This window comes from Pseudomonas sp. KBN10P06128, assembly GCF_037574945.1.
GTDB lineage: Bacteria > Pseudomonadota > Gammaproteobacteria > Pseudomonadales > Pseudomonadaceae > Pseudomonas > Pseudomonas aeruginosa.
In genome coordinates this window covers 1475915-1590833 of sequence record NZ_JBBELR010000001.1, presented here as the reverse complement: position 1 = coordinate 1590833, position 114919 = coordinate 1475915, and the positions used below count along the sequence as shown (strand labels likewise).

Here is a 114919-nt window from a genome sequence, read left to right as displayed (position 1 = left end):
CTGCCTGCGCTGATCATCCAGCGCGCCGATCCCGGTCTGTACAACCTGCTGACCAACGGCGTGCTGCAGGCGCGGCTGGATTTCGACCGCTCGAAGCTGACGTGCCGCGCCATGGCCGAGAGGATGGCCGACACGGCGGGCGGCCAGTTGGGCTGGAGTCAGATGGCCGAAGGCATGGCGTTGCGCGATGCGGTGTCGAGCACGGATGCCGTGTCGGCGATCGAGCAGGCCGAAACGCGCCGTGGCAACGATGGCGTGCCCTGGGTCGGCGGCAGCAATGCCGGTGGCGCGGGCCAGCCCGCCGTCCGGGTGGTCGGCGACGTGACCCGCGCGGGTTACAACCTCGTCAACGGCCGCGGCGTGACTGACACGTCCTCCATCGCGCCCACCAGTTGCGCAAGCCTGTCCTGCCAGACCTGGACGTCGCCGCAGCAGGCCACCGAATGGGCGACACGGGTGCTTGGGGAACAGGTGCAGCGCACCTGCGATGCCTGCACCAAGACCGAGACGGTGCCCGGCGTCGGACTGACGCCGCTGATCCAGGAGGAGTACGAGGAGAAACTGGAAGCCCTGCAGGAACTGGTCTCGGGGACGCGCAACACGACGTTCGAGCACTTGCGTGCGGCCGGCAGCACCTCGCTGCCCATTACGCGGGGCGTGATCGAGGCGCTGCGTGACGAGCCGGACAAGGAGCTGCTGGCGCGGCGCCTGGCATCGGAGGTCGCGCTGTCGTCGGTGTTGGAGAAAGCGTTGCTGCTCCAGCGCACGCTGCTGACCGGCAAGAAGGAACCCAACGTGGCGGCGAACCAGCTGGCGGTCGCGGCGGTGAACCACGAAAGCGACACGCTCGACCAGGAGATCCGCAACCTTAAGACCGAACTGGAACTGCGCCGCGAGCTGGCCAACAACTCGCCGATGGCCATCATCCAGCGCCACGGCACGCGCGCGGCCGGCTCGCGCGGCATCTACGAAGGCGACCCGGTGCCCGACCGCCTCGACCAGTTGCAGAAGGGCAACCCAGGGAGCCGGCCATGAGCACGACCTCGTGGCGCCCGCGCTGGCTGTTCAGCCGGCGCGTGGGGCAGGCACTGCTGTGGGCGGTGATGCTCGTCGCCGCGGCCGTGGGCGCCAACATCGTCGGTATCTACCTCGTCGGCAGCGTTGCTGGATGGGAGCAGTGGCTGGTGGCTGCCGCGGGCTACTTCCTGGTGTGGCGGTTGTGCCTGTATGGGGCGACGGCCTATGGCTGGGTCTGGATGCGCCGCCGGCTGCTGGCACGCGAGGAACAAAACGGGACAGATGGGCAGGCACGGCGCCGCCTGGTGCGCAGCGAGATCGCCGGCGTCTTCGCCATCGTGGTGCTGGAAGCCAGCCTGCTGATGCAGGGCTGAAGGGAGATTCGGGCCATGACGCTTTTCACGACCGACTACCTGGAGTACTACCTGACCCTCGTGTCCTGGATCGTCCATAACGGCATCTGGGCGGTGCTGGTCTCCAGCGGTGTCTTCGCGCTGCCGTTCGTTGCGATCATCGTGCAGGAATGGTTGAAGGCCCGCTCGGAGGGAGCCGACGAAGGCAACAAGGGTGTGCTCTCGGCTGCGCGCATCGAGAACCGGGTGTTCGTCGCCATCGTGGTGGTGATGTTTGCGGGCATCCCGTTCATCGACGTGGATCTCAACACCATCCAGTACGACAGCTCGCGCTCGGCCCAGTGCCAGGTCAGCGTGCCGCAGCCCACGGATACCGGCTGGTCGCAGTCCTTCAGCACCATCAACAACCAGAGTGCCAAGGTGCCGGTCTGGTGGGGTTTCATGCACGCGCTCTCGCGCGCCGTCACGGGGGCCTCGGTGGCCGCAATCCCGTGCGGCACCGATCTGCGGCAGATGCGCATGGAGATCGACGCCACGCGCATCGACGATCCGGTGCTGGCTCAGGAGGTGGCGGATTTCTCGCGCGACTGCTACGGGCCGGCGCGCGCCAAGCTGTTCATGCAGCGCCCGAACCTCGATGAGACGCAGATGCACGACGTGACCTGGATCGGTTCGCACTTCTTCACGGACACGAGCGGCTACTACGACACCTACCGCTCCAGCACGCCGCGCGACGACTGGCCCTACGACAGCACCCGCGATGCGGGGCTTGCGCAAGTGGCCAGCGGTGGCGGCTACCCGAACTGCAGGCAGTGGTGGGCCGACGGCAGCAACGGCCTGCGTGCGCGGCTGCTGGGGCAGGTGGACCCGAGCCTGTTGAATCGCCTGGCGGGCTGGGCCGGATTCCTGAGCCGTGCCGAGGTGGACGATTCCGTGATCCGCGCGATTGCCTCGCCACGGCAGCAGAAGCTCAACCAGGGTTCGGTCTATACCGACTACGGCGGCCAGATCGACAAGACCTTGCCGAACATCGTGACGCGCGCGGCTGGCGACGTCGGGATGGCCGTGGGGGCGGTCGCCGCGTTCCCGGCGATGGACGTGGTGCGCCAGGCGCTGCCCATGGTGCTCGCGCTGCTCAAGATGGCGCTCGTGATCTGCATCCCGCTGGTGCTGGTCGTGGGCACCTATGACCTGAAGACGGTCGTCACCGTGAGCGTCGTGCAGTTCGCGCTGTTCTTCGTGGATTTCTGGTTCCAGCTCGCACGCTGGGTCGATTCAACGATCTTGGATGCGCTCTATGGCTGGGGGTTCGGCTGGAACCGGCCGCACACCAACTTCGACCCGTTGGTGGGGCTGAACAATGCCTTCGGCGACATGCTTCTGATGTTCGTCATGGGCACGATGTTCATCGTGCTGCCCACGTTCTGGATCATGGCCTTGGCTTGGGCGGGTGTTCGCGCCGGGAATGTCCTGCAAGGCCTCGCCGGGGCAACGGGGGACGCCAAGGCTGCCGGAGGCAAGGGCGGAGGCATTGCGATCAATGCCATCTCAAAAAAGTGAGCAGCGCTACTCGTCGTCCTCGATGTGCGGATCGATTCGGAAACCATCGTAGGTGTACAGACCGAATCCAGCAGGCCCGTTGCGCCATTCCGGCTCGGTCGGGTCGTCGTCCAGGCCCGCATTGCGCGCCACCCATGCAGCCACCACCGCGGCCACCAGCAGCAGCGCCAGCCAAGACGCGGTGTACAGCAGCACACCAAGTGCGACCAGCTTGACCACCCACAATCCCATAGCGGCACCAACGACCGGCACCCCCTTGGAGGCGAGCCAGTTCGACAACCGTCGCTCGCCACGCACATAAGTGCGCCATCCACGACCGACGGTGCGGCCGAGGCGCTCCGAGGTGCTGATTCGGGTCGTCGTGTTCATGGTCGTCTCCTGCTACGTGAGGAATGCCTACTCCAGTTTGCTCCAATCCTGCCTGCTTACCTGTACCAATGCGTTCCAGTCGTCTGGCGGATTTCCCCGCCCGAGCATCTTCTCGAACACTGCGTATGGATCTGACTTGCTGCCCGATGACCGCAAGGTCTGCTCGTCGTTGACCCAGGCATATACGATGACCTTCGCCTTCGAGTCGTACCGGAAGAACAGCCGGTACCGTCTTCCAAGTTTGGCCCGCCGCCAATGGCGATAAGCCGGCCCCATGGTGTTGCCCTGACGATATTCGTCGCGGGCTGGATCGCCCGGCACCACATCTTGCATCAACTGGACCAAGGCCCGGAAGAACTTGACGTTGGCGTTGGACCCGAAGCGCTCCGGGTCGCTCTCTTGCGCACGCAGCACAGCTGCGCGCAGTTTCATCATCTGCTCGATCAAGTTGTCGTGGAACAGCAGCGTCCAGCCATGCTGTTGCATCAAATTTCCACGTCCTCATCGAAATCGTCGGCCAGGCTCACCTTGTGGCCCGCATGCTCTAGCATCGTGCGAGCCAGATCCTTCGGCAACCCGCGAATGTTCCGGCCAGCCTCAATATCGCGGGCCAGAAGGGTCAGGAACGCGGCAATGGCGGGGTCTTCGTGCTCGGCATCAGCACGGGTCACGACGACTTCACTGCCACGCAGCTCGAACGCGAGCTTGCTGCCGGTATCGGCGCCAAGCGCCTGCCGGATTGACTTGGGTAGCGTGATCTGGCCTTTGGAGGTCAGCGTGGCAACTTCATGAATGGCAGGCATGGCGGTTCTCCTGGAGGCAATGCCTGCATTGTAAGGAAACTTCCTTACATCGTCAATGCGGTGGGGCCTCATGGCGTCCTCCCGAGTCCAAGAATCGGCCCATCGTAGGCTGGGAACAGCCCGCCTTCCCGCATCAATCCGGCCCCGCTGCAACCCGCATTGGTGGTGGACGATCAACGCCTGGCGCCCTATACCCAAAGGCTGTTAAGGGCCAAAAGGCCGAAAGGGGAAGGGAATGGAGTGCAAGGGGAAAGGCCCTACCTCGAAAAAGCAAAAAGGCCTCCCGGTCGGCCCGCCATCAGGACACCCTCATGCTCTCCCTGTTCCAGCGAAAACGGGCCTCGGTCGCTGCCGCTCCGTCGCCAACGCCAGCCACTGATCTTCCGAAAGGGCTGCTGCGGCCCGAGTCGGCCGCATCCCTACTGGCGATACCGCGCCGGCAAAAGCTGCTGGAACACATCTGGCAGCGCACATCGCTGTCGCGCAAGCAGTTCGCCATCCTCTATCGCGCTCCGCTGGAGTGCTACGCCGAGTTGGTCCAGCAGTTCCCTGCATCGGAGGCCCATCACCATGCGTACCCCGGCGGCATGCTCGACCATGGCCTGGAGATCGTCGCCTACAGCCTGAAGCTACGGCAGTCCCATCTGCTACCTATCGGCGCCAACCCCGAAGACCAAGCGGCGCAGTCCGAGGCCTGGACCGCCGCCGTCGCCTACGCTGCGCTGCTGCATGACATCGGCAAGATCGCCGTCGATCTGCATGTCGAACTGGCCGACGGCAGCACTTGGCACCCTTGGCACGGCCCGTTGCAGCAGCCGTACCGCTTCCGCTACCGCGATGATCGCGAGTACCGCCTGCACAGCGCCGCGACGGGATTGCTCCACCACCAACTGCTCGATCGCCAAATCCTGGACTGGCTCAGCGGCTACCCCGCGCTCTGGGGACCGCTGCTTTATGTTCTTGCCGGCCAATACGAACACGCTGGGGTGCTTGGCGAACTCGTCGTGCAGGCCGATCGCGCTTCGGTCGCCCTGGAACTGGGCGGCGATCCTGCCCGCGCCATGGTCGCGCCCAAGCACGCACTGCAACGCAAGCTGCTGGACGGGTTGCGTTACCTGCTCAAGGAGGAGCTGAAGCTGAACCAACCCGAGGCCTCCGATGGCTGGCTCACCGAAGACGGCTTGTGGCTGGTGAGCAAGACGGTCTCGGACAAGCTGCGCGCACACCTGCTGTCCCAGGGCATCGACGGCATCCCTGCGAACAACACCGCCGTGTTCAACGTGCTGCAGGATCACGGCATGTTGAAGCCCACGCCGGACGGGAAGGCAGTCTGGCGCGCGACCGTGATCAGCACGACGGGCTGGTCCCATTCATTCACCTTGTTGCGACTGGCGCCGGCGCTGATCTGGGAATCCGGCGAGCGGCCAGCACCTTTTGCCGGTACGGTGGCGATCGACGCGACGCTCGCAGAAAACGACGCCAGTGCGCCAGCTACCCCGCCTGCGGTCGTGATGAAGCCCGCCCAGGAAGACCAGGGGCCCCGACCTTGGGAAGGCGGCAGCGCCGCTGCCTTGGCTCCGCCGCCCACGGCCCACCAGGCCTTGCCCGACGCGCTGGAGGACATGCTCACGATGGTTGGCATGGGTGATTCGAGCGGCACCCAGCAAGATGCGGAAGTCGTTTCGAGCATGACGCCTGCCACGCGCCCCGAGGCGTCCATGCCAGCGATGGTCACGGTTTCACCGACGTCTATGCCCACGGCTGCGACATCGCCCTCAACGGCGCGGCCCTCCGGCGAGCACTTCATGACATGGCTGCAACAGGGCATCGCATCACGCCGGCTTATCATCAACGATGCGAAGGCGCTCGTGCATACGGTGAGCGATACCGCTTACCTGGTCAGCCCAGGCGTCTTCCAGCGCTATGCGCAGGAGCACCCACAGGTAGGCGCATTCGCCAAGCAGGAGAACCAGCAAGATTGGCGGTGGGTGCAAAAACGCTTCGAGCGGCTGCAACTGCATCGCAAACAAGCTAGCGGACTGAATATTTGGACTTGCGAAGTCACCGGGCCGCGAAAATCGCGCAAGCTACACGGCTACCTGCTTCTTCAGCCGCAATCGGTATTCGGTGACGTGCCACCAAACAATCCCTACTTGGCCGTGCTTCCGACGTGAATGACCAGACTCATTCAGCATCAGAAGATCCGCCGTCCTTGAGTTCGGCGAACTTCGCAGCCATTGTTGGGTTACCCCGAGTCAACTTCTTGATCGTCACGTCCTGCGCCTTGTCGTTCGCAAGTCGAAGATTCCTGTCGGTGCCAAGCAGGGCCTCCTTCGTCTTCTGTAGGTGGTCGATCGACTTGTCAATTTCATCGATTGCTGTCTGAAATCGCCTGGAGGCGAGGTCGTAGTTTTTCGCGAATGCGGTCTTGAACGTATCCAGCTGGGTCTCGAAGTTCGTGATATCGATGTTTTGCGCCTTCACGAGCGCCAGTTCCAATTTGTACTTGAGCGAATTCATCGCCGCATTTCGCAGCAGCGTGATGATGGGAATGAAAAATTGCGGCCGAACAATGTACATCTTCGGGTGGCGGTGGGACATATCAATGATCCCAGTGTTATATAACTCACTGTCCGGTTCGAGTAGAGAAACTAGCACCGCATAATCACAGCCCTTCTCGGTGCGATCCTTGTCGAGCTCCTTCAGGAAGTCTTCGTTCTTCTTCTTGGTGGCAGTTTCGTCATTCTCGTTCTTCATCTCGAACATGATCGAGACGATCTCGGTGCCAGCTTCATCGGAGTCGCGAAAGATGTAGTCTCCCTTGCTGCCGCTGCGCGCATCGTTGTCCTTCTCGAAATACGCCCTCGGAAATGCGGTGGCGCGAATTCGATTGAACTCGGTCTCGCAATGTTGCTCAAGGGGTCGCCTCAGAAAACGGAAAATAAAGCACGCTAAGCCGGTTGCAGCGGTCGTAGCGGCCTGAACTTGCCCGCGCCGATCTTGGCGCTGCTGCGCCAGAGGTAATCGCCGGTGAGGTTGATGTGCTCCCAACCGAGCGGCGACAGGTACTGCAACAGCGCGTCATCAACGGCATGGCCGTTGCCACGCAGCGCGTGCGCAGCCCGTTCCAGATAGACCGTGTTCCACAACACGACGGCAGCCGTTACCAGATTGAGGCCGCTAGCCCGGTAGGGGTCTCCTCGTTTTCAGTGCAATAAGTGACGGTACGAAAAGCTAGCACTGGCGCGGAGGTGGTGTTGGTAGATCGTTGATTTCATTGACTTTCCTGTTCACTTTCAAATCTGCGATTCGTGGCGTCAAACCGTGGTCGGTTTCATCCATTGGTGCCAGTTATCGATGCATTTGGCCGCGAAGGCAGGATTTGGTCAGCATAGCGGTCAACCGGGAAGCGAAACACACCCCGCAAGTTGATGCTCTCCAGCCTGGTGGGCGCAATCTTCCCGATCAGTTCCGGTGGAATGACCTGGCGGCGGTTCGACCAGCGATCCAGGACCGCCTGCATCTGTGAGGTATTCCACGCCATCACGATGTTGGCCATCAGGCTCAACGCATCGGCCACAGCCTGCATTTCATCGACACGTTTGGCCTGCGCCGGGCTGATCCGGCCGGTATAAATGGCGCGCTTGAGGGCGTTAACAGCCTCGCCCCGATTGAGCACCCGGCGCAACTCGTTCCTGAAAGCGTCCTTGACAAAGTAGTCAGCCAAAAACGCCGTACGCAGCAACCGCCCCAATTGCACGCCAGCCTCATAGATTGGATCGCCCTGGGCGGCAGAACCGAACCGCGCAAGAGCTGCCACCGCACTGGCATGTCCGCTCATGACCGAGGCTGCCAGGTGCACCAGACTATCCCAATGCTTTTCGATCAAAGCGACGTCGACATTGGCTTCGCACACCGCAGCGATTTCTGCGGGCACTTTGGTGCCGCGTGGCACAAAGAGGTGGCGCTGTTTGAGTTCCTTCAACCGCGGGCAAAGATCAAAACCAAGCAAACGGGCATGTGACATGGCAAAGTCGGTGTAGCCATGGGTATCCACAGCAAGCTGGCTGGTCTCCAGCTTTTCTTGGCGGATGACACCTTCAATGGCCACGCCCGCCTGGCGCTCATTGAGCACAAAGGGCTGCGCATGGAAGATGCCCCACCGGTCTTTTACATGGGAGTAGATTCCAATGGAAGGTGTGTTGCGCCGAGGATCAAGCCGGGCTTGCCACACCCGTTTGGTGGTCTCCATGCTCATCATGTCAGAAGATGCCAAATCGGACCGCCCCCAGGTGGCGGCAATCGGGTGTCGCTGCATGAATTCCAGCACAGCCTGGCAGGCCTGGCTCAGACGCCGTTCGTCCCGCGCCCAGCGCATGGCCTGGCGAATGCTGGTGGCAGACAATTGCGGAATCATGCGCGCGCATTCGACCGCAGTCAGACTGGTGCCGTGGGCCATGATGCCGGCATAGACCATCAGCAGCTCGTCGGTAGAGCGCGGCTCACGTCCGAGCATGATCCAGCTAAAGCGCACCTGGGCGTCAACGGCCAGAATCACTTCCGGCAATTGAACCTCACCGATGCGGTGATCCAAAGCCGCGCGCAGCTTGGTCACTTCTGGGTCTTCGTCCTCTGCGGGCAATGGCGACAAATGGAGTTCATCATCCACGCGCAGTACGCCACTGCGGGCTGCAGCGGCCACCGCATCGACACCGGCAGTTACTCTGGCCAGCAAAGGCTTCAAGAAAGTGGCAGCCTTGCTGGGTAACGATAGACGGGCATAGTGTTTCTTGGACTCTGCCTGCCAACGCTCGTCCGTGAAGAACAAGCGCGCACGACCCCGAAAGCTCAGGCTGTGCTCAATCCAGACCGAGCCATTGCGCACCGCGCGGCGCAGGGCAAACAGGGTGGCCACCTCCAACGCCTGAAACGCCCGTTCCCGGTCTGGGCTGGAGATCGAAACCTGCCAGATCATTCCCAGACTTGGTGCCACCACTTCAACTGGCAGCTTTCTGGATCCTTTGAGATATAAAGCTTGCAGCTTGGCAAGGTACTCGATGGCAGGATGCTCGCCGGTGGCCTGCCAGGGCAGCTTTGCAATGGCGACGAGCAACGACCGCACGGGGCGAATTCCATCAATCAATCCCTCGCGGACCAGGGAGGCCCTGCTCGGTGGTTTGCGTTTCTGGGTTTCGGTGATCAAGGCTTCAAGACGGGCACGCAACTCAGCATCTGGCACCGCACCTTGCGCGCTCAAGGCAACAAGTTCGCCGAGCAGCGTTTTGTACATTGCGGCCCAATTGACGGTAGCGGGGACATCGGCGGCAGCCTGACGCCACAGATCGGCGATCCGGCGCTGCACCATAAGGATCAACTGGTCTGTGGTGGTGAACAGGCAATACCGAAGAAAGCATGCGACCTCCACGGTGCGCGCTGGCTCTTTGATCTTGGCTCCGGCTGAGGGCGGCCTGGAGACAAGTCGGCGCGCGTAGCGGCGCAAGATGAGATCGGGGATGTCTGCCAGGTGCTTATGAACGTCCAGCGTGTAAAGCAGGTCGATGCGCTCCAGTACCTCGCTGATTTGGCGGGTTGAGTGTTTCGCCGGTGCAGCCCATAGCCAACTCTGCTGGGTTTGTCCATCTGGGCGCAGCTCTGAAACTGAGGCTCGCCAGCGATCAAGTGTTGCTGGATCAACGCTGGCGGCGATGGCGGTGCCTGTTTCAACTTCAAGCTGGGCAAGTGCCGCCGCAATCAGTGTCCGAATTGCCCGCTCGTGCACGATCACCAGCTTGTTCTTGTACAGCCATTGACGCGCCCGCACGAGTAGCTGATCGCGGTCGGCGCAGCGCGCCACTTCGTCGCGCAGTTCACGTACCAGTGAGCGGCGCTGGTGCTCGCTCATCCACTGGAATCCAAGGACCGTGCAGGCTACTTGTTGGTGATCGAATAGCGTGCGCCCGCGTTCATACATGGCTCTCAGCGAGGCGACTTCTGGTGCTGCAATGCCAAGCTCGTTGCCAAGGTGGCGCCACAAGGCTACTGGAATTACCCGAAAGGCACCGAGCAAACGCCCACTCATGCGCAGGAAACCAATATGGAGCGCCAGACCAAGCTTGTGGGAATCACCTCGGCGTGCATTGATTGCGTCGCGCTCGGCACCATCGAAGGTGAAAAATGCCTTCATCTCGAAGTCGCTGATATCGCGGGGGAGCCCACGCATCCCCAAAAACGTTGTGTGCCAACCCTGCATCGTGAACCTCAAAAGTGGGAGGCCACCATACCCGTTTACAAAGCGAACAGGAAAGTCAATGAAATCAACGGTCTACCCAGACCACCCCCGCGCCAGTGCTAGCTTTGCGTACCGTCACTTATTGCACTGAAAACGAGGAGACCCCAGCCCGCCATCGTGGTCAACATGCCGGCGGCGTACGCGCCGATGGCAAAGAAACCACCTTGGGCCAGCGAAACCTGCCCCGTGTGCAGCACGCACCAGGCCGACAGCCCCAGCAGTGTGTGCACACCGATGACCTGCGCGAGTCCGAGATAAAAATCCATGGGATGTGTCTTTCAGTCGCGGCCAGCTGGCGGTTTGAAGAGTCCGCCCGGTCGGAACACCAGGAAGGCGAACAGCAGCAGCATCACGTAGATGTCACGCTCGCTCACGCCGCGCCAGTACTGGAACAGGTTCTCGAATCCACCCACCAGCAAGCCGGCCACGATGGCGCCCGGGATGCTGCCCAGCCCGCCGATGACCGTCACCACCAGACCCTTGACCGTGAGCGGCAGCGTGAGCAGGGGCGAGAGCACACCGATGGCGGCCCCGGCCATGGCGCCGGCGGTGCCACCGAGCAGCCCGGCGATGACGAAGGTGCCGAGGTTGGTGGTGGTGATGTTCATCCCGCACAGGCGTGCGGCCGTGCCCTGCTGCGAGACGGCTCGCGTGGCCAGCCCCAGGCGGGTGCGCTTGAGCAGCAGCGTCAGGCCGATCATGGCGGTGCAGCCCAGCACAAAGACAAACAGCAGGTCTCCACGCAGCGAGATCGGACCGATGTCGATGTTGGAGCCCACCCACATGGCCGGGTAGTTCTGGGGCATGCCGGCGGTGGCGTGCACGATGGCTTCCTCGATCAGCAGCAACATGCCCACCGTGGACATCAGCGTGGCCAGCGGCTTGTTGAGCGGCAGAAAGTGAAAGCACACGAGGTAGACCACCGCGCCCAGCACACCCCCCACCAGCGCCGCAGCCACGAACACCAGCGCCGGCGGCGCGCTCTGCACGATGAGCAGGCTCAGGTACGCCGCGCCCACGGACGCCGCTGCGTACGACAGGTTGATTTTGTGCATCACGCCAAAGATGAGCGTGAAGCCGATGCCGATCAGCGCGTAGATGGTGCCGAACAGCACGCCGTCAATCACCGACTGGGTCAGGTCCAACAGGTCGAGGTAGGTCATGTGGCGGATGCGGTGGGTGTGCGATGAGGGCGCCCCGTGCGGGGCGCCTTCGACTCGTATCGGGCAGGGCAGCAGGTCAGGGCTTGTGCGCCACTGTCCAGGCGCCGCCCTTGGCCTGCACGAACAGGAATGGCTTGATCGCCTCCCGGTCGGCGGACCGCTCCACCGGGCCGAGCAGCCCTTGTGTCTGCTTCAGGGAGGCCAGGCCCTGGCGCATCTTCTGGCGGTCTGCCGCGACCGTGTCGGGCTTGCCCATGATCTTTTGTTCTTCAATGATCTTCTTGAGCGTGAAGATGTTTTCCCAGGCCGCCGCGTTGTGCAGGTCCATGTTCGACTTCTTCGCCGCCACCGCCTCGGCGGCCGCCTTGGCCTCGGCCGTCACAGGTGCAAAGCTGGTCGGGATGATGATGCCTTCGGCCTGCTGGGCGCAGCCTTGCAGTGTCTCCATGCTCGATGAGCTGGTCAGGCCGATCACGAGTTTGGGCTTGACACCCTGGCGCTGCATTTCCTTGAGCACACCGCAGGTGGTGAACGGATGGGCCGAGATGGCCACCACATCGGGGTTGGCGCGTTTGATCTCGCGCACCTGGGTGCTGAAGGTGGTGTCGGCCAGCAGCCATTCGCTCTGGCCCATGACCTCCAGGCCCACCTTGCCGGCGTTGTCCTTCATCACGTTGAAGGTGGCGTTGCTGTGGGCAAAGTCTTTCTCGACGCCGCCCCAGAAGGTCTTGAGGTCCTTGCGGGTGGCACCCACCCACTCGAACACCGACTTGTACATGGCCGCTTCGCTGGGCACGTTGCGGAACGACCATTCGGAGATCGAGGCCAGGCCGCCCTTGGCGGCCACGTCGGTGTACAGCGGGAACTGGATGCCGGAGTCGCTGGCATCACCCGCCTTCTTCTGCAGAAGGCCGAACACCGGCTCGGCCACGTTGCTGCAGGTCGGACCCACAGCCACGATGGCGTCGGGTTGAGCCGCGATCCGGCGCAACACGTTGATGCCTTCCTCGGCGTTGCAGCGGTCGTCCAGGTAGTCGATCACCAGCTTGGCCTTGGCGCCATCACCCAGGGTCACGCCACCGGCGGCGTTGATCTGGTCGGCTGCGGCCTGCATGGCGGCCTCGCTCTGGATGCCGAAGATGCGGACCACGCCGCTCTTGGCGCCCATGCCGTAAATCTTGATCGTGCGCTCTTGCGCCTGGGCCGGCGCTGACACGGACGCCAGGGCCACGGTGCAGGCCACGGCGGAAAAAATGGCGGTGAAGCGTTGCATGGTTTGTCTCCTGTGTAGTGATGACCTGGACGGTCTTGGGCCAATGCCGCTGCAGTGTCGGGCCGATGGTGGGTGTTCGCCCATTTCGAAGTGGGCAAAGCAGAGTTAAGCCCGACGCAACGGACGTGTTGCGGGCTCGGCAATGCACGCTTCGAACAAAAGCAATTCCGGCCCGTGACGGCGGTTCCCACAATGACCGCATTGCAGAACACCCGACGGAGACCACACCATGACCACCATCGCCACCATCCACGCCGTGCCCGGCCGGCTCAGCTTTGCGCACACCGGAGCCATCGTGGCCCAGACTCACCGCCACTTCATCGACGGCCAGTGGATCGACTCGCTCGATGCGCGCACCGTGCCGACGCTGGCGCCGGCCACTGGCCAGCTCATCGGCAACCTGGCGCGCGGCGGGCAGCGCGAGATGGACCTGGCGGTGGCCGCTGCGCGCGCCGCGCTGGACGGCCCCTGGGGCCGCATGACCCCCACCGAGCGCGGGCGTCTGCTCATGAAGCTGGCCCAGCGCGTGAGCGACGAGGCCGAGCGGCTGTCCTGGGTGGAGGCTCACGACACCGGCAAACCCATCACCGTGGCGCGCAACGATCTTCAGGCCCTGGTGCGCTATTTCGAGTTCTATGGCGGGGCTGCCGACAAGGTGCATGGCCAGACCATCCCGTTTCTCGCCGGCTACGACGTCAAGCTCGTGCGCGAACCGCACGGCGTCACCGGCCACATCATTCCGTGGAACTACCCGGCCCAGATGTTTGGCCGCACACTGGCACCCGCGCTGGCCATGGGCAATGCCACCGTGCTCAAACCTTCCGAGGAAGCGTGCCTGAGCTGTCTTGAGGTGGCGCAGCTGGCGCACGAGGTGGGGTTTCCGCCCGGCAGCATCAACGTCGTCACGGGCATCGGGCCGGAGGCCGGCGCTGCGCTCTCGGGGCACCGCGGCATCGACTTCATCACCTTCACCGGCTCACCCCAGGCGGGTGAACAGGTGCAAGCGGCTGCAGCAAAAAACTACGTGCCGGTGGTGCTGGAGCTGGGCGGCAAATCGCCCCAGGTGGTGTTTGCCGACGCCGATCTGGAGAAGGCCGCCACCACGGTGGTCAAGGCCATCACCCAGAACACCGGCCAGACCTGCTCCGCGGGCAGTCGGGTGCTGGTGGAGCGCGGCATTTTCGACAGCTTCATGGCACAGGTGAACGCCAAGTTTCGGGCGCTTCGCGTCGGTACGCCGGACCAGGACCCCGATCTGGGACCGGTCATCAACGCACGCCAGCGCGAGCGGGTGCTGCGCTATGTGGAAGAGAACGCCAGCGCAGGGGTGCCCGTGATGGTGCAGACGGCGTTGCCCACCACGCTGCCCCAGGGCGGGCAGTTCGTGGCTCCCACGGTGTTTGGCCCGGTGGATCCGTCCTCGCGGCTGGCCCAGGAGGAAGTCTTTGGTCCGGTGCTCGCCGCCATTCCCTTTGATGACGAGGAAGACGCGGTTCGCATTGCCAACGGCACGGAGTACGGCCTGGTGGCCAGCGTGTGGACACGCGACGGTGATCGCCAGGCGCGCATGGCCAAGCGCATCAAGACCGGGCAGATGTTCATCAATTGCTATGGCGCGGGCGGCGGCATCGAGCTGCCTTTCGGCGGCACCAAACGCAGCGGCCATGGGCGCGAGAAGGGCTTCATTGCCCTCGAAGAGATGAGCACCGTCAAGACCGTGGTCCACCACCACGGCTGAACCATGGAGCGCCCATGAGCGGACAAACGACAGCCAAGCCGCTGGACGGCATCCTTGTGGTGGCCCTGGAGCAGGCGGTGGCCGCGCCCTGGTGCACCAGCCGCCTGGGAGATGCCGGCGCCCGGGTCATCAAGGTTGAGCGCCCCGAGGGTGACTTCGCCCGTGGTTACGACCACGCCGTGCACGGCGAATCGTCGTACTTTGTGTGGATCAACCGGGGGAAGGAGTCGATCGCGCTGGACCTCAAGCGCCCCGCAGAGCTTGAGTTGCTCCAGCGAATGCTGGTGCGCGCCGATGTCTTCATCCAGAACCTGGCGCCCGGCGCCACCACGAGGCTGGGCATCGGCTCCGATGCGCTGCGACAGCGCCACCCGCGCCTGATCACGTGCGACATCTCGGGCTATGGAGACCACGGAAGCCTGCAACTGATGAAGGCCTACGACCTGCTCATCCAGGCCGAGAGTGGTCTGGTCTCCATCAGCGGTGCGCCGGGTGAATGGGGGCGCATCGGGGTGTCGCTGTGCGACATCACCGCCGGCATGAACGCGGTCATCGGCATCCAGCAGGCGCTGCTCATGCGCGAACGCACCAGCCGGGGCTCGGGCATCAAGGTATCGCTGTTCGATTCCGCCGCCGAACTCATGGGCGTGCCGCTCCTGCAGGCGCGCCACGGCGGCAAGGCGCCGGAGCGGGTGGGCCTGAAGCACCCCTCGATTGCACCTTACGGCGCGTTCACCTGTGCCGATGGGCGCGACATCCTGGTGTCCATACAGAACGAACGCGAGTGGGTGGATTTTTGCCGCGAGGTGCTGAAGCGCCCGGACCTGCCCGCCGATCCAAGGTTTCGCACCAACGCGGTACGCGTGGCCAACCGCTCGGTCGTCGACGGGACCGTGGCGGAAGTGTTCGCGGGCATGACGTCCGCGCAGGCCATTGATCGGCTGACCACGGCCAAAACCGCCTTTGGCAGTGTCAATTCGGTACAAGACCTGATCACCCACCCGCAACTGCGCATCCGCCGCATGCGCGTCAACGGCCACATGGCTGAAGTGCCCGCGCTTCCCTGGATCACAGAATGGGATGACGAGCTCTACAAGGACGCACCGGCACTGGATGCACACGGGGCCGCCCTGCGTTCCGAATTTGCGCCTGAAGAAACCGCATCGTTCTCCAAATGACGCGGTGACCGGCGCTCACAGGCGCCTGAAAACAAAAATGCCCCGGTTCACTGGGTGAACCGGGGCATTCGGGTGGTCTGTCGAGACGCCTTGGCAGGCGCTGGGACTCATTTTTGGCGGGAGGGCGTCGTTCACATCATGCTCTGCAGGCCGCATGAAACCTCAATTTTGTGTGGTCTAAGTTTCGAGATACCACCAAAAATACCACCAGGCCAAACGGTCTGGGCTACATGAGCTGTCCGGTCAGTTCAAGTGTGTGCATCTGAGCAGGGTACGTGTGGCGATGAAACATCACACCGTCACGCTTTCCAGGTAGGGCCGCATCACGTTGGCCACGCGGTTGACCGCGGCGTGGTGCCACAGCGCATCGATGGTCAGCTTGCGCTGCGCCCAGCCATCGCGCAGCGCCTCCAACGCCACGTCCATGCCGATCTTGTTGCGGTACTTGAAGCAGTCGGCCACCGTCTTGTTGGCGTTGAAAACCGGGACTCGCACGCCATCGATGTCGATGGGTTCAACACCTTCAGTGAGGGCCGGGCCCGACATGCGCACCACACGCAGCGCCGGCTGGTCCAGTCGGGGTGTGGGTGTGTGCGGAGGGATCGCCAGCCAGACCTCGAACGGCGCCTGGGTGCCAATGCCATGGACGCGCAGCGCCGACAGCAGGCACACGACACCACGCGGCGCCCGCAGCGCTACTTCGGCCAGGGACCGGTGCTCGCTGATTGGACGCCCCGGCAGGCTGTAGACGCCGCGTGCCACCCGTTCCAGCTTGCCTGCAGCGACCAGACGGCTGAGCACCACGGTCGGCAGTGCCTGCGCGGTCAAGTCGCGTGCGCGCAGAAGAGGCTGGCGCTCGGCGAGTGCGAGCACGGCGGATTCCATCGTTGAGTTTTTGCCATGAACCATGCATGCAGTTTGTTGTAAATAATAGTTATTTGTCAACAATTAACTAGTTAAAATAACAAACTCCGGGATTCGGTCGAGAGTCCCGGTTCAGTGCCTATGCAGTGGCGATTCACTCCCTGTTCAGTTTGTGCACTGGCGGGTCACTGGTGGTTCAGATAGTTCAGTTGTCGTGCTCCTGAGTCGACCGTATCGAGGGATTGAGGCCACTTTAGATGCCTCTGCGCCCAAGTTCCGCACTGGATTTACGCCCGAATCCAGCACGTCAGGGTGCTCGATCCGGGGACAGACTGCCTTCATGGATGAGTGCAGAGATAGGCGGTCTGCCGCCAGTTTCACAAGCGCTCCGCGCCCCTCCATTCGTCGGCAATGAACACCTCAACATACGACTTCGTCTCGGTTGAAATGCGCGGCTTGAAGGCCGCGCTGGTGGCTCGTGCGCAGGCGCAACGGGTCAGCGTGTCGGAGCTGGTGCGCAGCGCTGTAGCGCGCGATCTGGGTCTATTAGTGGTCAATGGTGAGACTCAAAGCGAGGAGGTCCCCCAAGGGGCTGAGCACACTGCATACGTCAAGCTTTCGATCCGCATGACCGCCGAGGAGGCAGCTCAACTGGCAGCCGGTGCCAGAGCCGCTGGCCTGTCGCGCGGTGCCTACCTGACCGGTCTAGTGGCCCGCGTACCCGTGTTGACAGGCGGTGCCAGCCGAGTTGAGAACATCGTTGCCTTGAGTGAATCCACCGCAGAACTGGCTACCCTCAGCCGCAACCTCCACCTGCTGAGCACGCTGCTGCGCCGAGGCGAAGACGAGTCCTCCAGGCCGCTGCGCTTGGCGCTCGATTACCTGGCGCACGATGTGCACCAGCACCTCGACCTCGCTTCCATCGCGCTCGCTGACCTGCAGCCGCGCCGCCCCGCCACCTCAGAACCAAGGGGCCGCACACGGCCCGGCAACCGAAGGAGCCAGCCATGAAAGCGCCATCTGGCTAACGGCGCTCGTCTCCGCGAGCGCCAGTCCAAGGTCATTCGTACGGAGCCAACATGTCTCACAACCCCTCGCTCGACGGCATCCTCATCACCTGGGGCGACCGCCTGTTCAATCCAGGCAACCGCATCGTCCAGGTGAAGCCCCAGCCCAGGCTGGGCGCCTCGGGCGTGCACCAGCGTGCCAACGCCATTCGCCAACGCATCCAAGCCACCGTCGTTCGGCGCGCCCCGCAGGTCATGGTGAAAGTCACCGGGGGAGGGCGGAGCATGGCGACCATTGCGGCGCACTTTCGCAACGTCAGCAAAATCGGACGACTGGAGATTGAGGACCAGCGCGGGGAGACCATGCAAGACATGGATAGCCTGCACCACTTGGCCGACGAGTGGCGCTTGGGCGGCGCGCATCCCTGACCATGCCGAGCCAGGCCAGCGGCGCGAGGCTTTCAACATCAGCTGTCGATGCCGCGCGGGAGGTCACGCAGACCGAACAGAAGGACCAATAACCCATGATGGTGCTGCGCGATCTTTTCGCCTACTAGCCAAAACGGAGTAGATAGTTGCCCCCAGCTTCTGAGAGTGAAGTGGTGCAAGGCGATTTCTTCAACACAGACGATTTGTACGGGGCATCAAGCAAGCACAGAGTGGGAATAGCGATCAACCCCAGCGATCCTTCAACCTCGTGACCCGGTTGAACACCACCTTCCCAACCACGCCATGGTCCGCACGGTCGGCCACGAAGTAGCCGTGGCGCTCAAACTGGAATTTCTGGTCCGGCTTGGCCGCAGCCAGTGACGGCTCCACATAGGCCGTCACCACCTTCAGGCTGTCGGGGTTGAGGGCGTCCAGGAAGTTCTTGCCGCCCGCGTCGGGTTGCGGGTCGGTGAACAGGCGGTCGTACAGACGCACTTCGGCTTCTCGGCCGTCGGCCGCGCCCACCCAGGTGATGGCGGCCTTGGCCTTGACGCTGTCAGCGCCGGGCGTGCCGCTCTTGGTGCCGGCGATCACGTTGGCGTGCACTTCGGTCACTTTGCCGTCGGCGTCTTTGGCGCCGACGCCAGTGCATTCGATGACGTAGCCGCCTTTGAGGCGCACCACGTTGCCTGGGAACAGGCGCTTGTAGCCCTTGGGCGGCACTTCTTCAAAGTCTTCGCGTTCGATCCAAACGTCTTTGCCGATCTTGAAGACGCGGTCAGGCGGCGGCGTCTGGCCTTCGGCAATGGTGCTGTGGGGCAGGGCGGGCTGGGTGCAGTCTTCGGTGTAGCCGTCAGAGCCGAACACTTCGGCCCAGTTGGTGAGCACCAGCTTGACGGGGTCAAGCACGGCCATGCCGCGGTGGGCCTTGTTTTCCAGGTCTTCGCGCAGGCAGCCGTCGAGCGTGCTGTAGTCGATCCAGGAATCGCTCTTGGTCACGCCGATGCGTTCGGCAAACAGCTGGATGGCCTCGGGCGTGTAGCCGCGGCGGCGCAGGCCGACGATGGTGGGCATGCGCGGGTCGTCCCAGCCGCTGACTTTCTTCTCGTTCACCAGCTGCGCCAGCTTGCGCTTGCTGGTGATCACGTAGGTCAGGTTCAGGCGCGCAAATTCGTACTGCCGCGGCGGTGGGGCCTTGAGCAGGCCGCCTTCGCACAAACGCTCCAGCAACCAGTCGTAGAACGGGCGCTGGTCTTCAAATTCCAGCGTGGCGATGCTGTGGGTGATCTGCTCCAGCGCGTCCTCGATGGGGTGCGCGAAGGTGTACATGGGGTAGATGCACCAGGCGTCGCCCGTGTTGTGGTGCGTGGCGCGGCGGATGCGGTAGATGGCCGGGTCGCGCATGTTGATGTTGGGCGAGGCCATGTCGATCTTGGCGCGCAGCACGGCGGCGCCGTCGGCCAGTTTGCCGTCGCGCATCTCGCGGAAGCGGGCCAGGTTCTCTTCCGGGCTGCGGGTGCGGAAGGGGCTGTCCACGCCGGGCTTGCCGAAGTCGCCGCGGTTGATGCGCATGTCTTCGGCTGTCTGCTCGTCCACATAGGCGTGGCCGGCGGTGATAAGGTGTTCGGCCGCGCGGTACATGAAGTCGAAGTAGTTCGACGCGTAGTACAGGTGGTCTTCGGTCTTGCCGTTGAAGCTGCTCTGCCAGTTAAAGCCCAGCCACTGCACCGCGTCGAGGATGGAGTCCACGTACTCCTTCTCTTCCTTCTCGGGGTTGGTGTCGTCAAAGCGCATGTGGCAGACGCCGCCGTAGTCGCGCGCCAGGCCGAAGTTCAGGCAGATGCTCTTGGCGTGGCCCACGTGCAGGTAGCCGTTGGGCTCGGGCGGGAAGCGGGTGCGGATCTTGGCCGGGTCGGGCTGGCCAGCGGCGTGGAAGGCGGCATCACCCGGGCCGCCGCCCCACTGGCGCTGGGCGTAGGTGCCGGTGGCGAGGTCTTTCTCGATGACCTGGCGCAGGAAGTTTGACGTCCTGAGCGCCTGGCCCTCAATTTCTGCGGGAGCTTGGTGGTGTCGAGAGATGCTGGACGAAAGGGACGGGGGGGGCATGCAGTCATTCTAAGGAGAGGCGGAAGCTCCAAGATAATCAAGGTCTAACCCACAACAGGTGTCACGCGCTTGAACCAAAGCACTCCCTTGCCGAACGCCTCTCTGCTGAACCAGCTGTTACGGTTCACTCCCACGGCGCGCATGTTTTTCTCGGGAAATCTCTGTACCCTGACGCAGGGATCCGAGGCTGACGGCCTCAAGCAGGGGACGATGCACCTGCTGAGTCGCGGCGAGCTGCAACTGACGCGCAAGGGCTTTGCGCCGCTGAACGTGCGGGCGCCCAGCGTGCTGTTGCTTCCCCGCGCGTTGGAGCACTGGGTTCAGGGCTCAGGGCCGCAGGGGGTGGACCTGATGTGCGCCACCCTCAGTGAATTGGCGCCGCCGCTGGACATGATCTTGCCGGACGTCACGGTGATTGACTTGACCGCCACGTCATCGCTGCAGCGACCGGTAGAGCTGCTGTTCGAGGAGGCCGAGGCACGTGCTTTTGGTTATCGGGCAGCGATCGACCGCCTGCTGCAATACACCTTCGTGGTGCTTGTGCGTCACCTGATTGATCGGCAACTGCTGTCCGGCGGTGTGCTGGAGGCCATGGTCGACAGCCGTCTGGGTGTGGTGCTGTCCATGCTGCACGAATCGCCAGAGCACGACTGGACGCTTGACAGCATGGCGGAGCTGGCGCACCTGTCCCGGTCTGCCTTTGCCCTGCGCTTTGTCCAGGTGGTGGGCATACCGCCGTTGACCTACTTGACCCACTGGCGCATGGCGGTTGCCCGCAACCTACTCGCGCAAGGGCAGGCAGTGAAGGCGGTGGCCTCTCAGGTGGGCTACGGTAATGCCACCGCATTCGCGCGAGCGTTTCAACGGGCCTCGGGGCAATCGCCCAGCGCTTGGCAGATGGAGCATCTGAGTCAGCCGTAGGTCCATCGCGCCCTGGTTCTGGACGATCGGTGGCGTGATGCGGACGCCGAATGCCGTTGTGCTGTGCCGAACGGACCCGACTTCAGGTTCAATGCCTTGAGGCAGAACTTTGAAGGAGATCACGATGAACCCGAGCGAAAAAGCAGTCCTGGCCGGCGGTTGTTTCTGGGGCATGCAGGACCTGGTGCGCAAGCTGCCTGGCGTGTTGCGCACCCGTGTGGGCTACAGCGGCGGCGATGTGCCCAACGCCACCTACCGCAACCACGGCACCCACGCCGAGGCGTTGGAGGTGGAGTTCGACCCCACGCAGACGAGCTTTCGCGACCTGCTGGAGTTCTTCTTCCAGATCCACGATCCGAGCACCCCGGGGCGCCAGGGCAATGACCGCGGCAGCTCCTACCGTTCGGCCATCTTCTACACCTCGGACGAGCAGCTGGCCACGGCGCAGCAAACCATTGCCGATGTGAATGCCTCGGGTTTGTGGCCGGGCAAGGTGGTCACCGAGCTCGCGCCCGCGGGGCCGTTCTGGGAGGCCGAGCCCGAGCATCAGGACTACCTGGTCAAGCACCCCAACGGCTACACCTGTCACTACCCCCGCGCGGGCTGGAAGCTGCCGCGCCGCGAGATCGGCTGACGGTCAACGCTCAAGAACGGTGGGGGTCGGCGCGCCAGCGGGCGGGCCGACCCGGTGTGTCTGTTTTCTTCCTGAGGAGATGGTGATGCAATCCCAGTGCATTCAACGGGCGCCCGAGCTGCGGGTGCCGTGGTGGATCGACGGCGAAGGGCGCAGCATGGCACCGCTGAAGCTGGCCGATCTGGGCGACGGGTTCAAAGTGATCTTCTGCTTCCAGCACTGGTGTCCGGGCTGCCACAGCCATGGCTTTCCGACCCTGCAGAAGCTGATCAAGGCGTTGGGTGATCGCGGCTTCGCGTTTGCCGCGGTGCAGACCGTGTTCGAGGGCGTCGAGTCCAACACCTTCGAGCGCCTGCGCGAGACGCAGCTGCGCTACGGCTTGAACATTCCTTTCGGACACGACCCTGCGATCGGACGGGCGTCGTCGCTCATGGCCGACTACGGGACGCGGGGCACGCCGTGGTTTTTGGTGATCGATCCGCTGGATGAGGTGCTCTACAGCGACTTCGAGCTCGACGAGCGGCAGCTGATCGGGGCGTTCGGCGCTTCGAACGATGGTCTCAAGGCGGCCTGAAGCCATGCGTGCTTCCACACCAAAGTCCGTGTCGGAGCCGAAGACGCCGGGGACGGGCCCGGCGTTTCGGCTGCCGTTTGACAACAGCTTCTTCCGGGACATGCAGGGGTTCTATGTGCCTTGGAAGCCCGAGCCGTCCCCGGCCCCGGCCTGGGTGCAGTTCAACGACGCCCTGGCGCTGGAGCTGGGGCTGGAACCGGCGGTGCTGAAGTCTGCGACCGGTCTGGCGTGGCTGTCCGGCGTGGAAATGCCGGCTGAGGCGGCGCCGCTGGCGCAGGCCTACGCGGGGCACCAGTTCGGCCAGTTCTCGCCACACTTGGGGGATGGCCGCGCCTTGCTGCTCGGGGAACTCATCGACACGGCAGGACAGCGTCGGGACCTGGCCCTCAAGGGGTCGGGCCGTACGCCGTTTTCGCGCCGTGGCGATGGCAAGGCGGCAGCTGCGCGAGTACCTCATGGGCGAGGCCATGCACGCGTTGGGCATTCCCACGACGCGTGCGCTGGCGGTGATCCGGACCGGTGAGCGGGTGAACCGCGAGGGCTCGCCCCCCGGGGCGATCTTGGTGCGCGTGGCGGCCAGCCACTTGCGGGTGGGCACTTTTGAGTTCTTCGCGGCGCGGGAGGAGGAGGTGATGCTTCGGCGGCTGCTCGACTATGCCGTGGCGCGGCATGACCCCGCCCTCGCCAAGCTTTCCGACAAGCCCATTCCGATGCTGGAGGCCGTCTGTGAGCGGCAGGCGCAGCTGATTGCACGCTGGATGGGCGTGGGCTTCATCCACGGGGTGATGAACACCGACAACATGAGCATCTCGGGCGAGACCATCGACTATGGTCCGTGTGCGTTCATGGAGGGTTTCGATCCGGCCACGGTGTTCAGCTCGATCGACCGTCAGGGGCGATATGCCTACGGCCAGCAGCCGGCCATGGCGCAATGGAACCTGGCCCGTCTGGCCGAAGCGTTGCTGCCGGTTCTGGACGCCCGCGATATCGACGTCGTGGAACGGGTGGAACAGGTGGTGGCCGGGTTTGCCGTGCGCTTTGACCGGCATTGGACCGGGCAGCTGCGCGCCAAGCTGGGCTTGGCCGCTGAAGAGCCGGACGACCGCGCCCTGGCGGACGACTTCCTGCAGCTGCTGCAGCGGGAAAAGGTGGACTTCACGCTGGCGTTCCGCCTCCTGTCCGACGCCATCACGGGGCCGGATGCCGCACTGCACGACCTGTTCGGACGGGAGCGCCCGGCGCTCTCGGACTGGCTGGCGCGCTGGCGCCAGCGCATGGCCCGGGAGGGAAGGACCTTGCAGGACTGCGCCGCAACGGCGTGGTCGGTCAATCCCTTCGTGATCCCGCGCAATCACCAGGTGGAGGCGGCGCTGTCGAGTGCCGTGGACGAGGCCGACCTCGGTCCGTTCGAGCGCCTGCTGGCGGTGCTGGGGCGGCCGTACGAGACGGTGGAGTCCGCGCGGCCATTCACGCTGCCGGCCTCGCCCGAAGTGGCCGCAGCCCACCGCACCTTCTGCGGCACCTGATTGGGGTACCCAACGATTTCTGAAAGGAGACTTCGCATGACCACAATGAAACAGGAACCCGGTGTCCTTGGCGAGGCGGCCGCTCCCCTGGGTGTGACCCGGTGGGTGGACGCGTCGGGCCAGGCGCTGGAACACTTCGACCTGGACCGCATGCCCGGCCGGTTCAAGCTCATCTTCTGTTTTCAGGACGCCTGCCCGGGGTGCCATGCGACCGGCTTTCCGGCGCTTGCCCGGGTGGTCGACGCGTTTCGGGGGAGCGACTTCGTCGGGTTCGCCGCAGTCCAGACCGTGTTCGAGGACTTCGGTTCGAACACCTGGGAGCGCATGCTGGCCAATCACGCCCGCTACGCGCTGGGCATTCCCTTCGGGCACGACGCCGGTGACGAACAGGACGGCGCGGGTTCGGAGCTGATGCGCCGCTACCGCAACGGCGGCACACCCTGGTTCATTCTGATCGATCCCGATGGCAGAGTGGTCTACAACCATTTCCGAATCGACGCCGACAAGCTCGTCACCTTTCTCAAGCGGCTGGAAAACGAACCGGCGGCACCGGAGCCTGGGCCCGACATGTTGACTTGGAAAGGAGTGATTCAACTGGTGGAAACGGGCAACCCGACGCCACCGCGCCGAGTTGAGCGCAGCGAAGCCGAGTGGGCCCAACAGCTGACGCCCGAGCAGTTCCGAATCACGCGGCTCAAGGGCACCGAACGGGCGCACAGCTCCTCGATGTGTACGCTGTTTTCGCCCGGGATCTACCGGTGCGTGTGCTGCGGCACTGAACTATTCGATGCGTCGACCAAATATGACAGCCGCAGCGGCTGGCCCAGCTTCACGCAGGCCATTGCCCCGGGTCTGGTGGGCTATCACGGAGACAACAGCCACGGCATGGTGCGGGTGGAGACGACGTGCAACGTCTGCGACGCCCACCTGGGTCACGTGTTTCCCGACGGACCCAAGCCCAGCGGTCTGCGCTACTGCATCAACGCCCTGGCACTGGAGAAAGCATGAGCAGCGAAAAGGTAGGCTTCGCTGGCAGCAGCCAGGGTCTGCTGGTGGGTGTCTTGGAACGCCCGGACCATGCACCGTTACAAGCCCTGGCGGTGTTTGCCCACTGCTTTACCTGCGGAAAGAACTCTCTCGCCGCGACCCGCATCAGCCGGGCGCTGGCTCAGCAGGGCATCGCCACGCTGCGCTTTGATTTCACCGGTCTGGGCGAGAGCGAAGGCGACTTCGGGCGCGGTGGCTTTTCGTCCAGCGTGGCGGACATTGTGGCGGCGGTGCACTGGATGCAGAGCACGATCGGCATGCCTGCACTGTTGGTCGGACACAGCCTGGGGGGGACGGCGGCCATCGCGGCGGCTGCCCGCCTCGACGGCATACGGGCGGTTTGCACGCTGGGCGCACCCGCGACGGCCGACCATGTGCTTCGTCACTTCGGTCCGACCAAGTCCGAAGAGGATGGGCAGATCCAGGTCGACCTGGGCGGCCGGGCGTTCAGGATCGCGCCGGCCTTCATTGAAGAGCTCCAGGCCCAAGCCCACGAGAACCCGGTCAAGGGGCTTCGCGCGGCCTTGCTGGTTATGCACGCGCCAAGTGACGCGGTGGTGGACATCGGCGAGGCACAGGACCTGTTCAAGGCGGCCAGACATCCTAAGAGTTTCATCAGCCTGGACGATGCGGACCATCTGCTCACGCGCCCGGCCGATGCGCAGTATGCGGCTGACCTGATTGGCGCCTGGGCCTCGCGGTTTCTGCCGATGCGAGCCGAGCGAAACGATGCGCCGTCGGACCTTCGTGCGGGCGAGGTGTGGGTGGGGGAGCACGATCACGCCTTCTGGCGATCGATGCGAGCAGGTCCGCACCACCTCGACGCCGATGAGCCAAAGGAAGTGGGTGGTGGCGAACGCGGGCCCGATCCTTATGAACTTCTGCTGATGTCGCTGGGCGCCTGCACGTCCATGACATTGCGCCAGTACGCCAAGCGAAAAGGCTATGCGCTCAAGGATGTCCAGGTCAGGTTGCGTCATGAGCGCGCGCACGCGACCGATTGCCAGGAGTGCGGGGATCGCTCGGGACAGGTTGACCACGTCACGCGGCAGCTCCTGCTGAGCGGACCGTTGAGTGAAAGCCAGCGACAGGACCTGTTGCGCATCGCCGATCGTTGCCCCGTGCATCGAACGCTGGAGAACCATCCGGTGATCACCACCACACTGATTCGGGACTGATCCCAACCACACACAAACGAAGGAGACGGAGCATGAGAGCCATCTGGAAAGGCACCACCATCGCTGAGAGCGATGACATCGTGGAAGTTGAAGGCAACGCCTATTTCCCACTCGACGCGTTGCGCCCGGAACATTTCAAACCAAGCGATACGCACACCACCTGTCCATGGAAGGGGCGGGCCAGCTACTACGACGTGGTGGTCGGCGAAGACGTGAACGCTGACGCGGCGTGGTACTACCCGTCGCCCAAGGCTGGTGCGGAGGCGGTGACCGGCAGGGTGGCGTTCTGGCGCGGTGTCGAGGTGCGGCCATGAGCGGGGAACAGAGGTTCGACGCGATCGTGATCGGAGCCGGTCAGGCCGGTCCCTTTCTGGGCGCGACACTCGTTGCCCGGGGTATGAAGGTGGCGCTCATCGAGGAGCGTGACCTGGGTGGTACCTGTGTCAATCGGGGCTGCACCCCAACCAAGACCCTACGCAAGTCGGCTCGTGTGGCTCACATGGCGCGCCGGGCCAGCGAATTCGGTGTGCAAACCGGGTCGGTCCAGGTCAACTTCAGGGCAGCGATGGACGGATAGGCGTTTTAACCGCATGAGGCCAAGTATCGCACCGCGGAAGCGCCATCAAGCCGGCTGAGACACTCGATTTTCCCGCCCAGGTGTCAGGTTCACCACCAGGGTTTGGCGTTCAGGAGAGTGATTTGCGGCGCTCGGCGTGTACCGGGCGCAGAGCCAGTTCGCGGCAAGTCAAAATCGCCGCTTTGTTCATTCACCAACTGATGCGCTGATCGACCTCAAAGTCCGGTGCCGGTTGCGCCGCCAGGTCCCAGTCTGCTGGCTCGGTTTGCGCCCCGTCATCCATCTGCGCATCACTACAGTCATCCCACAGCGGTGGCCCGCGCGCCGGGGAGATGCGGGGTGGCTCTGAATCTGCCCCGATGTGGTCCAGGATGTGCCGGATGTCAGCGCTGTGCGTAATGAACGCGATGATGCGCATCTGCCCGCCACACAGCGGACACAAGAGGGGGAACACCTCGTAGATGCGGGCGATCAGCACCGCCCACAGGTAGTGCGCTGCACGCTTGGGCAGCACCGGCTCGCTCTGGGATGGCAGCGCGCTGCTCATCGGTACCACACCAGGCGCGCACTCCCCCGTGCTGATCGACGCGCCCAGCACGGGAGCGGCTTGCGCCGGTGTCGCCAGCGCCGTCACCGCAGCCCTGAGCGGCGAGTTGGGTGCCAACACGCCAAAATAGCGGTGCCGGTGGGTGCGTGGCGGGGGAACCAGCGCGGCAATGCGGTCGATCAGCTCCAGCGGTGTGAGGTGCAGCTCATCAACCTTGGCACCGCGCTTGTCGCTGGTGGGTTCGCTGCGCTGCTTGCCGCAGCGGTACACCAGTTTGCTTCCCTCTTTGCGTAGGCGCTCCATGGAAAACGGTGGACGCGCGCAATAGCGCAGCAGCCGCTCCAGCGCAGCGCGGTCGTGGGCTTCGATGCAGACACCGGCGTCCACCGAGAAGCCGCTGTGTTTGTAGCCCAGCATCTCTTTTGCCTCGAAGTTCTCCAGCAGGCCCCGAGCAACGAAGGCGCGCAGGATGCGTTTTTGCAGTGTGGTCTGCACTGGGGCCACGGTAGCCGCATCGATGCCGGTGGCCGCGTGAAAGATGACACCCGGCGATGAGATTCGAGGGGTCGCATCAGCATCGCCCTCGCCCTCCACTTCCTCAAACACCCCGTCCACCACACAAACGTGGAAGTGGACGTGTTCATTGAGGCTGGAGCCGAATCGGTGAATGAAGGCGATGGCACCGATGTGCAGGCCTGCCTTGTCCATATGGGCCGCACCGGGGCTGTGGGTCTGCAGAGTTTGTGCGATCACCCGCAGAAAGATGCGCAGCACCATGCTCAGCACCGCTCCGTCGCGCTGCATGAAGTAACGAAGCCGCTTGGGAACCGACAGCACCCACTGGCGCACCGGCAGGCGGGGGAATACGTGATCGTTCAGGTGCGCTGCTGTCTCCACCATGCGCCGGGTGGTGCACGAGGGGCAGACTCCCCGGCCTTTGCAGGAGAAGGCTACAAAGTAGTCGTGCCCACAGTCGCCGCAGCGAGCGCGGGCAAAGCCATGGGCAAAGATGCCGCACTCAAGATACTTGGCAAACGCTTTGCGCACGAAGGGCTTGGGGGTGTGGTGGTCGCCCTGGCCGTCGAACTGACCCGCGCTGGCCAACTCTAGCCAGGTCTCGTAGTGCTCGGCTACCGTTTGGTAGAGCAGCGTGCGTTCGGGGTGGCGTGGGTTGTAGAGCTTGGGCTTGGAAGTGGCTGACATGAATACTGTACAAATGCACAGTATTCTGCGGCGATTGTTTGGGTACGCAAAGCACAAGGCCCGAACCGTCGCCAGTTCGGGCCTTGTCAGGGTAGCTTGGCTGCGGACTTACTTGCGCGCAGGCGGCACGTCGGTGCAGCTGCCGTGGGCCACTTCGGCGGCCATGCCGATGCTTTCGCCCAGTGTGGGGTGCGGGTGGATGGTTTTGCCGATGTCCACTGCGTCCGCACCCATCTCAATGGCCAAGGCAATCTCGCCAATCATGTCGCCCGCATGGGTGCCGACAATGCCGCCGCCCAGGATGCGGTGGGTGTGCGCATCAAACAGCAGCTTGGTAAAGCCCTCGTCGCGGCCATTGGCAATGGCGCGGCCCGAGGCGGCCCAGGGGAACAGGCCTTTTTTGACCTGAATGCCTTGCGCCTTGGCTTGGTCTTCGGTCAGGCCCACCCAGGCCACTTCGGGGTCGGTGTAGGCCACGCTGGGAATCACGCGGGCGTTGAACGCGGCGGCGGCCAGTTCTTTGTTGCCCTGCAATTCCCCGGCGATGACTTCGGCCGCCACATGCGCTTCGTGCACCGCCTTGTGCGCCAGCATGGGCTGGCCCACGATGTCGCCAATGGCAAAGATGTGCGGCACGTTGGTGCGCATCTGGATGTTCACGTCGATAAAGCCCCGGTCGGTCACCGCTACACCGGCTTTATCAGCACCGATTTTTTTGCCGTTGGGCGTGCGGCCCACGGCTTGCAAGACCAGGTCGTAGGTGCCTTCGCTCTTCGTGCCGTCCAGGCCCTCGAACTGGACCTTGATGCCTTCGGGGGTGGCTTGGGCACCGACGGTTTTGGTTTTCAGCATCACCTTGTCAAAGCGGTGCTGGTTCATTTTTTGCCAGACTTTGACCAGATCGCGGTCCGCGCCTTGCATCAGGCCGTCCATCATCTCGACCACGTCCAGGCGTGCGCCCAGGGTGGAATAGACGGTGCCCATTTCCAGGCCGATGATGCCGCCGCCGACAATCAGCATCTTCTTGGGCACGCCTTGCAGCGCGAGGGCCCCCGTGGAATCGACGATGCGCGGATCATCAGGGAAGAAGGGCAGGTGCACGGCCTGGCTGCCTGCGGCGATGATGGCGCGCTTGAACGCCAACCAATCGACCACCTTTGGCGAAGACCCCGCCGCCATGGCCCGCAAGTGGGCGGATGCGGGCGCGCGCCGCCTGCACCTGGTGGACCTGAACGGCGCGTTTGCCGGCCAGCCCAAGAACAAGGCGGCCATCAAGGCCATCCTGGCCGAGGTGGGCGCCGACATTCCGGTGCAGCTGGGCGGCGGCATCCGCGACTTGGACACCATCGAGCGCTACATCGACGCCGGGCTGCGGTACGTCATCATCGGCACGGCCGCGGTGAAGAACCCCGGCTTTCTCAAGGATGCGTGCAGCGCGTTTGGCGGCCACATCATCGTGGGCCTGGACGCCAAGGACGGCAAGGTGGCCACCGACGGCTGGAGCAAGCTCACCGGCCACGAGGTGGTCGATCTGGCGCGCAAGTTCCAGGACTGGGGCGTGGAATCCATCATCTACACCGACATCGGCCGCGACGGCATGCTCTCGGGCATCAATATCGAGGCGACGGTCAAGCTGGCCCAGGCCCTCACCATCCCCGTGATCGCCTCGGGCGGACTGGCCGGCATCGCGGACATCGAGAAGCTCTGCGAAGTCGAAAGCGAAGGCGTGGAAGGCGTCATCTGCGGGCGCGCGATCTATTCCGGCGACCTGGATTTCGCAGCCGCGCAGCATCGCGCCGACGAGCTGAGCCTGGCCTGAGACCGGGCGGCCCCGGTGCTTTCACCCGGCGGCGTATGCGGCCGGGTCAGAACCAGCGGCTGGCCACCCAGTCGAAACGCACATCCAGCGGCAATTGGTGGATGTGGTAGGGCGCGGGCAACGGCTCCAGCGCCTGGAGTTTCACCACGATGGACGGCGTGCGCGGGGTCAGCGGCGACACGCGGTCGGCCGGCGGGCTTTGCGCCTCCATCATGAGCCCCACCACTTTCGCGCGCACCTTAATAATCTAGAGATATTATGATTAACAGCAGAATTATCGATAAAATCAAATAAGTATTGATATTATTAAAGCTCTTAAGATAATTTAACATTCGTCATTTCCCATAAGAATTTAATAAAATACTATATGGCTGACAGATAGATAAAAGACTAAGAAAAGAAAAGCAGACAAAAAAATACCATCGATAATAAAATTGGTTAAAAATGTTGCACGATGAAATTTAAATAAACTTGCAAAGCTAATAAATTAACACTTTTATATTCAAAAAAACTTAAATCACAAGTTAAGCTAATAAACAGTTTTAGCTATTTTAAATAAGCTCATTTTAAAAACCAAAATTTAGATTTATTGGTGATATAAAACTTTAAATCAATAGCTCCACTAACGCTCTTCACTTATTTATTTAAAATTTAGCGACGTAAAAAGACAATTAAGTATTTTTAGATAATGCTTGGAATCAATTCAATTCATCAAGTTTTAAAAAATAATTCCTTTTGTCAGGTCTATCATTTTTTAAATGCTTTAAAAATATTTTAGCAGTTTCCTCCGATGCATCCTCTCTTAGGCAACGTTCAACAAAGGATATATCTACAAATTCATCTGCTAACCCAGCACGGCCAAGATCTAAAAAATAAATTTCATTGAATTTATCTATAAAAATATTACTATCCGTGATATCGCCATGAGAAAAAACCAATCTTTCTTCAACACGAGTCTCAGTTAACTCATTCCATAGACTTAGGTAAGTTTTATGGTCTCCCCATAATTCAGCGTCAAAATCATCTTGATCTATATCGTCAAGGAGTTGGTTATCAATAAAAAATTTTGACTCTTTTAACCGATGATCAATGTTTGAAATAAATGGACAATCAATAATAGCAACTGAATTTAACAGATTGAGTGCCTCCTTATAGATAGCAAGCAATTCTTGGTCTGTTAAAAAAAGCGCTGAAATTGGTTTTGCATTGATCGCTTTAGTGATCATGAATTCAAACTGCTCATCCTGAAAAGTCATGATGAGTTCAGGCACCTTTAATTTCTCAGAGAGCCAACTCAACATTTTCGCTTCGCGAGAGACACTGTATGTGGTCTCTGTATATAAAGTGCTAGATCGCTTAAGAAAAAAAGTTTCATTATTTCGATTAAAAGAATAAACATCCGATGGCGACTGACCAATTTTATTTGGCTCTAAAACACTGTTTCCAATAAATTGTTGAATAATATTGGGCAATTCCATCAAGTTTTCCTTTTATTCAGCATTAAAACCCCGCAAATGCAAGGCCTAGTAAATAGATGATCTTAATTTGGTTCACTGTAGCAAAAATATAGCTTATTCCCTATAGATGGTCAATACTTCAAAATTTTGTCATCATCTTTCAATTGCATAAACTGTATTAGTCTTAATAAAGTCGGTTACAGTATTTCTCGACCGCAAAAACCTCAGGAATAAGCTAGAGCAGAATATTAGACAGCAGCAAGACCTCAGGATGCAGACAAATCGCGGAGGAGTTGCTCCAAATCCTGTTCGCCTACTTTTGTTTGAGCACCTGCCTGCAAGCCGCCACGAATGAGTTTTTCAGCAGCAGGACGCGCAAACAGACCAGCCCATGCTTTGTGCTCTCGAAGGAAGTCTTCGCTTAAATCCGCAGGTGGGATTGCTTTCTTTGCAGCGGCGATGACCCCTTCAGGTAAAGCAGCAATATTTGTGGCAATGCGATGAACAAAAGCATCTAACTCATTTGCCGGAAGCGCACGATTTACCCAACCATATCGTTCGGCTAGCAAAGCGTCAATCAGCTCAGCACCAAGAATTACCTCTAATGCACGCCCCCGTGTCATACGCTGTGAAAGATATTGAGTACCACCACCGCCAGGAATAATCCCCATCAATGCCTCGCATTGGGCGAGGCCAGCACGCCCAATCGCAGCAAATGCCATATCCACTGCTGTGACGAATTCAGCACCGCCACCACGCGCCAAGCCTTCGAGCTTAACAATCGTCACTTGCGGCTGTGCCTGAATCATCTCTCCTAAAGCCTGAAATGGATTCAATCCATTAGGTACATCTTTTGCGAACTGGTCAAAAGCGTTTGGCTCATCAATTAAGGTCATGTCTACATGAGCGATGAAAAACTCAGGATCGGCGCTTTGGAACACGATTACACGTGTTTGTGGGTCATCACGTACCTGAGTAAGAAAAGCTCGAATATCACTCATCAATGCAACATCCAATACATTAACTGGTGGATTGTTAATACTGACAGTCGCCACGCCTCGATCATACTCAATGTGAAGTGTAGAATAAGTTGGAATGGTCATCATATACCCTTGATTTTAGCTGTGTGCAATCATGGTATCCTATGTATACTTAGTGTCAATTACGCACCTTAAGCATCCTAAGTATCTTGGAGCATACCTATGAACCCACGGATAGGAAATTCAACCGCATGAGGCCAAGTAGCGTATAGGAAGTTCAAACGCCCTTTTCGGGCAGTCTGCTGGGTAGGCGGCGGTCGCGCAAGCCCCGTTTTGGGCACGGATCGGACGTCTGTGAGTGGGATTTCGGCATCGCGGGGCCACGCAGCGGCGTTGTCAGCAGCCATGCTTCGCTGATTCCCGACAGCGGGCCGAGCGCCGCCCTGCGGATCGTGGCCGCATCGGCTCGGATTCCGGTTTCGCCGTCGGCTGTGCAGCCGGCAGATCGTCACGCGGCTTGCACTGGCGGCGCGCGCGCTGCGGGCCTGTAGTGCGCTTCTTCCCGCGCGCCGTGCTTCTCGAAGTGGGCGAGGATGGCGCGGATGGCGGTGGGTTCCTCGATGCTGGCGACGATCCGCACGGTGCCACCGCAGTGGACGCAGGCGGTGACGTCGATGGAAAAGACCCGCTTGAGCCGTTGCGCCCAGCTCATCGCACGGCGCTTCTCCTCGGGGCTGCGCGGCGCGTCGTGGGCGCTGACGTCCACTGGCGCCGCATCGCCCGCAGGCCGCTTGCCGCGCCCCGAGGGCGTCAGCTGCGCACGCAGGTTTGCATTCGGGGCGAATACGCCGTGGAAGCGGGTGAGATGCGCGCGAGGTGGCGGGACCAGCGCCGCCAGCTTGGCGATGAAATCCACCGGATCCCATTCCACATGCGTGGTGCCATTGCGCCACGGGGTCTTGAGCTGGTAACGCACCCTGCCCTGGAGCGCTATCGACAGCCGCTTCTCGCTGATCGCCGGGCGCGTGATGTAGCGGCACAGCTTTTCCAGCTTGTGGCTTTCGTGTGCTTCGGCCGCCACGCCGGCATGCAGTGAGAAGCCGCCGACCTTGCCGGCTTCGCCCTCCAGCGAACCGGCGTCACCGGGCAGCGTTTGCAGCGTGACGACCTTGCAGCCAGCGTCGCGGCCGGTGGCGATGCGGTAGGTGATCGAACTCATCCGCAGCCCATCCATGCTGTCGTCGCCTGCAGCGCTGTCTGCCAGGAAGGCCGATTCGCCCTCCCCTTCGAGCCAGCCTTTGCGCGTCAGGTGCCGACACACCCGGTGCGCGATGGTAGCTGCCAGCTGGGTCAACTGCGCGGTGGTGGGCGCACGGGCGCGGTGCAGGCGCAGTTCGCGCCGCGGCAGCTCGGTGGCTTCCACGTACACGCCGTCGAGCCACAGCATGTGGAAGTGGATGTTCAGGTTCAGCGCGCTGCCGAAACGCTGGATCAGCGTCACCGCGCCGCACTGGGCGCTGGCGCGGTCGATGCCGGCTTGATCGGCCAACCAGCCGGCGATCACGCGCTGCACGATGCCCAGCACCGGGCCAATGGCTTCTGGCTTGCTGGCGAACAGGAAACGCAAGGGGTACGGAAAGCTCAGCACCCATTGCCGCACAGGCCGCGGGCCGAACACCTCCTCGACCAGGTGCCGCGCACTCTCGGCCATGCGTCGCGCGCCGCAACTCGGGCAGAACCCGCGCTTCTTGCAGGAGAAGGCCACCAGCCTCTCTGCACGGCAGTGCTCGCACACCACCCGCAGGAAGCCGTGCTCGAGTACGCCGCAACGCAGGTAGGCATCGAACGCCTCGCGGACATACCCGGGCAGCGAGCGGCCCTCCGCTTCGATCCGTGCAATGAAGTCCGGGTAGTGCGCCTCTACCAACGCGTACAGCAGCGTGCGCTCGGGCGCGTGGCGCGCGTACCGCGAACCGGTGTGGGCGGACGGCAGTGGCGCGCATCCCGCGGCTTGCCGCCGGGATGTGGCGAGGCGCGGCACGCAGCGCTCCGGTGCGGGGACGGCTGCTCAGTGTTGCGCCTGTGTTCGCACGTTCGTATCGGTGCGTTCTGATCTTCGCGTCAGACATTGCCGCGGCGCGGGCACAACAAAAAGCCCGGCATCGCTGCCGGGCTCCGGCCCCGTCCTTGGGGCCTTGATGTCGGGTCGTTGCCGGGATCGGACCGCGCTGGCGCGGTCCGGTTCCCTGACGACCGGGCCAACCGGATCAGAAATCCATGCCGCCCATGCCGCCCATACCGCCAGCACCCGGCATGGCCGGCTCTTCCTTCTTCGGCACTTCGGCCACGACCACTTCGGTCGTGATCGCAAGGCCGGCGACGGAAGCGGCGTGCTGCAGGGCCGAGCGGGTCACCTTGGTCGGGTCCAGGATGCCCATGGCGATCATGTCGCCGAACTCGCCGGTGGCGGCGTTGTAGCCGTAGCTGCCTTCGCCGGCCTTGACGTTGGCCACGATCACGCTCGGTTCTTCACCGGCGTTGGCCACGATGGCGCGCAGCGGGGCTTCCAGCGCACGGCGGGTGATGGCGATGCCCAGGTTCTGGTCTTCGTTGATGCCCTGCCAGGGCAGATCCGTGCACAGCACCTTGCCGTAGAAGAACAGCAAGGCCGCCAATGCCTGACGATGCGTGGAGACCGAAACCTTGCGCTCGTTCGCCAGCCAGGACAGAAATGCCTCGACTTCGCTGCTGCCCAAGGTTGCCGGGTGACGCACACCGTGGAAACGGATGAAGGCACGAACCCAGTGGACATAAGCCTGTTCGGTTGGTAAGCTGTAATGCAAGTAGCGTATGCGCTCACGCAACTGGTCCAGAACCTTGACCGAACGCAGCGGTGGTAACGGCGCAGTGGCGGTTTTCATGGCTTGTTATGACTGTTTTTTTGTACAGTCTATGCCTCGGGCATCCAAGCAGCAAGCGCGTTACGCCGTGGGTCGATGTTTGATGTTATGGAGCAGCAACGATGTTACGCAGCAGGGCAGTCGCCCTAAAACAAAGTTATGCCGCACTCACCCCCATGGAGTTTTGATGTTCAAACTTTTGAGTAAGTTATTGGTCTATTTGACCGCGTCTATCATGGCTATTGCGAGTCCGCTCGCTTTTTCCGTAGATTCTAGCGGTGAGTATCCGACAGTCAGCGAAATTCCGGTCGGGGAGGTCCGGCTTTACCAGATTGCCGATGGTGTTTGGTCGCATATCGCAACGCAGTCGTTTGATGGCGCAGTCTACCCGTCCAATGGTCTCATTGTCCGTGATGGTGATGAGTTGCTTTTGATTGATACAGCGTGGGGTGCGAAAAACACAGCGGCACTTCTCGCGGAGATTGAGAAGCAAATTGGACTTCCTGTAACGCGTGCAGTCTCCACGCACTTTCATGACGACCGCGTCGGCGGCGTTGATGTCCTTCGGGCGGCTGGGGTGGCAACGTACGCATCACCGTCGACACGCCGGCTAGCCGAGGTAGAGGGGAACGAGATTCCCACGCACTCTCTAGAAGGACTCTCATCGAGCGGGGACGCAGTGCGCTTCGGTCCAGTAGAACTCTTCTATCCTGGTGCTGCGCATTCGACCGACAACTTAGTTGTGTACGTCCCGTCTGCGAGTGTGCTCTATGGTGGTTGTGCGATTTATGAGTTGTCACGCACGTCTGCGGGGAACGTGGCCGATGCCGATCTGGCTGAATGGCCCACCTCCATTGAGCGGATTCAACAACACTACCCGGAAGCACAGTTCGTCATTCCGGGGCACGGCCTGCCGGGCGGTCTAGACTTGCTCAAGCACACAACGAATGTTGTAAAAGCGCACACAAATCGCTCAGTCGTTGAGTAGCAGGCAGATGCGGCATAAAACAAAGTTAGGCATCACAAAGTACAGCATCGTGACCAACAGCACCGATTCCGTCACACTGCGCCTCATGACTGAGCATGACCTTGCGATGCTCTATGAGTGGCTAAATCGATCTCATATCGTCGAGTGGTGGGGCGGAGAAGAAGCACGCCCGACACTTGCTGACGTACAGGAACAGTACTTGCCAAGCGTTTTAGCGCAAGAGTCCGTCACTCCATACATTGCAATGCTGAATGGAGAGCCGATTGGGTATGCCCAGTCGTACGTTGCTCTTGGAAGCGGGGACGGATGGTGGGAAGAAGAAACCGATCCAGGAGTACGCGGAATAGACCAGTCACTGGCGAATGCATCACAACTGGGCAAAGGCTTGGGAACCAAGCTGGTTCGAGCTCTGGTTGAGTTGCTGTTCAATGATCCCGAGGTCACCAAGATCCAAACGGACCCGTCGCCGAGCAACTTGCGAGCGATCCGATGCTACGAGAAAGCGGGGTTTGAGAGGCAAGGTACCGTAACCACCCCAGATGGTCCAGCCGTGTACATGGTTCAAACACGCCAGGCATTCGAGCGAACACGCAGTGATGCCTAACGAGTGCGTGTTTCAGATCGCCATAGCGCCGGGACCTAGTAAGCCAGACATCTCCGGAGCGGAACGCATCGCGCAGATGGAACAGCACCGCGATCTCCCATAGGCGAGCGTCGCCAGCCCTCTGGGCCCGAAGGTGGCGATGCCATTTCGAGCTGGGCCGCAAGAAGCTGGTCATCGCGGCATCGTTCAAACCGGTACGAAGGGCCGTCACCGCTTCCAGAAGCGGCAGTGCAACGGGCGCAGCTCGCAGATCGAGCAGGCGCAACATGCGTGGAGCGTATCGGCGGAAGCGGTGATAACCGTCGAGCACATGGTTGAGCGGATCGTCGGCCATGGTGGCGGTGAGCCTGGTTGCCATTGCAACAAGGGTTTTGAAGCCGTCCCACCCTGATCCGCTCGCGATGACGTCGCCCAGCGGCTGGCCATCATCCTGTGCATCGACCAGGGCGCCCCCGATCTCGGCGAAGGATTTCAGGGTGTCACGCACCACCCCCGCTTCGTCTGCGACCTTTGCATGGCAAATACGCTCCGAAGCACGGTAGAGACGGCCGACGATCCGGTCGTGGGTTTCGACCACTGCGTCGGCCAACATCGCCTGCCATTCCGAGACGCAAACAGCCAAGATCGCAAGCCGCCTGTCCTCCGGGAGATCGCGCATGCCGTCGGCATAATACCGTTCACCCTGCCTGCGCAGACGAGTCACCCGATGGGCAGGAACGCCGGCAAGCAGATCCTCGGGGAGATCGACGCGTTGCAGATATTCGAGCCGGTCGAGCAGCCGGTTGGCCGACGAAGAGTTCGAGCCAGGCTCGAACTGGCGCAGCCACACAAAACGGGTCACCCGATCATCAGCCGTCTCCTCGAGCAATGCCAGCAACTGTTCTCGGATCGACATAGGCAGACGAATGGCGATCCTCGTCTCGATGCGTCGCTCGGCATCGACGAGAGCCGCGGCACAAAGCCGCTCGATCGTGGATGTCGCGGGAAGGACAGTGCGGGTGCGTCGGCACTCGGCTACGAAGCGACGGGCGATATCCTCGTTCGACACCGCCATCTCGGCTTCTCGGAACAACCATTCCTTCAGCTCGCTCGCACCACGTCCGGAGAAGGTGCGGAAGCCGTAGAGCCCCCGTAACTCGGCAAGATGCTCGTGCCGTGTTTCCTCGCGGGCAGCATAGTCTACGAGATCGTCGGCACCCAGGCCAAGCTGCGCTCCGATAAATTCGATGACCTCTGCAGGGATCAGTTCGCCTGGAGCCAGCACCCGGCCGGGATAGCGCAGGACACACAATTGCAGGGCGAAGCCGAACCTGTTGTGAGCGCGCCGACGCAGCCTGATATGCCCAAGGTCTTCATCACTCAGCGTATAGTGCTTGAGCAAATCCGTCTGTGAAGTCGGCAAGCGCAACAGCGCGTCTTTCTGCCGATCGGTTAGAGTGACGCGACGCGGCATACATGTTCCTTTTTCAAAATCTGATAGCGTTCAAGACGCTTTGTTTATGAAGCTGGTTGAGATACATTTCCAGAGGTCAATGCAATCGTGGCCGAAGCGCCGCCTCAAACCAACGTTTGTGATACATGCTGATCGGATATGCCCGCGTCTCCAAAGCCGATGGCTCGCAGTCTCTCGACCTGCAGCACGACACCTTGCGCGCCGCAGGTGTCGAACGGGACAATATCTATGATGATCTTGCTTCCGGCGGTCGTGATGATCGCCCTGGCTTGACTGCCTGCCTCAAGTCATTGCGTGACGGCGATGTGCTGGTGGTCTGGAAGCTCGATCGCCTCGGACGATCGCTTGCCCATCTGGTCAACACGGTGAAGGAGCTGTCAGACCGCAAGATCGGCCTGCGGGTTCTGACTGGAAAGGGCGCTCAGATCGACACCACGACTGCGTCCGGTCGCATGGTGTTCGGAATCTTCGCCACCTTGGCCGAGTTCGAGCGGGATCTGATCCGAGAGCGCACCATGGCGGGTCTCGCCTCCGCGAGAGCGCGCGGTCGCAAGGGCGGACGAAAATTCGCGCTCACCAAAGCTCAGGTGCGTCTCGCGCAAGCCGCCATGGCCCAGCGCGATACTTCAGTTTCCGATCTCTGCAAGGAACTCGGCATCGAGCGCGTCACTCTCTACCGATATGTCGGTCCCAAAGGCGAGCTCAGAGACCATGGAAAGCATGTTCTCGGACTTACGTCGCAACTCGTTTCTTTTCGCAAGTTGAGCCACCTCCGCGCTTCATCAGAAAACTGAAGGAACCTCCATTGAATCGAACTAATATTTTTTTTGGTGAATCGCATTCTGACTGGTTGCCTGTCAGAGGCGGAGAATCTGGTGATTTTGTTTTTCGACGTGGTGACGGGCATGCCTTCGCGAAAATCGCACCTGCTTCCCGCCGCGGTGAGCTCGCTGGAGAGCGTGACCGCCTCATTTGGCTCAAAGGTCGAGGTGTGGCTTGCCCCGAGGTCATCAACTGGCAGGAGGAACAGGAGGGTGCATGCTTGGTGATAACGGCAATTCCGGGAGTACCGGCGGCTGATCTGTCTGGAGCGGATTTGCTCAAAGCGTGGCCGTCAATGGGGCAGCAACTTGGCGCTGTTCACAGCCTATCGGTTGATCAATGTCCGTTTGAGCGCAGGCTGTCGCGAATGTTCGGACGCGCCGTTGATGTGGTGTCCCGCAATGCCGTCAATCCCGACTTCTTACCGGACGAGGACAAGAGTACGCCGCAGCTCGATCTTTTGGCTCGTGTCGAACGAGAGCTACCGGTGCGGCTCGACCAAGAGCGCACCGATATGGTTGTTTGCCATGGTGATCCCTGCATGCCGAACTTCATGGTGGACCCTAAAACTCTTCAATGCACGGGTCTGATCGACCTTGGGCGGCTCGGAACAGCAGATCGCTATGCCGATTTGGCACTCATGATTGCTAACGCCGAAGAGAACTGGGCAGCGCCAGATGAAGCAGAGCGCGCCTTCGCTGTCCTATTCAATGTATTGGGGATCGAAGCCCCCGACCGCGAACGCCTTGCCTTCTATCTGCGATTGGACCCTCTGACTTGGGGTTGATGTTCATGCCGCCTGTTTTTCCTGCTCATTGGCACGTTTCGCAACCTGTTCTCATTGCGGACACCTTTTCCAGCCTCGTTTGGAAAGTTTCATTGCCAGACGGGACTCCTGCAATCGTCAAGGGATTGAAACCTATAGAAGACATTGCTGATGAACTGCGCGGGGCCGACTATCTGGTATGGCGCAATGGGAGGGGAGCAGTCCGGTTGCTCGGTCGTGAGAACAATCTGATGTTGCTCGAATATGCCGGGGAGCGAATGCTCTCTCACATCGTTGCCGAGCACGGCGACTACCAGGCGACCGAAATTGCAGCGGAACTAATGGCGAAGCTGTATGCCGCATCTGAGGAACCCCTGCCTTCTGCCCTTCTCCCGATCCGGGATCGCTTTGCAGCTTTGTTTCAGCGGGCGCGCGATGATCAAAACGCAGGTTGTCAAACTGACTACGTCCACGCGGCGATTATAGCCGATCAAATGATGAGCAATGCCTCGGAACTGCGTGGGCTACATGGCGATCTGCATCATGAAAACATCATGTTCTCCAGTCGCGGCTGGCTGGTGATAGATCCCGTCGGTCTGGTCGGTGAAGTGGGCTTTGGCGCCGCCAATATGTTCTACGATCCGGCTGACAGAGACGACCTTTGTCTCGATCCTAGACGCATTGCACAGATGGCGGACGCATTCTCTCGTGCGCTGGACGTCGATCCGCGTCGCCTGCTCGACCAGGCGTACGCTTATGGGTGCCTTTCCGCAGCTTGGAACGCGGATGGAGAAGAGGAGCAACGCGATCTAGCTATCGCGGCCGCGATCAAGCAGGTGCGACAGACGTCATACTAGATATCAAGCGACTTCTCCTATCCCCTGGGAACACATCAATCTCACCGGAGAATATCGCTGGCCAAAGCCTTAGCGTAGGATTCCGCCCCTTCCCGCAAACGACCCCTGAATGCCCGCAACGCCCGCGACAGGGACAGAAGGAACAGGCCGGTCAAACCGAGCGCCGCGATGACCCAATGCTCGCCGAGGAAAGCACCGGCGGTTGTGCCGGCCAGCACGACAGCGAGGATGGGCAGGTGGCAGGGGCAAGTCAGCACAGCCAGTCCGCCCCACAGGTAGCCGGTGATCGGTTTGTGCGTCTCGGACGGCAAGCGCTCGGGGTTGTTCATGGCAGACTCTCCGCGTGCTGTGCCGGCTCGGTCGGCAGGGTGGCCAACTGCACTTCCAGATCGGCCAACGCTTCGCGCCGACGCTCGACGAACTGACGCAGCAGGGCAAGCTGCGCGGCCGCTTCGTCGCCGTCCGCCGCATCCAGCGCCCGGCACAGCCGCGCCAGCGCGTCGAGGCCGATGCCCGCCTCGAAGGCCGCCCGCACGAAGCACAGCCGTTGCAAGGCGGCGTCATCGAACAAGCCGTAGCCGCCTGGTGTGCACGCCACCGGGCGCAGCAATCCGCGCAGCAGGTAGTCGCGCACGATATGCACGCTCACCCCGGCATCAAGAGCCAGCCGGGACACCGTGTAGGCGTTCATTGAACACCTCCTTTTTCTCACCCGGCGCAGCAGGAAAGCTGCTTCACATCCTTGTTGAAGGTCTGCGCCGCGAGCTTCAACCCCTCGACCATCGTCAGGTAGGGGAACAACTGGTCGGCCAGTTCCTGCACCGTCATGCGGTTGCGAATGGCCAGAGCCGCCGTCTGGATCAGTTCACCCGCTTCCGGCGCGACCGCCTGTACGCCGATCAGCCGATGGCTGCCTTCCTCGATAACCAACTTGATGAAGCCGCGTGTGTCGAAGTTGGCGAGCGCACGCGGCACGTTGTCCAAGGTCAAGGTGCGGCTGTCGGTCTCGATCCCGTCGTGGTGGGCTTCCGCCTCGCTGTAGCCCACGGTCGCCACTTGCGGATCGGTGAACACCACGGCCGGCATTGCGGTCAGGTCGAGCGCCGCATCGCCGCCGGTCATGTTGATCGCGGCACGGGTGCCGGCCGCTGCCGCCACATAGACGAACTGCGGCTGGTCGGTGCAGTCGCCGGCCGCGTAGATGTTCGGGTTGCTCGTGCGCATGCCTTGGTCGATGGCGATGGCACCTTGCGCATTGACAGTGACCCCCGCTGCGTCCAGCGCGAGGCTGCGCGTGTTCGGTGTCCGACCGGTGGCAACCAGCAGTTTGTCGGCGCGCAATTCACCGTGCGTGGTGGTCAGCACGAATTCACCGTCCATATGGGCGACCTGGCTGGCTTGCGTGTGCTCCAGCACCTCGATGCCCTCGGCACGGAAAGCGGCTGTCACCGCCTCGCCGATGGCCGGGTCTTCACGGAAGAACAAGGTATTGCGCGCCAGGACCGTGACCTTGCTGCCCAGCCGGGCAAAGGCTTGCGCCAGCTCCAGCGCCACCACCGACGAGCCGATTACGGCAAGGCGTTCGGGAATGGTGTCGCTCGCCAGGGCCTCGGTGGAAGTCCAGTAGGGTGACTCTTTCAAGCCCGGAATCGGCGGGACCGCCGGGCTGGCACCCGTGGCGACCAGGCAGCGGTCGAACATCACGACGCGCTCGCCACCCTCGTTCAAACGGACGGTAAGGCTCTGGTCGTCCTTGAAGCGCGCCTCACCGTGCACAACGGTGATGGCCGGATTACCGCCCAGGATGCCTTCGTACTTGGCGTGCCGCAGTTCGTCGACGCGGGCCTGCTGCTGGGCCAGCAGCTTACTGCGGTCAATCGTAGGCACAGTTGCCGCAATACCGCCATCGAACGGGCTTTCCCGGCGCAGATGGGCGATGTGGGCGGCGCGGATCATGATCTTGGACGGCACACAGCCGACATTGACGCAGGTGCCGCCGATGGTGCCGCGCTCGATCAGCGTGACCTGCGCGCCTTGCTCGACGGCTTTCAGCGCCGCCGCCATCGCGGCTCCACCGCTGCCAATGACCGCTACCTGCACCGGGGGCTCGTTGCCACTGTGCTTTTCGGCGGCGGCCATCCATCCCCGCACCTTGTCGAGCAGTCCGACGCGGTTGTCCGCCAGTGGCGCATCGGCTAGCGTTGCCTTGTAGCCCAGTCCGGCCACGGCGGCAGTCAGCGCGTCCGGCGATGTGCCCGGCACGATGGCGAGTTGCGCTGTGCCCTTCGGATAGGACACCAGCGCCGACTGCACGCCTGGCACTTTTTCCAGCGCTTCCTTGACGTGCGCCGCGCACGAGTCGCAAGTCATGCCGGTGATTTTTAGATGGGTCATGCAACAGATCCTTTATCGTTTGTGGCGCCAGACAATGACGTCCGTTGTGCTGCGGTGCCGTTTTCAGTGACTCACTGCTTGACGCTGGACGGATAGCCCGCGTCTGCGGTTGCCTTGGTCAGCTTCTGCACGCTGGTCTTGGCATCGTCGAAGGTGACGACCGCTTGGCGTGTCTCGAAAGTCACGTCAACTTTGCTGACGCCTTCGACCTTGGAAATCGCCTTCTTGACAGTGATCGGGCAGGCGGAGCAGGTCATGCCCGGTACGGACAGCGTGACGGTCTGGGTGGCGGCCCAGACGGGGGCAACAACGGCGGCGAGGGCGAGGGAGGCAAACAGTTTCTTCATGGTGAACTCCGATCAGTAGAAAAATGGCATGACGTAGGGAAATCCGAGCGCGACCAGAACCAGCGCGGCCACGATCCAGAAAATGAGCTTGTAAGTAGCTCGCACTTGGGGAATCGCGCAGACCTCACCCGGTTTGCAGGCCGCTGCCTGCCGGTAGATGCGCCGCCAGGCGAAGAACAACGCCACCAGCGCCACGCCGATAAAGATGGGGCGATAGGGTTCCAACACCGCCAAGTTGCCGATCCAAGCGCCGCTGAACCCCAAGGCGATCAGAACCAACGGCCCGAGGCAGCAAGCCGAGGCGAGGATGGCGGCAAGCCCTCCAGTGAAGAGCGCGCCGCGCCCGGTTTTTGGTTCAGACATGCGCTTGTCCTTTCGAATTGAAATTGGATAGCGTAACCTTACTTCCGTACTCATGTACGGAGTCAAGCGATATGGAAAACAATTTGGAGAACCTGACCATTGGCGTTTTCGCCAAGGCGGCCGGGGTCAATGTGGAGACCATCCGTTTCTATCAGCGCAAGGGCTTGTTGCTGGAGCCTGACAAGCCCTATGGCAGCATCCGCCGCTATGGCGAGGCGGATGTAACGCGGGTGCGCTTCGTGAAATCAGCCCAGCGGCTGGGCTTCAGCCTGGATGAGATCGCCGAGCTGCTGCGGCTGGAGGATGGCACCCATTGCGAGGAAGCCAGCAGTCTGGCCGAGCACAAGCTCAAGGACGTGCGCGAGAAAATGGCTGACCTGGCGCGCATGGAGGCCGTGCTGTCTGAGTTGGTGTGCGCCTGCCATGCGCGAAGGGGGAACGTTTCCTGCCCGCTGATCGCGTCACTACAGGGTGGAGCAAGCTTGGCAGGTTCGGCTATGCCTTAGCGTGCTTTATTTTCCGTTTTCTGAGACGACCCCCTCAAGAGTTTCGCCCACCATCTTGGTCGATAGTCGCGCCTTCATGTCCCGTAGGCGCTCGATTGCGTCATCACGATCCTTGATCTGCGTCTCGTACTTTTCTTTCAAAGATTTCTCGGCGAGATGCTTTTCAAGTTCTACCCGCTGCAAGCCGCTCTTCAATTCGTCACGTTCTTTCTCGACCGCGCCGACTGCTTCGGTAATCGCGAGCTTCTTCTCGATGACAACAGCGTCAAGCTTCGCCTTGAGTTCCTGTATCTCCGACTCCTTCGCTGCAGCGGCTTTTTGCACTTCGCTCATGAGCGTGACCTCTGCCAACTTGGATACGGCTTGCTTGTCACGCTTCGCTTGTTCCAATTCATTTGCAAGCGTGTCACGCTCTTTTTCCACCGCGCTCAAAGCCTCGGCCACGGCAAGTTGCCGCGCAACTTCGCCAGCATCAAGCCTGGCCTTCAGCTCCTGGATCTCGGCGTCCTTGGCAGACGAGGTCTTCTGCAATTCGTTGGCAATCTTGGCTTCAGCTAGTTCGACCGCATTGCGCTTTCCCTGCTCGGCCAACTCTAGCCGCTCATGCAACTGCTTCTCGAAATCGCTATCTCGAACCTGCTTCAGAATGTCCGCGTACCCAACTTCATCGATCTTGAATGCCTTCCCGCAGTGAGGGCAGATGATTTCATGCATGATTACTTACCCTCCACCTTGACAAGAATCTGCTTAAGCATTTCTGGCACCACTCCTCCCGACCGGAGTGTTGCAGTCCGGTATGCGAGTTGGTTTTTCGATAGATTTATTCCGGTATCAGCCTCAACACTATTGCAGGCAGTTATCCACTCACCCCAGTTCGCAGACAGAAACGCTTCAAGATGATCATCAAAAATGGCCGCGACGTCGGAAATGGTGGCGGATGGAAAATCTTCTTCAGGCAAGCCGAAGTACCGCATTAATCTGCAGTTCTCTACCGCATGATTGTTGCGCTCCCGATCTATGTCATCTTGCTTTTTGTTTTTGGCTTTGGCTCGCGCTTCAAATCCACCGTCTGCATCAAACAGTGCGTAGACTGGCACACCAATAGATTTCAAAATCGCATGCGCGAGGGGTATCGATGTCTTGCTGCCCACAGAAACGATAGAAATTCCTGCTGCCTCAAGGGCGCCGGGGGAAGTTCTATCTCCAATACCGTAGAACACAGCAGATTCGGTTGTCCCCTCCACAAGAAATGCGCGATTCGCGAAGAGTGCTATGGCAAGCTGGTCGGCCACGTTATGGTCGAGCCTGCGATCGACCACATCGCCATCCACTGTTCCATTCAGCCTGGCCTTCACATCCTCAACCGTGGCAAAGTGGACCGTCACCACCGGGACTTCGTCAGCGGATCTCGTCAGCCGTCTGACTTGATGGAAATGTCGAGCCTCCAGGAAGTAGGGGCTATGCGTCGCATAGGTCACCTGGATGCGCTTGCCAGCATCTTCGGCGAGCGACCTGAGCACCTTCGCAAAGGTCTGCGCCTGGATCGGGTGCTGGAAAAGTTCCGGCTCCTCGATCGCCAGGCAGATGACTCCCTCGGCCGAGGCTGCGCCCGACTGCGCCAAGAGTTGCAGAGCCGAGATCAGCAGCGTGCGCTGAAAGCCGTGTCCCTGCCGCTCCACCGCAGTCTCGGTGGTGCCGTCGAGCACGGCCACGTCGAACGTCGTGCGAGGTGCCTTGAGTTCCACCTCAGCCGGAGAAACCGTGATTGCCCGGCCTGGCGCATAGGTTGTGACGACCTCGTTGAGCTGCGTTGTGATGGCCCCAAGTTGCTCCTTGAACTTCTCTTCGTAGACTTGTTGCTGCTTTGCCCGTGACTCCGCAACGATTTCCGCGATTGCCTCATCAGCGGCAGTTCGGTCAATCGAGCGCTCAAGGATTCGCCCAATGATGCTTGCCTTGCCGTCGATGGACTCTTCACTTGCCCGAAGGTCTGCCGTAACCAGGACGAAGTCGAAGAGCCCGCTCATCTTGCCGCCGCTGTTGAAACCGAAGAAATTGGTTTGCAAAGCCTCGGGCGCATCGAGCAGTTGATCAGTGTGAGCCGCCTCCCAAGTTGTCATCGCCTGCTCGACGGCTGGACCAGTATTCGCCGCAGGAAGGTCAAGCTCCGGGCGCTCGCGCCGGAGAGTGGCATACAGCTCTTTCTTCGCAGTCGCACCGCCTGCTGCCTTGATGGCATTTAAAGCCGGAAATCCCTTTGCATTGGCGGAGAGCACATCGGTGCCATCGGGAGATCGGCGCTTCCATGCGGTGAACGTGGCAACTCCTTCCGGCGCGTACTTGCCAAGTGCCTCGCGATCCTTTTCGGTGAGGTCTGCGAAGGTGACCTGAACCTCGATGTCTTCGTCAGTCGCCCCAAAAGAGCAATCCTTCTCCGTCAGCGAGCCGGGTTTGCCGTTGAAGAACCAGTCGAGCGCACGAAGCACCGTTGACTTGCCGGCACCGTTCGGCCCGATGAAGGTCGTGACGGAATCGAACGGAATCGTCACGTCTTTCAACGTGCGAAAGTTTCGGATGCGAACGGATTGGATCTTCATTTCGGGTCTCTGCTCCTTGTGTTTTGTGTCGTCTCTCGCCGTGACAGCGACAGAACCTATCCTTTTGCCGCCTCGGTCAAAAGATCGTCAACGGAGCGCGCAACCACATACCGGGCGGGGTTCTCACCAACCGCCAGCGCAGTGAAATGCGCCTTGCCGCATTCGATCTTGGCGCTTTCCTTGTCGCGCAGGTCGTCGGTGAACAGGCTGCTCTTGGTTTCCACCACGAAGTACAGGCGCTGAGCACCGTCTTCTTCCACCAGCACGGCCCAGTCGGGGTTGTAGCTGCCCAGTGGGGTGGGCACCTTGAACCAGCCCGGCAGCTTGGCGTAGAGCTTGATGGCCTCGTTCTTCTCCAGCCCGTTGGCAAAATCCCGCTCTGGGGTCGAGTCGTACACCACGTGCTCGTAGATCGACTTCTGGGTATCCAACAGCATGTTCTTCAGATAACCGGTCAGTTCCTCCTTCTCGAACAGCTCCTGCGCATAGACATGCTGGTCGCCGAGCTTCTGGTACTTGATGCCATCGACCAGGGCCAAGCGCTTGCAACGGTTGATGGTTTCGGCGGTCAATTCGATGAACTGCTGCGGATTGCGCTTGAAGTCGTCCAGGCGGCCGCTTCCCGTCAGGATGCTGACGATGGTGCGTCGGGTGAGCTGGGTGCGATCCTGCAGGTCGGTCAGCAAATCCGGCAGCTCAATATCCGCCTCGTCCAGCACCACGGTCGCCGCGCCCGCTTTCTCCGTCGCGGCGACACCCGCCTTGCCGATAGAGATGTCGGCCTTGCGCCATTGCAGCCGTGCTTTGGCAATCACCGGGGCCTTCTGCAACGCTGCGATGCAATCCGTCACCAGCTTGGCGTTATCGAACTGCACGCGGTACGTTGTCTGGTGCTTGATGCGGTCCCACAGTGCCTTGAACTCGTCGCTCAGATAAACGACCTTGCCATCCTTACCCTTGCGCAGCGGCACTTGCCTGCGCTCATCGGCATTCTTGATGTCCAGCCGGCCCGACACCTTGCGCAGCACTTCAGCAATCTGGGCTTTCTGCGCATCAAACTCGGCCGGCAGTTCCAAGGTGCCGTTCTTCAGCGCCGTTTTCAGTGAATCCTGCACCTTGCCTTTGGCATCTATATGGCCGGCGGCTTTCAGGTGCTCCCACAGTGCCTTTGATTGCTCGATGCCCAGCGGTGCGGCGTGCCCATCAGCGCCAGTCACGGCAATGGCGGCAAATTGATGCTGCTCCACAATGCCAAAGCGGATGCCTGTGTCTTTCTCGATTTCCTTCTGCAGGTTTTCGGCAAACTGTTCGTAGTTTTCCGTGGCCACCACGGTCAGGGTGTTGACCTCGAAGCCCCGTACCCGCTCGCCATCCTGGTTGACGCACAGGCGCAGGCCGCGACCAATGGTCTGGCGGCGCTCGCGCTCGGTCTGGATGTCGCGCAAGGTGCAAATCTGGAACACGTTGGGGTTGTCCCAGCCTTCCTTGAGGGCGGAGTGGGAGAAGATGAACTTCAGCGGCGTGCTGAAGGACAGCAGCTTCTCCTTCTCTTTCATGATCAGGTTGTAGGCGCGTTCGGCATTCTCCCGGTTACCCGCATTGTTCTCGGCGGTATCAAGCCAGCCGCCCTTCTTGTCGATGGAGAAATAGCCGTTGTGCACTTCTTCGGCGGCGGACTCCAGGTCGATCTCGGCAAACAAACTCTGGTAGGCCGGCAACTTGGCGGAACGGCGATATTCTTCCTCGAACATCTGCGCATACACGCCCTTGACCGGCTGGCCGTCCGCATCGTACTGACGGTACTTGTCCACCGCGTCGATGAAGAACAGGCTCAACACCTTGATCCCCAATGGACGCAGGTGCTTTTCCTTGTCCAGATGCTCCTTGATCGTGCGGCGGATCATCTCGCGTTGCACGGCCAGCGCATCCACATCACCGTGGGCCTGACCCGGCTGCAAAAACACTTCGCCGCCGGGGTAGCGCAGCTCCATGAACGCTTCGCCCTTGGCCGTATTGATCTCGCCCACCCGAAAATCGGCGTAGATCGCACGGCCATCGGCGCTCTGCTGAAGGTCGTCGCCATCGCTGACCGTCACCTCAGTCCTTTGCACGCCAGTGGCGGTCTGTTTATCCAGCTCGACCTTGGCGCTGATGCGGCCGCGCTTGTTTTCCACCTTCACCAGGCGCACGAAAGGCTTGTTGTGCGCATCCTCCACCGTGGCCGACGCCACCTCGATCTGCTTGACCAGCTTGCGCTCATAAGCATCCACGGCATCCAGGCGGAACACCATGTGGTGCTTGTCCACATGGGTAGCGGAATAGCGCAGCGTGCAGAGCGGGTTCATGGCATCCAGCGCTTCCTTGCCGCGTCCTTCAAGGCCGCCGTCCACACTTTGCGGTTCATCCACGATGATGATCGGCCGGGTGGCCTTGATCAGGTCGATGGGCTTCTCGCCGCCCGTCTTCTCGGTCTCTTTGTAGAGGTTGTTCACATCCTTCTTGTTGATGGCGCCCACCGTCACCACCATGATCTGGATGTTGGAACTAGTGGCGAAATTGCGCACCGGCCCGGGCTTGCCCGAGTCGTACAGGAAGTAATCGAAGGGCACGCCCGCGTAGAGCCCCTTGAAGTGTTCCTCGGTGATTTGCAGGGTCTTGTAGACGCCTTCCTTGATCGCCACCGAGGGCACCACGATCACGAACTTGCTGAAACCGTAGCGCTTGTTCAGCTCGAAGATCGAGCGCAGGTATACATAGGTCTTACCGGTGCCGGTCTCCATTTCCACCGTGAAGTCGCCGGAAGTCAGCGAGCCGGAAGGCGGCAGGCCACCGCGCAACTGGATGTCCGCGAGGTTCTTGAGCAGTTCATCGTCCAGCAGGGTCAAGCGGTTGCCAACGCCAAGGTCGGACTGCGCCACACCCAGTGACATCTGCACCTCATCGGGCAGTTTCATGGTCACCGTAAATTCGGTGCGGCAGACCTCCTGACCACGGAAAAGATCGCACACGGCCTCGATGGCCTGCATCTGATAGTCGAGGTTGGGCTCGAAGTGGAGTTTCATTGCGAACCTCCCTTACAAGCTACGCACGTTCTGGATGCCGTGCTGCTCCAGAATCGCGGCGAGGTTGGTTTTGGCAACGTCGTCGGCAAAGGCGCTGTCGCGGAACACGCAGGTGCTTTCTTTTCCAGCAGGGCCAGCGGGTGCCAGCTCCTTGTGCCAGGCGATGATGCCTTGGGCCAGTGGCTCCACCTGCTCACGGGTGATTTTTTCGGCCAGGCAAGCCAACAGCACGCCGCCGCCTACGGCATGTACATCTAGCCCTTCAATGCCGCGCTTTTCGATGGGTACGCAAAGATCAAGGCCGAGCTTGAGCAGCAGTTCGTACAACACATCGGCCTCGCTGCGGCCTTCGAGCAGGTGATCCTGATGGTCGAACAGTGTGGCTTCCAGATCGTGTGGTTTGGGATTCCAGGCTCGGATATTAGAGGTGTCGAGCTTGAATACGCGGAAGCCGGTGTCGCCCTGCCAGTCGAGGTTATCGGCTTTGATCTTGGTTCCGGAACGGCGTAGGCGTTCTTTAGTGAGCTCAGCGATATTCAGCGGCCGTCCAAGGTCTCCACAGTACTTTGCAGCAATCTTTTGCTGCTTGTCGCTTGCGTCAAGCGACTCTGGAAGTTGGACAAGAATGTAACGTCTGCTCCCGTTATCCTGACTGTTCAACTGCATCGTCGCCTCGCCCGTCGTGCCGCTGCCCGCAAAAAAATCCAGCACAACGGCGTGAGGGTCATCAGACGTGGTGTAGCGGATCAGTTTCGCAATCTCGTCCAGATCCTTTGGATTGTTGAAGACTTTCTTCCCCAATAGGGTCCGGAGATATTTCACCGAAACCTGGGATTGCTTGTAGAAGTAGCTACCCCTAACCTGAGTTGCGAATTCTTCTTCATCCTCGATATCGGCTGGTTCCTCAGGCGCATCAACATCAGTCGAACTGTCCGAATCAAGCTCCTGAGGAATCGGGCGGATATGTGCCTTTCGGAAGGGCGGCTCCGTGTGGTCTTGGCGAAACTCAACAAGCCCAAGTTTTATCTGGCGTTGCATTTCATCGGAAGATGAGTATCTCCAACCGGCCTCCGGCACAACGCACGGTTGATTTGTAACGGGATGAAGGACGTCATAGCGCGGCCCACCACCGCCCGGCCAGGAGATGTCACGATCCCGCCACGGCCCGTTTTGATCCACTCGCTTGTAGCGGCTCCACTTTTTAGCGGGGTGTGCTTTGGGCAAGTCGGAATACCAAGCTTGCAGCCCCTCTTCGATCAGGTTGTCTTGGATTCCATGCTGAACGCGCAGTTCGAGGTATTTATTCCAGATATCTCGGGCACCCGGCTTTTCTTCACGCCACAGCGTTTTCTGCTCTCGAAGGTAGCTCTGCGATTTTGCGTAGACAAGAACGTACTCATGTCCATTGGAAAAAAACTTGGCATCATTTTTTCTGCCTTTTTCCCATGTAAGGCAGGATAGAAAATTTTCTTCACCGAAGGCTTCATCCATCACGGAGCGCAGGTTCGTGATCTCATGCTCGTCGATACTGAGCAGGATTACCCCATCCTCTCGCAGTAAATTCCTCGCCAGCTTCAACCTTGGATACATCATGTTCAACCAGTCGGTATGAAAGCGCCCGCTGGCCTCGGTATTGCTGCTAATCTTCTCTCCACCCTCGATCTGCCCGGTCAGCTCCAGATAGTTCTTGATGTTGTCCTGAAAATTGTCCGGATACACAAAATCCTTGCCGGTGTTGTACGGCGGGTCGATATAGATCAGCTTGACCTTGCTGGCATAGCTTTTTTGCAGCAGCTTGAGCACTTCAAGGTTGTCGCCCTCGATCATCAGGTTCTGGGTGGTATCCCAGTCCACGCTGTCTTCCGGGCAGGGGCGCAGGGTGCCCGTGCTGGGCGTGAGCGCCAATTGCCGGGCGCGGCGCTTGCCATGCCAGTTGAGGCCGTATTTCTCGTCGGCATCGGTGACGGTGGCATCGCCCACCAGCGCCTTGAGTACGTCCACATTCACGGCCACGCCGCCCGCGCCCTCGGTGATCAGCTCCGGGAACAGCGCTTTGAGCTGTTCGATATTTCCCGCCACCAGATCGGCGGATTGGGCTTCTGGGCTGGTGGTATCGATTTTTTTAATGGTCATGGTGAGACTCTCCTCAAACTCGGTATTCTTTGGCATCAGGCATCCTGCAGGTCGCCCATCTGGCGATCAAAAGACTGGCGAATCAGGCCCATGACGTAGGGAAGCTCATCCAGGCTGGACAAGCCGACTTCTACATCGCCATTGCCCCAGCGGCCAAGGTTGGTGACATCGGTGCACAGCCCTTTGGGGTCATCGATCTCGCTGAATGGCATATTCAGCGACAGGCGCAAGCGTCTGGCCTGAGGGACAACATCCACGAAATTTGTCTCTGCCTTATAGGCGACATAGAGCTTGAGGTATTCCTCGTAGATGCACGGGTCCAACTCCAAAATTTCTTTGCGCAAGGCATCAAACAGTGTGCGAATGGTGCCGCTGGTCAGGTGCGGATGATCGTCGATGCCGTAGTGTTGCCCTGCGTTGGTTGCTGAAGGGCGATAGGCATCAAGGACGCTGCTATCCAGCTGCGGTGCAGCCCATACTTTGGCGGCTTCTCTAGCAAGGCGCTCGGCACGTGTTTTGATGGCACTTTCATCCCACTTTTCTACCTCACCCAATCCTTCGTTGATGTTGAGGGCGCTGTATTTGAAGCCGATTTTCTTGCCATCGGCATTGATGACCTGATCGCGCTTGTAGGCGAATGGATAGTCGCTGTACTCGCTGTTGTATCCCGTCAAGGTGAGATTGCCCAAGGTATGCAGATACTTCTGCTGAGTCTGTTGCCAATCGGGGCCGAGTTCCGCCTGCCACGCTGATGAAAGTACTTCGTTCTGCGGCAGGATGTGCTCGATGGTGTAGTCCTCAACCACGATGCGTTCCTTGCGTCCATGGTTTTCGAGACGACGCAACCAATAGCTACGGCTGCGGAAGTTGTACAGGTCGCGTTGTTTGAGCTCGCGCTGGAACTCCTCATCGCCTGGGAAGCGGCGATAGGACGGCAACAACAGGAACGCCGCCCGCACACTCTCCAGATAACGGTCTTTTTTCAGTGTCCGGCTCAGGCCTGGGAAGGTCTTGTTCAGCGAGTTGGTGGGAATGGCGCAGATGGCGCGGCGAAACACGTAGCTTTCAACCAAGCGAACGATGCTCACCAATTCGTCCGCAGCCAACCGTGCTTGCTTGTAGTCGTGATAGACATCAAGCAGGAAGGGATAGGCTACGTCTACCTTCAGCTCACGCAGATCGTGAAAAGCTTCTTTTAGTTTCGACTCCGTTTCCGCACCAAGCGCCATGGCGCAGTAGTAGCTGGCATAGGCGTGGATATCAGCAACAAGCGCAGTGGTATCAAGCTGGCTGGCGCGAGCGAAAGCCTTGAAGGCAGCATACACTTCGCGCACGTTGGGAATCTCACCTGTTTTGGCAGTGAGATAGTGACGCATAAAGGGATCGAAGTGCGTCACGTAGGCCTTCTGGCCGAACGATTTTTCCATCGGCCGCCAGTAACTCTGGTAAAGCTCAGTCTGGAGCTTTGGCTCCAATCCCATCAGGATGTAGTTGCGAATCAGATCGGCCTGGCTGAGCTCAAGGCCGGTGGAATTCATGCTCTCGAAGATGAGCTGAGGATTGTCCTGAGTGCGATCGAGCGACACCTCGACGATGAGCAATTTGGCCAACCCTTGGCAGATGGCTTTGAGCTCGTCCTGATGCTTGTTTATCAGCGCCTGAAAGAGCGTGTAGTTCTGCTCTATGCGGGTACTGATCTCCGCAGGCATCGGTGCGGATTTGATGATGGCCAACAACGTCTTCTTATCAGTTTCCGACAGAATGAGTTTGTAGTGGCGCTCGCCGTCCTCTTCAGGATTGAGCAGGTAGTAATTGTGCAGCTTTCGCGCGGAGAAACTGTCCAGCAATTCAGGCAGCTGATTGGCTTCAAAGTGCTTGGCCAGTGCTGCAATCAACAAGGTGCACGTGGTAAGACGTTGTTGTCCGTCGATGACCAGCAGTGCTTCCTGGGTGGTGACGGTGGACAGACCACGCTCCACATAAACGATGGAACCGATGAAATGGCCATTAATCTGCTCGTCACGACCCGACCTCAGCAAATCTGACCACAGCTGTTGGCACTGGGCTTCCGTCCAGGAGTAATTGCGCTGATAGATGGGAATGACGAACTGCGGAGATTTCTTCAAGAACTTGAGCAGGTTGGTTTCTGTGGCCTTCACTTCTATTCCTCAGAGATATTGAGCGATCTGCTGACGCTCGGCCAACAGTGCTTTTAATTGGAGATTGATTTCGACTTGGCGTGCCATCTGCTTTTCCTTCGCGCCTTGTGCCCGCAGGCGGCTGATCTCGCCTTCAAGCCGCTCGCAATCGGCCAGCGCCTGCCGACGCGCCGCCGCCTGCTCCGGCGTTGCCGTGGTTCGGTAGTTTCCTGTCCGCCGCGCAGCCTGCAGGGCCTGCACGCAATCCATCCAGCCTTGATAGAGGGCGTGCAACGAGGTCTGGGGCTGGTGTGCAATCGACAGGGATTGCACGAAGGCATGCTCGGCTTCGGAGCGTGCTGCGGCATCGGTCGCCGTGGCATTGGCGGTTGCGTGGGATAGCAAGGCCAACGTAAGGCTGCCGTCGAGCACCACTTTGCTGGCCTCGTTCTGCGCCCAGCGCTTGTGGGCCAGGGACAAGGCCACCGTTTGTCCTTCAACCAACAGCAACAGCACCGGATAAGGCACCGCACGGTGCACCAGTTCAGCCAGCCGCGAGCAACTGGCGGGTTTGACGGTACCCCGCAAGGTCACAACCAGCACTGCGATCTCAAGGTACTCGCGCTGCGCGTCCCGGTAGTCAGGCACGCCGATGGTGTTGGGCTTGAGCGCGGCGAACCACTGGATTTCTTCAATGGCATCGGTGATCAAGCGTTTGTCGGACGCCGTAGGCACACCATTCTCCAACAGCAGTTTCTTGGGGACGCGCTGCTCTACCCGGCAACTGTCGGGCAGGCCCAATGCCTGGATAACGGCGTGCGCGTCGATGACCGTCATGCTGCCTCCCTTTCCGGCAGCACCACCAGGAATGCCACCACCTCAAAATCACCGCTGCCGGCGAATTCGCCTTTCATGGCGTGCGTGCCGCCGGGCGTGAATAGACTGGCCACGGCCCGTTCCTCGTGCTTGCCGGCGACGGATGCCACTGCCGCCGCGAGCAGCTTCTGGGCATGGCGCATGTCTTCGCCCCCTTTGGTGGCCTTGTCGAACCGCGCGCAGGCACTTTCATCAGGTCGTTCGCGCCCCAGCGAAAGGCGCTTGAGGCGGTCCAGGATGCGTTTGGCCTGGGGGTAAGGCAGCAATACGGTTCCGTCATCGCCGACATGCACCAGGTAGTGCGGCGCGAGCGGGTAGTCGGACGATGCGGCGGGCTTTGCTGCCGGGCCGCAGGCTTGCAAGCAGAAGATCACGCCGGGGGGAATATCGGCATCCAGTGTCGTGGTCACCGCATAGGCTCCAAGGGGCTGGGTGTCGAGCTTGCCGGGGTGCGCCTTCAGATATTGCGCCAGATCGATGCGGAAGTCGGTCAGGGTGAGGTCGGTGATCGACACGCCGGTGGACAGGTCTTCCATGTCGATGACGGTGTCCTGCAATTTGAGCAACTGCTTGCGCCGGTATTCCAGATCGTTCATGGCGTTGCCGGATTGTTGCTCGATCAGGTTTTCTTCCCCTGTGGCCGAGACATCGAGCAGCACCATGCGACCGCTGACGCGCTGTTCCAGGTTGATGTATTCCTCCAACTCCATGTTGGGCCAGAAGTTCACGAGCTGGATGCGCTGGTTGGGCGAGCCGATGCGGTCGATGCGTCCGAAGCGCTGGATGATGCGCACCGGGTTCCAGTGGATGTCGTAGTTGATCAGCCAGTCGCAGTCTTGCAGGTTCTGCCCTTCGGAAATGCAGTCGGTGGCGATCAACAAGTCAATCTCGCCTTCAGCGGCCAGTTCGGCCGGGCGCTCCTTGGCGCGCGGCGCAAATGCCGACAGCACATCGCTCATGCCTTTGCGCAGACCGGGCAAGGTGGTCTGTATGCCGGCGCTCCCGGTGACCAGCGCAGCATCGACACCCAACGTGCTTTTGGCCCAGGGAGCGAGCTGCGCATAGAGATAGTGCGCCGTATCGGAAAAAGCAGTGAACACGATGATCTTGCGGTTGCCGGGGTTGATCGGATCGTGGCACTTGCGTTGGATCAAGTCGCGCAGTGCGGTCAGCTTGGCGTCGCGGGCGGCATCGATTTGTTTGGCAGCCGCCAGCAGGGTTGCCAGGCGGTTGCGGTCTTCCAGCAGATCCTGCTTCCAGCGGATCAGATCCACGTCATCCAGCAGCACCTTGACTTTGCGCCCGACCAACAAGGACTCGAACGCGGGGTCGTCGATATCGACGTCGGCAATGTCGATTTCCTCCAGTGCATCGGCATGCGACTCAATGCGGCCCAGCGTGGCCTCCACGTCCTTGAGCTGCCTTTGCAGTGTCAGGGTGAAGGAAGAAACGGCGCTTTCCATGCGTTTGAGCACGTTCACACGCAGGAGATGAATCAGGCTTTCTTCGCGGTCCGCTTGGCGGAAGAAGCTTTCTCCGCCGCGAATCTGCGTGCTGTACTTGGCGTCGTAGGCTTCCTGTTTGTGGGGCAGGACATAGCGCAGCGGCGCATAACTGGCCAAGGTGAGTCGGCGGATTTCCTGATTGATGTCGCGGATGGCGCGGAACTCGCCCGCAAGGTCAACGTCGGCCTTGATGTTGATCGGTGGCAGGCGATCCGGGAAGCGGCCTGTCTCGCTGGTGCCGTAGTATTTCTCCACGTGCCGCCGAGAGCGGGCGATGGTGAGATGGTCCAGCAAGGTGAAGTAGTCGAAACCCAGCATCTCCACCAGCCGGGTCGGTGTTTTTTCAGCTTCGTCCAGCGCCAGCCAGCGGTTGAACTGCGCCTGCGCCTTGCGGGTCGTGGCCTCGATGCTGGCGATGCCGTGCTCCATCAGGGCGGTGTCATCGCCTTCGGTGGCAAAGGCAATCTGGTTGCGCAGGTCGGCCAGGCGGTTGTTGACCGGTGTGGCCGAGAGCATCAGCACGCGGGTCTTGACGCCTTCGCGGATGATCCGCCGCATCAGGCGGTCGTAGCGCGACTCCTTGCCTTTGTGGGTGGCCTTGTTGCGGAAGTTGTGCGATTCGTCGATCACCACCAGGTCGTAGTTGCCCCAATTCACATGCGACAGATCGATATCGCCGGATGTGCCGCCATCGCGTGACAGGTCGGTGTGGTTGAGGACGTCGTAGTTGAAACGGTCGCCTGCAAGGACGTTGCGCTTGTCGTTGGCCTTGTAAAGCGTCCAGTTATCGCGCAGGCGCTTGGGCGCCAGCACCAGCACGCGGTCGTTGCGCAGTTCGTGGTACTTGATGATGGCCAGGGCTTCGAAGGTTTTGCCTAAGCCGACACTGTCGGCAATGATGCAGCCGCCAAAGCGGTTGAGTTTGTCGATCGCGCCCACCACGCCGTCGCGCTGGAACTTGAAGAGCTTCTTCCACACCACGGTATTGCGAATGCCGGTGGCGGACTTGACGATGCGCTCTTCATCCATCTCGTCGCCACTGTCACGAAACAGGTGATGCAACATCAATGTGTAGATGGTGAACGGGTCGCGGTGCTCACCAAGGGCTCGCAGCGCTTCGAGAACGGCATCACGCCCTTTGCTCTTGTCCTCCGAATCGGTGGCAGAAACGCTTTGCAGATTTGCCCACTGGTGATCGAACCATTGGGCAAGCTGCGCGGCCTCGTCAGCAGATTCCGATGCCTGAATCAAGCTCAATGGGTTGCCTGGCGTCAGGCCAAGGCCTGATGTGCTGAAGGCGAACGACCCCAGCACCACTTGTTCAGGCGTTCCATCGAGCCTGCGCATGACTGCTGCACCTTGAGGCACTGATCTTGATGCCCGCCGCAGATCAACCTTCTCACTGATCCACTTCGCGCACTGATTGGCCAACCAGCGTGCCTGCAGACGATTGCGCGCGGCACGGTCACCTTCCGAACCAAGGAGTTCAAGCACCGCATCGTCGGGAGGCACAATCAATTGGACCCGTTCCAGGGTGGACAGAGCCTCTCGGACTTCAGCGAAGGCGTAAAGAGAGAACGAAGGCGTCACGCAACCGAGCTGATTGCCACGCTTGAGATGAGGGCGGATCAAATCGATGACGCGCTGCGAACCGGTGTTGTGGATCAGCTTCATGGTCGTTCCCGTTCAGTCGTCTATCGACGCCTCTGTACTTGGCGATGCATATCCCGGCGCCAGCACAGCATTGCGCACACCGTAGATGGCAAGGTGGTCTTTCAACCAAAGCCGGTACTCGGGGCCGCGCAGGCTATGGTCGGGGGAACAATCGACACTCCATTTGCGCAGGATGTACCCGGCCGTGGCTGCACGCAGCTTCATCCGCAGCACGCCGCCCTGCATGCCGTAGTCCATTTCGGTGATCTCTGGCCGGGGCTGGTCCGGATGGGGAACCAGTTCCAGCTCGACGATCCGTGTCCACTGAATGTCCTGATCGCTCATCTCGTGAGCCGCCACTGGCTGGCCCTTGAGCACGACAGGGCGTCTGATCCGGGTGATGACGAAATCCCGGAAATCCTGGGATTTGCGGTCGAACGCGCGAACGTGCCAGCGCAGACCGTTGTCGATCAGCGCAAACGGAACGATCTCGCGCTCCGTGCGACCGCTTGAGATGGAGTGGTACTCGATGCCGAGCGGGCACTCGTAATGAATGGCCCGAGTGACGCTCGCCAAGATTGCCAGGTCAGGGTGAGTGAGCCGGGACGGGCTCTCGCTGGCCACCCACGCCTTGATGTGCATCGGTTCACCGTCGCCAAACCCCTGGGTCAGCCACGACAACACCCGCTCGGGTGGGAAATCGAAGATCGGCTGGAAGCTCGAACCCAGGACGTAGAACTTGCCTTTGCCGTCGTAGTCGATATTGCCCGGAGCCAAGTCCTTGTACAGCGCCAGATCCCTGGACGCGGCAGCGGACTGGATACCAAAACGCGCGACCAAGTCCTGGCGGCGCATCTCCCCAATGAAGCGCAGACGCAATTCCACGAACGCGAGGCGGTCACGCTGTGGCTGGGTGAGATCGGCAAGCTGTTGGTGGGGCATCCTGACTGGCTCGTTCGGGTTAGCGAATGCTCGTGTAAATTTCTGCAGAAAGTATATGGTCTGTGTGGAAAGACGTCTATAAATCTAAGTTGATTCACTAGTTAGCTGTATTATGATAACCATTTTTGAGGCGCAAATGAGTGATCCGGCGTGGACTGGCAGGCGCTTCAGTCCAGCGCAGCGCGCCAGGAGTGACGTGGACTGGACGTGCATCCAGCAGGTCACTGCGGACGAGAGCTGGTGCGAATAGATCGCTGATACGGAACAGGAGCACGACCCATGGAACTGCGACACCTTCGCTGCTTTGTGGCTCTCGCAGAAGAGCTGCACTTCACACGGGCCGCAGAGCGCCTGCATATCGAACAGCCACCCTTGTCCCGCGCCATCAAAGAGCTTGAGGATGATCTGGGTGTGGTGCTCTTCGAGCGCAACCGCCGAGGCACGGTACTGACCGAGGCGGGAGCAACGTTCCTGCAAGATGTGCGCAGAGTGTTCGCCGTCCTCAAACAGGCTCAGGAGAACGTACAGGCGGTCGCTGCGGGCCTGAGCGGAAGCCTTCGCATTGCCGTATCCGACGGTGCAATCGATCCCAGGCTGTCGGCCCTCCTGGCCCGCTGCCGCGAGGAAGAGCCGGAGATCGAGATTCGCCTGTCCGAAGTGCCGTTGGCCGATCAGTTGCGTGGTTTGCGCTCAGGTGACTTCTCGATCGGGTTTGCGCACACGGCGGAAGTCGGCGACGACATCGTTACCGAGCCACTCTGGCACGATCCGCTGGTGGTAGCCGTGCCCGCCCGGCATCCTTTACTTTCACACAAGGCTGTTCCGCTGCATCAGCTTGCGATCTACCCACTGGTCTTATGTGACCCGCAGGCATGCGAAGGCTACCATCGTGAACTGGCGCGGCTGCTGCGGCCTTTGGAGCGTCCACCCGACGTCGCCGAGCACGTGTCGTCATTGGACATGATGCTCACCCTGGTCGGTGCCGGCTACGGGGTAGGCTTCATCACCGAAACCAGGATCGCGGCGAGCCTGCGCCCCGACGTGGTGATCCGCCCTCTGGCCATGGATTCCGCAGTCATCACGACCTACTTGCTACGGCCCGCCGGCGAGGACTCGCCGGTGTCGGTGGAACGATTCATCGCGCGCCTGCGCGCGCACTCGGACGATTGATCCGCAGCGGCCAGGACTGGCTGCCTGAAGCCTGCCAGTGCGGTATCCGGAGGAGAAGTCTCGTCAATAATGTTCACTGGTGGTAAAATTCCAGGGTACTTACGCTCGTCGCAACCCGTGAGAAAGCAAGCGCCATGAATGTTGGACAAGCCATTCGACTGTGCCGAACGCAACGGGGCGTCTCTCAAAGCACCATTGCGAACCGAGCCAATTGCTCCGTGTCGTACTTGTCGATGCTTGAGAACAATAAGCGCGACCCGACACTTTCGACGGTTACAAGAATTGCCGAGGCATTGCATGTGCCTGTCGGCCTGCTGTTCGTTCTGGCTGCCGACCAAAGCGAACTGGGTGCGATAGACGAGCACGTCGCCGATCAGTTAATGCAGTCTGCGCTGGCATCACTGGGAGCATCGGCCAACATGACAGCGCAGGTGGGAGGCCACTATGGCTAATGCCGAACAACTCAAGGCGTTGGTGAAATCCCATATCGAGCGGGATGACCAGCACTTCTATTCCGTCGCCATGCAGGTCGCGGCTCGTGAAGCCAAGGTGGGGCATGGCAAGCTTGCCGAAGAACTGCGCGACATGATCGACGCGGCGAAAGCCCGTGTCTCATCGCATGGCACCGAGGGCAAACTGGTGCCATTGGCCCGTCCACGCGGTGAACTGGCGAACTTGCTGACGGTGTCCTACCCAAAGAATCGACTGTCGGACATGGTGCTCGATGCGGAGATGGCCGAACAGCTTGGCCGCATCATGAAGGAACAGAAGCACCATTCGCGTATCCGCGAGCATGGCCTGTCGCCGAGACGTAAATTGTTGCTGGTCGGCCCGCCTGGCACCGGCAAAACGATGACGGCCTCTGTGCTGGCCGGTGAACTGGGTATCCCGCTGTTTTCTGTTCGGCTGGATGCCCTGATTACCAAGTTCATGGGAGAGACCGCCGCCAAGCTGCGTCAAATATTCGATGCCATCAATGATGTGCGGGGTGTTTACTTCTTTGATGAGTTCGATGCCATCGGCTCGCAAAGAGGGCTGGCCAATGACGTGGGTGAGATTCGGCGGGTACTGAACAGCTTTCTGCAAATGATTGAAAGCGATCAATCCCATAGCCTGATCGTCGCAGCGACGAACCATGTGGAGATCCTTGACTACGCACTTTTCCGCCGGTTTGATGATGTGATCGAGTATCGGTTTCCAGGTGCGCCGCAAGCCGCCAGGCTGATCCAGTCGCGGCTTGGGAAGTTCGCGCCCAAACCTTTTCCACTCAAGGCGCTTACAAGCAGAGCGGAGGGTTTGAGCTACGCAGAGATTAAACGTGCAGTGGATGAGTCCATCAAGGAAGCGGTGATGCACGACGAGGCGTGTGTGAAGGTGGATATGCTGACACGCGCTCTCGATGAGCGCCGCAAATTAAGCTTCAGAATGAATCACAAGAAGGCCGTACCGAACCATGCCGGATCAGCCACAAGCTAAACGCCCACACTTCATTCTTCGAAATACATCAAAGACCGTCGGGTTTACCGCACATTCTCCGGGCGGTGGCCCAACGCAAAACGTACCGGCCTTGCCTCGGCCGCAACAGAGTGCGTCCCTCCGAGCACAAATCGAGATCTTGAAGCCTGCTGTGGCAGAGGCGGTGCGAGTTCAAGGGGAACTGCAACTGGAAAGTGGCCTTGGCTTGCAAATCCAGTTTTCCAGTCAACCGGATGTTGAGCTGGCGTTCGAGAGCTTGGCGGATGCTCGCAAGAGGATTGAGCTTCTCAGTGTTCGTCACGAGGGCAACCGGACCTTCGCCAATGTCTTTGTCCCTGATGGAAAGCTGGCGCATTTCGAGAAATACATTTCCGACTACCTCGAAGAGAAAAAGGATCGTAACGGCAAGGCGCGAGATCACCGCAAGCTGATCGATGCCATCGAATCCATCCGGGCAGCAGAAATCAGGGCTCTGTGGACTGACGCCCCCGAATTGCTGCCTGACGATCTCGCGACCGCCTTCTGGTGGGAGGTCTGGCTTCCGGTTCGAGGGGCGGGACAGCGGCAAATCGTTGTAGAGGACTTCAAGAAACTTGCTCGATTGGCGGAATGTGTCGTCAGTGACAAGCAGGTCAATTTCCCCGAACGCACGGTGCTGTTGATGTATGGATCGCAGCAGCAGTTCTCGCGGTCGGTGATGACGCTGAACTGTGTGGCTGAACTTCGCTATGCCAAGGAGACTGCTGAGTTCTTCGATGGCATGGGCGTACGCGAGCAGCAGGCGTGGGCGGACGACTTGCTGCGTCGTGCCCGGTTGCAGCCGTCGGACGATACGGCTCCCCGCGTCTGCCTGTTGGATTCCGGAGTGACTCGTGCGCATCCGCTCTTGGCGCCTTTGATGGATGCGAGCGATTTGCATACCGTGGAGCCGGCCTGGGGCGTGGATGATGAGGCTGATCATGGCACCGGCCTGGCGGGCTTGGCTGCCTATGGCGATCTCACGGATGCTCTGGCCTCTGCTGATTCAATCAATGTCCCTCATCGACTGGAGTCGGTGAAGCTGATACCGGCGGAAGGTGCGAATGAAGGTGATGCGCGCCACCACGCTTATCTTTTCACGGAAGGCGTCGCGCGGCCTGAAATCTCTGCGCCGAATCGGTCGCGCGTGTTTGCTTCGGCGGTGACGGCTTCGGACTACCGTGACCGTGGCCGTCCTTCCTCGTGGTCTGCTGCTGTCGATGGCCTTGCTGCGGATACCGATGGGGCTGGTGAAAGTCCGCGCCTGTTCGTGCTGTCCGCCGGCAACACGCGCGACCCCAATGCGTGGGCTGGATATCCCGATAGCCTTTCCACCAATCTCGTGCATGACCCCGGCCAGGCATGGAACGCAATCACGGTGGGTGCTTGTACTGACAAGATCGACACGGAAGGTCATCCTTCCTTGAGCCCCGTCGCCGAAGCCGGCGGCCTCAGCCCCTTCACGACGACAACCAGAACGTGGGATCGGGCATGGCCGTTGAAGCCCGAGGTTGTGCTGGAAGGAGGCAATACGGCCAAGGATGAACTGGGTGCGGTCGGTATGGCCAGCCTGAACTTGCTGACGACCCACAACCAGCCGCTGGATCGCCTGTTCACCACCAGCAACGCCACCAGTGCCGCGTCGGCATTGTGTGCGGGAATGGTGGCTCAGATCATGGCGGCCTATCCGCACCTCCGGCCGGAAACCGTGCGTGCGTTGCTGGTGCATTCTGCGCAATGGAGCGAGGCCATGCGCGGGATGTTCCTGCCCGTGGTGCCGAACAAGGACGATTACGTTCACTTGATTCGCCATTGCGGCTGGGGAGTCCCGGATTTGAACCGGGCACTATGGAGCGCGGGAGACTCGCTGACCTTGCTGGTTGAGGACGTGGTACAGCCTTACGCGAAGGTTTCAGGCAAGGTCGTGACGCGCGACATGAATTTGCATTCCTTGCCTTGGCCGAAGGATGAGTTGGAGGCATTGCAGGACACGCCCGTCGAGATGCGTGTCACGCTCTCCTACTTCATCGAACCCAATCCTTCGGCACGTGGTGTGGCCTCGAAGTATCACTACCCTTCGCATCGCCTGCGATTCGATGTGCAGCGTCCGCTGGATGCATCCACCGAGCATTTTGTCGCACGGGTGAATGCGGCAGCGCAGCGCGAGGATGAGGGTGACCCTGTGAACCCCTCAGATCCCAATTGGCTGTTGGGCGAACGGCAGCGGCATCGTGGTTCGCTGCATCAGGATGTCTGGAAAGGTACGGCGGCTGACTTGGCCAGCCGTGGCTTCATTGCTGTGTATCCTTCGGCTGGGTGGTGGCGGACACGGCCTGCGCTGGAACGTTATGGCCTGCCGGCGCGATATAGCTTGGTGGTATCCATTCAGACCCAGCAGACGGACGTTGATCTTTACGCTGCTATTTCCCAGAAAATCCCTGTGGCTAATGTTGTGGTTGTCGATACGTAAGAGGCATTCCAGTGTTCCGCTGTCGGGCTAAGCACCCGCCCGGCGCCGTTGGCTGCGACAGCTTGCGCTGCCAATATCCGAAAAGACACTTACGACCGCTATGCCGAATCTTGCGGCTCACTGCCCGCGCTGAGGTTCTTTTCAGTCGCGGCCATCAATTCGCTGGCGCTTATCCCGAGTGCGGCAGCGATTTTCAGTATCAAAGGCAGCGTCGGCACATGCTCCCCGCGTTCGATCTTGCCCATGTGCGAACGCGATATTCCCGCCTGATACGCAAAATCGTCTTGAGCGACCCCCTGCGCGACGCGAGCGGCACGCACGGCCCGCCCGAAAGCTAATGCTGGTTCGGATTCATATGTGGGTGTGCCAGGTGGACGACCTGGCTGAATAGTAAGCTTCTGCATCAACAGAAGCGTCAAACAATCCTCTTAAATTAACCACGTTAAACATATAGACGTTAAACTTCTCTCTTTACTATGATGCTGGTTTGCCCTTGACCTGCTTCGTCGCTTCTGTAGGTTCTCCGTGGACAACATCACCAGCCAACCCGCCCACCTCAGGCTTGCGATTGCGCCAGGCGTATCGTCATCTCAGCTCTCGGCGCTGCTCGCGCTGCAACGAGCGGAAGAACCCGAGGTCAGCATCACGTTCTTTGAAGTGGCAGGTGACGAGCTGCTTGATGGGCTTCGTGAAGGCCGCTACGACGTGGGAATGTCGCTTCAAGGAGCGAGCGATCCGGCCCTGGAAACCCAGCCCTTGTGGATTGAGCACATGGCCGTTGCGATACCGCTGAGGCTTCCCTTGCTTGAGCAGGCATCGCTCACCATCGCCGACCTCCAGAACTATCCGATCTTTCGCTGGGAGGCTGAGACCTGTTCTTCGCTGGATCGTCGGCTGCTCGCGCGTCTGCCTGCTGACCCGCAGAACCTTCAGTACGTGACTTCCTTCGAGATGATGGCGCTATGGGTTTCTGCCGGCTACGGTGTCGGGGTATCCGCACAATCGCGTATCAAGCACGCCCCTGGATGGGGAGTCAGCATGCGACCACTGGACGACGGCCCCTACGAAATCGTGGCGCACCTGCATAGGCCCCAGGGGCAAGCGAACCCTGTTTCCGAACGGTTCGAGCGCAGGGCACTGCAGATCGCAAAAGCGCTCCCTTCCTGATCGCAGTGGCTGTCGGTAGCTGCCAGCAGAAGGCGGTGGATTTATGCCTTTCGCCAAGAGGGGTGATGTGGTACATTCAGAGGCCACTTCTGGTTTTAATAACCAGAAAAAATCTTTATTAATCAATGGGTTGGCTGCCTTGGGTGATTCCCTTCGCCCGCTCCAGATCCCAATGCAAAGGCCCCTGACACCAACCAGTGCCAGGGGCTTTCTGTTTTCAGGCTTTACCGCGTAAAGCCCGGGAAAGATCGGAAGCGCCCCATGGATTTCGGCGGAGGCGCAGCCGGAAGGTTCCTCTTCCTTACATCATCAGCGAGTAGGCCCGCTCCAACTGGTCCAGATCGATATCCAGAGGCAGCGGCAGGGGCGCTTCGCCGATGTGCTGCTCGCTGGCGAACTTTCCCTCGGCCAACACACGTGCCGGGTCGTTGAGGGCGAGGAAGTCACCCCCGTCGTATTCCCAGAAGTTCAGCGGTGAGCGGCCGGAATAGGTTTCGTTCCAGCATGCGACGTACGAACGTTCGCCCAGGACTTTCGGACGGCAGGAAACGTAGGGTTCCAGATAGACCTCATGGGTGAGGTACAGGAAGGTGAGGTCATCCACGCGATAGGCCGGCGCTTCGCTGACCTCCTGAGGCTCCTCGTCCAGTTGCGCTTCGGGGTTCGCTCCCGGATCGACCGCTGCGACAGCGGAAAACCCATCCGCCCCCCGGGGTTCTTCCATGGCCATGCCTCCGCCGATGAACAGGGAAGCAACCACGACCAATAACTTCAACATGACGCGCCCTCGCCTGAAAATCGCGGAGATTACGCCGCCAACTTTTCAGGTATGCGATCGGGGTGGCCCGCAACCTTCCGCCCCGCCGCCCGATATCGGGCAATTCCTACACGACGGAAGACGCATCCACCTGGGCCCGCACCCGGCTCGTCTTCTCGCTCAGCGCTCTTTCACGGTGTTCCGCAGCGAATTAGTAATTATCTGTAGGAATAACTCCTCAACAGCCTCGTATCACTTCCGCTCGAGCCGAATCTCGACCAGCTTGCCATCGATGAAGCGCAAGTGTCGGTAGACGCCTCCACTGGGGCCATACACCCAGAATTCGGTGCGTGCGGCATTCAACTTGGGCACGCCGTTGTTGCGCAGGGCAGGCTCGTTGACGATCCTGCTCAGCGGTTGCCCGCACCTTTCCAGGACTTGCTCGACGCTGTCGCCCTCGTCCACCAGATGCGTGCCGCATCTCATCGAGGCGAGGGCAGGAATTGCCAACGAAGACATGAACAGCGTCAGCGCCGTGCGAAACATGGATACCTCCCGCCTCCCCCGATAATGAAAGCGCGGACCGCCGCGGGGCGAGGCGAACTCCCTCACAAAGGCGCAAGCGTCGCACAGCGGCATGGCGACGCAGGCAGTTCCTTGCCGTCGCTTCGCCAGCTTCGTTAGACTGCCGCATCGCAGCACGCTTTCGTGGCTGCGCCCTCCCCGATCCGAGGCTTGCATGTTGGAGATAGTAGTCATCCGATAACCGCCACTTCGTCATCCCGCACGAGGTGTCGCCGGTTATCTGCCTTCGCCATGGCTCGCACGCGCCTTTTCGCGCAGTGCGGCCGCGTTGTCACACCGATGATTACAGGTTCTACCGACATGAACGTTTCCAAGCCGGAACAACGGACGCTTCACGCCTTGGCCCAGGGCGGCCATATCGCCTTCCTTCGCGACGCTTCGGGCAAGATCACCCGCGTCGAGTGCTACAACCGCGACGGCCACCTGCTGCTCGACTGCACCCTGGCGGTGTTCTCCAGGCTGAAGAACAAGGGCCTGGTCCACTCCCGCCAGGGCAGGCCCTACCGGATATCTATGGCCGGGCTGAAAGCCGTGCGCCCGCAGGCGGACAATCGCTGACCCCCTTTCTTTTCCATTGCCCTCGCCGGGACAAGGCGGGGGTTCCGAGGAGTGCTTGCATGAATATTTCCATCCGTGCGGAAACGCCCGGCGACATCGACGCCATCGCTCGCCTGACCGAAGCCGCGTTCCGCAACGAAACGCACAGCAGCCATACCGAGCAGTACATCATCGACGCCCTGCGCCGTGCCGGCGCGCTGACGTTTTCGCTGGTGGCCGAAGCGAACGGCCAGGTGATCGGCCATATCGCTGCCTCACCAGTGACCATCGATGGCGAAGCGGGCGACTGGTACGGCCTCGCGCCGCTATCGGTGGCGCCCGAGCGGCAGCACCAGGGCCTCGGTTCGCAGTTGGTCCGGCGCCTGCTCGCCGAGCTGCGCATGCTGCCCGCGGGCGGCTGCGTGGTACTGGGCGAACCGACCTACTACTCGCGCTTCGGCTTTCGGGTGGAAAGCGGCCTGGCGTTGCTCGGCGTTCCCGCCGAATACTTCCAGGCACAGTCCTTCAGCGGGCGCATGGCGCGAGGAATAGTGGCCTTCCACGCCGCATTCGACGCCAGCGGCTGAGCCGGAACGACAGCAGCCGCTATGTCGCCCGCTGGTCGCGGGCTCAATCGAACTGGGTGCCCTTCTGGATCAGTTCCACCTTGTAGCCGTCCGGGTCTTCGAGGAAGGCGATCACGCTGCGTCCGTGCTGCATCGGCCCGGCCTCGCGGGTGACCCGATAGCCCAGCGCCCTGGCCCGGGCGCAGGTGACGGCGGCATCCTCGACCTCGATGGCCAGGTGGCCGTAGCCGTCGCCCTGGCTGTAGCTGTCCCGGTCCCAGTTGTGGGTCAACTCCAGGGCAGCGGCCGCGCGCTCGTCCTGGTAGCCGACGAAGGCCAGGGTGAAGCGGCCTTCGGGATAGTCCCGGCGCCGTAGCAGACGCATGTCCAGGGCGCGGGTGTAGAACTCCAGCGCGGCCTCAAGATCGGCCACGCGGAGCATGCTGTGCAGGATTCGCATGGAAATTCTCCGTGGAGTCCGGCGGCGAGCCGCCGGAGCGGGAATCAACCCTCGACGCGGTAGCCCTTGAACAGGAAAAGCGGACCGAAGGCATAGCTGTCGATCAGTTCATAGAAGCGCGCGATGGTTTCGTTGCGGCAATGCTGGAGGAACGCCGCCTCGTCTTCGTACACCTCGTCGAGGTAGAAGCGGTTGCGGTTGTTCTCGTCGCGGATCACCTCGAAGCGCAGGGTGCCCGGCTCGTTCTGCAACGAGCCATTGGCATCGAACAGGCCTGCCGCGGCGAACGCTTCGCGCTTGTCGGAGGGAACGTCGAACTGAACCAGTACGTGGTAGGTCATGGAATCTTTCCTCGTGAAATGGGGTTGGAAGCGATCGCGAGGTCCATGCTAGGGTGGCCTTCCACTCATTAAAAGTAATCAATAATCAGCAAAGCACTCACTTAAAGAGAATGATGTGAAACTCTCCCAACTCGGATTCTTCTGCGCGGTGGTCGAACGCGGCACCATCGCAGCCGCGGCCGAACAGTTGCATTGCGTGCCGTCGAACATCACTACCCGCTTGCGCGAACTCGAAGGACAACTCGGCGTAGCCCTGTTCAATCGCGAAAGGAACCGCCTGCTGGTCACCCCCGAGGGCCGCCTGTTGTACCGCCACGCCCGGCGCCTGCTGGCGCTGGCCGACGAGACCGCCGCGCTGTTCGCCGGCGACCAGGCGCACGGCGCGCTACGGGTCGGCGCGCTGGACGTGGCCCTGGCCAATCACCTGCCCCAGCGCCTGGCCCGCTACCGCCGCGAGTCGCCGGGCGTTGAACTGCACATCCGCCCGGAGCATTCGCTGCTGCTCGAGCGTCTGCTGATGGAAGGAGAGCTGGACCTGATCGTCACCGACGGCCCCATCGAACACCCGTTGCTGGCCAGCCGCCTGGCCTTCCGCGAGCGCCTGTTGCGGGTCACTCCCGCCGACCTGCCGGCGCCCACTCCCGAGGACCTCGCCGGCCTCGAACTCTATGTGTTCGGCCACACTTGCCACTACCGCCGCCAGGTCGACCGCTGGCTGGCGGAGAGCGGTATCCAGCCGCGTGCGACCCTGGAAATCGAGTCCTACCCGAGCCTCTTCGCCTGCATCGAGGCCGGTCTCGGCTTCGCCTGCGTGCCGGAGAGCTTCGTTGCACGCATGCCCTCCACGCGACGGGGTTTCCATGCCGAACCGGTAGCCGGCCTGGACTCCAGCGATATCCATTTCGTCTGGCGCAAACAGCAAGCCTCGCCGCTGATCCAGGGCTTCATCGACAGCATCGGCGCCGACTGACGCCAACGAACGATGCCGCAACACAAACGCACTCGGAAAAATCGGTAACAGCGGAACCACTGCACAGACCAGAGAAAAAGCCGCCACCAACCAGGCCTGGCGGCGACACCGGAAGTACCCTCGGCGGCCGATTGCCGAGCCGATCCCCTACCTGCCCCCTGGGTTTTCCGACGAAAGACCTTGATTCGTGGGAGGTAGGGTCGTCTCCGCTAGATACCCCTCAACCCTGCGTGCGGGCTCCATGCCCGGGCGCCTTGGCGAGATTTGCCCATAGAGCCATCACTTATGACTGCGACAGACAGAACGCCCCCGCCATTGAAATGGCTCTGCCTCGGCAACCGTGATGCGAACGACGGATTCGAGCTCTTCGCCCATGGCATCTATGCGAGGAACGGCGCGTTGGTCGGCAGCAAGCTCTCCCTGCGCGAACGGCGCCAGCGCGTCGACCTGTCGGCCTTCCTTTCCGGCGCACCGCCGCTGCTTGCTGAGGCGGCGGTCAAGCACCTGCTGGCGCGCCTCCTGTGCGTGCACCGGCACAACACCGACCTCGAACTGCTCGGCAAGAACTTCATTCCCCTGCATGCCAGCAGCCTGGGCAACGCCGGGGTCTGCGAGCGGATCCTGGCCTCGGCCAGGCAATTGCAGCAGCACCAGGTCGAACTCTGCCTGCTGCTGGCCATCGACGAGCAGGAACCCGCCTCGGCGGAGTACCTGGCGTCCCTCGCCCGGCTACGCGACAGCGGCGTGCGCATCGCGCTGCACCCGCAACGCATCGATACCGACGCTCGCCAGTGCTTCGCCGAGGTCGACGCCGGCCTCTGCGATTACCTGGGCCTGGACGCGCGCCTGCTTGCCCCCGGCCCGCTGACGCGTAACCTGCGCCAGCGCAAGAGCATCGAGTACCTGAACCGGCTGCTGGTGGCACAGGACATCCAGATGCTTTGCCTCAACGTCGACAATGAGGAACTGCACCAACAAGCCAACGCACTCCCCTTCGCCTTCCGTCACGGCAGGCACTATTCGGAGCCTTTCCAGGCCTGGCCGTTCAGCAGTCCGGCCTGCTGAACGCCGATGCGGCTGCCAGCCGTCACGCCAGGCTGGCCCGCTATCCCGCCAGGCGCTACCCTTGGCGGTTTCGACGGACAGGGACGACGGTCATGGGCAACTATTTCGAGAGCCCCTTCAGGGGCAAGCTGCTCTCGGAACAGGTCAGCAACCCAAACATTCGGGTGGGGCGCTACAGCTACTACTCCGGCTACTATCACGGGCATTCCTTCGACGACTGCGCCCGCTACCTGATGCCGGACCGCGACGACGTGGACAAGCTGGTCATCGGCAGTTTCTGTTCGATCGGCAGTGGCGCCGCCTTCATCATGGCCGGCAACCAGGGACACCGCGCCGAATGGGCATCGACCTTCCCCTTCCACTTCATGCACGAAGAGCCTGCCTTCGCCGGCGCCGTGAACGGCTATCAGCCAGCGGGCGACACGCTGATCGGCCATGACGTCTGGATCGGTACCGAGGCGATGTTCATGCCCGGCGTACGGGTCGGCCACGGAGCCATCATCGGCAGCCGCGCGCTGGTGACCGGCGATGTCGAGCCCTATGCCATCGTCGGCGGTAACCCGGCCCGGACCATTCGTAAGCGCTTTTCCGATGGCGATATCCAGAACCTGCTGGAAATGGCCTGGTGGGACTGGCCACTGGCCGATATCGAGGCAGCCATGCCACTGCTGTGTACTGGGGATATCCCCGCCTTGTACCAGCACTGGAAACAGCGCCAGGCCTCGGCCTGACGGTTGGACGAAGGAGGTCGAGGATTTTTCTCGGGCCCGATGGCCTACCCTCTATGCTTCCAACGGTGTACTGTCGCGATGCCTGGCCATCCAGGCATGCGTGCCAGAGCCACTCCAGCGACCGTACCGGCGGAACGAAACGCTGTGTTTCCGCCAGCCCGTGCCGAGCAACGATTGCCGGAACGATCGCAGGACTTCATGACCGGCGGCCTCCTGGAACGGCTACCGGGCAAGACGAGTGACAAGAACGACACATGATTGAAGAAGCCACTTCCAGCAAGCACTCAGGCACGACGGACGCCCCGCTGGTATCCGTCGTAGCGCCCTGCTTCAACGCGGAAAAGTACCTGGAAGAAGCCCTGCGCAGCATCTACGAGCAGGACTACCCGAATTTCGAAGTGATCATCGTCGACGACGGTTCCACCGACAACAGCTACGCCATGCTGGAGCAGTTGCAGAAAGTCCACGGTTTCCAGCTCTACCGCCAGCAGAACCAGGGCGTCAGCGCAGCGCTGAACTTCGGCCTGCGACACGCCCGCGGCGACTACGTAGCCACGCCGGACCTGGACGACATCATGCTGCCACACTCGTTGAGCGTGCGCGCCGCGTACCTCGACCAGCACTCGGAAGTCGGCTGCGTCGGCGCCCTGGTGATCTACATCGACAGCGAAGGCCAGGAAACCAAGCGGCAGAACGGCAATCGCATCCGCCAGCTGGACTTCGACTACCTGCTCGGCAACGCCTACGTTTGCGGCGCCCCGGTGTCCCTGTACCGCATGGAGGCCCTGCGCGCAGCCGGCTTCTACGATCCCGAGATCAAGGTGCAGGACTTCCAGATGACCCTGCGCATCGCCAGCCAGGGCTACCAGATCCACAAGCTGCCGGTGCTGGTCACTCGCTACCGGCGCCACCCCGACAACCTGTCGCGGCGCTACAAGGTGCTGCTCGATGCCGACCTGCGCACCATCGAGCCCTACCAGTCGCATCCCGCCTACGAGCGCGGCCGCACGGAACTGGTCAACAAGGCCCTGAAATACGCCGTGGTCGCGGACAAGCGGCATGCCTGGCAACTGCTCCGCTCGCTGCCGCTGCGGCAGTGGAACCGCACCACCTTCCGCCGGTTGAAGCGCTTCCTTCTCCATCACGAGACCACCTGAGCCCCGCGGACTCCAAGGTGGCAAGGTAATTCGATGAAATTCCTGGAAAAACTGAAAAAACGCAAAGAGCGGAAGTACTTCCGTGGCTGGGAAAAGATCTTCAAGGCCCCGGAGAAGATCCGTCTTGCCTACCCACATTACGAGGTCGGCGTGGGCACCTACGGGATCCCGGAGGTCACCGAGTTCGGCGACAAGGCCACCCTAAGGATCGGCGCCTACACCTCGATCGCTGCCGGCGTGAAGATCCTCCTCGGCGGCGAGCACCATACCGACTGGCTCACCACCTACCCCTTCCCGAAGATGATCGATGAGGTCGCCGACATCCCTGACAGCACCACGACCCGCGGCGACGTGGTCATCGGTAGCGACTGTTGGATCTGCACGAACGCGCTGATCCTCTCCGGGGTCACCATCGGGCATGGTGCGGTAGTCGCCGCCGGCGCGGTGGTGACCCGCGACGTGCCGCCATTCGCCATCGTCGGCGGCAACCCGGCCCGGCAGATCCGCTGGCGCTTCGAGGAAGACATCCGCGAAGCCCTGCTGGCTTCGTCCTGGTGGGACTGGCCGGTGGACGAGGTGAAGCAGGTCGCCCGGACCCTGTGCAGTACCGACATGACAGCCTTCCTGCGCTACATCGAGCAACGCAAGGGCTGATTCCCCGGCGGGAACGATCGCCGGTCATGGGCTATACCTCCCCGATACACCTTGGTTTCGAATCGCCGCCCGACAACGGGTAGGCCGGCCGCTTGACGCCCGCGGCCGTTCTTCGAGGGAGCTTGAATGACCGCGCTGCACGACCTTCCGGGAACCCGCCTGCTGGCACTGTTCGCCCGCCGGGAACTCTCGCCCAGCGAGTACTACGAGCATCTGCTGGCCCACATCCAGCGCTGGGAACCGCATCTCAACGCGCTGTATCGCTTCGACCCGCAACGGATTCGCGAACAGGCCGCGGCGGCCACCGAGCGTTGGCGCAAGGGACAGCCCAAAGGCCCACTGGACGGGCTGCCGGTAACCATCAAGGAGCTGATCGCGACCGCTGGCGAACCTATCCCATTGGGCAGCGCCGCCACCGCCCTGCAACCCGCGACCTGCGACGCGCCGCCGGCCGCTCGGCTGCGCGAAGCCGGCGCGATAGTCCTGGCCAAGACTACGGTTCCGGACTTCGGCATGCTCTCATCCGGCCTCTCCAGCTTCCACGGAGTCACCCGCAATCCCTGGAACCTGGCCAACAATACCGGCGGCTCCAGTTCGGGCGCGGCAGCGGCGGCCGCCGCCGGCTACGGACCGCTGCACCTGGGCACCGACATCGGCGGCTCGGTGCGACTGCCGGCGGGCTGGTGCGGCCTGGTGGGCTTCAAGCCAAGCCTCGGGCGGATCCCCATCGACCCTTACTACACCGGTCGCTGCGCCGGTCCGATGACCCGCTGCATGGACGACTGCCTGCTGCTGATGCGCTACCTCGCGCAGCCCGACGCCCGCGACGCCACCAGCCTGCCGCCGGAAGTGCTGGACTGGAGCGCCGAGCCGCTGTCGGTGCGCGGCCTGAGGGTCGGCCTGCAACTCGACCCCGGCTGCGGCCTGCAGCCCGACGCGGAAATCCGCGCCGCGATCGAGGCCGCGGCGCGGCTGTTCGAGGAGCACGGCGCCCAGCTCAGGATCGTCGAACCGCTGATGGACCGGAGCCTGCTCGACGGCCTGAACGACTTCTGGCGCGCCCGCCTGTGGAGCGAACTGCTGCTCCTCGACGAGACGCGGCGGGCCAGGGTGCTGCCCTATGTCCACGCCTGGGCCGAGGGCGGCGCACGGGTCAGCGGGGTCGATGCGGTGCGCGGTTTCAACCAGACCTTCGAGATGCGCCGGCGCGCCGCCCGGCTGTTCGGCGAGATCGACCTGCTGCTGACGCCGACCAACCAGGTCGAGGCCTTCCCCGCCGACTGGGCCTCGCCGCTGAACGATCCGCAGCGGCCGTTCGAGCACATCGTCTTCACCGTGCCGTGGAATATGGGCGAACAGCCCGCGCTCTCGATAAACTGCGGCTTCACGGCCGCCGGCATGCCGATCGGCCTGCAACTGGTCGCGCCGCGCTTCGCCGATACCTGGCTGTTGCGCATCGGCAAGACCTACGAAGGCTGGCGCGGTCCGATCCACGGCTGGCCACGGCCGCCGGCTGACTGAAGCCGGCAGCCGCTCGTCGCTCGGCTCCAGGCCTGAGTGTTTCAGTCGTCACTCCGAGAGGGCCTTCGCCATGCGCTCCCCCACCCGTCCCCCGGCGGCCGCCGATCCGGCCAGCCGCCGCAGCGTCTTTGCCGTGGTCCTCGGCAACGCCGTGGAATTCTTCGACTTCGGGGTCTATGCCACCTTCGCGGTGATGATCGGACGGACTTTCTTCCCCTCCGACAGCGCCTTCGTCAGCCTGCTCCTGTCGGTCACCGCGTTCGGCGTCGGCTTCGTCATCCGCCCCCTCGGCGCGATCCTTATCGGCGCCTACGCCGACCGCGCCGGGCGCAAGCCGGCGATGCTCCTTACCCTGTTCCTGATGGCGCTGGGCACCGGCGGCATCGCGGTGCTCCCCGGCTACGACAGCATCGGCCCGGCCGCGCCGCTGCTGCTGGTGTTGACCCGCCTGCTGCAAGGCCTGGCCTGGGGCGGCGAGGCCGGGCCGGCGACCACCTACATCCTCGAGGCGGCACCGCCGCACAAGCGCGGCACCTACGCCTGCTGGCAGGTCGTGGCGCAAGGCATCGCGGCGGTCGCCGCCGGGCTGATGGGCTACCTGCTCACCCTCTGGCTCGACGAGCGCCAACTGCAGGAATGGGGCTGGCGGATTCCCTTCGCGGCCGGCCTGCTGGTCCTGCCGATCGGCCTGTACATCCGCCTCAACCTGGCCGAGACCTTTTCCGGACGCGGCCGCCAGGCCAGCACCCGGAGCCTGCTCGGCGAGTTGTTCGGCAATCATCGGCGGGCCCTGCTGCTCGGCCTGCTGATCCTCTCCGGAAGCACCATCACCCAGTACTTCCTCAACTACATGACCACCTTCGCCCTTACCGAGCTACACCTGCCGGCGGGCATCGCGATGCTCTCGACGCTGGTCGCCGGCGCCGCACTGGCGCTCTCGGCGTTGCTCGGCGGCGTGCTCTGCGACCGCTACGGGCGCCGCGCCGTGCTGATCCTGCCGCGCCTGGCGCTGCTCGCGGTGCTGTTCCCGGCACTGCAGGCAATGACCCGTCACCCCGAGCCGGCAGTCTTCCTCGCCGTCCTCGCCCTGCTCTCGGCCCTGCATGGCATGAGCGGCGCGGCGCTGATCGTGCTGCTGGTAGAAAGCTTCCCCCGGGCGCTGCGCTCCACCGGTTTTTCCCTGGTCTATGCGACCGGCGTCGCCGCGTTCGGCGGCACCGCGCAGATCGTGGTGACCTGGCTGATCGGCGTCACCGGCAATCCGCTGTCGCCGCTGGGCTACCTGCTGCTGGCCAACCTGGCCTGCCTGGTTGGGGCCTGGCTGGCCCGCGAGACCTGGCCGGGTCGCGGGGACATGGGAGGCGCGCCGCTGGTGCTGCGCGACTGAGAACTTGCGCGGTTCGTTCAAGCGCCGCCGGCCTGTCGCGGGCGACGCTGGGGACCTCATTCATCCGGAGGTCCCACCATGCAGTTCTTCCTGCGCTACGCCTACGCGCCCCTCTTCTGGTCCGGCTTCATCGGCCTGGCGACCTGGCAGGTCGGCTATCGCCAGGCTTCCCACGCCTGGCTGGTCGCCCTGTTCCTCGGGGCGCTCGGCCTGTCCTTTCTCGCCGAACGACGACTGCCCTACCAGCCACGCTGGAACCGGCCGCACGCCGACCGCCTGCGCGATGTCCTGCACGCGTCGGTCAACGAAAGCCTGAACGCACTTGGCATCCTCGCCCTGCCACTGCTGGCCGGAGTTCTGGGCTTCTGGCCGGTATGGCCGCAGGCCTGGCCGCTGTGGCTGCAACTGCTGCTGGCGATCGTCCTGGCCGATCTCGGCATCACCCTGGTGCACTACGCCAGCCACCGTTCGGCGCTGCTTTGGCGGCTGCACGCGGTGCACCATAGCGTGCAGCGCCTGTACGGTTTCAACGGGCTGATGAAGCATCCCCTGCACCTGGGCCTGGAAGCGCTCGGCGGCACCCTGCCGCTGTTGCTGCTCGGCGTGCCGCAGACGGTCGCCGCGCTGCTCGCCTTCGCCATCGGCATCCAGTTGCTGCTGCAACACAGCAACGTCGACATGCGCATCGGCGGGTTACGCCATGTGTTCGCCTGGGCACCGCTGCATCGCCTGCACCACATCCGCTACGGGCGCGCCGGCGACGTCAACTTCGCGCTGTTCTTCAGCGTCTGGGACCGCCTGCTCGGCACCGCCCTCCATCGTCCCGACTACCGCCTGGACAGCACCGACATGGGCATCGGCGACCAGCCTGACTATCCCCGCGACTATGCCGGCCAGTTGCTCGCGCCATTCCGCGACCTGCCACGCAGCAGGCACGTCCCACAGCCGCCGGAAGGATTGGGGCGTTCAGCCGGCCAGGCGTAGGTGCGGCAGCGACAGGCCGGCGCGGATACCGAGCAGGCTGCGTACGCTGCGCGACAGGTGCGCGGCGTCGGCGAAGCCGGCGTGATGGGCCGCCTCGGTCAGGCTGCGCCCCTGCAAAGCCAGGGCGAAGGCCAGGTACAGGCGGCGCCAGAGCACCAGGCGGCGTACCGACAGGCCGACCTGGACGGCGAACAGCCGCTCTAGTTGGCTCAGCGAAAGACTGGCGCTGCGCGCCAGTCTTTCCGCCTCAACCCGCGCCGCGAGTTGCTCGTCGAGCGCCGCCAGGGCCTTTTCGACGCGGCGGTCGAGCCGTCGACGAGGCAGCCGCGCAAGCCGCCCCAGCAACGCCTCGGGCTCGCCGGGAGCGTCCTCAAGAAGCTGACGCAGGTCGTCGCTGTCGAACGCCAGCGGCTCGGCGTACAGCGCCAGCAACGGCTGCGACGCGTCGACGCGATGGGCTTGCAGCGAGGGCACCAGCAAGCGCCGGGCCTCCAGTACCTGGCCAGCGACGCGCACCCGCAGCGGCGTCTCCGCCAGCAGCAACTGGTGGGCATAGTGAGCGTGCTCGCGGGTATCGCCGTTGACCCCGGCGAACAGCGCGTGGTCCCGCGCCAGCCAGACCTCGCCCTGCCAATGCCGCTCCGTCATCGCGTACCTTCCGTCAACCGTTCCGTGGCGAAACGGTGTCGGCTATGGCGACCGCCGTCAAGCCCGCAAGGTCAGCGTCCGAACCAGTCGCGCCGGTCGTCGAAGGCGTGCTCGATCAGATCGAGCAAGGCACGCACCTCCACGCGGTTCTCCGCTTCCGGCTGCACGCTCATCCAGACTTCCCGCCGCATCGGCTCGTCGAAGACCTGCGGCAACGCCGCCAGGTTGCGCTCCAGGCGTCCGGCGTAATGCGGCAGCAGGCCGATGCAGGCGCCCCAGAGGATCGCCTGTAGCAGCAGGTCGTGGCTCTGTACCTCGATCACTCCCGACTGGCGAGCCGCCACCCGCCGGTTCCAGGGTGCCAAGGCGGCGCTGGCGGCCTGGCCGTGGAGCTGCGCCAGCAGGTAGTCGTCCAGCTCGTCCTCGCTGGCCGGCCGCGTGCGCTCGCGCGAATAGCGCTTGCCGATGTGCGGCTGGTACTCCAGCTCGGCGATGCGCGTCGGTGCGGCGAAGTGGCCTTCCATCGCCGGATGCGGCTGCCCCGGATCGGCGATCCAGATGGCGATCTCCGCCGGCCCTGCGCTTTCCGGCCAACCCTCGCGCAACTCGGCGAGGGCTACGCGCAGGTTGGCGTTCTTGCGCAGGTAGCCCCACAGCTCGCGACTGAGCACATCGTGCAGGACGCTTTCGGCCACCGCCAGGCGCACCAGCGGCTGTTGCCGGTGAAGATCGGCGTGGCTCTGGCTGTCCTCGACCAGGCGCTGCCCGGCGGCCTGGACGATGCGGCCCTCGCGGGTCAGCGAGAGGGCGTTGCCCTCATGCACGAACAGATGCAGGCCGAGGCGCTCCTCGAGCCGGGCCAGGGTCTTGCGCAGCAGCGTCGGCTTGACGTCCAGGCTGCGCGCAGCCTGCATGAAACAGCCGCAACGGGCGGTGACCAGGAAGAAATGCACCACCTCCAGGGAGCCGAACAGCTCGTGCCAATAGGCACGATCGTCGCGTCCCTGCGCGGGCCTGAGCAGTGCCGGGCGCTGCCCGGCGGACTCCGATAGGGCCATGCTTCCTCGCTAGCGTCCAGGCATGAGGCGAATCCGCAGTTCGATCGGCTGCGGCATGTGTTCCGGCGGCGGCAAGCGCAACGAACGGTCCATCAGCGCGCGCCGCAGTTCATTCTCGATCGGCTCGGCGTCGCTGCACAGGCAGGCGAGACGGACGATCCAGCCGCGTTCGTCGAGCCAGACCCGCAGGTCGATGTCGGTATTCGGCAACTGCCCCGCCGCGCGCCGCGACTCCAGAAAGGCCAGCAGCCGCGGCGCGGTTTCGGCGTCTTCGCCCAGGCGCTGCTGGACCTGCTCGCCGAGCCATGCGGCATAGGCGCCCCAGAGCCGCTGGCGTTCGTCGCGGAACCGCTCGGGCTCGCCGAACAGCCAACTGCGCAGGTGCCGCCAGCGGCTCGCGCGCGGCCCACGCCTGGCCTCCGGGATGCCGTCCATCAGTGCAGTTCCGCCAGGGTCTTGCCGAGCAACGCGCCGTCGATGCTCAGGGTAGCGTTGTTCACCAGGCCATCCAGGTAGGCCTTGGCGATCTGCTCCTGGCGTTGCGCGCGCAGGCTTTCGCGCAGGCGACCACGGACCTCGTCGAGGGTGGCGAGGCGGGCGTCGCGACGCTCGGTCAGCTTGACCAGGTGGAAACCGTTGGCGCCCTGGATCGGCTCGGACACCGCGCCGACCTTCAGCCGTTCCAGCGCCGGACGGATCGCCGGCAGCAGTTGCGCCTGCGCCAGCAACCCACCGATGTCGCCGCCGTTGCGGGCGGTCTGCGGGTCGTCGGAATGCTTGCGCGCCAGTTCGGCGAAGTCGCCGTCCGCGGCCTGCCGGTAGAGTTCCTGGGCGCGCTTGCGCGCTTCGGCAAGCCCGCCGGCCGCAGAGGCGGCGATGAAGATCTGGCTGACCCGGTACAGCGCCGGTACAGCCAGTTGCGCCTTGTTCGCCTGGTAGGCGGCCTGCAGTTCGGCATCGCTGGGGTAGTCCTCGGGCACCGTGCTCACCGACTCCAGGTAGGTACGCAGGACGATCTGCCGCGCCGCCGCATCGATCAGCGTCTTCACCTGCGGACGCTGTTGCCAGTCCTGGGCGCTGGCCTGCTCGTAGAGCGCCTTCTCGGCCAGTCGCGCACGCATCCAGCGCTCCAGCGCGTCGCGGTTCTCGCTCAACTGCACGCGGGTTTCCGCCGGCACCTCGGCCAGCAGCGCCTTCAGTTCGTCCGGCGCCACCTGCAAGGCGCCGAGGCGGGCCACCGCGGGCTCCGCGGCGGCGCTGGCAGATGGCTTGGCAAGCGCGGCCTGGGCCTGGCCCGCGCCGCCGTCCTCGCGCTGGCCACAGCCGGCGAGAACGGCAAGCGCGAACGCCAGGACACCGCAACGAAATGCCGGCCGCATCGGCTCAGGCCTCGCCATCGACGGGTTGACCGGCATCCTGCGCCATGCCCTGTTGCTCCGCGGCCAGGCGGCTGTAGTCGCGCAGGTAGGCGATGAACTCCTGCAGCAGGCGATCCCACAGTTCGATATGGCTACGCAGGTTGGCCGGGCTGACGCCGCCGGCGACGATCACGTCCATTTCCATCACCAGGAACTCGCCCTGCTGCGACAGGCGGCCGAAGCGCCGGCTGAGATTCCAGCGCTCGGTCAGCCCGGCGGGCAATTCGCCCTGCACGCGCAGGGCGCAGCTGAAGGTGAAGTCGAGGTAGCTCGCCGGCGTCGCCGCCGGATTGCCGAAGCGCACCGCGTAGCCGATTCCCTGGCTGGCGCTGAGCAGTTGCACGACGCCGTTCTGCTCGCTGCGGTTGACCCGGTAGCCGGCGTCCTGCAAGGCCTCGGTCAGGCTGTCGACGGAAAGGTGTTCGATCAGGGTGATGTCGTTCATGTCCGGGTTCCTGGTTTGCTATCGGATTTCACTGGGCGAGCGCCGCCTGGCGGTTCTCGACCTGGGTCTTGTAGAGGTCGTCGCCGAGCTTCTGCGCCATCTCTTCGAATTTCACCCGCGCACCGCTGGCGAACGGTTGGCGGATCTTCATCACCTCGGCGACGCTGACGTTCTCGTAGGCGCCGAGGATCTCCTTGGCCACGCCATACATCTCCCGGTTCTTCGCGGTGCACTGCTGCAACTGCTGGTCGTGCTCGCGGAACGCCAGGTCGAGCTTCTGCCGCTCGGCCTCCTTGGCTCGCGCCATGACCAGCAACTCGTCGTAGGCCTGCTTGTACTTGCCCAGTTGCTCGTTGCTCGCCTCGACCATCTGCCGCGCCCGGTCGTGCAAGCCCTGTTGCTGGGCCGAGAGCTGCTCGGCCTGGCCCTTGGCCCGGGCCAGCTCGGCGCTCAGTTGCTTGACCTGGGCCAGCGCCGCATCGCGCTGGCTTTCCAGCGCGGCTTTCGCCGCGGTGGCCTGGGCCTGTTCGGTCTGCAGCGCCTGGAGTTGCTGGGTGGTGCTGCGCAACTGGGCACGCAGGCGTTCCTCCAGGCTGTCGGCGTAGGCCGCCTGGCTGGCGTAGGCGGCGAAGGCGGCCCCGGCGAGCAGCGCCTGGGCCCAGATCGGTAATGAGAAAGGTCGCGTGTTCATGGTCTGCCTCTTCATGGTCTGCCTCGAGGAGCGCTCAGAAGCGCGTGTTGACCTCGAGTTGCAGGACGTCGATGGAGAACGGTGCGCCGTAGACCTCGTCGGAGCTGAGCCAGCGCGCGGTACCGTAGACGCGCTTGTCGAAGCCATAGCTGGCGCCGAGGATGTAGCCCTTGGCGTTGGTCCCGCCAAGGTGGAAGGTGGAATCGTTGAAACCATCCGGCAGGGCATCCGGCTGGATGTACTTGTAGGCGGCGAAGACCTGCCAGTCGCCGGCGTCGCGCATGTCCAGGGCGTTGCCCAGGGTGAACTGGAGCATCCAGGCGTTCGCCCCGCTCTTGATGTCGCCATCGGAGCCGAGGTTGTTGGCGATCTGCGCCACACCGCCGGCGCGCTTGCGCATATCGCCCTCGTCGTAGCCCAGGTTGTGCACGTAGTTGCCGGCCACCCGCAGCTTGAAGTCGTTGGGCAGCTCGGCATCCCAGCCGAGGTTCAGGTCGAGCAGGTTGAACTCCGAGGCCAGGCCGACGTACTGCGGGTTCGGCGTGTTCGCCGGGTCGGCCGGGTTGGGCACGATGTCGCGCAGGAGGAACACCGTGTTGCCCTTCTGCATGAAGGTCGGACGGCTGCCGTCGGTGTCGCACTCCGGATCCCCGGCCCAGGGCCGGCAGGGGCTGGAACGCCGCCCTTCGATATCGTCGAAGCGGTAGTAGGCCAGCGCGCCGGTAAGGCTGTGCTGCGGGTTGATCTTCCAGGTGGCGCCCAATTGCGCGCCGTACATCCACTTGTTGTCGCTGTCTTCCTTGTCGAAACCGTTCGACGAGGCGGTGTCCGAGCTGTACTCCACGGGGAACGCGCCAACCGTGCCGAACAGCGAGACATCGCGGCTCAGCGGCTGGTTGAAGATCGCCGCCACGCCGTCGAAGTTGAGGTCGTTGGAATACAACAGGTCGGTGGACAGGAACGGATTGGCGATCCGCCCGCCGGTCAGGCTCAGGCGCTCGCTGGGCTTCCAGGTCAGGTAGCCCTGGTCGAGCCAGAGGTCCTTCTTGCCGAAGCCGCCGCCGAGGGTCTGGGTGGTCGACACCGGGTTGTTGTCCGAACCGGTGCCGATGCGGATGCCGGCGCTCCAGCTTTCCGACAGCGTCGCCTTGAGGCCGAAGCGCGCACGCAGGCGCAGCAGGCTGTCGCGGTCCTCGCGGGTGTTGAGCAGCGGCGGCAGGCCCGAGCTGGTATTCGGGTTGACGTCATAGGGACCGTCGTCGTTGAGTTCGGCGAAGTCGGTGATCTGGTTGCTGTTGCCGTTGCCGAAGGAGCGCGACTCGTAGCGCAGGCGCACGTCGCCGTCGAAACTGATGCGCGAGGCCCAGTCCGGGAAGGCGTTGGGCTGCGCCCAGTTCTCCGCCTTGGCCTGGGTCATTACCTCGGCCTTCACTTCGTCGCGGATCTGGTCGCGCACCACCTGCGGGATATAGGGTACGCGGACCTCCCCGGGGACCGCGGCGACGGCCGCCGCGGGCGCCACGGCCTGGCGCGCCTGCTGGGCCTGCAACGCCTCGGCCTCGGCCTGCCTGACCAGCGCATCGGCCTGTTCCTTCTTCAACACGCCCTGCTGTACCAGCAGGCGGATCAGGTTGATCGTGGCGTTCTCCGAGGGCGCCGGCGGCTGGGCCTGCGCCTGGCCGGCCAGCGCGGCGAGCATGACGCCCATCCCCAGCGCCAGTCGGTTCACTTTCGCGTTCATCTGTGTACGGCTCCTAAGGTCCTTCAAGGCAGTCGCCTGCCGGAAATCGTTCTGGGTTGGCGTCTTCTCATCCCGGCCGCTTGCCCTGCAGGGCGATGCGCACCGGCAGGGTCAGCGAAGCCGGCGGGCGTTCTTCCAGGCGGCCGGCGGCGCGCAGCGCGGCCAGCACCTTCTGGTCGGTCTCGGGGTCGCCGCTGGAGCGGGTCAGTTCGGCCCGGGTGATATCCCCCGAGGAACTCAGCCAGATCTCCGCCTGCAGGCGGAACGCCAGGTTGCGCAGCTCCGGGTTGTCCCGCAGCAGGCGCTGGAAGGCGTAGGCCAGGTACTGGCTATAGCTGGCGTTGCCGGCGCGACCGCCGCCGGAACCGGCCATCCCGCCGCCCTTGCCGGCGCCGATGTTGAAAGCGTCGGAGCCGGACTGGGCGTCACCATCCATCTGCATCGGGTCGGCCAGGTCGTCGGCCGGCGACGGCGGCGCTTCCTCCTGCGGCTTGACCTCCTCCAGTTCGGGTTGCGGTTCCGGCTCGACGATCTTTTCCTCTTCCACCGGCTGCTCCGGTTCCGGCGGTTTTTCCGGCGGCGGCGGAGGCGGCGGCGGCAGCGGGATGATCGCCGGCACCTTGGGCGCCTCGCGGCGCACGCCGCTCATGTCGTTGGCCCACTCCCAGACCAGCCAGGCGAGGCCGGCGAGCAGCAGCGCGCCGAGGCCCCACTTGAGGTAGCGCAGGGTCGGGTTCGCCGGGTGGCCGTCGATGGACAGCGGCGCGGCATTTTTCGGCTCGGGGGTGTGCTTGGGATCGGCGGACATGTTCATCCCGGGCCTCAGGTCGGTTTGCCGGTGACCAGGCCGACCTGGGACAGCTCCAGGCGGCGCAGCAGGTCGAGGACCTCGATGACCTTCTGGTACTGCACCGTGGCGTCGCCGCGGACCACTACCGGGAAGTCGGGGTTGAGGGCCTTCTCCGTACGCAGGCGGTCCTCCAGCTCGGGCAGGGTCACCGGGTAGGCGTCGAGGAACACCTGGCCGGCGTCGTTCACCGAGATCGCCTTGGTCTTGGGCTGCGACAGCGCCACGGTGGCACTGGCCTTCGGCAGGTTGATCTGGATCCCGGCGACCTGGGCGGTGGCGGTGAGGATGAACATCACCAGCACCACCATCAGCACGTCCACCAGCGGGGTGATGTTGATGCTGTCGACGGCGCCGTCGTCGTCATCGTCGTGGCTGCTGTTCACGGAAGCCATGGCGTTCTCCTCAGGCCGGCAACGGCTGGCCGTTGCGACGATGGGCCACTTCGCTGAGCTGGCTTTCGCCATGCACCTCGGCGAGGCGGGTGACGAACTCGTCGACGAACACCCGCATGTCCGCGCTGACTTCCTTGTTCCGCGTGACCAGGCGGTTGTAGCCGAACAACGCGGGGATCGCGACGAACAGGCCCATGGCCGTGGCCAGCAGGGCGGCGGCCATGCCCGGGGCGATGGCGTTGATGTTGACGTCGCCGGCCATGGCGGTGCCGAGGAACACCACCATGATCCCCAGCACGGTGCCGAGCAGGCCGATGTAGGGGCCGCCGGCGATGGCGTTGGACAGGCTCGACAGGCGCGAGCCGAGCTGCTGGTTCTCCTTGGTGCGCACGCCGTCCATGGAGGCGCGGATCGCCTCGATGGTGGCCGCGGAGACGGAAGAGGTGTCGGCGCCCTGCTCGCGGCGGGTGCGGATCTCCTTCACCGCCACCTGGTACAGGCGCCACAGCGAGGAGTGTTGCAGGCGGGCGGCCAGCTCGCGGTCGTCGGCGAGCAGTTCCAGGCGCGTGCCGACCTCGGCGAAGCGCTCGCGGAACAGCCCGTTGGCGCGACTGACACGGCCGACGTTCTGGTTCTTGCGGTACATGATGACCCACGACTGGACCATCATCAGCGCCAGGATCGCGATGATCACCCAGGCATCCAGCGGCACTGCGTTGAGCAGGAAGCCGAGCTTGCCGAAGCCGAAGCCGGACTGCTTCTCGTCGACCCCGTAGGCCACCAGGCGCGACTCGGCGCCCTGGGCGGTGGCATCGGCGAGGAGCAGCGCCGCCGGGCGGGCGATCTTCGACAGGCGCAACTCGTCGATGGCGCCCTGGAAGGGTTGCAGGGTCGGCGCCGCGGCGCTCGCCTCACCTTCCCCGCTTGCCGCTTCGGTGGCGACCGCAGGCGCGGCCTGGCCTTCCGCGCCGATGGCGATCGCGCCGCTGAACGCCGGCAGCGCCGCCGCCAGGCTGGCGACTTCGCGACCGCCGAGATACAGCGCCAGCCGGGTACCGTCGGCGACCAGCGCCAGATGCTGCCATTGCCCCTGCGCCAGGGCCTGGCTGGCGGCAGCGCGCTGACCGTTCAGCTCGACGAAGGGCGCGCCCTGGGCCAGGCCGACCAACAGGGCGTTGCCGCCTTCGCGGCGCGACAGCAGGACCTGTTCGCCGGCCAGTTGGTCGGGACGCACCCAGCCGCTGAAGCTGAAGGTGCCACCGGCGCTCACCGCCAGCGATGGGCTGGCCGGCAGCAGCAGCGGCTGGCCCAGCAGTTGCGCGGAGCGACCGATGACGCCCTCCACCGGACTGCCGGCGGCGGTCTGCGCATTGTTGGCGTAGGCGGTGGAGTCCCGCGGCGGAGTGCCCGGCGCACCGTCGAAGTGATAGACCAGGGTGTAGTCCGGGTCGAACACCGACTGGCCGTTGCCGCTCTCCGGCGCCTTGGCGTTGCCGTAGTACATCCAGATGTCCTGGCGCTGGCCACCCTCCACCCGCGGCACGTCGACCCAGATCAGGGCCATGCCCATCAGTGGGTCGAAGCTCTCGACCTGGTGGCGCAACACGGTCTTGTCGTCGGCGGCGACGAAGCGGATGTCCGAGCCGTTCTCGTTGACCCCGTCGAAGGTGAAGTTGCCGGTATGCAGGCGCACCAGCAACGGCAGGCGACCGAGACTCTCGTTGATCGCCGCGCCTTGCGGGGTGGTATCGACCGAGACCTGCTTGCGGTACTGCCAGTCGTCCTGCCACCAGGCACTGGCGCTGGCCGGGGCCAGCAGGCCCAGGCAGATCAGCGATGTCAGCAATAAGCGATACATGTGGGGTTACTCCGGGGTCAGCGTCAGAAGCTCGCCTGCACGCTGAAATGCAGGCGCGAGTCGTGTTTGTCGGTGTTCGTCCCTTCCAGCAGCGGGAAGGCCCAGTCGAGGCTGCCGGACAGCCAGTCGGCGAGTTGCGCACGGGTGCCGATGCCGACGCTGGCCAGGCTGAAGTCGTCGTCCTGCTCGGGCAGCGCATCCTGCAGGCGCAGTTGCGCGCCCTCGGCGAACACGTAGAAGCGCCAGTCGTTGACGTAGCCGCCGGCGCGCTTGCCGAGGAAGCGTCCGAGGGACGGCGTACGCCATTCCTGGGAGAGCAGGTAGCCGTCGTCGGCGGTGTTCTCCGCCGCCAGGTAGCCACGCACGCTGGTGGCACCGCCGGCAGCGAACTGTTCGTTGGAGATCAGCGGCCCGGAGGCGAGCTGGAAGGCCGCCTTGGTCGCCACCTGCCAGTCGCCGCCGAAGGTCAGGGTGTGGTTGAGATCGCCCTTGAGCACACCGAAGCCGGACTTGGCGCGATAACGCTTGCGGTCGAATTCCTCGTCGTCGTCGCCGTAGCCGAGGAGACTGCCGGTACCGGCCACCAGGCTCAGGCCGAGGGCCAACTGGGAACGTTCGGTGTAGCGGAAGCCGTTGTAGCTGAGGGTCAGCGGGGCGTACTTGATCGGCACCCTGTCGTTGTTGCCGCCGATCCGGGTCTGTTCCTCGAAGTCCTTGAAGTCGACGCCGAAGGAGAACGAGTGCGACCAGAGGCCGGTGACCGGCAGGCTGTAGATCGCCGCGACGCCATAGGAATGGCCCTGGCCGACCACATTCATGCTGCCCACCGTGGCCACGTCGCTGTCGGACTGGTAGCCGGACAGCTGCACGCTCCAGCGCTGGCTCAGCGGCGCGGTGTAGGAGCCGGACCAGACCTTGGCGTTGTCCTGGTCCTGCGGCGCGGTGAAATAGGTCAGCGAGATGGCGTGGCCGAGTTGCCAGAGGTTGTCGTAGCCCAGCGAAACCACCGAGCGCAAGTGACGGGTGTCGGCGCTGTAGTCGTTGTTCAGGCCGATGCTGGCGTGCCAGGGATTCTTGTCTTCCACCTGCAGGTCGACGTCCATAGTGCCGGGCCGCTGGCCCTCGCGCACCATCGGCAGCACCTGGCGGCCGGGGGTGCGGTTGACCTGCGCCAGCTCGCGCTGGACCTGGGCGAAGTCGGGTACCTTGCCCTCCTCCAGGGCCGGCACTTCCTCGCGCAACTCCACCGGCGAATAGTGCTTGGCGCCGACCACCCGGACGCGACCGACAGCGGTCTCGGTGACCTGCAGGTAGACCACCCCGCCGCTCACCTGCTGCTCCGGCAGCTCGACGTAGACCGACTGGTAGCCCTTCTCCTGGTAGGCGGCCTGCAGCGCATCGCGCGCCCCCTCGATGTCGCCCAGGCTGCGCTGCGGCCCGAGGAAGGGATACACCGCCGCCTCGATGGCGCGGTTGTCCAGCACGGTGTTGCCGCGTACCACGTACTCGTTGATGTCCACCAGACGCTGGGGCTCGGCTCCCGCCGCGGCGGGAGGGGCCTCGTCGGCCAGCGAAGCGCACGACAATGCGACAGCCAGGCAACCGATCGACCAGCGCTGGCGAAACGGGTGCGCACAATTGAACAGCGAACGCTTCACACGGTCCCCCGAAGTTCCATCGGGACTTATTGTTCTAATGCAACAAGTCCGTTCATCGAACAGTTCTATGAAAGACAACAAACTAGCGATGACGCATGAACAACCTGTTAAAAACAGCGCCCCGCCCTTATGAAATTTCGTTCTTCTCTATTTTCACTTTCGCGCTAGATATTCAGCCGTCGCGCTCCGCCATGGCGCGCTTGCCATGTATGCAACAAGGCGAAGTTCAGGGAGAACTCCGGCATCTGCATGAGATCCCCGGAAATCACTTCCCCGATAATCCTGCCTATTATCCTTACCGCCTCCGCGCTGTTCAGCAGGACGGTTATATCGCCGACGAAAACCGGAAAACTCCAGATCTTCTGCTTCATCTCCAGGCCGACGAACCAGCGATACAGCAGGTTGTAGTTCAATTGCTCGTACAACTGCTGCTCGCTGGGAATCGCGTACAGCAGTTGCAGCAGCAGCGCATGGATCAGCGGCTCCGGGGCCAACTGCATGCCATGTTCGCGGGCGAGCGCCGAGAGGACTTTAGCCTCTTCGCCAAGGAGACTTTCTATTTGCGGTTTCAGCAACGCCAGGGAATGTCCCGGCGGTATATAGCTGGACACTTCCTTGAGCGCACCCTGCCAATCTTCCTGGGACACTATCCAGACCCATGGCGCCCCATATCGATAAACCGATACCGGTTTCTTGCGTGCGGCTTCGACGATCTTCGATAGGCGCTGGTCAAGTTCCTGCATACCGACTTTCGAGTAACTTTCCATCAATACTCACCGTCCTTCGCCGTATTCACCGGTGTGACCACGGCCGTTAGCGGATACTGTTCTCTTGTTTCAGAGCGGAACGCGTCTTGCTCGAACGACACGCTCATTTCCAGCAACCGGTCAGCGCAACCGGGAAATGGCCGATTCCTTTCGTTCCCGTCCCTGCCTTTCACCACTGAATTCCGTTTTCCTCATTCACACCTGTTTGACGGCGACCCCGCCGCACCACCGAACTTTTGTCATGAAAACTTCATGCGACCGGCCGTTCGCGCGCCGCCGGCGGGGACGAACGGGCATTCACCCGAGAATCGACCAGCGCCTCGGAAGTTCGCCGAAAAAAAGGCCCTCCGTGGGGAGGGCCTGGCGGGTATCGTGCCTCCGCGGCGGTGCCTTACAGGATCAGGTTGCCGCGCTCTTCATCGGTCAATTGGCTGCGCGCCTGTTCGCCGAGGGCTCCGGCGCCGAGCACCTGCACGGCGCTGTCCGGGTTGTAGCCCGGCGAACGACTGGCGCCGTCGCGCGAAGGCTCCAGGCGCTCGTTGCCGAACCCGAGCACCTGCACCGTGATCACCGACGGCATGCGCTGCCGCGCGGCGGCCTGCTGCTGGCGACTGACGTCCTCCGCCGCCTGGGTCGCGGAACTCGCCGCGGCGCTGGCGGAGGTCAACGCACCGGTATTCACCGAAGCCACCAGCGGAATGCCGCTGGACTGGCCCTGGGTCTGGATGTTCGCCGCGTTGACCACCTGCAGCGCCGCCACGTTGACGTTGCCGGAGACCCGGATGCCCGCCTCGCCGGCATCGATGGTGCCGAGCGGGGCGATCAGGTCGATGTCGCCCGGCGCCACTTCGGGAATCGGGTTGAGGGTGGCGATACCGGCGCCGGTGCTGGGCACCTGCGGCGACAGGCTGACGTTGCCCCAGGCGTCGTAGATGCGCCGCGGCGGGGTGTAGACCACGGTGGTCTTGCTGCCGCGCCCGGCGTTGATGTCGCCCTCGGCCGACCAGATCTGGATATCGCCACCGAAGGTGGTCATCACCCGGCTCTGGCCGAGCAGGATGCTGCTAAGGGCGTAGGAACGGATATTGCCAACGCCCTGGGTCACCACACCGGCGGTGGACGGCGGCGCCTCACCTTCGATACCGAATACCTGCTGCCCACCCGGGGTGAGCAACTGGATGTCGCCACCGAAGTTGGTATGCACGCCGGCACCGCCGTACATGACGATATCGCCTTCGTAGCTGATCGGATTGCCCGCCGGATCGCGCTCGGGGAACAGCGCGGCGATCGCGTTGCGCCCGCGCAAGTAGCTGCCCTGGCGCACTCCGCCGACCTCGTTGTACTCGCGGCCGCCGGCCTTGAGCTCGGCGAAGTACACCTCGCGGGCGAAGATCCGCTGCTGCTCCGCCGAGAGGCCGGCGAGGAACTCCCGCGCCTGCTGTGCGTCGCCGCTGAAGCCATAACGCCCGCTCAACCATTCGATCAATTCGTTTTCGTAGATCCGTACCACCTTGCCGGGCTGTTCCGCCAGGGGCGTTCCTGCCTGCGCCAGGTTGTCGAGCTCCAGGTAACGCCGGAGGAAGCCGGAGTAGTCCGCCTGGCTGGCGCCCGCCTGCAGGACGATGCTGGCGCCGGAGCGCGTGTCGCCCGCGGCGACCGCCCCCAGGCTGGTGACCGCCACCTCGTCGTTCATCAGCAGGTTGCGTCCGGCGCTGATCTCCAGGCTGCCCGGTCCCGCGACGTTGAAGTTGCCGTAGAGGATGTCGCGCCCCGCCTGCACCAGCGACACGTCGGTAGCCGAGGTATTGACGAACAGATTGCCGCTGCTGGCGTAGACCCCCATGTTGTCGCTCGCGGTCCGCTCGGAGCCCAACCCGGTGCCGCTGCTGACGATGTCACGGCCGGCGATCATGCGCACCGCACCATGCCCCTCGTAACGCAACTGGCCGAAACGCACATCGCTGGTCCCGGTGTAGCGCAGCAGCCGGCCACTGTCGACACCGACCAGATCACCCGCAAGGGCGTAGAAGCGCGACGGTTCCAGCGCAGCCCCCCATTCGCCGGAGACGCTGTTGGCGCCGAAGGCGAACAACGGGAAGTGGTTCGTGTCGGCGCGGCTGCCGTCGCTGGACAGGTTGTCGACCTGCCGCGTGATCCCGGTATAGCCCTGGTAGCTCGGATTCAGCGGCGTGGCCAGGCTGCCGGTGCTGGCGCCGGAACGGCTGATGCTGTAGCCGCCGGCGTAGATGGAGTCGCCGGCCAGCAGGTCGAGACGGCCCTGACTCGACGGCGCCAGGACCAGCGCGGTCCTGTCGCTGCGAGCGTTTTCGCGGAGTGTCGCGTTGCCATAATAGAGGCTGCCGGTCAGCGCCACGGCCGACAGCTTCGCCGGATAGACCAGCGCGGAATCGGTGTCCTGTTCCGTCCTACCTTGGGAAACCGGGGTCAGGTTGCCTCCCGCCGATGTCAGGTCGATCGCCGTGCGTTCGGTCCACAACGAGAAACCGCTCAGGCCGTAACCCTCGACACCGCTGGCGCTGGTATAGGGGGTGCCGTTCATCAACGGCGTCCGCCCGGGATCGACCACCCCTTGCAGCACCAGGTCACCCAGGCTGTTCAGGCTGAAGGTGGCGTCGCCCGGCACCAGCGTCGGCCCGCCGTTGGCCAGGCCGAGGGTCGAGACGAAGGGATCGTAGGCGCGCCGTTCGCCCGGAACCTGATCGCTATCCAGACGACCATAGATCAGATCGATACCACCCAGGCTCGTCGCCCGGACCTGAGCATTGCCGCGCAGGTTGACCATCGCGCCGTACAGTGAACTGCCCTGATCGAAGGGCGTCAACGGGTTGAGCGCACCGCCGATACGTACGTCCATGTCTCCGCCGCCGCTCAGGGTCAGTTGGCCATCGGCGCCTACCCGGCCGCTACCGCCCACCGCCAGCACCAGCCCCTGGCTGCGCTGCGACGTTTCCTGCGGAACGCTGGACGTGCGCGCCTCGATGACGCCCGCATCGCCCGCGACCTTCAGGCTCAGATCGCCACCGCCCAGGGTGCCGATGCCGGTGAAGCCCACCTGCTGCGTGGCGGCAGCCGCTCCATCGCCGCCCGGCTGGCGCGCATAGGTGCCGAAATTGATCCACCAGGCGGTGCGGTCGGCCGTACCGGCGGTCGAACCGCTGCCCTGGCGCCAGAGCCAGTTGCCGACGGCCGCCGAGTCGTAGCCGGCGTTGGGTACGGCGCCGGACAACCGACCCAGCACATCGCCGCGCAGATCGCCACCGACCGCCAGCGTCAGGTTGCCGCCCAGGGTCGGGTACCAAGCGCTGTAGAGGCTCTGTTCGCCGCCGTCCACCCATTGCTCGTAACCGCCCAGCGCCGGATCGCGCAGAACGCTGCCGCCGTCCCTGGCACGCGCCAGGTTGTAGCTGGAATCGACCGCGCTCGCGGTACCGGCGGTGTAGACTCCGAATGGCGAATCCATACGCAGGTTGCCGGCGGCGAACAGGTCGAGATCGCCAGTGCCGGTGCGCAGCACGCTGAAGCGCGAAGCGTAGGGTTCGGCTTCCAGCGCATAGTCGTCGCTGGACGCAGCGCACCAGGTCGGGAAATCGTCACAGATGGTCGGGTAGCCCAAAGCCTCCGGGTCCAGTGGGTCGCCCGGCTTGATGCCGGGGTCGCCCCATCCTGCCACCCCTTCCTCGGTCCACACCATGCCGCCCGAACTCGCGGCGCACCAGGTCGGGAAATCGTCGCAGATGGTCGGGTAGCCCAAAGCCTCCGGGTCCAGTGGATCACCGGGCTTGAGGCTAGGATCGCCCCAGTTATCCACCCCTTCCTGGGTCCATACCAGCCCACCACCCGCCGCCGGTATGCGCCGCATGCCGTAGTGCGTATCGGCGAGGCGCATCTGCCCGCTGGAACGCGGATCGGTCAGCCGCGGATCGGCCGCCTGCAGATCGGCGCCAGCCACCAGGCGCACGCTCCAGGACTGCGAACCGGCCGCCAGCATCGGCGCGATGGCCCAATTGTGCGAAACCGCACCGGCCGGGCGTACGTCCACCGACGCGGCGCCATCGGGCAGGCGGATATCGCTGCCAGCCGGCAGGAAGGCCCCGGCGCGCAAGGCCAGTCCACCGGCCAGACGCACGCCGTCGACTTCGTCGTTGGCCAGCGTGGCGCGGCCGGGCAGCGGCACGCCGCCCGGCCAGGTCATCCCCGTCACGGGCGTCGCCAGCGGCAGACGGCTGCCGGCGCCGAGGCGGGTGCCGGCGGGCAGGTCCAGAGCCTCGCCAAGCAGGCTGCCGGCCGGCCGGAGCAGGTTGCCGGCGGCATCCAGCAACGCTCCCTCGAGCACCGTTCCCGCCGGCAGTTGCAGTGGCTGGCTGAGCACCGCCTCGACCGGCAGCCGGGTACCGGCGGCCAGGGTCATGGCCTTGATCGGCAGTTCGAAGTTGAGCGTCTTGCCGGCCGGGAAGAAGCTGTCGTCGTCCAGCCGCACGCCAGCCGTCGGCACCACCCGATCGCCGCCCAGGTGATCCTGGCCGGCTAGCAGCAACCAGCCCTGATCGTCGTCGGTTTCCGGCGGCGGGGCGAAACCGTCGGTGACGCTGCCGTAAATGTTCAGGTCGCCGCCGGCGCGGATCGCCAGCGAACCGGCCTCGCCGGAGCCGTATACCGAGGTTTTCGCCGTCCGCGGGTTGAGACTGGCGTAGCGATGGCCCGACAGGTCCAGGTCGCCCTGCACCACCAGGTCGCCATCGGCCGTGGCGCTGACGATCTCCAGCCCGGGGCGCAGGTGGAAAGCTTCCGCGTAGGTGGCATTGTTCAATCCAGCCAGCTTGCCGTCGAGCAGGGCGCTATTGGCCAACGCCGCCTGCATGAACAGTTCGCTCTGCTGGTGCTTGCCATCCAGGTAGGCCTGGGTGATCTCCTGGTACGGCCGGCCGTTGCTCGCCGGCAGAGCGGCGACCGGCGCGTCGTCGTAGCGCTGCACGGCACTGAGGGTGATGGCGCGGGCACCAAGGATCTGCAGCGGCGCACCGGCGTCGATGGCGATATCGCCCGCCGTCGCCCCGCCCAGACGCGGCGCGTACAGGTCGAGGGTGCCGCGGGCGACGCCGTCGTTCTGCCCGGGCGCGCTTCCCGCTGCCGCCTCGGTGCCGTGGCGCAGGTCGATACGGGCACCGGCGCCGAGGCTGAGCAGCCCGTCTCCGGCGTTCAGCTCGATCAGCGCGCGGTTCGGCGAATCGATGATCTTGCCGTAGCTGTCCACCCGCAGCCGCCGCCCATGGGCATCGAGCAGCGCCTCGCCACCGATGCTCAGGCCCTGCTTGGCGGCCAGGCGGATACTGCCGACCTGCTCGCCGCTGGCGTCAAGCACGCCGTTCACGCTCAGATGGCCACCATCCAGCGACACCTCGATCGTCGAGGCCCTGACGTCGTTGCCGATGTTCAGGTCGCCCTGCTTGATCTGGAAACTGCGCGCACCGAACACCTGACCGGCATTCAGGCGCTGGTTGAGAGCGGCGAACCGGCTGTCTGGCGTACCGTCCTCGCCCAGCCGCTGGGCACGGATCTCGACGCTGCCCGCGGCGTATGGCACCAGGGTGCCGCCAGCGTCGTATTCGCCGCTGCTCACCGCCAGGATCTGCCCTTGTAGGTCGACCACGCCGGCCGCGCTGTCCAGCGCCACCGCCGTCAGGCTACCGGCCTGGTTGTTGCTCGCCGACAGGTCGATGCGCGAAGCGCCGGCCTGGCGGATATTGCCGCCGTGGCTCAGCAGGTTGACTTCGCCACCCCAGCTGTAGCGGATCACGTCGTCGAAACGCAGCGCGCGCCCGGCTAGGTCGAGCTGGGCGCCGGCGCCCAGTTCCAGGTCCTCCTGCGCGGTCAGGCTCAACTTGCCGCTGGGCAGGCCGACGCGGGTGTCCAGCAGGAGGCTGGCGCCCTCCAGGGCCAGTTCGGCGCCCAGTGCGCCGTTGGCCAGTTCGACCGGGGTGGATGCCGCGCCGCCGCCCCCCGCGCTGACCCGCAACGCACCGCCCGCCAGCAGGCTGTTGCGCGAGCCGGCCTCGCCGGTGAGCAAGGGTGTGATCAGGTTGAGATCGCCGCCGCTGTATGCGTAGCCGCTACCAGCCCGATACTCGCCCTGGCTCTGGTAGACCGCGAGGCTACCCTTGTGGTTGGCGGTGATCCGCTCGCTGGCCGCCAGGTTGACCGTGGCGAAGCCCAGCGCCAGGCGCTGGTAACTGTCGATGGCGCTGGGCTGGCTGAAGGGACCGTAGCCGAACTCCAGGCGTTCGCTGCGGATGTCCAGCGTGCCCTGGCCACTGCCGGCGCCGCCGGTGATGACCCCGGCGGCCGGCGTCTGCGCGCCGTTCCAGATCAGGTTGGAGGTGCGGATCGAGGCGACGCTGTCGCTGTCGCCGTAGCCATAGATCGCCGGGGTGCCCAGCACCAGGCGCGACAAGCGGGAGCGACCGCTGCTCGGATCGTAGGAATCGAGGCTGACGTCGCCGTAGAAGTTGAACGCGTCGCGGGCGTTCAGCACCAGCGTCTCCAGGGGCGGCGCGCCCTCCGACGCATCACCCTGCAGCAGGCGGTCGAGCACTTGCTGGTCGAGCGCCAACCCGGTCGGCAGCACACCGCGCTCGGCCAGTTCGGCCAGCAGCGCCTGCTCGCCGACATTGAAGCCGCCCGCCGCCAGGGTCAGGTTGCGGGTGCCGTAACGCACGCTGCCGTCGAGCACGAAGCGCTTGTCGGTGGCCGCGACCAGACTGCCCTCGGAATACAGCCGGGTTTCGCCGGCCACACCATCGGCAGCGGGAACGCCAAGCAGGATGTCGCCGGGACCACTGTCCGGCGTTCCGGCTTCCGGTGGCAAGACGTTCAGCACGCCGTTCGACAGGGCGAGCATGGAACGCCCTCCCGACGCATACAGGAAGCCATCCCGTGCATCGTAGGCAGCAGCCCCCCGCCCTAGGGTGACAATGGCGGCACCTTGTTCAAGGCTGATCGCCTCCCCCGGCCGATTCGCCAGGAGGAACACCTCGGGTGCGGCCAGTTCGGCGCCATTGCGCAGGACGATGCTTTGCGCGCCATCGGTGATGTCGAAGGTGACGTAATTGCCGCCTTGCCCGTAGAGCACTGCTGGCGTCGAGCCGATCACCATGCGCGCCGCACCGAAGGCGTTGAGATCGTCGGCCCGCAGCGTCACGCCCTGGAACCCCTCGCTGGCCTGCGCGCCGGCGCCGACGATCTCGATCCGCTGGTTGTTGCCCAATACCACCAGACTACCGCCATAGCCGCCTCTGGCGGCCTGGAACAGCCCGGTGCCGTCGAACGCCAGCGCATCGGCACCGCCACCGGCGAGCAGGTCAAGGCGCAGGCTGCGCGCATCCACCGGCAGCATCGGCCGCGGGATGCCACGGCGAGCAGCATCGGCCATGGCGAAGTCGCTGTAACTCGTTTCGTTGTACTGCGAATGGCGCCGCAGCACATCCGCCGGGGTCAGCAGCACCTGGCGGAACAGTTCGTCGCGCACCCCGGTGCCGGCGAGGGACAACTGCCCGGCCAGCGACCAGGAGCCGCTGCGCATGAGCTGGGTGGGCGCTGCCCGTCCCAGCCCGGCCTGGCCGTTGAGTTCGACCCGGTACGCGCCGGGCAGCAGGGCGTAGGTCGACGGCAACAGGGTGTAGGTTCCCGCCGACAGGCCGGGCACGCCGCTACCGATGCTGATCTGCTGGCCGACCAGCGGGTCGACGGCGCCGCCTTCGGCGGCCACCGGCGCGATGCGCTGAACCCCTGGCACAATGGCGTAGATCGGATTGTCGGCCAATCCCGGCAGGTCGAAGCGGCCCTCCTCGTCGAAACGCACCAGCGGGTTGTAGCGCGCATCGGTGGAGCCACCGCGGCCGGAAACGAAACCGGCGCCGAGCAGTTCGCCGCCGCCGGAAAGATCCAGCGTCGCTCCGGACGCCACCCGTACGGAGCGGCCACCCAGGTCGACCCCGGTATCCATTATCCCCCTCTCGTTGAAGCTACCGCCGACGCCGGTCAGGGCGATTTCCTCCCCGGCATAGCGCCAGACCTGGCCGTCTACCGTGCCGCCGTAGGGCAAGGTCAGGCCGGCGCCGCTGACCGAGGTCAGGCTGCCAGACAACAACTCGACCTTGTCGGCGTTCTGGCCGATTTCCAGATAGCCCAACGGAGCGCGCACGACGCCGCCCTGAACGACGCTCGCCGCCCCCAGCGACAAGCGACCGAAGACCGCCAGGGGCTGCTCTGGCGTCGTCGCGTCGCTGCGCTCGATACGCAAGCTGCGCGCCGGGTCGAACGCCACAGCGGCGCCATCGGCCTGGTAGCCGTAGCCGGCGAGAATCCGCGCGCCCGCCCCGGTGCCCGGATAGAGCTGCGCAGCGCGGATGAGCAGATCGCCGCCACTGAGCACCTGGGTGTTGATGCGCTCTACGGGCGTCGCGTTCCCCGCCAGCAAACGCATGTCGCCCGTGCTGGACAGCTCGACCCGGTCGAAGCCACGCCGGTCAATCGTCTGCGTCCCGCCACTGGCGTCGCGGAAACTGCCACGCGAGCCGAAGACCAGGCTGTCGCGGATATCCAGCACCTGCGCGCTGGCTTCGAAGAGCGCCTCGCTAGGTTGCCTGGAAACCTCGAACAGGCCGGTCGACAGCGGCTGGGTTTCGTTGTTCTCCGCCGCTTCGTTGACGAATGCTCCCGCCAACAGCAGGGACGGTGCCGACAACCTGACCCGGCTATCGCCGGCGGCGCCTTCGCCAAGCCCCAATGCCCCGCTGTAGAGGCGCAAACGTTGCGCCAGGGACAGCTCCAGATCGCCGGCGAAACTCAGCAGGCCGTCGCTGAACAGGGTCAGGTCACCGAACCCGCCATCCTGTACCTGGCTCGCCGCCAGGCGGCCATGGCCATAGGCATAGGCATAGTCTCGCCCTTCCCCGGCGGCTTCGCGCTGCTGGCCGACGATCAGCTCGCGCGGGCGCAGCACCTGGTCGGTCGCCAGGCTGGTCAGGTAGTTCGGCGTGGCCAGCGCCAGCGTCAGGCTGCCGGCGGCGGCACCTTCCCCGCCGGCGAAGGCGCGCAGGTCGCCATCCAGGTACAAGCCATTGGCCGACGCCAGGGAGATACTGCCGCCGGCGCTGCTGACCCGGGTCTGGCCGACTCCGGGCACGTCCAGAAGCGCCTGGGTGCCGGAGGCATCCAGCAGGCTTCCCGGGCGCAGGTCGATGAACAGTTCGGCGGCATCGGCCTTGCCGCTGGCATGTTCGACCGTGCCGCCGATGACGATGCTGCCACCATCGACCGCCTGGCCGTAGCGCCGCCCCTGGAAGTCCAGCGCGGTCGCAGCGCGTGCGGCGACATCGAGCACACCCTCCTCGCCAACGCGGATGGCGCGCTGGTGGCCGACGCTCTCGACCTGGTCGCGCACCGGATCGGGCAACGCCACGCTGCCCAGTTCGATCGAGCCGCCCCAGGCGTTCAGGCGACCATCGACGTTCAACTGGCCGACGCTGCGCAGCTCGATGCGCTGGCCGGGATCGACCTCCAGCAGGCTGCCATGACCGATGTCGAGGACGCTGTCGGCCACCTGCCCGGCACCACTCTGGCGGCTGCCGGCCTGCAGGAACAGGCTGGCGCCGGGACGCTGGCGCAGTTCGCCGTCGGCCGGCCGCTCCTCGTATAGCGGCGTCAGCCAAGGCTCCAGCGCGAGCAGCGGGTCGGCGCCGCTGGCGACGCTGATGGCGTCGTCGCGGAAACGGTACAGCGGACGCAGCACCTTCACCTGTGCGCCTTCCGCCACTTCCAGTCCCTGCTCGCCGATCACCTGATAACTGGCGAAGCCCTTGTCGAAGAACCCGGCGGCCAACGCCAGGGTGCCGTCCTGCGCCGCCGCGCCAATGCTCACCCGCGGCGCCTGGACGCTCAGGGTGCCGGCGCCGGCGACGCCATGGCCGGCCAGTTCACCGCCCAGTTGCAGGCGGCCGTCACCTGCCGCCGAGCCGGTGTTGGCCGACAGCGTCAGGTCGCCGCCCTTGCCGCCCACCTGTTTGCCATCGGCGAGCAGCGCGGCCCCGGACGACACGTCGATCCGGCTGCCATCGCCCAGCGACAGGTCGCCGCTGCTACGCAGGGAAATCCGCCCGCCGTCGAGATAAGCTCGGTCGGCATCCACGCCGCCCTGCATCTGGTTGCTCCAGAGGCCACGCGCATCCAGCGTCACGCCATCGCCCAGGGTCAGGGCGGCACGTTGGCCGGCGGCGGGGGTGAGATAGGTATCGATCCGCTCGCCACGGGCCACCTCCACCTGCTCCAGCACGTTGCCCAGGCGCAAACTGCCGGCGCGCGCCGTGAGGTCGGCGTTCACCTCGACCTCGGGCGCGTACAGGACGATCTCGCCGCCATCGCCGACCTGCAGGGCATTGTCCACCGCGATCCGCTCACGGGCGGCCACGCGCAGCGCCCCCAACTCGAAACCCGACAGCCGTTCGCTGTCGAGCAGGAGGACGCCCCGCTGTTCCTCGGCCAGCGCGGTATCCAGGTCCAGGTTCGCCGCCAGCGGCTCGCCGCCATCGGCCAGGCGCACCTGCTGCAGGGTCGGCGCAAGGTTGTACAGCACGTTGCCGCTGGCACTTTCGTAGCGCGGGGTATAGCTGCCCACGATCAGCTCGGCGCCGCGCGCCACTGCGTTCTGCGCCTGCTGGTAGCCATCCGCCCCCGGCTGCGGCGCGCGCACCTGGCGCTCGCCCTGGAATACCTTGCCGAGCAGGTCGCCCTCGAGCACCGCCGAAGCGGTGCCGACCACCAGGCGGCCAGCATCGCGGCCGACCATGTAGCCGCTCTCGTAACGGCTTTGCGGGGCGATCAGCGGATTGTAGAAATAGCGCGTCTGCCCCCAGCGCGGGCTGCTGTCCTCATAGCCGCGGTAGATGCCCTCGTAGAGCAGGTCGCCGGGGGCGCGGGAGATTTCGTAGAGACGTCCGTCGCTGCCCTTGAGCCAGGTCTGCCGGATCAGGCCGCCCTGCACATCGAGGGTCCCGCCGGAGAGGTTGACCGTCGAGCCGGGCTGGCTCACCAGTTCGCCGCCGGTGAAGGTCAGGGTGCCGCCCTGGGCCATCCACTCGCCGGCCGAATGGTTGCGCGTGCCAAGGTAGCCACCCAGTTCCAGCAGGCCGCCGGCGGTATACCAGCGATCGGTGGCGTAGCCGTTGGTGCCGGCCGGAACCAGGACCAGTTCGCGGGCATCGACCCAGACATCATTGCTGGCCAGTCCGCCGCCGTCGCGGTTGACCGGCGCGTCGCGCTGCTCGTTGCCCTGGACATTGATCTGGATGTTGTTGCTTTCCATCGCCACCTTCACCCCGACGGCGCCGGCGACGTCCACCTGCGCGCCGTCGCGCAGCAGGCTCCGGCCCGCCGCGCTGACCGCCACCTGGCCGCCGCTGGCCAGGGTCAGCGAGCCGCCCTGGAAATCCACGCTACCGCCGCTGATGATCTCGACCCGCGACTGCTCGCTGCGATCGGCGACCCGGCTGAGGTTGTCGAAACGACCGATCACGTTGTTGGTCGGCGTGGTGCCATCCAGCGCCTGCTGGGCGGCATCGCGCTGGCTGTCGAGGGCGCCGGCGCCGCTGGCGTCGACCAGCACCGCGGTGGTGCTGCCCTCGCCCAGGACCACGCTGCCCCTGGCGTCGCTGGCCGAGTTGAGCAGGTGGATGGTGCCGCGCACGTCGGTTGAGCTACTGGACAGGGCGACGCCCTCCTGGCGGACCTGGCGCCCGGTCAGGGTGATGTCGCCGGTGGCGGCCTGGATCAGCCCCTGGTTGACCACCCGGCCGGCGGCGCTGTCAGCGGCCAGGGAGGTGGCCACTTCATTGCCGCGGGTGGTAGAGCGCAGGTTGCCATCGGTGCCGACGCCACGGCGAATGTAGAAGCTGTCGCCCGCCGCCAGGGTGGCCTGGCCCTTGGGCGTGACGATCTGCCCGGCGTTCTCCACCTCGCTGCCGAGCAACAGCACGTAGCCGCCCGCCGCGGTGGAGCTGGCCGGATTGGCGGTCTGCAGCAAGGCGCCCTGCTCCACCCGCACCGCGCCGGCGGCGTCGGTGAAGCTCGGCTGGCTGCCGTTGGCGTCGAAATACAGGCCGCGTTCGCGGAACTGGCTGTCGCTGATGCTGGCGGCGGCAGCCACCAGGTTGCGTACGTTGACCTGGCTGCTGCCGCTGAACACCACACCGTTGCGGTTGGCCACCATCACCGTGCCGTCGGCCTTGATCTGGCCCTGGATCTGGCTCGGCCGGGCGCTCGGGTCGTTGACCCGGTTGAGCACCGCCCAGTTGCTCTGCTGGTCGAACTGCAGGGTGGTCTGCCGGCCGATGTTGAAGGTTTCCCAGTTGAGGATCGCCCGATCCGCGGTCTGCTCTACCGTCACCGTGGTACGCCCGTCGGCCTGCGACTGCACTGGCGCCTTGGCGTTCTGCCAGGCCTGCTCGAAAGGCAGGGAAGCGTCCACTTTCAGGGCGCCCTCGCCCAGGCCGTCCGGGATGTCCGTCGGCGCCGCCAGCGCAGCCTGGCGTCCCGCCGCCTGGGCGGCCTGCTGCGCGGCGATGGCCGCCACGGTGTTGTTGAGGTTTTGCAGCGAACGCTGCAACTGCTGGTTGACCTTCTGCTGCTGGGCCAGCGGCGGTGGCGTCATGCCCGGCAACTGCGCGCCCGGACGCGCCGCCCCGGCGCTCTGCTGGGCGCCCTTGGCGGCGAACCAGGCGGCGCTGAACGGCTGGGAAGCCTGGGCGCCACCTGCAACCATGAGCAAGGCGATGATCTGCGCCAGCGGTTTCAGCCGCGGCAAGCCGCCATCGAGCGAAACGGTGACGGGGGACGACGGCACGAACGGACGAGACGGCATGACGCGAGATTCCTTGGGCGTGTTCAACTCGACGCGTCGGCTTGCCAACGCGCATTCCTTATAGAAAGACAGCCCGCAACCGGGCGGGCCGAAGTCTTGTCACGGAAAGTTCATGGAAAGCGGCTAAGCGCCGGAAAAAAGAAACCGGCAGTGCTTGCGCACCGCCGGTCTCCGCTATCGCCCGTGGACTGGAGCGTCTTAGAGCGGACGGCCGATGCCGTTGCAGACGTTGGAATGGCCGATGTACAGGTTGTTGGTGGAGGTCAGGAACGACTGGCGTACGGCAAGCTTCCAGGAAGCCGGCAGCGGCACGAAGCGATGGTTGGTGATCGCAGTGTCGTTGTTGACGCTGGCGCCGTAGTGACGGGTGAAGAAGTCGCGCACCTGCTGGGTCTGGGTAGCGTCGGCGTAGCACTGGCTGAAGATCAGGTTGGTGAAGCCGAGGATCGGATAGCCGGTGGTCGGATACGGACGGACGCTCGGATCGGTCGCACTGGCAGTGGCGGCGAAGACCGGCACCCAGTTGTTCGGGTCTGAACGCTGTGCGGTGGTCGGCGGGGTAACGGCACCGATGGCTGCCGAGACGTTGGCCGGAGCCGGCGATACGCCGCGCACCTGGGCGACCTTGGTGGCGTCGTCGAGGCCGGCCAGCGTCGGCGCGGCGAAGTCCGGGCTCATATAGGTGATGCGGCCTTCGGCGGCGTTGAGCGTATTCATCACGGCCTGGCTGCCCTGGGCCGATACGGCGCCAGCCGGCAGGCCGCCGGAGAAGCTGTTACCGAAGCTGGTGGTGATGGCGAAGGTGCCACCTTCGAGGGCGCTGGAGCAAGAGGCGTTGAGGAAGCGGGTGAACAGTTCGGTAGTGCCGCTGCTCTCGGAACGGTAGACCACTGTGATGGCGCCGCTACGGCCCGAGCCAGGAATCTGACTCCAATCGGTCAGACGGCCGGAGAAGACACCGCAAAGGGTGTTCACGTCTGCGAAGTTGACGGCGTTGCTACCTGACTTGTTGAACGGCAGAGCGACCGAAGTGGCTACCGACGGCACCTGGATCAGCGGACCCCAGGCGGAGCCATGGGCGCTCAGATAGGGGTTGGTTTCGTTGGTCTTGCTCAGTTTGGAGTCGCTACCAGCCCAATGCACGTTCTTGTTGGTAGTGCCGGCGACGAACTTGGTGTAGTCGTTGTTCAGGAAGGCCGCCTTGCCGTTGCCGCTGCCTACGCCGATGTAGGCGGCGAAGCCGGCGGTCAGGACGCCGGGCTCCTGGTACAGCTGTTGCGGCAGGGTGGCGCCACCGCCGTTGATTTCGGCCATGGCTTGGGCGGATACGAGGGCGGCCACGCTCAGCGAGGCAGCGATCAGAGAGCGCTTGAACATGAAGAATCTCCTTTCATCGTGGTGTTGGTACGTTGAGGAAGTCGTCTTGCATGAGGCGGCGCCGTGCTTGCCGGGCTTTGCATCCCTAGCCGGTCGAAGGGGCCGCTGGGGATAAAACTCGCAAGTTCCGGTGACAGATCGGGGAAAAAATCTCGGGAGCATCGAATTGTTTTCGCAGCCTTTCCTCGGGTGTTCGCAGGCTCTGCGCCGGGCCTTTTCGCGGGACCTGCGAGGTTCCGCGAGCGCCTCCCGGCGGCCGGCCCGCAACGGCCATGGCGCGCCCTCGGGGCAACCTCGCTGAAACATGCACCCGAGCCCTGGCGAGAGGCCACACGGGTTGATGACAGCGAGAGGAAGGCCTGCTTGCACAGGCCCCTCCCGTAGGGCGGATTACGCCAGCGGCGTTATCCGCCGATACCTCTCTTCGGAAGACTGCTGAGACGCCCCATCCCCACGGCGGATAACCGCGAGCGGTTAATCGCCCAGCACGGGAAGGGCTTGTTCAGGCACGGACTACTGGACCAGTTGGTTCATCTCGATGATCGGCATCAGCACCGCCATCACGATGGTCAGCACCACCCCGCCCATGACCACGATCATCAGCGGCTCGAGCAACGCGGTCATGCCCATGGCGCGGCGCTCGATGTCGCGCGACAGGGTCTGCGCCGCGCGGTCGAGCATCGGCGGCAGCGCACCGGTCTTCTCGCCGCTGGCGATCAGGTGGGTGAGGATCGGCGGGAACACCTGCCGCGTGCGCAGCGCCGAGGCCAGCGAGACACCTTCGCGAACCTGCGCGGTGGCCTCCTCCACCGCCTGCGCGAGGCAGTCGTTGGCCAGCGTCTGGCGCGCCGCATCGAGCGCGCGCAGCAGCGGTACGCCAGCGCTGCCGAGGATCGCCAGGGTGGAGGCGAAGCGCGCGGTATTCACCCCGAGCACGAAGCGTCCGAGCAGAGGCAGGCGCAGCACTCGCCGGTGCCAGCCGAGCCGCGCCTGCGGGTCGCGCAGGTACAAGCGCCAGCCCCAGTAAGCGCCACCGATGGCGCCGGCGCAGAGCCAGCCCCAGGCGCGCACGAAGTCGCTGGCCTGGAGCATCGCCCGGGTCAGCGCCGGCAGGTCCTGGCGCGCCTGGGAGAAGGCGCTGACCACCTGCGGCACCACGTAGCCGAGGAGGAAGATGACGATGCCGATGGAGACCACGCCGACCACCGCCGGGTAGATGAACGCGGTGAGGATCTTGCCGCGCAGGGCGTTGCGTTCCTCGATGTAGTCGGCCAGGCGCTCCATCACCTGGGCCAGGTCGCCGGACTCCTCGCCCGCCGCCACCAGCGCCCGGTAGATTTCCGGGAAGTCCCGCGGCCGTGCGGCAAGGGCGTCGGCCAGGCGCATGCCGCCGCGCACGTCGCTGCGCACGGCGCTCAGGGTCTGGGCGATGTGCTTGCGCTCGGCCTGGTCGAGGGTGGCGCTCAGCGCCGCCTCCAGCGGCAGGCTGGCGGCCAGCAGGCTGGCCAGCTGGCGGGTGGCCCAGGCCAGGTCGCCGTCGGACAGGCGCGGGGCGAACAGCGCGCCCGCCCCTTGCCCGGCCCCGCCGCCAGCCTGTTCGCGGACCTCCAGCGGGGTCAGGCCGCGGGCGCGCAGTTGGCCGAGGGCGCCACGCTGGCTGTCCGCCTCCAGGGTGCCGGTCTCGATCCGGCCCTGGGCGTCGGCTGCTTCGTAGCGGAAGGTCTGCATCAGGCGTCCCGGGTCACGCGGAGGATTTCCTCCAGGGTGGTGGAGCCGCTGGCGATCCAGCGCTCGCCGTCCTCGCGCATGCTGCGCATGCCGGCGGCGCGGGCGGCTTCGCGAAGATCCTGCTCGGCGCGGCCCTGGTGAACCAGGCGGCGGATCTCGTCGTCGATCACGAACAGTTCGTGGATGCCGGTGCGCCCGCTGTAGCCGGTCTGGTTGCAGGCCGGGCAGCCGACCGCGCGCCAGCCGCCGTCCTCTTCGACCCGGCAATGCGTGCACAGGCGCCGCACCAGGCGCTGGGCGAGTACGCCAAGCATCGACGAGGCGAGCAGGAACGGCTCGACGCCCATGTCCACCAGCCGCGTCACTGCCGACACCGCGTCGTTGGTGTGCAGCGTGGCCAGCACCAGGTGCCCGGTGAGCGAGGCCTGCACGGCGATCTGCGCGGTCTCCAGGTCGCGGATCTCGCCGATCATGATGATGTCCGGGTCCTGCCGGAGGATCGCCCGCAGGGCTACGGCGAAGGTCATGTCGATGCGCGCGTTGACCTGGATCTGGCTGATCCCCGGCAGGTCGTACTCCACCGGGTCCTCGACGGTGAGGATGTTGCTGGTGCTGGCGTCGAGCCGCGCCAGGGCGGCGTAGAGGGTGGTGGTCTTGCCGCTGCCGGTGGGCCCGGTGACCAGCACGATGCCGTGCGGCTGGCGGATCAGGTTGTCCAGCGGCGCCAGCACGCCCGGGGCCATGCCCAGGGTCTCCAGCCTCAGGCGCCCGGCCTGCTTGTCGAGCAGGCGCATCACCACCCGTTCGCCGTGGCCGGTGGGCACGGTGGAGACGCGAATGTCGATCGGCCGCCCGGCTACCCGCAAGGCGATGCGGCCATCCTGGGGCAGGCGTTTCTCGGCGATATCCAGCTGCGCCATGATCTTGATCCGCGACACCAGCGCCGCGTGCAGCGCCTTGCGCGGCGCGACCACGTCGCGCAGGGCGCCGTCGACGCGGTAGCGCACCACCGAATGGGTCTCGAAGGGCTCGATGTGGATGTCGCTGGCCTCATCGCGCGCCGCCTGGGTCAGCAGCGCGTTGATCATGCGGATCACTGGCGCGCCATCCTGGGTGTCGAGCAGGTCAGTGACCTCGGGGATATCGTCCATCAGGCGGTCGAGGTCGACCTCGCTCTCCGCCGCGCCGACCACCGCCGCGGCGCTGCCGGTATCGGAGTAGGCGCTGGCCAGCAGGGTGTCGAGTTCGTCGTCGAGGACGCTCTCCAGGCTGGCCAACTCATGCCGCTGGCGCACCTCGCTGATCGCCCAGCCGGGCGTGCGCGGGCTGACCAGCAGGGTCGCGCCATGCTCGCCCGGCCGCAGCAAGGCGCGCTGCGCCTTGGCCCAGGCGTAGGGCAGCAGGCTCATAGCGGCGCCGCCTCGCCCAGCGGTACCGCGCGCAGCGGCCGCGGGCTCGGGCGTAAGTCGTAGGCGGCCTGCGGGATGCCCTGCTGCGCCGGCGGCAGCACCGGAGCCTGCATGTCGCCGACGCTCCAGTCGTGGCGCGGCTGCACGCGCTGCTGGGCGCGGCGGATGAAGTCGTAGCGGTTGAGGGTGATGCTGCGCCCGGCGGCGGCGTCGCGGACGATGTAGGGACGCAGGAAGACCATCAGGTTGGTCTTGGTCCGCGAGCGCTTCTGGTAGCGGAACAGCGAGCCGACGCCGGGGAGGCTGGAGAGTCCGGGAACGCCGTCGGTGTTGTCCTGCACGTTGTCCTGCAACAGGCCGCCGAGGACCATGATCTGGCCGTCGTCGAGGAGGATGCTGGTATCGATCGCGCGCTTGTTGGTGACCACCCCGGCGGCGGTGCTGGCGCGCTCGTCGACGCTGCTGACCTCTTGGTAGACGTCGAGCTTGACCGTGCCGCCCTCGGAGATCTGCGGACGGATGTTCAGCTTCAGGCCGACGTCCTCGCGCTGGATGGTCTGGAACGGGTTGTTGCTGGTACCGCCGCCGTCGGTGACGTACTGGCCGCTGACGAAGGGTATGGTCTGGCCGACCATGATGCTCGCCGACTCGTTGTCCAGGGTCAGCAGGTTCGGGGTCGACAGGACGTTGGTGCCGCCGCGGCTCTTCAGCGCCCGGGCGAGCACCTTGAGGTCGAGGATCTTGCCGATCCCGGGGATGTCCACGGTGCCATCCACCAGGCCGATGTTGAGCCCCTTGGGCAACACGTCGATGGTGTTCTTGCCGGCCGTGTTCAGCGCCGACTGGCCGAAGTTGACCCCGCCGAACACGCCGTTGCCGCCGAGGTTGCCGGCCTGCCACTGGATGCCGAACTCGCTGGAGTCGTCTTCGCTGACCTCGACGATCAGGCTTTCGATCACCACCTGGGCGCGGCGCTGGTCGAGCAGGTCGATGACTTCGCGGAGGTTGCGGTACAACGGCTCGGGTGCGGAAATCAGCAGGGTGTTGGTGGTGGCGTCGGCCTGTACGGTGACCCCGCCGGCGGAGAACGCCGAGTTCTCCTCGCCCATCGCACCGGGTCCGGCGCCGCCCTGGCCGCTGCCCATCGCACCATAGGCGCCGCCGCTGCGGTTGCTGCCGCCCAACCCGCTGGAACCGCTGCCCGTGGTATTGCCGCTGCTCCCCAGGCCCTGGCTACCAGTACCGCTGTTGCCGCCACCGAGCATGCCGCCGCCGCTCAGGCGCGCGCGCTGCTGGTCGCCCTCGTTGCCCTCGCCGCCGCTGTCGCCGGTGATCAGCCCGCGCAGGGCCTGGGCCAGGCGGGTCGCCTGGGCGTTGCGCAAGTAGACCACATGGAGGTTGCCGGGATTGCTTTGCACGCTGTCCAGCTTGCCGATCAGGTCGCGCGCCAATTGCGTGCGCTCGGGGCTCGGCGAGCGGATCACGATGCTGTTGGAGCGTGGGTCGGCGAGCACCACGGTCTTCTGGCCCTGCTCGGCGCCGCCGCTGCCCTGGCTGTCGAGCAGTTCGGAGACGGTGCTGGCGATGTCCACCGCGATGCCGTTCTGGATCGGCACCACGTCGGTGTCGCTGGCGCTGGGGATGTCGATGCTGGCGATGATCCCGGCGACCCGGTCGAGGTTTTCCGCGTAGTCGGTGACCACCACGGTGTTGTTCCCCGGATAGGCATTGATCGGGTTGTTCTGCGCGACGATCGGGCGCAGTACCGGGATCAGGTTCACCGCGTTCTCGTAGCGCAGGCGGAAGGTCCGCGTGACCATGCCGTTGGCCGCCGGCCGGTCGGCGCCGTAGACCGGCCCGCCGAGCAGCTTGGCGTCGGCCTCCGGCACCACCTGGCTGACCCCGTCGACGTCGACCACGCTGAAGCCCTGCATGCGCAGGGCGCTGGTGAGCATGCGGTAGGCGGTGCGCGCCGGCACCTGGCCTTCGGAAACCAGGGTCAGCTTGCCCTTCACCCGCGGGTCGACCAGGAACTGCCGGCCGGTGGCGCGCGACAGCGCGCGCACCACCGCTTCCACCTCGGTATCGACGAAATTCAGGCTGACCGGCTGCTCGCCGAGTTCGGCCGCTGTCGCTGAGACCGGAGCCACGCCACCGGAGCGCGCTACGCCGCGCCCGGCACTCAGCGCGCGGCGGGCCTGCTCGGCCTGGGGCCGCTCGCGGACGTCGGCGCTGCGCAACGGCGCACCGGAGCGGACACTGCTCAGCGGCCGACCGACTTCCTCGTCGGCCGGGGGCACGCCGGGGACCTTCGGCGTCTCGCTACACGCCGCGACCAGTAGCGCGCCCAGCGCCACGCCCAGTACAGGCCAACGACGCCGGGCATGGTGGAAAGCTGATTGCCTCATGGGGAATCCTTGGGAGCGGAAGTCGACTGCAAATGGATCGAGGCGGACACCAGCCCGCCGGACAGCTCGTTCGAAGAGCCGGAGCGCTCCTCGGAAGGAGCGTCGAGACGCGTCACCTGCGCCTCGCTGACGCTCAGGCGCAACGCCGCCGGGCTGCGCGCCAGCCAGCGCAGCAAGGCCTCGCCGGACACGCTGGCGAAGTCCAGTTGCCATTGGCCCGGTTGCGGGGCGTCCAGTTGGAAACCGTCGAGTCCCTGATCGCGCAGGCTGCGACGGATCGCCTCGGCGTCCGCCGTACCGCTCAGGGTCGGACCGCGCAACGCCTCGACCTCGCGCAACACGCCGTCCACCGCCGCGGCCTGCGCACGCAGGCGCGGCAGCTCGGCTTGCCAATGCTCGATCCGCGCCAGCGGCGGATCGATGAACACTTGCCAGGCCAGCGCCAGGCATAGCGCCAGGCCACCGCCGGCGAGAATCTTGCGCTCGCGCGGCGCCAGTTGCCGCCAGTAGGCCTGCAGCCGCAGCAGCAGGGGACTCCAGCGCTGCGCCGGGGTATTCAGTAGGCCCGCCAGGCGCTTATTCATCTTCATCGGCAGCCGCCTCGGCAGTGCCACTGTCTGCCGCGCCAGCGGCCGGCGCTGGCGGCGCTTCCATGGCGCGCACCTGCCAGCCCTTGTCGGAGGCATCGGCCTGCAACCCGTGCTTGCCCAACTCGCCCTGCCAGGCAGCGGCATCGCCGCCTGGCGGTCCCGGCAGCAGCTCCAGGTCCAGTTCGCCGGCGTGGTAATCCAGTCGTTGCAGGCGTCCGGCGAGGAACGGCATCGCCTCGCCGGCGCCATGCAGCAGCGCGGCCAGCCCCGGTACGGCATCGCCATCGGCCTTGCCGGCCAGATAGGCGTCGCGTCGCTCGCGAGCCTGGCGCAGCGGATCGAGCACCACCGGCAGTTCCGGGAAGGCCTGCTGCACGCGTTGACTGCTCTGCCGTTGCAAGGACTGGCCCTGCCCGGCCAATTGCCCAGCGTACAGGTTCAGGCCGGCGACCCACACCAGCAAGGCCAGGGCTGCGCAGACCAGGGGCATCTTCCAGGTGCCGTTGCCGGCGCTCGTCGCCGGCGCTTTCAGCGCCAATCCCCACGGACTGGCGGGCCCGCTCCAGCGCAGCGCTTCGTCCAGCGCCTCGGCCCGCTCCAGGGCTGCGGAGCCCCACGCCGGTCGCTCGCCCAGCCAGAACAGTCGCAACTCCTGCGGGACCTCAGCGAGGCCCTGCTCCGGCAAGGGATGGACCGCAGCGTCGCTCAGCGAGCGGCGCAACAGCAGATGGCCGTCCCACTCGCCGGCCACCCAAGCGTCATCGCGCAACGGCAGGAGGAACGGCGCGGCCTGCACCTCCCGCACGTCGAGCCGCAGCCGCTGCACGGCCTGCTCCAGCGAGGCCAGCGCCGACGCCTCCAACCACCCCAAGGTCAGGCGCCCGTCGGCGCCGCGCGGGCCGTGGGCCAGGCGTAGCTGCGCCGGATCGCCGAGGACCAGCGCCTCGGCCGCGCAGTTCACCGCGGCGGCGAGCTTCGCCGCAGGCAGCGCCGGCAGTTCGAGACTGACCAGGCGGCAATCGCGCGGATGCAGGAACAGCGCCACCGGCAACCCCTGGCGTCGCCGCGCCAGTTCCGCGAGCGAGGCCTCGATTCGTTCCTGCACCGCGCCGCGCGCATCCAGGCGCAGGCAATGCAGCGGCGCCGCCTCGGCGAACTCGCTCAGCGGCGGCAGCAGGCAACGCCAGGTGGCTTTCATGAGCCCACCCTCACCCAGTTGACCGCCGTGCTTTCACCGGCCTTGCGCTGCACCAGGGCTTGCAGGCGCACCTCTTGCCGGTCGCGCCGAGCATAGGCGGTGAGCAGGAACCAGTCGCTGGTGATCCCGACCTTCACCGACTGCGCCTGCAATTGCGGCATGTTCAGGCGGTTGACGAAGTCGCCGCGATTGAGGAACCAGCGGCCCCGGTCGCGCTCGCCGAGCACCCGCCGCGCCTGGTCCAGCCCGAGGCCGGGGACACAGGCGGCGAGCACTTCGGCGCGCGCGGTGTTGCCGTTGATCCAGGTGGTTTCGGGCAGGATGGTGACGTAGGGCCGCAGGCGTTCCAGGGTCGCCGGCGGAATGCCGAGCCGGGCCAGGTCGTCGAGACGCCTGAGCGCCGGCATGCGCGCCGGAAGCGCACGCAACACGGCGCCCGGCGAAGTCTCGCGGCCGCTGTCGAAGCCTGCGGGTTGCGTCTCGGCCGGCGGCGCTTCGGCGGGCAGCCGTGCATAGGAATCGAGTACCCGCTCGACGATCAGCCGCGTCTCCTTCGGGCGCACGCCGAGCAGACCGGCGAGGCGTTCGAAGTTCGCTCGCTCCTGGAGATCGGGGCGCTGGTCGACCAACAGGTTGCGCAGGTTGAACTTGCCCTGCTCGTCTTCCAGTTGGCCGTTGAACGGCAATTCGGCGCTGCTCAGACGCAAGCCACGCATCGGTTGCGCCCAGCGCTGGTCGAGGCGGGTCAGCGGGTCGCGGCGGCTGTCCTCGAGCAGCAACTGGCGGCTCCATTCCAGGCCACCGCGCAGCATCCATCCGGCCTGGATGCGTAGCTGCTCGCTTTCCAGGGCGCGGATGAATGCGCTCTGGCGGGCGATCAGGCCGGCGGCTATGACCGCGACCACGGTGACGATCAGCAGCGCGCTGATGATCGCCATGCCGCGCTGGCGATGACCGTTCATGGCGCGTTCAGAGCTGCCAGGAGCCGATGTCGGCGTTGATGCCCTCGCCGCCCGGCTGCCCGTCGGCGCCGAGGGAGAACACGTCGATCTCGCCGTTCACGCCGGGATTCAGGTACTGGTAGGGCTTGCCCCAGGGGTCGTTGGGCAGGCGCTCCAGGTACGAGCGCCAGTTGCTCGCCGAGGCATCGGCAGGGCGCTCCGCGAGCACCTTCAAGCCCTGCGCCTGGCTCGGATAGCGGCCCTGGTCGAGGCGGTAGAGCTTGAGCGCCTGCATCAGCCCGGAGATGTCCTGGCGCGCCGCGGTGGCACGGGCCTGGTCGGGACGGTCGAGCACCTTGGGCACCACCATCGCGGCGAGGATGCCGAGGATCACCACCACCACCATGATCTCGATCAGGGTGAAGCCCCGCTGTCCCCGATGTCCTTTCGGGCTGGAGCTGAACTGCACGACATCCATCTCGACACTCCTCGGCATGGTTCGATTCGCCGCGGATTGTTTCAGGAAGATATGTCAACGATATTGAAAATCCTCGGGTGCGCCGCTCTTCCGGAGGCGCCCGCAAGGCCCTGGAGCCGGGCTTTCCGGCAGGCGCCGGGGATGGCTCGCGGGAGCGCCCTCCCGAGCTTTTGTCAGGGATCGGTCAGATTTCCCGGCTAGCCTGGAGGTCCCCTTTCGCCGACCTTCCCGCGATGTCCACGCGCCTGTCTTCCCGCGGTTTCACCCTGATCGAAGTGCTGGTCGCGCTGGCCATCGTCGCCATCGCCCTGGCCGCAGCGATCCGCGCGGTGGGCCTGATGACCGACGGCAACGGTCTGTTGCGCGACAAGTCGCTGGCCCTGCTGGCAGCGGAGAGCCGGCTCGCCGAGCTACGCCTGGGCGTCGGCGCGGCTCCGGGAAACAGCGATTTCGAATGCTCCCAGGGCCGCCTGCGGTTGTACTGCGAACAACGCGTCGAGGCCACCGACGACCCCGCGCTACTCTGGGTGGAAATCCGTGTGCGCACGCAGCGCGAACAGGCGGTGCCGCTGGCGCGCCTGAACACCCTGCTGAGCCGCTCCCGGTGATCTCAACCGCGCTTGAGGGTAGCCAGCGGCGGCGGTTCGGCGAGCCGCTGCATGGGCACCCGGCGAACCTCGCCGTTCTGCTCGATGAGCACCGCGTCGGCCTCGATCCGCCGCACCTTCGCCGCACGTGCCAGGACCTCGCCCTCGCGATAGGCCTGGGCCGGCGCGCCGTTCACCGAGAGGATGGCGATCGCCGCGGGACCACCGCTGATCAATCCCGCCAGTTGCACCTCGACCTCACCGGAAGGCGCCGCGAACCAGCGTTGAGCGGCGTCCTCGCCGCTGGGCGGCGGAACGTCGGCGACCTCGGCCTGGACCACGCCGGGAATCGGCGCCAGCAACAGATAGCCCCAGAACAGCAGGCCGGCGAGGATCGCCAGCACGGCGGCGAACTGGACCAGGCGGGGCGGATCGATACGGGGCATGGCCGGCATGGCGGGGCTCTCCTGGCGTATGGGCGACGGGCGCCACGAACGGCGCCCCGGCACCAGCCTAGCGCGGAATTCTCTCCGTTATGTTTCACACGCCGATCATCTTCGTCGGGCACTCTGGAAACCTCTCTCTTCGCGGAGCGGCATCCGGTGAGGCGACCCCGGCAAGGCGGTTTCACCCTGATCGAACTGATGGTGGTGCTGGTAATCGTCGGCATCGCCACGGCGGCCATCAGCCTGAGCGCCCGCCCCGACCCGACGGGTCTGCTGCGCCAGGATGCCGCGCGCCTGGCGCGGTTGCTGGAAATAGCCCAGGGCGAAGCACGGGTACGCGGTACGCCGATCCTCTGGCAGCCCAGCGCCAAGGGCTATCGCTTCAGCCCGCAGGCCTATCGCGGCAAGACCGACGCCTTCGCCGCCGACACCGAATTGCGCGCGCGCGACTGGCAGGCCGCGCCGCTGCGGGTCAGCGTGCGCCCGCCGCGGCCGGTGTTGCTGGACGTCGAATGGATCGGCGCGCCGTTGCGGATAACGCTCTCCGACGGCCAACACAGCGTCACCGTGCTGCGCGAGGCGAACGGCCATGTCCGGGTACACTGAACGCGCGACGACGCGGCGCCGGCAAGCCGGCTTCACCCTGATCGAGGTGATGGTCGCGATCATGCTCATGGCCATCGTCAGCCTGATGGCCTGGCGCGGCCTGGACAGCATCGCCCGGGCCAGCGCGCACCTGGAGGACAGCACCGAGCAGGGCGCCGCGCTACTGCGCGCGCTGAACCAGCTGGAGCGCGACATCGCCCTGCACAGCGCCATCCGGGAGGAGACCGGCCTGCCCATCGGCGACGAGCCGATCCGGGCCGGCGACAGCCTGCCGCCCGGACTCGCACTGAAGCGCCTGAGCGAGATCCCATTGCGCCTGGACATCGTCCGCGCCAGTACCGAGCCAGGCGCGCCGCTGCAGCGCGTGCGCTGGTGGCGACAGGGCAAGATCCTCTACCGCGCCGCCTCGCCCAGCGGCGACCGCCTGCCGTTGCCGCCGCTGGCGGAGCGGGTGGCTGTGCTGGACGACGTGAGTCGGTTCGAGATCCGTGCCTGGGTGCCGGGAAAGGGCTGGACGCGCCTGCCGGCACGCAGCAAAGTCCGCGCCAGCGGACTGGAGATCAGCCTGTCGCGGGTCACCCGCAACGGCGTGGAGCGCTATCGACGGGTGGTGGCCCTGCAATGAAGCGGTGGCTCAGCCGAGCAGCACCACCCCGCCCGGCAGGCGGGTGACCTCGATGCCATAGGCATCGCGGATCAGGGTCGCCACGTCGGCCAGTTGATCGAGGCTGAAACGGGCCTGGACCCGGCGTCGGCCAAGGGCCTTGTCCAGCAGCAGGAGCATGCCGGGACGGTAGCGGTTGATTTCGTCGATCACCGTGGCCAACGGTACGTCGTTGAACACCAGCATGCGCTCGCGCCAGGCCATCACCTCGGCAACGTCGAAAGGCACCGGCGGACCGTTGCGTCGCTCGTCGAAGGTCAGCTGCTGGCCGGCCTGGAGGTCCAGGCGCTGGCCGAGGTGTTCGAGCCGCACGCTGCCCTCCAGGCAGGTCACCACGCAGACGTCACCGCTGCTGCGCACGTTGAAGCGGGCCCGGCTGGCGCTCAGCCAGGCGCTCCCGGCCATCACCCGCAGGCTGCTCTGCGGCGGGTGGCTGGCGATGATCTCGGCCTCGCCGCCGAGCAGTTCGATGGTTTCCTGCTGCTCTTGATTGCGC

General features: G+C 63.9%; 97 protein-coding genes and 5 pseudogenes (2 of these 102 cut by a window edge). 41 read left to right on the top strand and 61 right to left on the bottom strand.

Going from position 1 to position 114919, the window contains the following annotated elements; all coding sequences use genetic code 11:
• The 3 genes in view from VQ065_RS07330 to VQ065_RS07320 are tightly spaced (at most 15 nt apart) and all read left to right on the top strand, a layout consistent with a single transcriptional unit that may run on beyond the window.
• Positions 1 to 1035, top strand: partial view of an integrating conjugative element protein gene (locus VQ065_RS07330; protein WP_003158650.1) — the 3' portion only. The gene continues 360 nt to the left of window position 1, outside the view; 1035 of the gene's 1395 nt are visible here — the last part of the coding sequence; its start codon lies beyond the left edge, outside the window; it ends in the stop codon at positions 1033 to 1035.
• Positions 1032 to 1391, top strand: coding sequence for a hypothetical protein (locus VQ065_RS07325; RefSeq protein ID WP_003158651.1), 360 nt, complete (start codon positions 1032 to 1034; stop codon positions 1389 to 1391). Before VQ065_RS07330 ends, VQ065_RS07325 begins: the two co-directional genes overlap by 4 nt.
• Before the next feature lie 15 nt (positions 1392 to 1406).
• The gene (locus tag VQ065_RS07320; protein WP_003158652.1) at positions 1407 to 2930 is read left to right on the top strand and encodes a conjugal transfer protein TraG N-terminal domain-containing protein; all 1524 of its coding nucleotides are present in this window, start codon (positions 1407 to 1409) and stop codon (positions 2928 to 2930) included.
• A gap of 6 nt (positions 2931 to 2936) precedes the next feature.
• On the opposite strand, the gene VQ065_RS07315 is transcribed toward VQ065_RS07320, so the two are convergent.
• Genes VQ065_RS07315 through VQ065_RS07305 form a run of 3 tightly spaced genes read right to left on the bottom strand, consistent with a single transcriptional unit; the run spans position 2937 to position 4102 of the window.
• Positions 2937 to 3299, bottom strand: coding sequence for a DUF3742 family protein (locus VQ065_RS07315; protein WP_003158653.1), 363 nt, complete (start codon positions 3297 to 3299; stop codon positions 2937 to 2939).
• Positions 3300 to 3326: 27 nt separating this feature from the next.
• Positions 3327 to 3785, bottom strand: a complete 459-nt coding sequence (locus VQ065_RS07310; protein WP_003158654.1) for a type II toxin-antitoxin system YhaV family toxin — start codon at positions 3783 to 3785, stop codon at positions 3327 to 3329.
• Positions 3785 to 4102, bottom strand: coding sequence for a type II toxin-antitoxin system PrlF family antitoxin (locus VQ065_RS07305; protein ID WP_003158655.1), 318 nt, complete (start codon positions 4100 to 4102; stop codon positions 3785 to 3787). The genes VQ065_RS07310 and VQ065_RS07305 overlap by 1 nt, the downstream gene beginning before the upstream one ends.
• 311 nt (positions 4103 to 4413) lie before the next feature.
• Here VQ065_RS07305 and mobH point away from each other — a divergent pair, with 311 nt between their 5' ends.
• A complete protein-coding gene (mobH, locus tag VQ065_RS07300) occupies positions 4414 to 6276 on the top strand; it encodes a MobH family relaxase (protein WP_003158656.1) in 1863 nt (620 codons plus the stop codon).
• 10 nt (positions 6277 to 6286) lie between these two features.
• On the opposite strand, the gene VQ065_RS07295 is transcribed toward mobH, so the two are convergent.
• The 6 genes and pseudogenes from VQ065_RS07295 to VQ065_RS07270 all read right to left on the bottom strand — a co-directional run bounded on the left by VQ065_RS07295 (position 6287) and on the right by VQ065_RS07270 (position 12827).
• Positions 6287 to 7153, bottom strand: coding sequence for a DUF2130 domain-containing protein (locus tag VQ065_RS07295; protein ID WP_199174987.1), 867 nt, complete (start codon positions 7151 to 7153; stop codon positions 6287 to 6289).
• Positions 7054 to 7293, bottom strand: a pseudogene (locus tag VQ065_RS07290) (Tn3 family transposase); the annotation flags it as partial. The pseudogene VQ065_RS07290 and the gene VQ065_RS07295, both read right to left, overlap by 100 nt.
• Before the next feature lie 143 nt (positions 7294 to 7436).
• Positions 7437 to 10352: a Tn3-like element IS1071 family transposase gene (locus tag VQ065_RS07285; protein ID WP_003049965.1), complete on the bottom strand. Its 2916-nt coding sequence runs from the start codon at positions 10350 to 10352 to the stop codon at positions 7437 to 7439.
• A gap of 98 nt (positions 10353 to 10450) precedes the next feature.
• Entirely contained in the window at positions 10451 to 10657 is a 207-nt protein-coding gene (locus VQ065_RS07280; RefSeq protein ID WP_340080385.1) for a hypothetical protein, read from the bottom strand.
• Positions 10658 to 10669: 12 nt separating this feature from the next.
• Positions 10670 to 11554 carry a branched-chain amino acid ABC transporter permease gene (locus tag VQ065_RS07275; RefSeq protein WP_340080384.1) on the bottom strand — a complete coding sequence of 295 codons (885 nt, stop codon included), beginning with the start codon at positions 11552 to 11554 and terminating at the stop codon, positions 10670 to 10672.
• Between the two features lie 76 nt (positions 11555 to 11630).
• Entirely contained in the window at positions 11631 to 12827 is a 1197-nt protein-coding gene (locus VQ065_RS07270) for an ABC transporter substrate-binding protein (RefSeq protein ID WP_340080383.1), read from the bottom strand.
• A gap of 229 nt (positions 12828 to 13056) precedes the next feature.
• Here VQ065_RS07270 and VQ065_RS07265 point away from each other — a divergent pair, with 229 nt between their 5' ends.
• Positions 13057 to 14565, top strand: a complete 1509-nt coding sequence (locus VQ065_RS07265; protein WP_340080382.1) for an aldehyde dehydrogenase family protein — start codon at positions 13057 to 13059, stop codon at positions 14563 to 14565.
• Positions 14566 to 14579: 14 nt separating this feature from the next.
• The gene (locus VQ065_RS07260) at positions 14580 to 15743 is read left to right on the top strand and encodes a CaiB/BaiF CoA transferase family protein (RefSeq protein ID WP_340080381.1); all 1164 of its coding nucleotides are present in this window, start codon (positions 14580 to 14582) and stop codon (positions 15741 to 15743) included.
• Positions 15744 to 16034: 291 nt separating this feature from the next.
• Here VQ065_RS07260 and VQ065_RS07255 read toward each other — a convergent pair whose 3' ends face one another.
• Entirely contained in the window at positions 16035 to 16616 is a 582-nt protein-coding gene (locus VQ065_RS07255) for a type IV toxin-antitoxin system AbiEi family antitoxin domain-containing protein (RefSeq protein WP_340080380.1), read from the bottom strand.
• A 402-nt stretch (positions 16617 to 17018) separates the two neighbouring features.
• Between VQ065_RS07255 and VQ065_RS07250 the strand changes: the two genes are divergently transcribed.
• Both VQ065_RS07250 and VQ065_RS07245 read left to right on the top strand, forming a co-directional pair.
• Positions 17019 to 17618, top strand: coding sequence for a hypothetical protein (locus tag VQ065_RS07250; protein ID WP_194774081.1), 600 nt, complete (start codon positions 17019 to 17021; stop codon positions 17616 to 17618).
• Positions 17619 to 17686: 68 nt separating this feature from the next.
• A complete protein-coding gene (locus VQ065_RS07245) occupies positions 17687 to 18043 on the top strand; it encodes a hypothetical protein (RefSeq protein ID WP_194774082.1) in 357 nt (118 codons plus the stop codon).
• Positions 18044 to 18286: 243 nt separating this feature from the next.
• Here the strand turns inward: VQ065_RS07245 and VQ065_RS07240 are convergent, their stop codons facing one another.
• Positions 18287 to 20149 (bottom strand): glutamine--tRNA ligase/YqeY domain fusion protein, encoded by a 1863-nt coding sequence (locus tag VQ065_RS07240; protein ID WP_228530149.1) that lies wholly within the window; start codon positions 20147 to 20149, stop codon positions 18287 to 18289.
• A gap of 69 nt (positions 20150 to 20218) precedes the next feature.
• On the opposite strand from VQ065_RS07240, the gene VQ065_RS07235 reads away from it, so the two are divergent.
• From VQ065_RS07235 to VQ065_RS07200, 8 genes and pseudogenes are all read left to right on the top strand, one after another.
• The gene (locus VQ065_RS07235) at positions 20219 to 21070 is read left to right on the top strand and encodes an AraC family transcriptional regulator (protein ID WP_052157284.1); all 852 of its coding nucleotides are present in this window, start codon (positions 20219 to 20221) and stop codon (positions 21068 to 21070) included.
• A gap of 124 nt (positions 21071 to 21194) precedes the next feature.
• On the top strand, positions 21195 to 21704 hold the full coding sequence (gene msrA / locus VQ065_RS07230; protein ID WP_008652077.1) for a peptide-methionine (S)-S-oxide reductase MsrA: 510 nt from the start codon (positions 21195 to 21197) through the stop codon (positions 21702 to 21704).
• Positions 21705 to 21789: 85 nt separating this feature from the next.
• Entirely contained in the window at positions 21790 to 22278 is a 489-nt protein-coding gene (locus VQ065_RS07225; protein ID WP_008647316.1) for a peroxiredoxin family protein, read from the top strand.
• Positions 22259 to 23804, top strand: a pseudogene (locus VQ065_RS07220) (protein adenylyltransferase SelO). The gene VQ065_RS07225 and the pseudogene VQ065_RS07220 overlap by 20 nt, the downstream one beginning before the upstream one ends.
• Positions 23805 to 24371: 567 nt before the next feature.
• Positions 24372 to 24812: a peptide-methionine (R)-S-oxide reductase MsrB gene (gene msrB / locus VQ065_RS07215; protein WP_034054008.1), complete on the top strand. Its 441-nt coding sequence runs from the start codon at positions 24372 to 24374 to the stop codon at positions 24810 to 24812.
• On the top strand, positions 24809 to 26029 hold the full coding sequence (locus tag VQ065_RS07210) for a bifunctional alpha/beta hydrolase/OsmC family protein (RefSeq protein ID WP_008647313.1): 1221 nt from the start codon (positions 24809 to 24811) through the stop codon (positions 26027 to 26029). The genes msrB and VQ065_RS07210 overlap by 4 nt, the downstream gene beginning before the upstream one ends.
• Before the next feature lie 32 nt (positions 26030 to 26061).
• Positions 26062 to 26343: a DUF427 domain-containing protein gene (locus tag VQ065_RS07205; RefSeq protein ID WP_008647312.1), complete on the top strand. Its 282-nt coding sequence runs from the start codon at positions 26062 to 26064 to the stop codon at positions 26341 to 26343.
• On the top strand, positions 26340 to 26606 hold the full coding sequence (locus VQ065_RS07200) for an FAD-dependent oxidoreductase (RefSeq protein ID WP_340080379.1): 267 nt from the start codon (positions 26340 to 26342) through the stop codon (positions 26604 to 26606). The genes VQ065_RS07205 and VQ065_RS07200 overlap by 4 nt, the downstream gene beginning before the upstream one ends.
• A 190-nt stretch (positions 26607 to 26796) precedes the next feature.
• On the opposite strand, the gene VQ065_RS07195 is transcribed toward VQ065_RS07200, so the two are convergent.
• Together VQ065_RS07195 and VQ065_RS07190 are read right to left on the bottom strand one after the other, a co-directional pair.
• A complete protein-coding gene (locus tag VQ065_RS07195; protein ID WP_340080378.1) occupies positions 26797 to 28356 on the bottom strand; it encodes a transposase in 1560 nt (519 codons plus the stop codon).
• A 108-nt stretch (positions 28357 to 28464) separates the two neighbouring features.
• Positions 28465 to 29499 (bottom strand): dihydrolipoyl dehydrogenase family protein, encoded by a 1035-nt coding sequence (locus VQ065_RS07190; RefSeq protein WP_445262788.1) that lies wholly within the window; start codon positions 29497 to 29499, stop codon positions 28465 to 28467.
• On the opposite strand from VQ065_RS07190, the gene VQ065_RS07185 reads away from it, so the two are divergent.
• Complete coding sequence (locus VQ065_RS07185) at positions 29480 to 30175, top strand: 1-(5-phosphoribosyl)-5-[(5-phosphoribosylamino)methylideneamino] imidazole-4-carboxamide isomerase (protein WP_445262787.1); 696 nt, start codon at positions 29480 to 29482, stop codon at positions 30173 to 30175. The two genes, VQ065_RS07190 and VQ065_RS07185, sit on opposite strands and share 20 nt — an antisense overlap.
• 46 nt (positions 30176 to 30221) lie before the next feature.
• Here the strand turns inward: VQ065_RS07185 and VQ065_RS07180 are convergent, their stop codons facing one another.
• The 6 genes and pseudogenes from VQ065_RS07180 to intI1 form a co-directional block, all read right to left on the bottom strand.
• Positions 30222 to 30389 carry a hypothetical protein gene (locus VQ065_RS07180; protein ID WP_340080376.1) on the bottom strand — a complete coding sequence of 56 codons (168 nt, stop codon included), beginning with the start codon at positions 30387 to 30389 and terminating at the stop codon, positions 30222 to 30224.
• Positions 30390 to 30873: 484 nt separating this feature from the next.
• A complete protein-coding gene (locus VQ065_RS07175) occupies positions 30874 to 31653 on the bottom strand; it encodes an APH(3')-VI family aminoglycoside O-phosphotransferase (RefSeq protein WP_002011642.1) in 780 nt (259 codons plus the stop codon).
• Positions 31654 to 31898: 245 nt separating this feature from the next.
• The gene (locus VQ065_RS07170; protein WP_225470131.1) at positions 31899 to 32738 is read right to left on the bottom strand and encodes an enoyl-CoA hydratase/isomerase family protein; all 840 of its coding nucleotides are present in this window, start codon (positions 32736 to 32738) and stop codon (positions 31899 to 31901) included.
• A 382-nt stretch (positions 32739 to 33120) separates the two neighbouring features.
• Positions 33121 to 34605 (bottom strand): IS91-like element ISCR3 family transposase, encoded by a 1485-nt coding sequence (locus tag VQ065_RS07165; protein WP_022742855.1) that lies wholly within the window; start codon positions 34603 to 34605, stop codon positions 33121 to 33123.
• A 274-nt stretch (positions 34606 to 34879) separates the two neighbouring features.
• A pseudogene (locus VQ065_RS07160) lies at positions 34880 to 35233 on the bottom strand (TCP-1/cpn60 chaperonin family protein); the annotation flags it as partial.
• Positions 35234 to 35533 (bottom strand): annotated as a pseudogene (gene intI1 / locus VQ065_RS07155) (class 1 integron integrase IntI1); the annotation flags it as partial. It lies immediately after the preceding pseudogene.
• A 166-nt stretch (positions 35534 to 35699) separates the two neighbouring features.
• Between intI1 and VQ065_RS07150 the strand changes: the two are divergent.
• Together VQ065_RS07150 and aac(6')-Ib are read left to right on the top strand one after the other, a co-directional pair.
• Complete coding sequence (locus VQ065_RS07150) at positions 35700 to 36500, top strand: subclass B1 metallo-beta-lactamase VIM-2 (protein ID WP_003108247.1); 801 nt, start codon at positions 35700 to 35702, stop codon at positions 36498 to 36500.
• A gap of 7 nt (positions 36501 to 36507) precedes the next feature.
• Positions 36508 to 37104, top strand: coding sequence for an AAC(6')-Ib family aminoglycoside 6'-N-acetyltransferase (gene aac(6')-Ib / locus VQ065_RS07145; RefSeq protein WP_445262786.1), 597 nt, complete (start codon positions 36508 to 36510; stop codon positions 37102 to 37104).
• On the opposite strand, the pseudogene VQ065_RS07140 reads toward aac(6')-Ib, so the two are convergent.
• Positions 37103 to 38557, bottom strand: a pseudogene (locus VQ065_RS07140) (DUF4158 domain-containing protein); the annotation flags it as partial. The gene aac(6')-Ib and the pseudogene VQ065_RS07140 sit on opposite strands and share 2 nt — an antisense overlap.
• A 125-nt stretch (positions 38558 to 38682) precedes the next feature.
• On the opposite strand from VQ065_RS07140, the gene VQ065_RS07135 reads away from it, so the two are divergent.
• Genes VQ065_RS07135 through VQ065_RS07125 form a run of 3 tightly spaced genes read left to right on the top strand, consistent with a single transcriptional unit; the run spans position 38683 to position 41002 of the window.
• Entirely contained in the window at positions 38683 to 39351 is a 669-nt protein-coding gene (locus VQ065_RS07135; protein ID WP_023434504.1) for a recombinase family protein, read from the top strand.
• An 11-nt stretch (positions 39352 to 39362) separates the two neighbouring features.
• A complete protein-coding gene (gene aph(3'')-Ib / locus VQ065_RS07130; protein WP_001082319.1) occupies positions 39363 to 40166 on the top strand; it encodes an aminoglycoside O-phosphotransferase APH(3'')-Ib in 804 nt (267 codons plus the stop codon).
• Positions 40166 to 41002 (top strand): aminoglycoside O-phosphotransferase APH(6)-Id, encoded by an 837-nt coding sequence (locus VQ065_RS07125; RefSeq protein WP_000480968.1) that lies wholly within the window; start codon positions 40166 to 40168, stop codon positions 41000 to 41002. The genes aph(3'')-Ib and VQ065_RS07125 overlap by 1 nt, the downstream gene beginning before the upstream one ends.
• A gap of 41 nt (positions 41003 to 41043) precedes the next feature.
• Here VQ065_RS07125 and merE read toward each other — a convergent pair whose 3' ends face one another.
• The 5 genes from merE to merT all read right to left on the bottom strand — a co-directional run bounded on the left by merE (position 41044) and on the right by merT (position 44106).
• Positions 41044 to 41331: a broad-spectrum mercury transporter MerE gene (gene merE, locus VQ065_RS07120; protein ID WP_050484830.1), complete on the bottom strand. Its 288-nt coding sequence runs from the start codon at positions 41329 to 41331 to the stop codon at positions 41044 to 41046.
• Positions 41328 to 41693 carry a mercury resistance co-regulator MerD gene (gene merD, locus VQ065_RS07115; protein ID WP_000995360.1) on the bottom strand — a complete coding sequence of 122 codons (366 nt, stop codon included), beginning with the start codon at positions 41691 to 41693 and terminating at the stop codon, positions 41328 to 41330. Before merD ends, merE begins: the two co-directional genes overlap by 4 nt.
• A 17-nt stretch (positions 41694 to 41710) precedes the next feature.
• On the bottom strand, positions 41711 to 43396 hold the full coding sequence (gene merA / locus VQ065_RS07110) for a mercury(II) reductase (RefSeq protein WP_003158917.1): 1686 nt from the start codon (positions 43394 to 43396) through the stop codon (positions 41711 to 41713).
• Positions 43397 to 43467: 71 nt separating this feature from the next.
• A complete protein-coding gene (gene merP / locus VQ065_RS07105; RefSeq protein WP_003131987.1) occupies positions 43468 to 43743 on the bottom strand; it encodes a mercury resistance system periplasmic binding protein MerP in 276 nt (91 codons plus the stop codon).
• A 12-nt stretch (positions 43744 to 43755) separates the two neighbouring features.
• Complete coding sequence (merT, locus tag VQ065_RS07100) at positions 43756 to 44106, bottom strand: mercuric ion transporter MerT (RefSeq protein ID WP_003131974.1); 351 nt, start codon at positions 44104 to 44106, stop codon at positions 43756 to 43758.
• Positions 44107 to 44177: 71 nt separating this feature from the next.
• Here merT and VQ065_RS07095 point away from each other — a divergent pair, with 71 nt between their 5' ends.
• A complete protein-coding gene (locus tag VQ065_RS07095) occupies positions 44178 to 44612 on the top strand; it encodes a mercury resistance transcriptional regulator MerR (RefSeq protein ID WP_003131969.1) in 435 nt (144 codons plus the stop codon).
• A 6-nt stretch (positions 44613 to 44618) separates the two neighbouring features.
• On the opposite strand, the gene VQ065_RS07090 is transcribed toward VQ065_RS07095, so the two are convergent.
• Genes VQ065_RS07090 through VQ065_RS07055 form a run of 8 tightly spaced genes read right to left on the bottom strand, consistent with a single transcriptional unit; the run spans position 44619 to position 59518 of the window.
• The gene (locus tag VQ065_RS07090; protein ID WP_003158916.1) at positions 44619 to 45326 is read right to left on the bottom strand and encodes a DUF2130 domain-containing protein; all 708 of its coding nucleotides are present in this window, start codon (positions 45324 to 45326) and stop codon (positions 44619 to 44621) included.
• A gap of 2 nt (positions 45327 to 45328) precedes the next feature.
• The gene (locus tag VQ065_RS07085; RefSeq protein WP_003158915.1) at positions 45329 to 47209 is read right to left on the bottom strand and encodes an ATP-dependent endonuclease; all 1881 of its coding nucleotides are present in this window, start codon (positions 47207 to 47209) and stop codon (positions 45329 to 45331) included.
• A 56-nt stretch (positions 47210 to 47265) separates the two neighbouring features.
• Complete coding sequence (locus VQ065_RS07080) at positions 47266 to 50271, bottom strand: type III restriction-modification system endonuclease (protein WP_115748888.1); 3006 nt, start codon at positions 50269 to 50271, stop codon at positions 47266 to 47268.
• A 12-nt stretch (positions 50272 to 50283) separates the two neighbouring features.
• The gene (locus VQ065_RS07075) at positions 50284 to 52440 is read right to left on the bottom strand and encodes a site-specific DNA-methyltransferase (protein WP_003158913.1); all 2157 of its coding nucleotides are present in this window, start codon (positions 52438 to 52440) and stop codon (positions 50284 to 50286) included.
• Positions 52440 to 54563: a GmrSD restriction endonuclease domain-containing protein gene (locus tag VQ065_RS07070; RefSeq protein ID WP_003158912.1), complete on the bottom strand. Its 2124-nt coding sequence runs from the start codon at positions 54561 to 54563 to the stop codon at positions 52440 to 52442. The genes VQ065_RS07075 and VQ065_RS07070 overlap by 1 nt, the downstream gene beginning before the upstream one ends.
• Positions 54564 to 54572: 9 nt before the next feature.
• Positions 54573 to 55379, bottom strand: coding sequence for a DUF4391 domain-containing protein (locus VQ065_RS07065; protein ID WP_003158911.1), 807 nt, complete (start codon positions 55377 to 55379; stop codon positions 54573 to 54575).
• Positions 55376 to 58597 (bottom strand): helicase-related protein, encoded by a 3222-nt coding sequence (locus tag VQ065_RS07060; RefSeq protein WP_003160812.1) that lies wholly within the window; start codon positions 58595 to 58597, stop codon positions 55376 to 55378. Before VQ065_RS07060 ends, VQ065_RS07065 begins: the two co-directional genes overlap by 4 nt.
• Before the next feature lie 12 nt (positions 58598 to 58609).
• Complete coding sequence (locus tag VQ065_RS07055) at positions 58610 to 59518, bottom strand: WYL domain-containing protein (protein WP_003158909.1); 909 nt, start codon at positions 59516 to 59518, stop codon at positions 58610 to 58612.
• A gap of 279 nt (positions 59519 to 59797) precedes the next feature.
• On the opposite strand from VQ065_RS07055, the gene VQ065_RS07050 reads away from it, so the two are divergent.
• The 4 genes from VQ065_RS07050 to VQ065_RS07035 all read left to right on the top strand — a co-directional run bounded on the left by VQ065_RS07050 (position 59798) and on the right by VQ065_RS07035 (position 64652).
• Positions 59798 to 60688, top strand: coding sequence for a LysR family transcriptional regulator (locus VQ065_RS07050; RefSeq protein WP_003158908.1), 891 nt, complete (start codon positions 59798 to 59800; stop codon positions 60686 to 60688).
• A 134-nt stretch (positions 60689 to 60822) separates the two neighbouring features.
• The gene (locus VQ065_RS07045; RefSeq protein ID WP_023464296.1) at positions 60823 to 61140 is read left to right on the top strand and encodes a helix-turn-helix domain-containing protein; all 318 of its coding nucleotides are present in this window, start codon (positions 60823 to 60825) and stop codon (positions 61138 to 61140) included.
• Positions 61133 to 62164 (top strand): AAA family ATPase, encoded by a 1032-nt coding sequence (locus tag VQ065_RS07040; RefSeq protein WP_003158906.1) that lies wholly within the window; start codon positions 61133 to 61135, stop codon positions 62162 to 62164. Before VQ065_RS07045 ends, VQ065_RS07040 begins: the two co-directional genes overlap by 8 nt.
• A 139-nt stretch (positions 62165 to 62303) precedes the next feature.
• Positions 62304 to 64652, top strand: coding sequence for a S8 family peptidase (locus tag VQ065_RS07035; RefSeq protein WP_176031468.1), 2349 nt, complete (start codon positions 62304 to 62306; stop codon positions 64650 to 64652).
• A 98-nt stretch (positions 64653 to 64750) separates the two neighbouring features.
• Here VQ065_RS07035 and VQ065_RS07030 read toward each other — a convergent pair whose 3' ends face one another.
• Positions 64751 to 65056, bottom strand: coding sequence for a helix-turn-helix domain-containing protein (locus VQ065_RS07030; RefSeq protein WP_003158903.1), 306 nt, complete (start codon positions 65054 to 65056; stop codon positions 64751 to 64753).
• Positions 65057 to 65177: 121 nt separating this feature from the next.
• Between VQ065_RS07030 and VQ065_RS07025 the strand changes: the two genes are divergently transcribed.
• The gene (locus tag VQ065_RS07025) at positions 65178 to 65819 is read left to right on the top strand and encodes a substrate-binding domain-containing protein (RefSeq protein WP_003158902.1); all 642 of its coding nucleotides are present in this window, start codon (positions 65178 to 65180) and stop codon (positions 65817 to 65819) included.
• Between the two features lie 301 nt (positions 65820 to 66120).
• Here the strand turns inward: VQ065_RS07025 and VQ065_RS07020 are convergent, their stop codons facing one another.
• The gene (locus VQ065_RS07020; RefSeq protein WP_003085438.1) at positions 66121 to 66597 is read right to left on the bottom strand and encodes a hypothetical protein; all 477 of its coding nucleotides are present in this window, start codon (positions 66595 to 66597) and stop codon (positions 66121 to 66123) included.
• A 231-nt stretch (positions 66598 to 66828) separates the two neighbouring features.
• Positions 66829 to 67122: a DUF2845 domain-containing protein gene (locus tag VQ065_RS07015; RefSeq protein WP_003085435.1), complete on the bottom strand. Its 294-nt coding sequence runs from the start codon at positions 67120 to 67122 to the stop codon at positions 66829 to 66831.
• A 339-nt stretch (positions 67123 to 67461) separates the two neighbouring features.
• Between VQ065_RS07015 and VQ065_RS07010 the strand changes: the two genes are divergently transcribed.
• Both VQ065_RS07010 and VQ065_RS07005 read left to right on the top strand, forming a co-directional pair.
• Complete coding sequence (locus VQ065_RS07010) at positions 67462 to 67719, top strand: YjhX family toxin (protein WP_003085431.1); 258 nt, start codon at positions 67462 to 67464, stop codon at positions 67717 to 67719.
• Positions 67720 to 67778: 59 nt separating this feature from the next.
• Positions 67779 to 68285 (top strand): GNAT family N-acetyltransferase, encoded by a 507-nt coding sequence (locus VQ065_RS07005; protein ID WP_003085428.1) that lies wholly within the window; start codon positions 67779 to 67781, stop codon positions 68283 to 68285.
• A gap of 43 nt (positions 68286 to 68328) precedes the next feature.
• On the opposite strand, the gene gloA is transcribed toward VQ065_RS07005, so the two are convergent.
• Together gloA and VQ065_RS06995 are read right to left on the bottom strand one after the other, a co-directional pair.
• Positions 68329 to 68724: a lactoylglutathione lyase gene (gloA, locus tag VQ065_RS07000; RefSeq protein ID WP_003085424.1), complete on the bottom strand. Its 396-nt coding sequence runs from the start codon at positions 68722 to 68724 to the stop codon at positions 68329 to 68331.
• A 44-nt stretch (positions 68725 to 68768) separates the two neighbouring features.
• Positions 68769 to 69065, bottom strand: coding sequence for a putative quinol monooxygenase (locus tag VQ065_RS06995; RefSeq protein ID WP_003085421.1), 297 nt, complete (start codon positions 69063 to 69065; stop codon positions 68769 to 68771).
• 115 nt (positions 69066 to 69180) lie between these two features.
• On the opposite strand from VQ065_RS06995, the gene VQ065_RS06990 reads away from it, so the two are divergent.
• The 8 genes from VQ065_RS06990 (at position 69181) to VQ065_RS06955 (ending at position 77534) form a co-directional block, all read left to right on the top strand.
• Positions 69181 to 70035 (top strand): LysR family transcriptional regulator, encoded by an 855-nt coding sequence (locus VQ065_RS06990; protein ID WP_014603585.1) that lies wholly within the window; start codon positions 69181 to 69183, stop codon positions 70033 to 70035.
• A gap of 285 nt (positions 70036 to 70320) precedes the next feature.
• On the top strand, positions 70321 to 71100 hold the full coding sequence (gene toxR, locus VQ065_RS06985; protein ID WP_003120800.1) for a toxA transcriptional regulator ToxR: 780 nt from the start codon (positions 70321 to 70323) through the stop codon (positions 71098 to 71100).
• Between the two features lie 92 nt (positions 71101 to 71192).
• Complete coding sequence (gene catB, locus VQ065_RS06980; protein ID WP_003085410.1) at positions 71193 to 71831, top strand: type B chloramphenicol O-acetyltransferase; 639 nt, start codon at positions 71193 to 71195, stop codon at positions 71829 to 71831.
• 254 nt (positions 71832 to 72085) lie between these two features.
• Positions 72086 to 72988 (top strand): alpha-1,6-rhamnosyltransferase, encoded by a 903-nt coding sequence (gene migA / locus VQ065_RS06975; RefSeq protein WP_003085404.1) that lies wholly within the window; start codon positions 72086 to 72088, stop codon positions 72986 to 72988.
• A gap of 33 nt (positions 72989 to 73021) precedes the next feature.
• Positions 73022 to 73642 (top strand): CatB-related O-acetyltransferase, encoded by a 621-nt coding sequence (locus VQ065_RS06970; protein ID WP_003085401.1) that lies wholly within the window; start codon positions 73022 to 73024, stop codon positions 73640 to 73642.
• Positions 73643 to 73768: 126 nt separating this feature from the next.
• Complete coding sequence (locus VQ065_RS06965) at positions 73769 to 75163, top strand: amidase (RefSeq protein ID WP_003085396.1); 1395 nt, start codon at positions 73769 to 73771, stop codon at positions 75161 to 75163.
• Between the two features lie 70 nt (positions 75164 to 75233).
• A complete protein-coding gene (locus VQ065_RS06960; protein ID WP_014603584.1) occupies positions 75234 to 76550 on the top strand; it encodes an MFS transporter in 1317 nt (438 codons plus the stop codon).
• Between the two features lie 78 nt (positions 76551 to 76628).
• Positions 76629 to 77534 carry a sterol desaturase family protein gene (locus VQ065_RS06955; protein ID WP_003085391.1) on the top strand — a complete coding sequence of 302 codons (906 nt, stop codon included), beginning with the start codon at positions 76629 to 76631 and terminating at the stop codon, positions 77532 to 77534.
• Here VQ065_RS06955 and VQ065_RS06950 read toward each other — a convergent pair.
• The 21 genes from VQ065_RS06950 to gspG all read right to left on the bottom strand — a co-directional run bounded on the left by VQ065_RS06950 (position 77517) and on the right by gspG (position 112120).
• A complete protein-coding gene (locus VQ065_RS06950; RefSeq protein WP_003085387.1) occupies positions 77517 to 78182 on the bottom strand; it encodes a helix-turn-helix transcriptional regulator in 666 nt (221 codons plus the stop codon). The two genes, VQ065_RS06955 and VQ065_RS06950, sit on opposite strands and share 18 nt — an antisense overlap.
• 71 nt (positions 78183 to 78253) lie before the next feature.
• A complete protein-coding gene (locus VQ065_RS06945; RefSeq protein WP_003085384.1) occupies positions 78254 to 79240 on the bottom strand; it encodes a LysR family transcriptional regulator in 987 nt (328 codons plus the stop codon).
• Positions 79241 to 79249: 9 nt separating this feature from the next.
• Complete coding sequence (locus tag VQ065_RS06940) at positions 79250 to 79675, bottom strand: hypothetical protein (RefSeq protein WP_003085381.1); 426 nt, start codon at positions 79673 to 79675, stop codon at positions 79250 to 79252.
• Positions 79675 to 80619, bottom strand: coding sequence for a peptidylprolyl isomerase (locus VQ065_RS06935; RefSeq protein WP_014603256.1), 945 nt, complete (start codon positions 80617 to 80619; stop codon positions 79675 to 79677). Before VQ065_RS06935 ends, VQ065_RS06940 begins: the two co-directional genes overlap by 1 nt.
• A gap of 4 nt (positions 80620 to 80623) precedes the next feature.
• Positions 80624 to 81103 carry a YbjN domain-containing protein gene (locus VQ065_RS06930; protein WP_003085375.1) on the bottom strand — a complete coding sequence of 160 codons (480 nt, stop codon included), beginning with the start codon at positions 81101 to 81103 and terminating at the stop codon, positions 80624 to 80626.
• Between the two features lie 28 nt (positions 81104 to 81131).
• On the bottom strand, positions 81132 to 81794 hold the full coding sequence (locus tag VQ065_RS06925) for a hypothetical protein (RefSeq protein ID WP_003085372.1): 663 nt from the start codon (positions 81792 to 81794) through the stop codon (positions 81132 to 81134).
• A gap of 34 nt (positions 81795 to 81828) precedes the next feature.
• Positions 81829 to 83535, bottom strand: a complete 1707-nt coding sequence (locus VQ065_RS06920; RefSeq protein ID WP_003085370.1) for a putative porin — start codon at positions 83533 to 83535, stop codon at positions 81829 to 81831.
• A gap of 67 nt (positions 83536 to 83602) precedes the next feature.
• Positions 83603 to 84349: an energy transducer TonB family protein gene (locus VQ065_RS06915; RefSeq protein ID WP_003085367.1), complete on the bottom strand. Its 747-nt coding sequence runs from the start codon at positions 84347 to 84349 to the stop codon at positions 83603 to 83605.
• Between the two features lie 8 nt (positions 84350 to 84357).
• Positions 84358 to 84777 carry an ExbD/TolR family protein gene (locus tag VQ065_RS06910; RefSeq protein WP_003085366.1) on the bottom strand — a complete coding sequence of 140 codons (420 nt, stop codon included), beginning with the start codon at positions 84775 to 84777 and terminating at the stop codon, positions 84358 to 84360.
• A 10-nt stretch (positions 84778 to 84787) separates the two neighbouring features.
• Positions 84788 to 86635, bottom strand: coding sequence for a DUF2341 domain-containing protein (locus VQ065_RS06905; RefSeq protein WP_003085365.1), 1848 nt, complete (start codon positions 86633 to 86635; stop codon positions 84788 to 84790).
• Between the two features lie 23 nt (positions 86636 to 86658).
• The gene (locus VQ065_RS06900; RefSeq protein WP_003085364.1) at positions 86659 to 88293 is read right to left on the bottom strand and encodes a ShlB/FhaC/HecB family hemolysin secretion/activation protein; all 1635 of its coding nucleotides are present in this window, start codon (positions 88291 to 88293) and stop codon (positions 86659 to 86661) included.
• Between the two features lie 164 nt (positions 88294 to 88457).
• The gene (locus VQ065_RS31970) at positions 88458 to 89060 is read right to left on the bottom strand and encodes a transposase (RefSeq protein WP_003085362.1); all 603 of its coding nucleotides are present in this window, start codon (positions 89058 to 89060) and stop codon (positions 88458 to 88460) included.
• A gap of 391 nt (positions 89061 to 89451) precedes the next feature.
• The gene (locus VQ065_RS06890; RefSeq protein WP_340080375.1) at positions 89452 to 101991 is read right to left on the bottom strand and encodes a filamentous hemagglutinin family protein; all 12540 of its coding nucleotides are present in this window, start codon (positions 101989 to 101991) and stop codon (positions 89452 to 89454) included.
• Between the two features lie 198 nt (positions 101992 to 102189).
• On the bottom strand, positions 102190 to 103368 hold the full coding sequence (locus VQ065_RS06885; RefSeq protein WP_003085359.1) for a substrate-binding domain-containing protein: 1179 nt from the start codon (positions 103366 to 103368) through the stop codon (positions 102190 to 102192).
• Between the two features lie 513 nt (positions 103369 to 103881).
• A complete protein-coding gene (gene gspF / locus VQ065_RS06880) occupies positions 103882 to 105096 on the bottom strand; it encodes a type II secretion system inner membrane protein GspF (protein WP_022579875.1) in 1215 nt (404 codons plus the stop codon).
• Positions 105096 to 106505: a type II secretion system ATPase GspE gene (gene gspE, locus VQ065_RS06875; protein ID WP_014603581.1), complete on the bottom strand. Its 1410-nt coding sequence runs from the start codon at positions 106503 to 106505 to the stop codon at positions 105096 to 105098. The genes gspF and gspE overlap by 1 nt, the downstream gene beginning before the upstream one ends.
• The gene (gene gspD, locus VQ065_RS06870) at positions 106502 to 108913 is read right to left on the bottom strand and encodes a type II secretion system secretin GspD (protein WP_009315212.1); all 2412 of its coding nucleotides are present in this window, start codon (positions 108911 to 108913) and stop codon (positions 106502 to 106504) included. The genes gspE and gspD overlap by 4 nt, the downstream gene beginning before the upstream one ends.
• Positions 108910 to 109503 carry a type II secretion system protein M gene (locus VQ065_RS06865; RefSeq protein ID WP_003085356.1) on the bottom strand — a complete coding sequence of 198 codons (594 nt, stop codon included), beginning with the start codon at positions 109501 to 109503 and terminating at the stop codon, positions 108910 to 108912. Before VQ065_RS06865 ends, gspD begins: the two co-directional genes overlap by 4 nt.
• Positions 109490 to 110701 (bottom strand): type II secretion system protein GspL, encoded by a 1212-nt coding sequence (gene gspL / locus VQ065_RS06860; RefSeq protein ID WP_003085354.1) that lies wholly within the window; start codon positions 110699 to 110701, stop codon positions 109490 to 109492. Before gspL ends, VQ065_RS06865 begins: the two co-directional genes overlap by 14 nt.
• A complete protein-coding gene (gene gspK / locus VQ065_RS06855; RefSeq protein ID WP_003085351.1) occupies positions 110698 to 111663 on the bottom strand; it encodes a type II secretion system minor pseudopilin GspK in 966 nt (321 codons plus the stop codon). Before gspK ends, gspL begins: the two co-directional genes overlap by 4 nt.
• A 7-nt stretch (positions 111664 to 111670) precedes the next feature.
• Complete coding sequence (gene gspG, locus VQ065_RS06850; RefSeq protein ID WP_003085349.1) at positions 111671 to 112120, bottom strand: type II secretion system major pseudopilin GspG; 450 nt, start codon at positions 112118 to 112120, stop codon at positions 111671 to 111673.
• Positions 112121 to 112353: 233 nt separating this feature from the next.
• On the opposite strand from gspG, the gene gspI reads away from it, so the two are divergent.
• Positions 112354 to 112728 carry a type II secretion system minor pseudopilin GspI gene (gspI, locus tag VQ065_RS06845; protein ID WP_003085347.1) on the top strand — a complete coding sequence of 125 codons (375 nt, stop codon included), beginning with the start codon at positions 112354 to 112356 and terminating at the stop codon, positions 112726 to 112728.
• A 2-nt stretch (positions 112729 to 112730) separates the two neighbouring features.
• On the opposite strand, the gene VQ065_RS06840 is transcribed toward gspI, so the two are convergent.
• The gene (locus VQ065_RS06840; protein ID WP_003085345.1) at positions 112731 to 113162 is read right to left on the bottom strand and encodes a type II secretion system protein N; all 432 of its coding nucleotides are present in this window, start codon (positions 113160 to 113162) and stop codon (positions 112731 to 112733) included.
• A 147-nt stretch (positions 113163 to 113309) separates the two neighbouring features.
• On the opposite strand from VQ065_RS06840, the gene gspH reads away from it, so the two are divergent.
• Positions 113310 to 113759: a type II secretion system minor pseudopilin GspH gene (gene gspH, locus VQ065_RS06835; RefSeq protein WP_003085343.1), complete on the top strand. Its 450-nt coding sequence runs from the start codon at positions 113310 to 113312 to the stop codon at positions 113757 to 113759.
• The gene (locus VQ065_RS06830) at positions 113743 to 114384 is read left to right on the top strand and encodes a PulJ/GspJ family protein (RefSeq protein WP_003085334.1); all 642 of its coding nucleotides are present in this window, start codon (positions 113743 to 113745) and stop codon (positions 114382 to 114384) included. The genes gspH and VQ065_RS06830 overlap by 17 nt, the downstream gene beginning before the upstream one ends.
• A 9-nt stretch (positions 114385 to 114393) precedes the next feature.
• On the opposite strand, the gene vreR is transcribed toward VQ065_RS06830, so the two are convergent.
• Positions 114394 to 114919 carry the 3' portion of an anti-sigma factor VreR gene (gene vreR, locus VQ065_RS06825; RefSeq protein WP_003106396.1) on the bottom strand. 434 nt of this gene lie beyond the right edge of the window, so 526 of the gene's 960 nt are visible here — the last part of the coding sequence; the start codon falls outside the window, past its right edge; the stop codon is at positions 114394 to 114396.

Coding starts and splice junctions, on each gene's coding strand:
- VQ065_RS07265 (WP_340080382.1), top strand. CDS start 13,057: ATGACCACCATCGCCACCATCCACGCCGTGCCCGGCCGGCTCAGCTTT.
- VQ065_RS06920 (WP_003085370.1), bottom strand. CDS start 83,535: ATGAACGCGAAAGTGAACCGACTGGCGCTGGGGATGGGCGTCATGCTC.
- merP (WP_003131987.1), bottom strand. CDS start 43,743: ATGAAGAAACTGTTTGCCTCCCTCGCCCTCGCCGCCGTTGTTGCCCCC.
- VQ065_RS07280 (WP_340080385.1), bottom strand. CDS start 10,657: ATGGATTTTTATCTCGGACTCGCGCAGGTCATCGGTGTGCACACACTG.
- VQ065_RS07185 (WP_445262787.1), top strand. CDS start 29,480: ATGGCGCGCTTGAACGCCAACCAATCGACCACCTTTGGCGAAGACCCC.
- VQ065_RS06830 (WP_003085334.1), top strand. CDS start 113,743: ATGTCCGGGTACACTGAACGCGCGACGACGCGGCGCCGGCAAGCCGGC.
- mobH (WP_003158656.1), top strand. CDS start 4,414: ATGCTCTCCCTGTTCCAGCGAAAACGGGCCTCGGTCGCTGCCGCTCCG.
- VQ065_RS07060 (WP_003160812.1), bottom strand. CDS start 58,597: ATGAAGCTGATCCACAACACCGGTTCGCAGCGCGTCATCGATTTGATC.
- VQ065_RS06865 (WP_003085356.1), bottom strand. CDS start 109,503: ATGAAGATGAATAAGCGCCTGGCGGGCCTACTGAATACCCCGGCGCAG.
- VQ065_RS07005 (WP_003085428.1), top strand. CDS start 67,779: ATGAATATTTCCATCCGTGCGGAAACGCCCGGCGACATCGACGCCATC.
- VQ065_RS07310 (WP_003158654.1), bottom strand. CDS start 3,785: ATGCAACAGCATGGCTGGACGCTGCTGTTCCACGACAACTTGATCGAG.
- gspE (WP_014603581.1), bottom strand. CDS start 106,505: ATGAGCCTGCTGCCCTACGCCTGGGCCAAGGCGCAGCGCGCCTTGCTG.
- VQ065_RS07040 (WP_003158906.1), top strand. CDS start 61,133: ATGGCTAATGCCGAACAACTCAAGGCGTTGGTGAAATCCCATATCGAG.
- VQ065_RS07010 (WP_003085431.1), top strand. CDS start 67,462: ATGAACGTTTCCAAGCCGGAACAACGGACGCTTCACGCCTTGGCCCAG.
- VQ065_RS07075 (WP_003158913.1), bottom strand. CDS start 52,440: ATGCCAAAGAATACCGAGTTTGAGGAGAGTCTCACCATGACCATTAAA.
- VQ065_RS06945 (WP_003085384.1), bottom strand. CDS start 79,240: ATGGCCCTATCGGAGTCCGCCGGGCAGCGCCCGGCACTGCTCAGGCCC.
- VQ065_RS06905 (WP_003085365.1), bottom strand. CDS start 86,635: ATGTATCGCTTATTGCTGACATCGCTGATCTGCCTGGGCCTGCTGGCC.
- VQ065_RS06885 (WP_003085359.1), bottom strand. CDS start 103,368: ATGTTCAAGCGCTCTCTGATCGCTGCCTCGCTGAGCGTGGCCGCCCTC.
- VQ065_RS07315 (WP_003158653.1), bottom strand. CDS start 3,299: ATGAACACGACGACCCGAATCAGCACCTCGGAGCGCCTCGGCCGCACC.
- VQ065_RS07055 (WP_003158909.1), bottom strand. CDS start 59,518: ATGCCCCACCAACAGCTTGCCGATCTCACCCAGCCACAGCGTGACCGC.
- VQ065_RS31970 (WP_003085362.1), bottom strand. CDS start 89,060: ATGGAAAGTTACTCGAAAGTCGGTATGCAGGAACTTGACCAGCGCCTA.
- gspD (WP_009315212.1), bottom strand. CDS start 108,913: ATGAGGCAATCAGCTTTCCACCATGCCCGGCGTCGTTGGCCTGTACTG.
- toxR (WP_003120800.1), top strand. CDS start 70,321: ATGACTGCGACAGACAGAACGCCCCCGCCATTGAAATGGCTCTGCCTC.
- VQ065_RS06960 (WP_014603584.1), top strand. CDS start 75,234: ATGCGCTCCCCCACCCGTCCCCCGGCGGCCGCCGATCCGGCCAGCCGC.
- VQ065_RS07210 (WP_008647313.1), top strand. CDS start 24,809: ATGAGCAGCGAAAAGGTAGGCTTCGCTGGCAGCAGCCAGGGTCTGCTG.
- VQ065_RS06890 (WP_340080375.1), bottom strand. CDS start 101,991: ATGCCGTCTCGTCCGTTCGTGCCGTCGTCCCCCGTCACCGTTTCGCTC.
- VQ065_RS07045 (WP_023464296.1), top strand. CDS start 60,823: ATGAATGTTGGACAAGCCATTCGACTGTGCCGAACGCAACGGGGCGTC.
- VQ065_RS07020 (WP_003085438.1), bottom strand. CDS start 66,597: ATGTTGAAGTTATTGGTCGTGGTTGCTTCCCTGTTCATCGGCGGAGGC.
- VQ065_RS07065 (WP_003158911.1), bottom strand. CDS start 55,379: ATGACGGTCATCGACGCGCACGCCGTTATCCAGGCATTGGGCCTGCCC.
- merT (WP_003131974.1), bottom strand. CDS start 44,106: ATGTCTGAACCAAAAACCGGGCGCGGCGCGCTCTTCACTGGAGGGCTT.
- VQ065_RS07080 (WP_115748888.1), bottom strand. CDS start 50,271: ATGAAACTCCACTTCGAGCCCAACCTCGACTATCAGATGCAGGCCATC.
- VQ065_RS07090 (WP_003158916.1), bottom strand. CDS start 45,326: ATGCATGAAATCATCTGCCCTCACTGCGGGAAGGCATTCAAGATCGAT.
- VQ065_RS06955 (WP_003085391.1), top strand. CDS start 76,629: ATGCAGTTCTTCCTGCGCTACGCCTACGCGCCCCTCTTCTGGTCCGGC.
- VQ065_RS07275 (WP_340080384.1), bottom strand. CDS start 11,554: ATGACCTACCTCGACCTGTTGGACCTGACCCAGTCGGTGATTGACGGC.
- VQ065_RS07260 (WP_340080381.1), top strand. CDS start 14,580: ATGAGCGGACAAACGACAGCCAAGCCGCTGGACGGCATCCTTGTGGTG.
- VQ065_RS07325 (WP_003158651.1), top strand. CDS start 1,032: ATGAGCACGACCTCGTGGCGCCCGCGCTGGCTGTTCAGCCGGCGCGTG.
- migA (WP_003085404.1), top strand. CDS start 72,086: ATGATTGAAGAAGCCACTTCCAGCAAGCACTCAGGCACGACGGACGCC.
- VQ065_RS07170 (WP_225470131.1), bottom strand. CDS start 32,738: ATGATGACCATTCCAACTTATTCTACACTTCACATTGAGTATGATCGA.
- VQ065_RS06965 (WP_003085396.1), top strand. CDS start 73,769: ATGACCGCGCTGCACGACCTTCCGGGAACCCGCCTGCTGGCACTGTTC.
- VQ065_RS07175 (WP_002011642.1), bottom strand. CDS start 31,653: ATGGAATTGCCCAATATTATTCAACAATTTATTGGAAACAGTGTTTTA.
- VQ065_RS06910 (WP_003085366.1), bottom strand. CDS start 84,777: ATGGCTTCCGTGAACAGCAGCCACGACGATGACGACGACGGCGCCGTC.
- merA (WP_003158917.1), bottom strand. CDS start 43,396: ATGACCCATCTAAAAATCACCGGCATGACTTGCGACTCGTGCGCGGCG.
- VQ065_RS07200 (WP_340080379.1), top strand. CDS start 26,340: ATGAGCGGGGAACAGAGGTTCGACGCGATCGTGATCGGAGCCGGTCAG.
- VQ065_RS06925 (WP_003085372.1), bottom strand. CDS start 81,794: ATGAACACGCGACCTTTCTCATTACCGATCTGGGCCCAGGCGCTGCTC.
- VQ065_RS07195 (WP_340080378.1), bottom strand. CDS start 28,356: ATGTCAGCCACTTCCAAGCCCAAGCTCTACAACCCACGCCACCCCGAA.
- merE (WP_050484830.1), bottom strand. CDS start 41,331: ATGAACAACCCCGAGCGCTTGCCGTCCGAGACGCACAAACCGATCACC.
- VQ065_RS07285 (WP_003049965.1), bottom strand. CDS start 10,352: ATGCAGGGTTGGCACACAACGTTTTTGGGGATGCGTGGGCTCCCCCGC.
- VQ065_RS07205 (WP_008647312.1), top strand. CDS start 26,062: ATGAGAGCCATCTGGAAAGGCACCACCATCGCTGAGAGCGATGACATC.
- gloA (WP_003085424.1), bottom strand. CDS start 68,724: ATGCGAATCCTGCACAGCATGCTCCGCGTGGCCGATCTTGAGGCCGCG.
- VQ065_RS07095 (WP_003131969.1), top strand. CDS start 44,178: ATGGAAAACAATTTGGAGAACCTGACCATTGGCGTTTTCGCCAAGGCG.
- VQ065_RS06935 (WP_014603256.1), bottom strand. CDS start 80,619: ATGCGGCCGGCATTTCGTTGCGGTGTCCTGGCGTTCGCGCTTGCCGTT.
- VQ065_RS07015 (WP_003085435.1), bottom strand. CDS start 67,122: ATGTTTCGCACGGCGCTGACGCTGTTCATGTCTTCGTTGGCAATTCCT.
- msrB (WP_034054008.1), top strand. CDS start 24,372: ATGTTGACTTGGAAAGGAGTGATTCAACTGGTGGAAACGGGCAACCCG.
- gspI (WP_003085347.1), top strand. CDS start 112,354: ATGTCCACGCGCCTGTCTTCCCGCGGTTTCACCCTGATCGAAGTGCTG.
- VQ065_RS07305 (WP_003158655.1), bottom strand. CDS start 4,102: ATGCCTGCCATTCATGAAGTTGCCACGCTGACCTCCAAAGGCCAGATC.
- VQ065_RS07245 (WP_194774082.1), top strand. CDS start 17,687: ATGTCTCACAACCCCTCGCTCGACGGCATCCTCATCACCTGGGGCGAC.
- gspF (WP_022579875.1), bottom strand. CDS start 105,096: ATGCAGACCTTCCGCTACGAAGCAGCCGACGCCCAGGGCCGGATCGAG.
- VQ065_RS06995 (WP_003085421.1), bottom strand. CDS start 69,065: ATGACCTACCACGTACTGGTTCAGTTCGACGTTCCCTCCGACAAGCGC.
- VQ065_RS07150 (WP_003108247.1), top strand. CDS start 35,700: ATGTTCAAACTTTTGAGTAAGTTATTGGTCTATTTGACCGCGTCTATC.
- gspK (WP_003085351.1), bottom strand. CDS start 111,663: ATGAACGGTCATCGCCAGCGCGGCATGGCGATCATCAGCGCGCTGCTG.
- VQ065_RS07135 (WP_023434504.1), top strand. CDS start 38,683: ATGCTGATCGGATATGCCCGCGTCTCCAAAGCCGATGGCTCGCAGTCT.
- VQ065_RS06915 (WP_003085367.1), bottom strand. CDS start 84,349: ATGAACATGTCCGCCGATCCCAAGCACACCCCCGAGCCGAAAAATGCC.
- merD (WP_000995360.1), bottom strand. CDS start 41,693: ATGAACGCCTACACGGTGTCCCGGCTGGCTCTTGATGCCGGGGTGAGC.
- VQ065_RS07085 (WP_003158915.1), bottom strand. CDS start 47,209: ATGAAGATCCAATCCGTTCGCATCCGAAACTTTCGCACGTTGAAAGAC.
- VQ065_RS07250 (WP_194774081.1), top strand. CDS start 17,019: ATGAACACCTCAACATACGACTTCGTCTCGGTTGAAATGCGCGGCTTG.
- msrA (WP_008652077.1), top strand. CDS start 21,195: ATGAACCCGAGCGAAAAAGCAGTCCTGGCCGGCGGTTGTTTCTGGGGC.
- gspL (WP_003085354.1), bottom strand. CDS start 110,701: ATGAAAGCCACCTGGCGTTGCCTGCTGCCGCCGCTGAGCGAGTTCGCC.
- VQ065_RS06940 (WP_003085381.1), bottom strand. CDS start 79,675: ATGGACGGCATCCCGGAGGCCAGGCGTGGGCCGCGCGCGAGCCGCTGG.
- VQ065_RS07180 (WP_340080376.1), bottom strand. CDS start 30,389: ATGATGGAGGCGCAAAGCCCGCCGGCCGACCGCGTGTCGCCGCTGACC.
- VQ065_RS07050 (WP_003158908.1), top strand. CDS start 59,798: ATGGAACTGCGACACCTTCGCTGCTTTGTGGCTCTCGCAGAAGAGCTG.
- VQ065_RS07125 (WP_000480968.1), top strand. CDS start 40,166: ATGTTCATGCCGCCTGTTTTTCCTGCTCATTGGCACGTTTCGCAACCT.
- VQ065_RS06840 (WP_003085345.1), bottom strand. CDS start 113,162: ATGCCGGCCATGCCCCGTATCGATCCGCCCCGCCTGGTCCAGTTCGCC.
- VQ065_RS07030 (WP_003158903.1), bottom strand. CDS start 65,056: ATGCAGAAGCTTACTATTCAGCCAGGTCGTCCACCTGGCACACCCACA.
- VQ065_RS06970 (WP_003085401.1), top strand. CDS start 73,022: ATGAAATTCCTGGAAAAACTGAAAAAACGCAAAGAGCGGAAGTACTTC.
- VQ065_RS06930 (WP_003085375.1), bottom strand. CDS start 81,103: ATGAACGACATCACCCTGATCGAACACCTTTCCGTCGACAGCCTGACC.
- gspG (WP_003085349.1), bottom strand. CDS start 112,120: ATGGATGTCGTGCAGTTCAGCTCCAGCCCGAAAGGACATCGGGGACAG.
- VQ065_RS07270 (WP_340080383.1), bottom strand. CDS start 12,827: ATGCAACGCTTCACCGCCATTTTTTCCGCCGTGGCCTGCACCGTGGCC.
- catB (WP_003085410.1), top strand. CDS start 71,193: ATGGGCAACTATTTCGAGAGCCCCTTCAGGGGCAAGCTGCTCTCGGAA.
- VQ065_RS07240 (WP_228530149.1), bottom strand. CDS start 20,149: ATGCCCCCCCCGTCCCTTTCGTCCAGCATCTCTCGACACCACCAAGCT.
- VQ065_RS07320 (WP_003158652.1), top strand. CDS start 1,407: ATGACGCTTTTCACGACCGACTACCTGGAGTACTACCTGACCCTCGTG.
- VQ065_RS06950 (WP_003085387.1), bottom strand. CDS start 78,182: ATGACGGAGCGGCATTGGCAGGGCGAGGTCTGGCTGGCGCGGGACCAC.
- VQ065_RS07225 (WP_008647316.1), top strand. CDS start 21,790: ATGCAATCCCAGTGCATTCAACGGGCGCCCGAGCTGCGGGTGCCGTGG.